Raw genomic sequence first — 115,343 nt, forward strand, 5'->3', positions numbered from 1 at the left:
AGCCTGTTATACAAATATACAGCTTCATTAATATCCATAAGGGGGATTACACATGAAGGGCAAAACACCAAAAACATTCGCAATGCTTCTGTTAGCCAGTGCTCTTGCAATTACAGCAGGATGCAGCGGCAGTGGAGGAGGAACTAACGCTTCAGAGAAACCGGTTGAATCCGGAGATACAACTAGTCCAGTGACCTTTACATTCTTTGGTGCAGACGCGAGTCCGAACTGGAATAACATGAAGGATGCTGTCGGTCAAGAGATTACTAAGGCAACGGGAGTTACAATTGAAGCTGAGTATGATGTGAATAATGGTGGTGACCAAAAGATTCCTTTGATGGCTGCCAGTGGTGATTACCCTGATATTATCTATCCTAAAGGCAACTTGTCTAAGCTTGTGGATGCAGGCGCGATGCTGGACCTGACCGATCTAATTGAGGAGCATGCTCCCAACTTGAAAAAAATCTATGGTGATCAGATGAACCGTCTGAAATACAGTTTGGAAGATCAAGCTATTTACACGATCCCGACGAATATGGGTGTAGATAACGTTTCATTTGACGCTACGGGCGGATTCGAAATTCAACAAAGAGTATTGAAAGAGCTCGGCTACCCTGAAGTAAAAACGCTTGAGGACTACGAGAACGTACTGAGAACGTATTATGAAAAACATCCAACGATTGATGGTCAACCGACTATTCCGTTAACATTAAATGCAGATGACTGGAAAATTATGATTACGGTAACGAACCCTGCATTCCAAGCTACAGGTGGACCGGATGACGGTGAGTATTATATCAATCCTGAGACCTATGAAGCCGTTCTACACTACAAACGTCCTGAAGAAAAGGAATATTTCCGTTGGTTGAACAAAATGTACAATGAGGGTCTGCTTGACAAAGATACATTTGTTCAAAAGGATGACCAATACAAATCCAAAATTGCCAGTGGCCGTGTACTTGGTTTAATCGACCAGGAGTGGAACTATGGTGAGGCGGAGAATGCTTTGAAATCATCTAACGGTGGCGATAAAACATATGCCCACTTCTCCGTATCCCTGAACAAGGATATTGTGGATCATACGTTCCAACCGACAGGATTTGACGGTTATGGTATCGGAATCACAACTTCGGCCAAAGATCCGGTACGTATCATCAAATTCATGGATTGGCTTGCTTCCGAGGAAGGTCAGGTCCTAAGAAACTGGGGTGTTGAAGGCCAACATTACCAAGTAGAGAATGGTAAACGCATCATTCCGGATGACGTACAAGATCGCAAAACCAATGATAACTCTGCTTTTACCAAAGAATCAGGCATAGGTATGTATAACGTATTTAGCGCCAGATACGGTGATGGTGTGAAAGATGCCACAGATAACTATTACACAACGAATTTCCCTGAACAGATCCAAGCTGGTTACACTGCAGCTGAGAAGGAAACGTTGAAAGCCTACGGTATTACAACATGGAAAGATTTCTATCCTTCTGAAGATGATCTGAAGCTGAAAGATTGGGGCGCAGCATACAACATGCCTGTACCATCTGACACGGATTACAACGTAACGTTCCAGAAAACACAGGATATCGTACGTAAACGTATTCCAGAGGCGATCCTTGCCAAATCTGAGAACTTCGACAGCGTATATGATAGTCTTCTGGCTGAACTCGATAAAGCGGGTGCAGTGGAGATGGAGAAACAATACACGGTTTGGATCAAAGAACGTGTAGCTCTCTGGACTGGAAAAGATGTGAAATAAGCTTGAAAACCAAGCATTAAAGTTAAGGATTTTCATAGCGAAAAAAGCCCTTGAGAAAGGGCTTTTTTTATTGTTGACGTGAGGAGATGGATAGCCTATAATCTATCATGTAAGCACTTTCAGTAAGCGGTTTATTCTATTTCCGAAAACGTTTTACGTCTGTTAGAAGAAGAATCTTTCTTTTTGCAGAATCGAAACGTCAGCTTCAGTAAATACGTCGGGATGAACGATACCGAAAGCGCATTCAAAAAAAAGTGGTATCCTCAGGCATAAAGCCTGTTATACAGATAAAACCTTCATAAATAATAGGGGGAACTAGACAATGAGAGGCAAAATGAAAGGCAATACACCCAAGACGTTTGCAATGTTGATGCTCGCAAGTGCAATGTTGGTTACAGCTGGTTGTGGGAATTCGGGAACCAAAGAGACTTCGGAGTCCAGCGGAACCGAACCGATCACAGTTACATTCTTCGGGGCGGATGCTAGTCCAACCTGGAACAAGATGCAAGATGCTGTTGGTAAAAAGATTACGGAGCAAACAGGCGTTACCATTGAAGCAGAGTATGATGTAAACGATGGTGGTAACCAGAAGATTGCACTGATGGCTGCCAGTGGTGACTTTCCTGATATGATCTACCCTAAAGGTAACTTATCTAAGCTTGTGGATGCAGGCGCGATGCTGGATCTCACGGATCTGATTGAGGAGCATGCTCCCAATTTGAAAAAAATCTATGGGGAACAGATGAACCGTTTGAAATACAGTCTGGAAGATCAAGCGATCTATACCATTCCAACCAATATGGGCGTTGATAATGTTACGTTTGACGCTACAGGTGGATTTGAAATTCAGCAAAGAGTATTGAAAGAGCTCGGATACCCTGAAGTGAAGACACTTGAGGATTACGAGAATGTACTCAGAGCTTATTATGAAAAACATCCAACCATTGATGGTCAACCAACCATACCATTAACATTGAATGCAGATGACTGGAAGATCATGATCACGGTAACGAATCCAGCTTTCCAGGCAACAGGTGCACCGGATGATGGTGAATATTACATTGATCCTGAAACGTATGAAGCAAAATTGCACTACAAACGTCCAGAGGAAAGAGAATATTTCCGCTGGTTGAATAAAATGTACAATGAAGGCCTACTGGACAAAGATGCCTTTGTTCAAAAGGATGACCAATACAAGTCCAAAATTGCCAGTGGCCGTGTCCTCGGTCTGATTGACCAAGAGTGGAATTATCAAGAAGCGGAGAACGCGCTCAAATCATCGGGCAAGGATGATGCCACATACGCTCACTTCTCTGTATCACTTAACGATGAAATTGTGGATCACACGTTCCAACCAGCCGGATTTGACGGTTATGGCATCGGGATTACAACTTCGGCCAAAGATCCAGTACGTATCATCAAATTCATGGATTGGCTTGCTTCCGATGAAGGACAAGTGCTGAGAAACTGGGGTATCGAAGGTGAACATTACAACGTAGAAGATGGTAAACGCGTGATTCCAGATGACGTTCAGGACCGCAAAACGAATGACAACTCCAATTTCAGCAAGGAAACAGGAATTGGGATGTACAACGTATTTAGTGCAAGATACGGTGATGGTGTAAAAGATTCTACGGATAACTACTACACAACAAACTTCCCTGAGCAGATTGTAGCTGGTTACACGGCTGCAGAGAAAGAAACGCTGAAAGCTTACGGTATCACGACATGGAAAGAGTTCTATCCAGCTGAAGAAGATCTGCCAGTTAAGGATTGGGGCGCAGCGTATAACATGTCCGTACCTTCCGGTACAGACTATGAGGTAACTTTCCAGAAAACGCAGGATATCATCCGTAAACGGATTCCGGAAGCTGTTCTGACTACACCAGCCAACTTTGATGCAACCTATGATGCTTTACTGGCTGATTTGGACAAAGCGGGTGCAGTTGAAATGGAGAAACAATTTACGGTTTGGGTTAAGGAACGTGTCTCTCTGTGGACAGGAAAAGACGTAAAATAATATGGATTGTCTGTGATCCATGGTTACACAAGGAAAGGGCCCTATATGGGGCCTTTTTTTTGTGAAATGATGTGATGATTTGCATTGACGCAAATTTTGAAATCACATATAATTTTATTATTGTAAGCACTTACCGAAAACGTTTTATGTTATAAGAAATATACAGCTGATTTAGGAACAGGAGCTAATCATGTCCCAACACAATAACCAAACTAAAATCAATCGTCTATGGTATCAACAACCGGCAAAACGCTGGGAAGAAGCATTACCCATCGGAAATGGCCGTCTTGGAGGCATGGTGTACGGTGGCACAGCAGATGAACGAATTCAGCTCAATGAAGATACATTATGGTCAGGGTTTCCACGGGATACGATTCAATACAGCAGTCAGCGGCATTTGAAACAGACGCGCGAGTTGATCATGTCTGGGCAGTATGGTGCAGCTGAGGATTTGTTGAACCGTGAAATGCTTGGTCGTGATGTAGAGGCCTACCAGCCGATGGGTCATTTTCTATTGCACCATGAGGGTCTGGAAGATCTTTCATATGATGCATTTGGACGGGAGCTTGATCTGGAATCGGGTATTGCAACCACAACCTACTTATTGGAAGGAGCTCAATACTTACGTGAAGTGTATTCCAGTGCTTTGGATGATCTGATGGTCTGCACATTAACTGCTGATCAGAAGGGCGCTGTGAGTGTAAGTGTTACGCTAGACAGTCCCCATCCTTATCGCGTTGAGACTTCGGGAGATGCTCTAACCATGTTCAGTCGGTGCCCAAGTCATGTGGAGTCCAATTACTTCAGAGATCACCCGGAATCCGTCCTCTATGAAGAGGATCGGGGGACGGCTTATGCTGTCCGGGTAGCGTTTACGGCATCTGGTGATCAGGTGAAGGTCTCCAATCTGGAAGGCAAGTTACATATTCAGGGTGCTGATCAGGTTGTGTTTTATCTGGCAGCGGCTACCTCCTTTGAGAGTTACGATGTGTTACCTGTGAAGGATCATCTTGTATTGGAAGAGGAATGCAAGGAGATGATCTCCAAAGCGACCACACATGGCGCGGAAGCGCTTCGTGACCGACATATTCAGGATTATAGCGCGTTGTTTAACAGAGTCTCTATTGATTTAGGGGTATCGGCTAACGCCGAATTACCTACAGATGAGCGGCTGCAGGCTTATCAGACAGGGCAACAAGACCCTGGACTGGAGGCACTTTATTTTCAATATGGAAGATATCTGTTAATGGCTAGTTCGCGTCCGGGCAGCCAGCCTGCCAATCTGCAGGGAATCTGGAATCATCAGGTAGAGCCGCCATGGCACAGTGACTACACGATCAACATCAACACGGAGATGAATTACTGGCCAGCGGAAGTCTGCAATCTCAGTGAATGTCATGAGCCGCTGTTTGATATGCTGACCGATCTCAGTAATACAGGACGAAGAACGGCGCGGATTCTGTATGGAGCCCGCGGATGGACTGCTCATCATAACGTGGATATCTGGAGAACTACCACACCTACAGGTGGAGACGCGAGCTGGGCATTTTGGCCGATGGGCGGTGTGTGGCTGACCTCGCATCTATGGGAACATTACCAGTTTACCGGAGATCAGCGTTTTCTTGAGGAACGTGCGTATCCCATCATGAAAGAGGCGGCGCTGTTCTGTCTCGATTGGCTGGTGGAAGGACCCGATGGTTATCTGGTTACGATTCCGTCCACTTCACCAGAGAACAAGTTTCTCACAGATGCTGGGGAGGCACGCAGTATATCCATGGCTTCAACGATGGATATGACGTTAATTCGTGAACTGTTCAGCCGCTGTATTGAGGCCGCGAAGCAACTAAATATAGATGAATCGTTGGCAAGCGAGTGGAGTGAGGCTCTGGAGAAACTCTATCCATTCCAAATTGGAAGCGAAGGACAATTGCTGGAGTGGTTTAAGGATTTTGCCGAATCCGAGCCAGGGCATCGTCATGTCTCCCATCTGTATGGGCTGTATCCGGGAGAGCAGATCAATCGAGTACACACACCGGAATTGCTAGAAGCATCGAGGGTATCGCTTGAACGTCGTATCTCACAAGGTGGCGGGCATACAGGATGGAGCTGTGCATGGTTGATCAATCTGTATGCACGACTGCTGGATGGCAGCCAGGCACATCAGTTTGTGCGCACGTTGCTGGCCCGGTCCACACATCCGAATCTGTTTGATGACCATCCACCATTCCAGATCGATGGTAATTTTGGAGGCACGGCTGGAATCGCGGAGATGTTATTGCAGAGCCACTTGAACGAGTTACATTTACTGCCTGCACTGCCTGAACTCTGGACTCAAGGTCGTGTTGAAGGGCTTCGTGCAAGAGGTGGTTATACAGTGGGCATAACATGGGCGGACAACAAGCTTGTGTCAGCGGTCATCAAAGCAGACCGAAGTGACTCGCTGACCATTCGCAGTGCTTATCCGCTGTGTGTAGAAGGAAATGAACAAGCCAAGGCAGAGCTTACGCCTCAGGGCGATTATGTAATTATTTTAACCATGACCGCAGGACAGACGATCCGCGTGTTATTATGAGACGGAGGAGCCAACCATGACCATTTTTAAATTTCCGCAAGATTTTCGCTGGGGAACAGCAACAGCTTCCTATCAAATAGAAGGAGCTGCACAGGAAGGTGGACGCGGGGTATCCATCTGGGATACGTTTGCGCGCACCCCTGGCAAAGTATATAACGGAGACAATGGGGATGTCGCATGTGACAGTTACCACCGTTACGAGGAAGACATCGAACTGATGAAGAAACTCGGGATTAATACATACCGTTTCTCCATTGCGTGGCCGCGCATTATTCCTGACGGAGATGGGGAGATCAATCGGGAAGGTCTGGACTTCTACCACCGCTTCGTGGATGCATTGATCGAGGCTGGAATTGAACCGTTCCTCACTCTGTATCATTGGGATCTTCCGCAAACGCTGGAGGATGACGGGGGCTGGGGCAACCGCAGAACTGTAGACGCTTTTGTGAAATATGCGGAAGTGATTTTCAAAGAATTCTCGGGCAAGATCAATTTTTGGCTGACATTCAATGAGCCATGGTGTATCGCGTTCCTGTCAAACCTTCTCGGGATTCATGCGCCAGGAAACAAAGACCTGCAAACGTCTATTAATGTGGCACATGGATTGCTGGTTGCTCATGGTAAAGCTGTTCAATCCTTCCGTCGTTTGGGTACAACCGGACAGATCGGTATTGCTCCGAACGTATGCTGGGCTGAGCCGTACAGCAAATCTCCCGAGGACCAAGCTGCGTGTGACCGATCGATTGCGCTTAATACCGATTGGTTCCTTGATCCAATCTACAAAGGTTCATATCCGCAGTTTATGGTGGATTGGTTTGCAGAAGCGGGGGCTACCGTACCAATTCAGGAAGGAGATATGGAGATTATCTCGCAACCAATCGATCTGCTCGGCATTAACTATTACACGATGGGGATCAATCGCTTCAATCCGGAGGCAGGTGCTCTGCAATCGGAAGAAGTTGATATGGGCCTCACCAAAACCGATATTGGCTGGCCTGTGGAATCACGTGGTTTGTATGAATTTATGCATTACTTGCAAAAGTACGGCAATGTGGATGTATATATCACAGAGAATGGTGCCTGCATCAATGATGACCTGGAGAACGGAAAAATTAACGATGATCGCCGGATTTCATATTATGAGCAGCATTTGGCTCAAATTCACCGCATCATTAATGACGGCATTAACCTGAAAGGGTACATGGCATGGTCACTGATGGATAATTTCGAGTGGGCAGAGGGCTACCGCATGCGTTTTGGTCTTGTTCATGTGGACTATCGTTCACTCGTGAGAACACCGAAGGAGAGTTATTACTGGTATCAGAACGTCATTAAGAATAATTGGTTGGAGACACGGAACGAACATAATCCCCAATAGTTTGGGTGGCAGGTTTTAAGGGTAAAGCAGGTCCTCATTATATATGGTTCCCTTATTAAAGCTGAGAACGACGGTAACATTGGAGTATTCCAATGTGCCGTCTTTTTTTGTGTTTTTACCGTTGGAAATGAGTAGTTCATAAAGGTTTCATAAGGTCAAGTGCAGTTCCTGTTATGAAGAGACGTTTTTTGGGTTATAAGAAGTAAGAATGAATTTAATAATGTTTTGTCAATGGTCGAAATGAAAATAAAGTGTCCAAATTGCGAATAAAATTTGAACATTTGTTGACTAAAAAACATACTGATGTGGTATATTGGTATAAGGAAAGCACTTACAAAAAGGGAAAAGGAAGTGTTTACTATGGCATCGAAGACAGCAATGGTCAGCCAATTGGAGCGCAAAGACAAAAATATGCGGCGCGCCGTCTTGACGATGACAGTTCTGGCATGGGTCGCACTCATTACGGGAGTGGTCATGTGTCTGATCAATCTGAACGAATTTAATGATCGTAATCTTGGCTTGATGGTTGGTATTGGATTCCTTGTAGGTAGTGTGTTTATTTACGTTATTGCCAAAGCGATTGGCCTTGTTCATACACGCCGGGAAGACGAAGGCGCCGATTGATTATAATCCTGCGTTAATTCGTTCATAATAAGACTGGATGAGTTCCCGGAATCCAGTCAATAAAGCCCTTTGCGGATTCGTTGACACTGTTCAACGGGACTGCAAAGGGTTTTATTTTGTGACTTGAAGTGTAAAGATTACGAAGTACAAATATCAAGCATGCAAGCGATTTGTGAGAAAAAATTCACACATTTAAGGTGTAAAATCGACAAATTTGTTAACAAGAACAAAAAAGTTGTTCATTTCTGATATCTTTAGTAGGAAGAGAGTAGTATACTGATTTTTCAGTATGAGCGAATTTAAGGAGAGGGGATCAAAATGAACAAGAAACCTAGGTCGCTAATCCGGATTATCATTCCGGTTGTCCTGACGTTGGTTACAATTGCATTGATTGTCTGGCCAATGCTGGCAGGCGGACAGTACGTTGTTCTGGATCCGAAGGGGCCAATTGGCGCTTCGCAGAGAGATTTGATTGTCATCTCGACAATTTTGTGTGCTGTCATTATTGTGCCAGTACTCATTTTGTCTGCCGTAATCGTATGGCGTTACCGCGACAAGCCGGATAACAAAGCTGCTTATGAACCTAACTGGTCTCATAGTACGAAGGCGGAGGCAATCTGGTGGACGGTTCCAATCATTATTATTGGACTGCTTGCCATTGTTACTGTTCGTTACACGTATGATCTGGAGCCTTCGAAGCCGTTGGCTCACGAAAAAGCACCAATTACCATCCAAGTGTCTTCACTGGACTGGAAATGGTTGTTTATGTATCCTGAGCAAGGGATTGCAACGGTCAACACGCTGAATATTCCGGCAGATCGGCCCGTGAAATTTGAACTCACTGCGGATTCACCGATGAACTCATTCTGGATTCCGCAACTTGGAGGACAGATTTATACGATGTCGGGTATGGCAATGACCTTGTATCTGCAGGCAGATCATGAAGGCAAGTACTGGGGTTCAGGCGCTAACTTCACAGGTGAGCATTTTGGAGAAATGCGTTTTGATGTGAATGCTACATCGGACGAAGATTTTGACAATTGGGTAGCTGAAGTGAAACAGAGTTCTCAGGCGTTGACTACAGAAGGTTACGCTGCACTGGCTGAACCAGGAACAAGCAATGTTGCTTATTATTCTGCCTTCCCAGAAGGATTGTTCCAAAATATTGTTACCAAGTATGTGATTGACGGTAATGGCGCTCACAGTAAGCACGGAAGTTCAAACGAAGCTTCTGGAGCCATTCAAAATTCAACTGATAAGTCCAATCAAGACGAGGACAAGAGTGCTAACTAAAGATTCGAAAGGAGGCCCCCAATGTTAGAGGGACTTAAAGAGTTTGCATCGGAGTTTTTCGTAACCGGCGATCCGCTCATTTATGGTGCGATGGTTTCCATCGGGATTACAATGATTGCGATCGTAGCGGTGCTAACTTATTTCAAAAAATGGGGCTGGCTCTGGCGTAACTGGTTAACGACTGTCGATCACAAGAAGATCGGTATCATGTATATCATCGCTTCCATTATCATGTTGTTCCGTGGTGGTGTGGATGCGCTGATGATGCGCCTTCAGCTTGCTATGCCTAACAATGAATTTCTAAATCCTGAACATTATAATCAGGTCTTTACAACTCACGGCACGATCATGATTTTGTTCATGGCGATGCCATTTATGTTTGGTCTATTTAACGTTATCGTGCCACTACAGATTGGAGCAAGAGACGTTGCGTTCCCGTTCCTGAATTCACTGAGTTTCTGGTTGTTCTTCTTGGGCGCAATGCTGTTCAACCTGTCCTTCGTTATCGGTGGTTCACCGGATGCGGGATGGCTGAGTTATCCGCCTCTATCGGAGCTGTCACACAGTCCGGGGGTAGGACAGAACTTCTATATATGGGGTATACAGATATCGGGTATCGGTTCCCTGGCTACCGGTATCAACTTCCTGGTTACCATCATTAAAATGCGTGCGCCAGGCATGAGATGGATGAAAATGCCGATGTTTACATGGTCGGTATTCTCCACTTGTATCATCATCTTGTTTGCATTCCCAATCTTGACCGTGACACTTGCATTACTATTCCTCGACAGGTTTGCCGGGGCGCATTTCTTCACACTTGATCTGGGCGGTAACCCAATGATGTATATCAACTTGATCTGGATGTGGGGTCACCCTGAGGTATACATTGTCGTCTTACCAGCATTCGGTGTGTTCTCCGAGATTGTAAGTACCTTCTCTCGGAAAAAACTGTTTGGTTACAAGTCGATGGTATTTGCAATGTTAATCATCAGCTTCCTGTCCTTCTTCACATGGGCGCATCACTTCTTCACGATGGGTTCCGGAGCGGACGTGAATGCATTCTTCGCCGTTACCACGATGTTGATTGCTATTCCAACAGGGGTTAAGATATTTAACTGGCTGTTTACCATGTATCGAGGAAGGATACGCATGGCGACTCCGATGATGTGGACACTTGCCTTTATCCCGTGCTTTATTGTCGGGGGTATGACAGGCGTTCTGTTATCCGTTGCTCCTGCTGACTTCCAGTTCCATAACAGTTACTTCCTGATTGCCCACTTCCACCAAGTATTGATCGGTGGTGTAGTATTCGGCTACTTCGCAGGTCTGTACTACTGGTGGCCTAAAATGTTCGGTTTCCAACTTCCAGAGAAACTGGGCAAATGGGCATTCTGGACTTGGAATATTGGTTTCTATGTCTGCTTCATGCCGCAGTACGCTGTCGGTCTGATGGGTATGACACGTCGTCTGAGCACATACGGCTGGGATACTGGCTGGTGGGAACTGAACTTCGTATCCACAATCGGGGCATTCCTGATGGGTGTCGGGTTCCTGTTCCAAGTTGCACAAATCGCAGACGGTATTCGCAAATACAAAACACTTAAAGCTTCCGCCGATCCATGGGATGGTCGTACGCTCGAGTGGTCGATTCCTTCACCAGCTCCTGAATATAACTTCGCTATTACACCGCGCGGAGATGATATTGATGAGTGGTGGGAAGAGAAAGAACGTCGTGCCAAAGGCATCTATCCGCCTGAGCAACCGCTTGAGCCGATTCATATGCCGAAGAACTCTGCAATTCCGTTCATCATGTCTTCCTTCTGGTTCGTTGCCGGCTTCGGCTTCGTATTCGGTTGGCTGTGGATGGCGATTCTCGGACTTGCTGGCGTAGGCATTTGCATGATCGCCCGTTCATTCTCATACGATACGGATTATTACATTCCGGTCGACGAAATTAAGCGTACCGAAGCGTCGTTAAGGGGGTCGGTATAGATGGCTCAAGCAGCCGCTAAGCACGGTGAGAATCATGCACATGGTCATGACCATGGACATCATGATCCACAGGAAATGAAAATTCTCGGATTCTGGTTCTTCCTGATTTCCGACGTAATCCTGTTCTCCGTATTGTTCGCAACCTTTATTGTGTTGCGTGACAATACGGCGGGCGGACCGATTTTGTCTGAACTGATCAAAATGCCTGGCGTTATCGCCGAGACGTTTATCTTGCTCACAAGTTCATTTACGAGCGGCCTTGCCGTTCTGGCAATGAACCAGGGTAAAGTGAAACAATTGATTAACTGGCTGATTGTTACAGCTGTTCTGGGTGCAAGCTTTATCGCCCTGGAGGTTTATGAGTTTATTGAGTTGATTCACGAAGGGTTTAGCTTTACAACGAGTGCTGCTTCTGGCGCATTCTTCACCCTTGTGGGTACTCACGGACTTCACGTATCGCTTGGTCTGATCTGGATGATTGGACTCATGTTCCAACTGAAAAAACGTGGAATTACTGATGTTACTCGCGGTAAAATCAACGTTATCAGTTTGTACTGGCACTTCTTGGACGTCGTATGGATTTTCCTCCTGTCGATCGTCTATCTCATGGGGGTGATGTAGATGGCAGAGCACAACTCACATGATTCCCACAGCCATGAACAACATGGCTCACTGAAGTCTTATGTCATCGGCTTCATTCTGTCCGTCGTACTGACAATCATTCCACTTGTGGTGGTTTTGAACGACATGATGGGCAAAACAGGAACACTCATTGTGATTCTTGGTACAGCAGCACTTCAGTTTGTGGTTCAACTCTTCTTCTTCATGCATATCCGTGAAACAGAGAAACCACGCTGGAATGTGATGGCCCTTATTTTCGGATTACTGATTATGATGACCATCGTAATTGGTTCAATCTGGATCATGCTTAACAATGCTGTTGCACATTAATTCATATGATGAAAGAGCTTCACGACCTTGGAATTCAAGGTTGTGGGGCTCTTTTTTTTCTAAGCAGAAGTTATTACATATTTTAATGAAAAAAAAGTTGGATTATATCATAATAAGTCGTTGATGAAATAATTTACCAGTGATACTATTGTTATACACTCTGGCAATATATTCATTATTTTAGCTAGAGCTATTTTTAGCAAAATTTTTTTAGGAGATGCATCAATGAAAGCAAGGGTAATCCGTTATTATCGTTTTGGCGAACCAAGTGAAGTGTTATGTATGGAAGAAAAAGATGTGATACCTCCTGGGCCCGGTGAATTATCAGTGAGGATGTATGCTCGGCCTATTAATCCCTCCGATATCATTCCTGTTCGAGGAGCTTACCCGCATCGTACCCGATTACCAGCTGTTCCCGGTTTTGAGGGTGTAGGGGTGGTAGAAGCAGTAGGACCGGGAGTATCCAATCAAATGTTGGGGCGCCGTGTCTTGCCGCTAAAAGGTGAGAATACTTGGCAGGACGTCGTGAAGACCTTGGATCGTCATACAATCATCGTGCCGAATGATATCGATGATCACTCAGCCAGTCAGCTCTATATTAATCCGGTTACGGCTTGGTTGATCTGTACAGAGGTGCTTAAGCTTACGTATGGCGATACCCTGATTGTGAATGCAGGGGGATCTGCAATCGGGCGAATCTTTGCACAGATCTCAAAAATCTATGGATTTAAATTGATTGCGCTTACGAGAGATGATCGTCATACTGCTGAATTGTATCGTCTTGGAGCAGTTTCTGTCATCAATACAACGAAAGAGTTGCTCCAGGCTAGAATCACGGAATTAACAGAGGGATACGGTACTGATGCAGCCGTGGATTGTATTGGAGGGACAGATGGGGAACAGTTGGTGAATTGCCTTAAGCCAAATGGGACGGTCATCAGTGTAGGACTGCTTTCGGGGATCACACCGTTATGGCATGAAGTAACCCGGGGAACACAAGTTCATGTGAAACTTTTCTGGTTAAAGCATTGGGTGGAACGCTGTTCGCAAGAACGCTGGGAACAGGTATTTCATGAGGTGATGGAGCTGGTCAGAGCAGGGAGGCTTGTCATGACAAACATTGGGACGACGTATGAACTAACGAATGTACAACAGGCTATTGAAGCGGCTGAATCGGGTATCGGGGGGAAGGTTCTCTTATTACAGTAGTACATAAAACTTGGAAAAAACTCAACATAAAGAATGCGTAATTAATAACTAATTCATATTGGGGGCCTTGTTGTGAAGATTAAAGATATGATGTTTACTGCGATTATGGCAGCCGTTATTGCAGTACTTGGACTGTTACCGCCGATTCCACTACCATTTATACCTGTGCCAATTACAGTCCAAACGCTGGGCGTGATGCTGGCAGGCAGTATCCTTGGTGCTCGATTGGGAGGGGTAAGTCTCTTGCTCTTTGTTGTTCTGATCGGTTTAGGAGCTCCATTGTTGTCCGGTGGCAGAGGGGGCTTGGGTGTTCTGGTTGGACCTACAGGCGGGTATGTTCTAAGTTATCCGATTGCTGCTTTTGTGATTGGGTTGCTAGTTCAACGTACATCCGTTGCAGGCATTAAATTTTGGAACTTTCTACTGAGCAACATTGTGGGTGGAATCTTTGTTGTGTATGCAGTGGGTATTCCATTCCTGTCCTTTATAACGGATGTACCAATTACACAGGCTATCATAGGCAACCTTGTTTTCATTCCAGGTGACCTGCTGAAAGCAGTGCTTGCTTCACTTATTGCTGTCAGAATTCTCAAGGTAAGTCCTACAATGATCCAGGATACGAAAAGGCAGACTCCGGGGGTCTAACATTATGATATTCAGAGACTGCACATTCTTAAACACTTCTGTACAAGTAAATCGCGCCCAAGTGATGGAGGTACTACAGTGATTCATTTTTCCAATGTAACGTTTGGTTATGCAAACCGAGCAACAATGTTAAACGATATTAACCTTCATATTCGTTCTGGTGAATATGTGGCGTTTGCTGGAAGGAATGGAGCAGGGAAATCCACCATAGCTAGGTTAATGAACGGGTTACTCCTTCCAACCACAGGCCAAGTAACTTTTAATGATTATGTGACATCCAATGAAGATGATTTAAGTATCATTCGTCAGAGAATTGGAATGATCTTTCAAAATCCAGAGAATCAAATTGTGGCATCTACAGTGTTTGAAGATATTGCCTTCGGCCTGCAAAACGTTTGTGTCCCTACTGAAGATATCGAGCATCATGTAACAGAGGCATTGAGGCAAGTGGGGATGCTGGATTATTATAATTCTGATGTATATTCGTTATCAGGAGGGCAAAAACAGCGTATTGCTATTGCGGGAGTTCTCGCTATGGGACCAGAAGTTATTGTTTTTGATGAATCTACCTCAATGCTTGACCCGGAAGGCAAAGATCAGATTGCATTGCTGATGGGAGAGTTGTATAAACAAGGAATTACGATTGTAACAATTACGCATGACTTAGAGGAGATTGCAGCATCTTCGAGGGTTATTGTACTTGATCAGGGTGACATTTGTTATGATGGATCGCCCGAGGCCTTGTTTCAGGGCGAATACTGGCGTTTTCCCGGGATAACAGCTCCTTTTATTGTCGAGGCAAGAGAGGCACTGAACCGGAAGGGGCTACACTCTTCTTCGGCACTCACTCTGGAAGATTTGGTGGATGATTTATGCAAATTACACTAAAAGAAGTGGACTTCTCGTATCATGTTGGAACACCACTGGAGAACAACGTATTGAGCAACATTACACTCACCATGGGCGATAATCGCATTTTTGCTGTTGTGGGAAAAACGGGATCAGGCAAGTCAACTTTTGTACAGCTGCTCAATGGGCTTCTGCAACCTACAAATGGAACAGTTGATATAGGGGATTTTCGAATGACAACCGATCGAAAGAAAACGCACGTTCTCTACGATAAAGTAGGTATTGTATTCCAATTTCCGGAGCATCAATTATTCGAGGATACGGTAATAAAAGACATTTCCTTTGGTCCCAAGAACTTGGGCTGGTCAGCTGAAAAAGTTCGTAGTACATGCTTGGATGCATTACACATGGTAGGTCTGGACGAATCTTTCTGCAATAGATCACCGTTTGAATTAAGTGGCGGAGAGAAGCGGAGAGTGGCAATTGCAAGTGTGTTAGCGATGAACCCGGAGGTGCTTATTCTCGACGAGCCAACCGTAGGGTTGGATTCGGAAGGGAAAGAGCAGCTGATGGAACTCTTTTGTTCCTGGCAGAAGGAACAGGGGAGTACGATCATTATGGTGACGCACGATATGGAGACTGTTGCCGAGTACGCCGAAGAAGTGATTATATTTGAACGTGGTCAAGTGCAAAGACATACGACTCCGCTCCAATTGTTCACTGAATATCAAGTTGAGTTGAAAGATATGGGATTAAAACTGCCTAAAGCGCTCCAGCTCGTGGAAGCCATAAATGTAAAATTGAACGTTGAATTGCAGCTGGAGTCGGTAAAGAAAGAATGGATTTTGTCATATATTGCTGATTTTTTTCAGAGGAAGGAATTGTAGTTATGTCCTTATCTCAATCCTTTATCATTGGTCAGTATGTCCACAGAAACTCCATCATTCACCGGCTTGATCCAAGAGCTAAACTCGTCATCGCGTTCCTGTTCATGTTGTCTGTCATGCTGTTGAACTCATGGCTTTCATACGTATTGTCTGCGGTGTTTGTGGTGTGTGTAGTCACTATATCGCAAATACCACCCTCCTATATTGTTAGAGGATTGAAACCTGTTTGGCTAATAGTCATTGTCACATCTGTGTTTCACATTTTTCTGACACAAGGGGGGCAGTTATGGCTTGAAGCGGGAGTGTTTTCGATCTACGAGGAGGGTGTCATTAAAGCAGGTAATATAGCCATTCGCATCATTCTTCTTCTCGTCATCGCTTCATTGTTGACACTTACGACAAAGCTGGGTGATCTCGCACAGGCTATTGAAGATCTCTTGAAGCCTGCCAAGCGGTTGGGTGTTCCTACACAGGAATTTGCGTTGATGATCTCGTGGACGATCCGCTTTATTCCAATCCTGTTGAATGAAACCGACAACGTGATGAAGGCACAGCGGGCAAGAGGTGTTCGTTTTAATTCCGGTAATATCGTTCGTCGTCTGCAAAGTTTTATCCCAATTGTAGTCCCTATCCTTCTGTTAGCATTCCAGAAAGCCGAAAGCGCTTCACTGGCCGTTGAGGCACGCGGATATAGCCCTGGCATGAATCGAACGCAACTGAGAACGTTATCTTTCAAAAAGCTCGACTATCAAGTGCTGATCATATCCATTTTTTGTTTCGCACTTTTGTTGGCATTACGAAAGTGAGGTAAGCTATGAGGATTTACCCGACAAATCTACATGAATATCACAGACTCATTTCAGTATCTAAAGGTGATCAGCCTGCGACAATGTGGTTTAGACAGGCATCTTACTTGAACGTATACACAGGGGAAGTTGAACAAGCGAATATCTATCTGTCCGGAAGTCGTATTGCCTACGTTGGAGCCAAGGAACTACCCACTTCAGACCAGACCCAGGTCGTTGAATTGGAGAAAGGTCATGTTGTTGTTCCAGGATATATTGAACCTCATGCACACCCATGCCAAATGTACAATCCTTATACATGGGGAGAAGCTCTGTTACAGAAGGGTACGGTCTTGTCCATTAATGATAATTTGTCTTTGTTAACGTTTCTAGGAACTGAAGCTTTGTCTTTCATTGAGAAGCTGGAGGAGACAAGTCACCATATGTTCCTATGGTGGTGTAACATTGACCGTCCTGATCGAGCTGATCCAATGACTATGGACAAGTGGCTACAACATAACCTTGTGATACAGAGCGGGGAACTGACCGAATGGCCCAAACTGCTGGCGAACGACGAAGTATTGGTAGAGCAACTTTATCTTACGAAGGCTCATCATGGGATGAGGGCGGAAGGACATTTGCCTGGCGTATCTTATGAAAAAATAAGTACCATGGCTGCAGCGGGCATCACAGCTGACCACGAAGCTCTCCATGCCGAAGATGTACTTAGACGATTAAAAGCGGGGCTATACGCCTCTCTTCGATACTCATCTATTCGTCCTGATTTGCCACACCTCCTTAAAGGGATGAAAGGTGATTCCCGGTTCAATATGAACCGAATGATGCTTACCAGCGATGGCCCGTCACCAAACTATGTGGAGAGGACGAGCTGTGCCAGCATGATCAAGATCTGTATGGAGAAGGGAATATCTGTAGCGGATGCCTATCGTCTTGCTACCTTAAATCCGGCAGTATATTACGGTCTGGATGAAGACTTAGGCGGGATTGCACCAGGCAGGCTGGCTTGTTTGAACGTCTTGACCTCCATAAATGAACCTGATCCACTGCATGTCCTGCAACGAGGTGAGTGGGTGGTCCAAAATCAAAGGCGAGTAGTAGAGCCAGATGAAGCAGAGATACGCACTTGGTTGCGCTCCACTTTTCCGTCTCGTCGAACGATCGTTAACCTGAGGCTGGACCAGATGGAAACTCGAACCGACATCGGTATTGAACTGGTGAACGATGTCATCACCCAATCGTACCATTTTGATCCCCGAGCGGGATTGGAAACGGATGAGAACTGGATGACATTGATGGATGTTAACGGAAGTTGGATGATCAACACCCGAATCAAAGGTTTAGCGTGTGGGATCAAGGCATTAGCAAGTACGTACAACGCTTCGAACGATACACTTTTGCTCGGGCGATCTCTGTCTGCCATGCGCGAAGCATCTCAGGAGTTGGAACTTCGCGGGGAAGGAATATTAGTATATTTCGTGGATGGGGAGCAACTGTACATTCCTCTTCCTCTCAGTGGAGCTATGGGCTTGGAGAGCGTGGCATCAATCGGCGCTAGTGTGGATCAGTTCAATGAGAAAATGCGTATCCACGGTTACCGATTTGGTGATCCTCTGTATTCTCTTTTATTTCTGACAGCTTCACATTTGCCGCATATTCGTGTATCGGACAAAGGGTTGTATCTGGTTAAAACAGGTGAGATAGTGCTCCAGGCTACCCCTTTAGTTAATACAGTAAGGAAGGTGAAATGATGTTACTGGCTGATGCGATACGCATACATGCTTCCCAGAATCCAGAGAAAACGGCCATCTTTGATGATGCCCGGCAGATTTCGTACGCCGAGCTATACCATGGAATAAAGCTGGCAGCAAATACAATTCTGGCTACTGAGGAAGATTTCGAAGCCGATGAACTTCCTCTTGTCGGCCTGCTGATGAACAATAGTGCCATGATGATCGAATATTTTCTTGCAGCCACCAAAATTGGAATGTGTGCTGCTGTATTTGATCCCAAGTGGAGCGATGCAAATCTGACGGAGGTTATTAATGAATGTGAACCCCGTGTGCTTGTCATAGATGTGGAGTTCAAAGCCAGAATACCTCATATTCCATCGTCAACAAGGGTGATTACTGTGGATACAGGTGAACCTCGTTCTCTCAGAAGGGAAGAAGCCGAACCACAGCGATCCTCAACTGAAGATAGCCTGTTCTACATGGGATATACCTCCGGGACGACCGGACGACCGAAAGGCTATCTCCGTTCTCAGCGTTCATGGATCGAGAGCTTTGCATATGCGCGTGAAACATTCGTGCATGATGCAGGAGACCATGTATTGGCGCCGGGTTCTTTGGTCTATTCACTTACGTTATATGCGTGCATTCAAACTTTGTATATTGGCGGGACATTCCATCTAACAAGCAAATTCCGAGCGGAATACGTATTGGAGACGTTAGCAACACATGCGGTTACACATCTTTATCTTGTACCTACGATGTTTGAAGCACTCTACAAAGCGTTCATGGCTTCTGATTCAGTTACTGCGCTGTCATCCGTCAGATCTCTCATTTCGTCAGGTGATAAATGGTCGCCAGAATCAAAACGGAAGGTGAAAGAGGTATTTGAGAATGCAGGCTTGTATGAATTTTATGGTGCCTCCGAGCTAAGCTTTGTCACAGTACTTGATCCGGAAGGAAATCGGTATAAACCTGATTCAATCGGTAAACCGTTTGCCGGTGTGCAGGTATCCATTCGTGAAGCGGTTAGTACGGAAGCAACCGAAGGTACAGTAGGACAATTGTTTGTGAAGAGCCCGATGATCTTTGCCGGATATTATGGTTCCGAGGAAGAAACCAGCCAAGTTGTACATGGTGAATGGGCAACTGTGGGAGACCTTGCAACACGAGATTCCGAAGGCTATTTATATCTGGTTGGTCGGAAGAAAAACATGATAATTAGCGGAGGGCTTAATATATATCCGGAGGAAATCGAGAAGCTGTTGTTAACATTGGAAGGCATCGAGGAGGTCATCGTTGTAGGTGTACCCGATGTATACTGGGGGCAAAAGGTGACCGCACTTATCAAGCTCAGAATGGGTAGCAAGGTTAGTGATGATGGAATTGTATCATTGTGCCGTCGTGAGCTTGCTACCTACAAGTGTCCAAAGGAAATTATACGGGTGGATGCCTTCCCCTATACAACGAGTGGAAAAATTTCGCGAACAAAACTGAACGAGTTACTGAAAATAAAGATATGAACAATATGTTGATTCCTGTTATTCTCTCCGCGAAGCGAACTGCAATCGGTAAATACGGGGGGATGTTTAAGGAGATACCGCCGGAGATACTGGCTGCAGAAGTCATTCAGGCCATTTTAAGCGAAATTCCCATCCCTCCCGGTGACATTGATGATGTTCTATTGGGGAATGCAGTAGGCGGGGGAGGCAATATCGCCAGGTTATCCGCGTTACAAGCCAAACTCCCAGTAGAGGTCCCTGGCGTGACGATTGATCGTCAATGCGGATCTGGTCTTGAAGCCATTCATTTAGCAGCGAGGCTGATTCAATCAGGTGCCGGGGAAGTGTATCTGGCTGGTGGTGTCGAAAGCACAAGTCGTGCACCCTGGAGATTGGAGAAACCCTTGTCTCTGTACGGGAGTGTAGTACCTCAAGTAATCACTCGCACAAGATTCTCTCCGGAATGGATCGGAGATCCGGATATGGGGAAGGCCGCTAACAACGTTGCTAAGAAGTACGGTGTGACTCGAATGGACCAGGACGAATATGCGCTTTCCAGTCATAGGAAAGCGATTTCTTCAATACAAAGCGGACGTTTCGACAACGAAATCGTTCCATTGTCTATCCCGGAGGGTAACCAACTTAGAATCATTCATACAGACGAATGTCCTCGGGCGAATACAACACTGGCGAAGCTTGCAGCATTGCCACCTGTTTTCGAACCGGATGGTACAGTGACGGCTGGTAATGCATGCCCATTGAATGATGGTGCCGCTATCGTTTTAATCATGTCAATGGGGAAAGCATTATCGTTAGGACTTACACCCCTCATGAAATTCATTGACAGTATGGCAGTGGGGGTTGACCCGAACTACTTGGGCATCGGTCCGGTTCCCGCTGTTACCAAGTTGCTCAGCCGAAATCGCTTCGCAATGGAAGACATTGATCTTGTGGAATTTAATGAAGCGTTCGCTTCACAAGTTCTGGCCTCTTTAAGAGAACTACATATTCCAACTCACATTGTCAATGTGGGAGGCGGGGCACTGGCGCTTGGACATCCGTTCGGTGCATCGGGAGCTATCCTGGTTACACGCCTATTCAACGAGATGAGGCATATAAAGGGGGCTCGGGGAATCACAACACTAGGTATTGGTGGCGGGATCGGGCTTGCATCATTGTGGGAGAAGTGTGAATAGGAGGAAACAGCCTTTGTTATTAGAGGGACAGGTAGCAGTCATTACGGGTTCCAGCCGTGGAATTGGGCGTGCAACCGCAATACGTATGGCACAAGAAGGAGCCAAGGTAGTTATCAACGGTGTACAAGAAGGTGGGGTATGGGACGTTGTTCAGATGATTCGGGATCAGGGTGGGACCGCTATTGGGGTCGTTGAATCCGTTGCAAGCATGGCCGGTGGAGAACGCATCATATCGGAGGCTCTTCGCGAATTTGGCAAGATTGATATCCTGGTGAACAACGCCGGAGTTGTTCACGATAAGATGGCCCATAAAATGAGTGAAACCGAGTGGGATCTTGTATTGAATTCGCATCTTAAGGGGGCTTTTGCTTGCATCCGGTCCGCTCTGCCGGGCATGAGGGAACGAAGGGAAGGCAGCATTATTAATATGATCTCCGTGGCGGGTTTGACCGGAATGATCGGGCAATTAAATTACAGTGCTGCCAAGGCCGGATTGATAGGCATGACGTGGACACTTTCGCTGGAACTTGAATCTTATGGCATTAATGTGAATGCCGTTGCTCCCGCAGCGCGTACTGACATGACAATGCCCTATATCGAACGGGCGAAGCAGACCGCCGAAACGCAAGGTGAGTCGTTTCCCGAGTACTGGAAAGTAGGTTCACCGGAAGATGTGGCCGAATTGATGCTTTCCTTATGTCTGCCGCGTTGCCGTAGGGTTACCGGTCAGATCTTCTCTGTTAATGGTGGAAAGATCGGTGTGTGGTCCCCTCCAGAGCATCGTATAGTTGCCACCCAATCCAGTAGGGAGAACGGTTGGGAAGCAGGCGAACTTTTTGAGCAGTTGTTGTCAACCTACGTGAAAGTGTAGAACTATTTCCGAAATATACGAATTGATGGAGGAAATTTTGTTGAAGAAAAAACGCATTTTTATTGGGATGATGGCCGGGATGGGGAGAGTGAATCGTTGTCTTCCCATAGCACTAAAGTTACGAGAGATGGGACATGAGGTGGCGTTCACAATCTGGGGGAATGCCGGGGTCGCGATGGAACAGATGGGTTTTACCTATATTCCGATTCCAGTTATTCCTGCTCCCAAGGGACAGGTTTTCCACCCAAACTTCAAGGATATGAATCACTTTTTGTCCATGATGGGGTACTCGGACCCTGTTTACATGCGAGATGAGCTTGAAGCTCGTCTGCGGGTAACCATCGGTTTTAAACCGGACCTTGTTATTTCCGATTCGAGTGTCCCTGCAGCGTTCATTGCCTGTAAGCTGGACATTCCTCTCGTTTCTATGAATCAGTCCAGCACACTTCCAGGTGGTCTTCCTTTTACAACGAATTATGGATTATATGGAGACATACCAGATGTCACGAATGTGTTGAACGGAGCGTTGGTTGAGTATGGTCTGCCTGAAACGGACAACATTCTCACATTTCTGGCGGGTAATCTTGCCCTTCTTCCGAGCATACCAGATTTTGATCCGGTACAGTTCGGGAAGCTGCCCGTTCCAATTGAATATATCGGTCCCGTGGTATGGAGAGATACAAATGAGACAGGAATGCCTGCGAACTGGTTGATGAAATCAGACAACGACAGGAGGCCACGTGTATTTGTGTACACAAGTCGTCTCGTGGAATGGGGTGTGGAGAGTGGTGGTCATATTTTCAGGGAAGCCGTTAGAGCACTCGGTAACACTTCGACGGAGCTTTTGATTGCTACTGGTTTTAATCCATTGGAAGGGGACAGCGTGGAAGTTCCCCCTAATGTACACTTCACCTCATATGTATCGGGAGTTATGGCAGCCGAGCATAGCGATGTCATGATTCACCATGGCGGACATGGAAGTTGCATGACAACGATCTTAACAGGCACGCCGTCGTTGGTCATTCCGACCTGGGCAGAACGTGAGTTTAACGCCAAGCAGTTACAGGACGTTGGCGGTGGCAGAGTAATGTCCCCAGATGAGGTTACGGGATCCGCTCTAGCTGAGACCGTTAACGCTATGATGACTAATGGAGACATGGATAAGGCTGTGGCGCTGAAGGAAAACGTCTGTACTTCGCAGTACGGAGGAGCCGAGCGTGCAGCTGAACTCATTCGTCGGTTGTTGTAAAGAGGGGGCAAGGTTCTATTGAAAAGCCTTTTGGTTGTCCTGAGAAGCCCGGCCTTACTTTTGTTATCCGTGTGCATTTTTTTTATTGGTTTGGGATACGGATTAACGCTACCATTCATGCCATTATTCGGAGTAGAACGGGCAGGAATGAACCCCTTATCATTAGGGATCTTTATGGCGTGTGGATCGTTAAGCGGCATTATCATTAGTACGCTGTTTAGTCGATTGTCCGATAAAAGGCCTGTGCGCAAGTGGATCATTGTTGGATCATGTGTATCTGCTTCTGTAGGCTATGTATTCTATGCCAATACGGACAGTTACATTGTGTTAATGCTGGTTTCCTGTACGTTCATGGCCATGTCATTCTCGGCCTTTCCGCAATTATTTGCTCTTGCGAGAGAAGTGGTCGAGAGGGAGGCGAGTGAAGACGTCACCGTTGTTATGGCTGTATTGCGTGCTCTGGTGTCTCTGGCCTGGATTCTTGGTCCTGTAATGGCGTCTTTTATAATCTACCAGTTCTCGTACACAGGCCTGTTTCTGGTTGTTTCGTTGATGTACATGCTCGTTGCCATATTTGTACTGATGATTCGAGCACAAGAGAGTCGGGAACCGGGGGGCGGAACGGAATTATCATCTGACTCAGTACGCAGTTTCAAGCGCCTGCTGATGGCGCCGCAGATTGTATTTTCATTACTTGCTTTTATGGCATTTGAGTTGGCTAATACGATGGGGGGTATTGTAACTCCCTTATATGTTACGCAAGAGTTGCAAGGCGGGAAGTTGGACGTTGGCATGATCTCGGGTGTTAACGCAGCCTTGCAGGTCCCCACCATGATCATTTTGGGAATACTGGCCAAAAGGTTTGGCAGTATCACAGTTATGAAATGCGCGGGATTGTTTGGAGTCGTCTATTTTTCACTATTTTGGTTTACCCAATCGGGATGGCAGATCATTGCTATCCAGATATTCAGTGCCATTTTTATCGCGATTGTACTTGGAGTTGGAATGACTTTTTTTCAGGATTTGGTTCCTAAAATGACAGGCACGGCCACAACGTTGTACAACAATGCAAACATCATTGGTTCCATGGGTGGTGGATTACTAGCCGGAGCAGTCGGAAATTATTTTGGTTTTAAAATAGTGATTGCCTGTTCGGCAGCACTTGCCTTCCTGGGATTTGTATTATTATTGGTGCCAAACGCAAATAAAGAGGTAGTCCGGCATGTGGGAGGAGATACGTATGAAAGCTAGTGTAATTATTCTATCGCATAATCAGAAAGAAGTGATTCAGGCCTGTTTGTCTTCCTTATCGCGACAGCGTTTGTGTGAAGGCGACCAATACGAAGTTGTGGTTATCGATAATGGGTCTATAGACGGCACGGGCGAGATGATCGGCAGGCTTACGTATGATTTTCCTATACGATATAATTACATTCCTTCTACGGAGCAATCAAGTCGGGCAGCGGCACGAAACAAGGGGATTACTATCGCAAATGGAGATGTGATCGTGTTCCTTGACGGAGATCAACTCGCCGGACCGGACTTTATCTATGAGCATTTGAGAGTGCACAAGCTAGCGGAGGGGAAACTTGTCATAGGGTTTCGAAGATATTTGGGTGAAGAGAGCATCGATATAACGTCGTTAAATCCGGGATGGGTGCATGCTGCTATTACATCATCAGAAGCAGATGAACGATTTCAGCTCATGGAACGTTTTTCGGAAAATGGAAGCGCATTCCGCACAGCGTGGCATCTGTCTTTCAGCTGCAATTTCTCGGTAAATAGAGAAGTACTGATCCGATCGGGTATGTTTGACGAAGGGTTCAAGGGATGGGGGTTGGAAGACAGTGAGCTTGGCTATCGTCTGCAACAGGCTGGAGGAACGTTCGTATTGAACAAAAAAGCGTTAACCTTCCATATCTTTCACCCTTCCGAGTTTGATGAGAATCGTTATGATGGTTGGAAAACGAATCTGGATTATTTCCTTGAATGTCATCCGATGTTTGAAGTACAGGCGCAAAACATCTTAAAGGAATTTTTTGACCCAGAGATTAGAAAATCATGGTGGGATTGTTATATTCGCTTTGAGAAGGTTGTAAGAGCACATCAGGGTTACGAGGGGGATCGATTACCTGTCAGCATCATTGTTGTCTATGCCGAGGGCCCAGAACTGATCCAGACCATTTCGGCAGAAGCTGCCCATAGAGAAGTGTTGGTTATAGATAAGACACCATCATCGGACCTGGATATCTTGTGCCAATGTATTAACGAGAAATTTGATGTTTTGTATTACAAGTATCCTTCGGAAGATCAGTTAATCGACTTGTATCATCAGTATGCAGTCAGGGGAATTGTGAAACATGAAATTTTCAAGTGATCATGGATCAGCTGTTGTGGCCGCAAATGATAACTTTTTATACGGGAGGTTGACATGAATTTTGAATTGACAGAGCAACAGAAGCAGATTCAATCCGCCGCACGCCATTTTGTGGACGAGCTACTGATTCCGTTGGAACCTGAATTATTGCGTAACGAGCGTGAGGGAAGACCCGGGATCGAACTTAGACAGATTAGAGATCTTCAACAAAAGGCGAAAACACAGGGCCTATGGGGTATTGAGACACCAGAAGAGTATGGGGGAGCAAATCTTGGAACGGTCACTAGTGCACTCCTGAAAATGGAGCTAGGACGCACGTGTATCCCGTTTGTCTTCGGGGGGGAAGCAGACAATATCCTGTACCTTTGCAACGAGACACAGCAGAACAAGTATTTGCTTCCTGTTATTGCGGGCGAGAGGCAGTCCTGTTTTGCAATAACGGAGCGTTCGGCAGGTTCCGATGCAAGTCGAATTCAGATGAGGGCTGAGCGTGTGGCAGATGGTTGGGTACTCAATGGGGAGAAAGTATTTATCACAAACGGAAACGAGGCAGATTTTGCGATTGTTTTTGCAGTGACTGATGTCCAGGCAGAGCCGGGGAAAGGGATCACTTGCTTTCTGGTGGACCGGGACATGGGATGGACGTCAGAGCCGATTCCTACGATGGGTGGGGATAAAAGTCCTTCTGTACTTACGTTTAACCAAGTGTTCGTGCCAAACGGAAATGTGCTCGGTGAAGAAGGGCAGGGGTTAACAACAGCAATGCAGTGGATCAGTCGAGGGCGTTGGGTGATTCCGGCTATTGCTGTGGGTGCGTCTGGCAGGCTGATCCATATGGCTATTGACTATGTTAAAGAACGATCGACATTTGGAGAGCAGTTGGCAAGTCGGCAGAGCATCCAATGGATGATTGCCGACTCTGCGGTTGAGCTGGAGGCTCTGAAATGGCTGGTATTATATACCGCTTGGAGGGTGGAGCAGGGGCTGGATGCAAGACATCATGCGACGATGTCCAAGTTGTACGGTGCAGGTAGAGCAAACGATATTGTGGATCGGGTCCTTCAGATTTTTGGCGGAATCGGATATTCGAAGGACTTGCCGATTGAGCGCTGGTATCGGGAAATGCGAGTATGGAGAATCTTCGAGGGAACAGACGAGATTCAACGCATGATTATTTCCCGCAATCTGCTTAAGGGTCATGTCCGAATTGGAGAGTGGGATTAACGGGCCGTGTAACGAGCGGATCCTTCATAGGCTAGCAAGTCAGAAGGAACACCCGCTCGATGTTCAATATAGACTGTGATACTGCATGCCAGATGGGAGAGGTTATCCGTGTTGATGACACTCACGAGGACACGGACGACGTCCCCTTCCATCACGGGTGAGCGAAATCGGTATTTTATATCGCATAGAATCCAGTTATCCAACCCCAGCATTTTTAGTCGGTTTCCAATCATGCCACCGATAAGCATACCTTGTGCAATTCGGCGAGGTGCACCTGCTTCATGTGCTTTGAGAACATCCAGATGAATTGGATTGTTATCGCTCGATGCGGCTGCATAGGCGATGAGCATAGAACTGGTTATGGTTCCAAGACAAGCGTCGAACAGGAGTTCACCAGATGAGAGACGGTGTTTCCCATCCCATTGATAATAAATCTCCGAGGGATATTGCGGATACACAGGCTCGAGTTCGGAGTACGAAGGCTGTAACGCTGGAGAGTCTAGAAGTATTAATGTGGTGTTAGTAACGAGTACGGGTTGTTTCATGACGTCCGTAACCTTCATTGTACAATCAAGGAGCTGGATCTTCCCCAAAGATCCAGTTGTTTCGCGTACGTTTGCAAGTTCAATCCGGTAAAATAAAGCTGCATCATACTTCAATTTACGTTCGTATGTAAACGATTGTTGGCCATGGATCATAATTTTCCCAGGAAGCTCCATCCAGGGTAAGTGTGTCTGTTGCCACCATATCATCGGAAAGGTGAGAGGAATGGATCTTGCGTCGGGACGGAATTCTTCTGGAAAGCCTTGTGTGAACTGGACAATCTGATCTGTGGTAATAACCATTTTCTTGGTAGGAGTAGGTACTCCGATCCACGATTGGTAATCCATAGCTGCATCTCTCCTTTGACTGACGATGTCTTGTATTATATCGAAGACAGTTAGAATCATAAATGTTTTATCACATAAATTACTTTTTCGAAAATAAAGGTACACAAAAGATACATAATGAACTAAAATGAACTTATATGAACATTATCAAACAGTCCCAACTAATTTAAATGATGAAAGGAATGGATTAATAATGGAAAATCGTTATGCTGCACATCCCAATGAAGTGAAAACGTATGATACATCTCGCCTGCGTGAGGAATTTTTGATGGAGCAACTGTTTGCTACCGATGAATTGGTAACGGTGTATTCTCATGTGGATCGTTATATTGTGGGAACGGCTGTACCTGAGAGCAAGGACATTACCCTTGAAGTGAACCTGAAAGATATCGGAACGAACTTTTTCCTGGAGCGTCGTGAGATCGGTATCATTAATGTCGGTGGTCACGGAACAGTGACAGCGGACGGACAAGGCTATGAGATTGGAGCGAAGGAATGTCTCTACATCGGTAGAGGTGTGAAGGAAGTTGTGTTCACAAGCAGTGACAAGGCTCAACCTGCCCAATTCTATTTTGTATCCACACCGGCTCATCACACCTATCCAACAGTAAAAGCAACGCAAGAACAAGCTCAGCCAAATCATCTGGGCAGCATCGAAACTTCCAATGAGCGTACGATCTATCGTTACATTCACCAAGGAGAAGGTGGAATTCAGAGTTGTCAGTTGGTGATGGGTATTACCGAACTCGACAAGGGTAACATGTGGAACACGATGCCTGCACATACCCATAACCGCCGTTCCGAAGTATACTTGTACTGGAACTTGCCTGAAGACGGTGTTGTATTCCATATGATGGGTGAGCCTAACGAAACACGCCATCTGGTTGTACGTGATCGCCAGGCGATCATTTCCCCAAGCTGGTCCATTCACAGTGGTGTGGGTACAAGCAATTACACCTTCTGTTGGGCGATGGCTGGTGAGAACCAGACGTTCGAAGATATGGACGGCGTAGCGATGAAAGACCTGAAATAATAAATTACAGATGTCTGAGTTAAATGGACAGGGTAGACACTAGAACACTCATTCATTTGACTCAGGTAGTATAGGAAGTTGATTATGATGAATCCATTGAAAAGACATGAAAAAATTATGGAGGCTCTGCTGGAGCGCCAGGAAGTAACCGTCAGTGATCTGAGTGAACTGTTGCAGGTGACTGGGAAGACTGTGCGAGAGGATCTCGACAAGTTGGAGAGTATGGGGTTGCTCGTACGTGTCCATGGTGGTGCTATGCTGGCTCAGAATGACCAGTATGGCATCTTGAATAGCCGCGGAGTTACCGAGAAGCATCATCCGGAGAAGACGGAGATTGCTGAACGTGCCCTTGCTTACATTCGACCTGGTGATATCGTTGCTCTCGATGGTGGCAGCACCACGCTGGAGATGGCCAAACGTCTCGATAATCAACCGCTGACGGTGGTGACTAATGACCTGTTCATTATTGCGGAGTTGACCAAAAAGGAGCAAGTACGACTGGTTGTGCCTGGCGGGGCTCGTGTACGGAATATGTTGGTTGGGGATGATACGGCTGCATTTATATCCAGTCTTAACATTCATAAAGCCTTTATATCCACGACAGCCCTTCATCCGGAATTTGGATTATCCATATACACGGGAGATCTGGTTCCTTTGAAAAAAGCAATGATATCTGCCTCGCAGCAAGTATACGGCGTTGTGGATCATTATAAATTCGGACAATTTGCACTGCGAACTTTCGCCCAGTGTTCGGAACTGGACTACATTATCAGCGATAGTCGTTTGGATGAAGAGACGGCTGCCTTATACGAGCAGAGCGGTGTCACAGTGGATTATCAAAGTTAACCTCATTCATTATTCATGGGATTAAAGAACGGACGGATCTAAGGATTGCATATCAAAACCATGCGGAGGAATCATTCATGAACCCATTTGATTTAAGCGGACAAGTTGCACTGGTGACAGGTACCTCGGGAGGACTTGGACAAGGGATGGCCATTGGTTTGGCAGAAGCAGGTGCTGATGTGGTGCTGGTCTCTTATTCCAAACCTGCGGCAACGGCAAGTGCCATTGAAGCACTCGGACGCAAAGCTTATATGATTGAAGCGGATTTAAGTCGTGAAGATGAGTTGTCTGCTGTGTTCGAACAGGCGCTTGCGTTCCAGGGCAGAATTGACATTCTCGTCAATAATGCCGGAATCATTCGTCGCACACCTGCGGCTGATCATGCAGTGCAGGACTGGCATGATGTAATTGGTCTGAACCTGAACACTGTATTTTTCCTAAGCCAATTGGCAGGCAGACATATGATTGAACGCGGAAGTGGCAAAATCATTAATATTGCATCCATGTTGTCCTATCAAGGTGGGATCAACGTGCCAGGGTATACAGCCAGTAAACATGGCGTTGCCGGTTTAACCAAAGCACTCGCCAATGAATGGGCAGGTAAAGGAATCCAGATTAACGGTATCGCACCTGGTTATATGGAAACCGATAATACTACCCAGATCCGTGCGGACGAGAATCGTTACCGGGATATTACAGCCCGTATTCCTGCGGGGCGCTGGGGAACACCTGAAGATCTGAAAGGCCCGGTTGTCTTTCTGGCATCTGCCGCTTCGGATTATCTGAATGGTCATGTGCTGAATGTCGATGGCGGCTGGATGGCACGTTAATCACTTGATAATCGGATTAGCATAAGGAGGCAGTGAGATGAAACTTGGTATTCTGGCGCATACATTTGGCAAACAGCCTACAGCACAGCTTGCGCAGACGATTGCGGATAACGGATTTAATTCCGTACAGCTGGCGCTGGCCAAAGCATTATCAGATGTGGACTCATCGAATGGCAAGCTGAGCCCAGGGCTAGCGAATGAGATTGGAGATCAATTTGCACAGCGCGGGGTGAAGATTGCGGTACTGGGCTGTTATATTAATCCGATTGACCCTGATCCGGTAACAAGGCGTGCGGACATTGATCGATTCAAGGAGCATCTGCGTTATGCCCGGGATTTTGGTTGCAGCATGGTAGCAACGGAGACCGGGGGCTTGGACACCTATCAGGATACACATCCGGATGGATATGAAGAGAAGGCGTGGAGTGTGCTGAAAGAAACGGTTGAGGAGTTGGCTGAGGAAGCGGAGAAATGGGGCGTGCATGCGGCGATTGAGCCTGTGTCCACCCACACCCTTCATACCCATGAACATATGACACGTTTGTTTGAAGAGATTCCTTCATCGAATCTGGGAATGTTGTTCGATCCGTGTAATCTTATCAAACAACCACATGCAGCAGATCAAGGGGCTTTCTTGCGCGAGGTGATGGAATCGCTGTATCAGCGCATGATTGTGATCCATGCCAAAGATGTAGCCTTTGATGCACAGGGAGAGAAGTACAATCCGGTACCTGGGGCAGGGATACTGGATTACCCGTTATTTTTTGAATTGCTAAAAACGTATAAGCCACATATCGATATTTCACTTGAAGGCGTAACTGCGGAGGAAGCTGTACCTGCGGCCAAACATTTGCGTGAAGTATGGAGTGCAGTTCGGGTCTAACCAAACCCAGGATGAGGTATTGCATACCGAAGCCAAAGTAGCTGAAAAACCTTTGCGAGTGCAAAGGTTTTTTTGGTACAGAAATCGATAATGTACATATTTAATTTTTCTTATCGGAACAATCGGAAATAAGTCTTTTCAAATGCGACATCTTGTGAGAGAATATGGAAAACATACGCCACCATGCGAAGACATCAGGAACTTAAAGAACGTATATATCGAGGGAGGATTCAGATTTATGTCAAACGAACGTGAGCTTTCATTTGAAACATTGGCAATTCATGCAGGCCAGGAGATTGATCCAACCACCAACGCACGAGCTGTGCCCTTGTATCAGACAACATCCTATGGATTCAAGGACACCGAGCATGCAGCTAATTTGTTTGGTTTGAAAGAGTTTGGCAACATCTATACCCGTCTGATGAATCCAACAACCGACGTGTTTGAGCAACGGATTGCAGCGTTGGAAGGCGGAGCTGGAGCGCTGGCTACAGCTTCTGGTCAGGCAGCCATTACGTTTTCACTTCTGAATATTGCTGGTGCAGGCGATGAGATCGTATCTTCGGCGAGTTTGTATGGAGGTACATACAATCTGTTCTCGACGACTTTGCCGAAACTGGGTCTGGACGTAAAATTTGTGGATTCCAGTGATCCTGAGAATTTCCGGGCTGCGATTACGGAGAAAACGAAAGCATTGTATGCCGAAACGATCGGTAATCCAAAGGGGAATGTACTGGATATTGAAGCGGTGGCAGCTATCGCTCATGAACATGGGATTCCTTTGATCGTGGATAATACATTCCCAAGTCCGTACCTGCTTCGTCCAATCGAACATGGCGCAGATATTGTCGTGCACTCTGCAACGAAATTTATTGGGGGGCATGGTACATCCATTGGTGGCGTTATCGTGGATAGCGGAAAATTTGACTGGAAAGCAAGTGGCAAGTTCCCTGGATTGACGGAGCCGGACTCCAGTTATAACGGTGTGGTATATACGGAAGCGGTTGGACCGATTGCTTATATTATCAAAGCTCGTGTACAACTTCTGCGTGACTTGGGTGCAACGATCTCTCCATTCAACTCATGGTTGCTGCTGCAAGGACTGGAGACATTACATCTTCGCGTAGAGCGTCATAGTAGCAATGCCCTTGCGGTTGCGGAATTCCTTGAGAAACATGAGGATGTGTCTTGGGTAAGTTATGCAGGTCTGCCGAGCCATGGTTCTTATGAGCTTGCACAGAAATATCTTCCAAGAGGGCAGGGTGCGATTCTAACCTTCGGAATCAAAGGTGGTGCGGACGCGGGTCGCAAGTTGATTGAGAGTGTCAAACTGTTCTCTCACCTTGCAAACGTGGGCGATTCCAAGTCACTGATTATTCATCCGGCAAGTACAACTCACGCGCAGTTGACCGAAGATGAACAAACTGCAGCAGGGGTTAATCCGGAGTTGATTCGTCTGTCTGTGGGTACGGAGAACATTCAAGACATTATCTATGATCTGGAGCAAGCCATCAAAGCAAGTCAGGGAGCAAGTGTAGGCGCGTAAATGGCATTGAGTGGATGTGTAAACAATCACTTAAGTGGTATGCCATAAACAGGCCATATTGAATATAATTTGATGGTTAAAGCCGTTGTCCTCCGGGACAGCGGCTTTTTGTCTTTTGAACACGCATTTATGACTATCCATCGAAAAAAGGCCATTTACAAATGAGGATCACAGGCATATACTGATTAAAAGTTGTATTGAGTAAACACAATTGCACAAGCGCAAAAATGATTATCATTCTCATTCGAGATTATTTAAAATCATTCACAAAACCATGCTGCTGCGGGATTCCCGCAGCAGCATGTGTCATTTTTAGGGCATTAACAATGGCTCTCATTCTCAATACAACTTCATTTTTGGGAGCGGAACTTAGCAGACTCGTCATCCCCAAACCTACCATTCGAAAGGAACGTGATTCATATGCATGCGATACATCAACCACTACACAGACAGAAACAAGCGGAACAGCGCTTATCCCAAACACCAGGCCCAAACCGGGGACGTAAGCCTGATTTTCGAGCCATGTTGCAGAATAAAGAGATGCAATCTGCATTGGGCAGCGGGCTGTTAATGCTGATTGCCTGGGGAACTGCACCGTATTTTGGTACCTTATCCATCATGCTCTACATTGTGGCGTATGCCGTTGGCGGTTGGACCAAAGCGAAGGAAGGTATTGAGACACTGGTGAAGGACCGTGATCTGGATGTAAACCTTCTGATGATTGCCGCATCCCTTGGGGCAGCAGCCATCGGTTACTGGAATGAAGGCGCGATGCTAATCTTTATTTTTGCACTCAGTGGTGCGTTGGAAAGTTATGCGACAGAGCGCAGTCATAAGGATATCTCATCGTTGCTCGCGCTGAAGCCGGAGACTGCACTTCGTATTGAGGATGGACAGATGAACCTCGTGGCTATTGATGATCTGCAACCTGGTGATCTCCTGTTGGTCAAACCGGGAGAACTGATTCCTGCGGATGGCGTGGTGTACCGGGGGAGTTCTTTTATCAATCAGTCATCCATCACCGGAGAATCCCTGCCTGTGGACAAAGTTGCGGGGGATGAAGTCTATGCAGGTACGGTAAACGGGGAGGGTGCTTTATACGTAGAGGTCACAAAATCGGCTGAAGGGTCACTGTTTGGCAAAATCATTAAAATGGTGGAGGAAGCGCAGGCGGAAGTGCCGGATTCCCAGCGTTTTATGGAGCGGTTTGAAGGAATTTACGCACACATTGTTGTAGGGGTGACCTTACTTGTGATCGCAGGAACTCCACTGCTGCTTGCCTGGACATGGAATGAGGCATTTTACAAAGCGATGGTATTTCTGGTGGTTGCTTCGCCTTGTGCATTGGTGTCTTCCATCATGCCTGTTATACTGTCCGCGATGTCCAGCAGTGCGCGCCGTGGCATTCTCTTCAAGGGTGGTGCCCATATGGAGAATATGGCTCGCACGCGGGTCGTGGCTTTTGACAAAACAGGTACATTGACCATGGGCACCCCGCAAGTCACCGATATTATTACGGCTGAACATGTAGATCGAGTCAAGTTGTTAGGTGCGGTAGCGGCCATTGAGAACCTCTCGATGCATCCTTTGGCTCGTGCCATCGTAGATCAGGCGAACAAAGAGAATATTACACTTCAGGAAGCGGAGCACGTACAGGCTCTAACAGGCTGGGGCATCGAAGGAACGGTAAACGATGTGGTCTGGAGTATTGGCAAAACAAATGTAATGGAATCGTTACAGTCAGAGAAGATAAAGGACGCTAACGTTGATGATTCAGATGAACATGGTGCTAACCATGTGAAGATATCTTCTGAGTGGGGCGATGTATGCTCCCGTCTTGAGGGGGAGGGAAAAACCGTATCCGCTGTTATGGCTGATGGTGAATTAGTCGGGCTGATCGCGATGCGGGACACGGTACGGCCACAGGCAGCAGCTGCAGTGAAAAAGCTTGAAGCGATGGGTGTTAAAGTTGCGATGTTAACAGGCGATCGGGCCAGATCAGCTTCTGTAATTGCCCGTGAAACTGGAGTAAGCATGGTCTATGCAGATTTGCTGCCTGAAGATAAAGTGAAGCAGGTCCAAGCGCTCCGCAAACAGTATGGTCCTGTGTTAATGGTAGGGGATGGCGTCAATGATGCACCGGCACTTGCAGCAGCTACTGTGGGTATGGGGATGGGATTGTCCGGCAGCGGAACTGCACTGGAGGTCGCTGATGCGGTACTCATGAACGATAACATTGAAGAGATCGCTTGGGTGATTGGGCAGGCCCGGCGAGCTCAGCGTACGGTGAAACAGAATATGTGTTTTGCCATCACCGTTATTCTGGCCTTAATTGCGGGTAACTTCCTCCAAGACGTCGCATTGCCTCTGGGTGTGGTAGGTCATGAAGGAAGTACAATTCTGGTTATACTGAATGGGCTTAGACTGCTACGGTAATCAGATTAGAAGAGGAAAATGGCTAATTGGTTTCGCTGGTAATATGCAGCTGGTTGAACGGCTTACGTTTGAACCTTGGGTCAGCGGGTAATGATTCGAAGAGACGATTCGATAATAAGGGAGCTGTGAATTATGGGACGTTATGTACAAGTGGAACCAAATGTAAAAGTATATGTTGAAGATATTGGCGAAGGAACCCCGGTTGTCTTTTTGCACGGCTGGCCTGTTAATTATAAAATGTTTGAATACCAATTGAACGTACTGCCGAACCATGGCATTCGTGCCATCGCGATAGATTTTAGAGGATATGGGTTATCGGATAAGCCTTCCACAGGATATGATTATGATCGCATGGCAGACGATGTTCGTGCCGTTATTGATGATTTGGAGCTGAAAGACGCGGTACTCGCAGGATTCTCTATGGGTGGAGCGATCGCAGTACATTACATGTCTCGCCATAAGGGACATGGTGTCTCCAAGCTGGCCTTGTTATCTGCGGCAGCACCTGTGTTCACACAGCGTGAAGGTTATCCGTATGGATTGACTCCAGAGCAGCTGAACGAGCAGATCATTGAGCCAATCTTTGCAGATCGTCCGAAGTTACTGGAGACATTTGGTGGCATGTTCTTCGCGAAGAAACACAGCCAGCCATTCATGGATTGGTTCCACGCCCTCGGCATGGAAGCTTCATCTTATGGTACCATTCGCAGTGCAATTGCGTTGCGGGATGAGGACTTGCGAGGTGACCTGAGTTCGATTCAGGTGCCAACAGCCATTTTGCACGGGAAAAAAGATGAGATCTGTCCGTTTGAGTTCGCCGAGCAGATGCACCAAGGCATCGCTTCGTCTCAACTGATTGCTTTTGAAGAGAGCGGTCATGGTGCATTCTATGATGAATTGGAAAAATTCAATTCGGAACTGATTCGTTTCATCCAATCCTGATCAGGAGAGGGCATAATACCTCTGACAGACGATCCTAGTAATTTCATGGAATCTTCATTTGTGGCTAAACAAAGAACCCGGTCGACAGTCTTGGACTGTTCGCTCGGGTTCTTTAGTCTTCAATTAAAACAGTTCGGTCAGACCAATCATCGTGATGAGCCCGAGTAAAAAGGACATCGTCGCCACACGTGCATTGCCATCGCCGTGACTCTCGGGAATAAGTTCCTTATAAACAATGAACATCATCGCACCGGCTGCAAAGGCCAGACCATAAGGCACAAGACCAGCTACGAGACTGCTCAAGGTGTAACCAATCATAGCTGTAATAATCTCTACCGCTCCGGTCAGGGTGGCAATACCCAGCGCTTTGAAGCGGCCAATGTTCTGGTTTACTAGGAAAAGGGCCACCAGAAATCCTTCCGGCGCATTCTGCAATCCAATGGAAAAGGCAATGAGATTGCCCAGGTTCTCATCCGAGCTTGCATAGCTAACGCCAACGGATAACCCTTCTGGCAGGTTATGCATGGTGATGGCTGCAATAATCATGAAGGCTTTGGTTTCAATTTTAAAAGGCATTTTCTCGGGATTCTCCAGATCGACGTGTGGAATCTTCATCTCTAGCACCAGTAGAACCAGGCTACCAAGCATAATACCAAATGCGAGTACAAAGAGATTCGATTGGCCAAGCGCTTCCGGAATGAGATTATACACCGAGGCCGAGGTCATAATACCTGCGGCGTATGCCAGCAAGATATCACGCAGACGGTGCGATATTTTGCGCATAAATAGAATCGGTACGGCCCCTAGGCCGGTAGACATGGCTGATATAAAACTGCCAATGAGTGCATCGTTCATGCTTCCATTTTCCCTCCTGATGAAGACTTCTTCATAATCGCTGCCGAGCATTGACACCGTACATAAAAGAGATCATAATGAACAACAGATTAGAATGATTATAAATTAGAATTCCGTTTCTGCATAGGGCCATTGTCATATCACAGGCAGGTCTTGTGGACATGATGTAGGCTTTTCGTTCTAGTGTATGCAAAAGCCTAAGCTTTTGATGCCGGAGGGTCTAACCTTTTTGCAGAACCCGGGGGAGGAACTATACATGTATAAATCAATTATTATTGGAACAGGCCCTGCAGGGCTAACAGCAGCAATCTATTTGGCACGTGCCAACTTGAACCCACTCGTTATTGAAGGACCACAACCTGGTGGCCAACTGACAACAACGACTGAAGTGGAGAACTTCCCAGGTTTCCCTGATGGTATTATGGGTCCTGAACTGATGGATAACATGCGTAAACAAGCGGAGCGTTTCGGTGCCGAATTCCGCACAGGCTGGGTGAACAACATCGACATGAGCGAGCGTCCATTCAAGATTCAAGTTGAAGGTATGGGTGAACTCGTATCGGAAACATTGATCCTGTCCACAGGCGCAACTGCTAAATACCTGGGTATCCCTGGCGAAGAAACAAATGTAGGCCGCGGTGTCAGCACATGTGCAACATGTGATGGATTCTTCTTCCGTAACAAAGAAATCATTGTCATCGGCGGTGGCGACTCTGCTCTTGAGGAAGCAAGCTTCCTGTCCCGTTTCGGTTCCAAAGTAACGTTGGTACACCGTCGTGAAGAACTGCGTGGCTCCAAAATCATGCAGGATCGTGCACGTAGCAATGAAAAAGTAGAAATGGCTTTGAACCGTACACCACTCGAAGTACTTGCTGGCGACAACGGCGTAACCGGACTGAAAGTGTTAAACAACGAAACAGGTGAGGAAGAAGTGATTCCGGCAAGTGGCGTATTCGTAGCTATCGGTCACACACCAAACACTGGTTTCCTTGGCGGACAGATCACTACGGACGAACATGGATATATCCTGACTACACCAGGTACATCCGAGACAAACATCCCAGGTGTATTCGCATGTGGTGACGTTCAAGATACACGTTACAAACAAGCGATTACAGCTGCAGGTAGCGGATGTATGGCTGCCATGGACACAGAGAAGTACATTGAGAGCTTGGAGCACAGCGCAGTTGTTCTGTAATAGAATGAGCTGATTCCAACCAAACTATAGATAATATAAAACCATATGAGGTGAATTAAACATGGAAAACGTAATTGTATATACATCAACGAACTGCCCGAACTGCAAATCCGTAAAAACGTTCCTGGCTGACAAAGGTATTTCATATGAAGAGCGCAACATCGAAACTAGCGATGAATTTGCACAACAAGTATGGGACATGGGTGTACGTGCCGTGCCATTGACTGTCATTGGTGAACACCGCATTCTGGGTATGAACAAAACTCAATTTGCCAAAGCATTGGACGCTTAAATCAGGCTGATTATCTGAATCATCATGTGTTGAAAGAAATTTTCGATTCATATGCAATTCCGGTTTTCGCGAGCCGTTAGGATATAGAAAGAACCGTACCCGGAAGGGTACGGTTTTTTGTGCAAACGCAGAATGTTATCTAGAAAAAAATACTCATGAAAGTCTGAAATACAACATACACCAGCAATCCTGACAGCATGTACATGAAACCAGCCTTCTTTTTGCTCTGGAACAATCGGAGTATGCCAAGGCTGAACAGGGGCGCAAGCACAATCAGGAACAGGAGTACGGTGACAAACATTTGCGCCGAGATATCTGAAGTATCCACGTAGGTCACGCTTTTTTTCACTCCGTTTCGTTATCGGAATTAACACAGCTTTATTCACACAGCCATGACAAAAATCACATAACCCCATTATACATCTGGATTTCTTTAACAAAAAGGGAGGAAATGGGGCGAAATGATGTCAATTTTCATCTGTTATTAGACAGACACCCTAATTTTACCTAAAAACTGGGATATCGCAGAGTAAGCGGCACCAACGCGGGTGGAACGGCTGCCCAGAGCTGCCCATTCAATCTGCAAACTGCGGCGGTGATAAGGTAATGTACGTTCCTCGACAACTTGTTTTAACGCTGTTTCAATCCAGGGACCTGCTTCAGAGAGCGGACCGCCAATGATAATACGTTCCGGGTTGAAACTGTTAACGATATTGGTAATACCAATCCCCAGTTTGCGTCCAATCGTGTTGTATAATTCCTGAACAGCCTCGTGGCCTTGCTCCGCATAATGAATCAGCTCACGTGTGATATGAGCAGGTAATTTTAGCTGATGATCTGGGTGCTCGTAGGCTTTTTCCGATGCATATAACTCCCAGCAACCACGATTTCCGCAGGAACAGGGAAGACCTTCCGCTTCAATGGACATATGGCCTGTTTCCCCTGCGTATCCCCATGCGCCTTTGTATAATTCACCATCTACCATGATGCCTGAACCAATCCCCATGCCTGCACTGATGTAGATCATGTGACGGACACCGATACCTGCCCCAAAATTCAGCTCACCATGAGCACCAGCGTTGGCTTCATTATCAATCGTTACAGGCAGTTCAAATTCTTCTTCAAGCATGGAGCGCAGAGCTACCTTCTCCCACCCCAAGTTGGGGGCAAACAGGACGGTTCCTGCCTCATCCACCATGCCGGGCACGCCGATGCCAATACCAATGACACCGTGAGGGGAAGGAGGAGCTGCTTCAATGAGCTTCTTTGCTGCCAATTTCAATTGCTCCAGTACAGAGGACACGTCATGATGTTTCAAGGTCACTGCGTACTCTGTAATGATGTGTCCTTCCAGATCTGTAAGCAGGCCTTTCAAGTGGGTCACACTGAGTTCCAAACCGACTGCATAGCCTGATGTCCCTCGAAACAGCAGCATGAGTGGTTTACGTCCGCCGCTGGATTCCCCAGGGCCAATCTCCTGCACCAAGTCATCACTGATCAGATCAGCAACCAGGTTGGATACCGTTGCTTTGTTCAGCCCCGTAACCTCGGACACTCGTGCGCGAGAAAGAGGGGCATGGCGCCGGATCGTATCGAGAACGATCGACTTGTTTATTTTTTTGACCAGCATCTGGTCTCCGGTAATTTTCATATGGTTAAGGCACTCCTATTCTTCTGATAAAAGGGTTCTGACCCACATCCGAAACAAGTTATTCGACTATTATAGCGTAAACAAACATGTAAAAAACAATTTTATTTTACTTTGTTTAACCAATAGACAAAGTATATTCGATGTGATAGGATAACGGTGTAAACGATTTCTTAAAACTATTGAGGAGGCATTTTACACATGGCCTATTTTGAATCCGTTAATAAAATTGCATTCGAAGGTAAAGATTCCAAGAATCCTTTTGCTTTTAAACATTATAATCCGGAAGAAGTGGTAGCCGGCAAATCGATGGAAGAACATTTCCGTTTTGGCATGGCTTACTGGCATACATTAACTGCAGGCGGCAGTGACCCGTTCGGTGCGGAGACAGCTGTTCGTTCGTGGGATAAATACTCGGGTCTGGACCTCGCGAAAGTACGCGTGGAAGCGGCATTTGAATTTTTAGAAAAAATGAATCTCCCGTTCTTCTGTTTCCACGATGTGGATATCGCACCAGAAGGCAACAACCTGCGTGAGTTCTACAGCAACATCGATACCATCGTTGACCTGATTGAAGACCACATGAAATCCAGCGGCAAAAAACTGCTCTGGAACACAGCGAACATGTTCTCGAACCCACGCTTCATGTTTGGTGCAGCTTCCACTTGCAACGCAGACGTGTATGCTCACGCAGCAGCACAGATCAAGAAAGGTCTGGAAGTCGGTAAACGCCTGGGCGCTGAAAACTATGTATTCTGGGGCGGTCGTGAAGGTTACGACACATTGCTGAACACAGACATGCAACTGGAGCAAGACAACATTGCTCGCATGTTCCACATGGCTGTAGACTACGCGAAGGAAATTGGCTTTGATGCACAATTCCTGATCGAGCCTAAACCAAAAGAGCCAACGAAACACCAATATGATTATGATGCAGCAACTTCGATTGCTTTCTTGCAAAAATACGGTTTGGACAAACACTTCAAACTCAACCTGGAAGCAAACCATGCTACACTGGCTGGTCATACATTCGATCACGAAATCCGCGTTGCTCGTACAAACGGTATGCTCGGTTCCCTCGATGCGAACCAAGGCGATATGTTGATCGGTTGGGATACGGACGAGTTCCCGGTTGATATGTACGATGCTACATTGACAATGTATGAAGTATTGAAAAACGGCGGTATCGGCCGTGGTGGTGTGAACTTTGACGCGAAAGTACGTCGTGGTTCCTTCGAAGCTGACGATCTGTTCCTGGCACACATCGCAGGAATGGACACGTATGCAAAAGGTCTGAAAGTAGCAGCGAAGTTGATTGAAGATCGCGTGTTCGATGACTTCATCGAAAAACGTTACAGCAGCTTCAGCGAAGGTATTGGTGCAGATGTGGTTGCAGGTAAAGCAACATTGGCTTCCCTTGCTGAGTATGCACTCAACAACGAAAGCCCACGCAAGAACCAATCCGGACGTCAGGAATTGCTGAGAGCACAACTTAACCAGTACATTCTGGCTGACTAATAGCGGATTAGGCAGGGTTGGTGTACGTCGACCACCGATGGTTACTCAACTCATATGTGTTGGACATTAGTATCCAAGCTTGCCTATGCACAAGATTAGCTTGTACCATGGAACGCCTGAACAAGCATGACATTCGGACCGTCCCCGACTTTCCCTTGGGAAGACGGGGGCGGTTTTTTGGTTAAACAAATAACATGGTTTTTAAGATTTTTGATATAAATGTTTCTTTAAGATGGTGCATGCAAAACGGCGATCCGAGGGTTTTCTGATCACGGAGTGACCACATGAGCATCAAGGTTTCATTTATAACCAATGACGAATCAAGGTCATTGGATCAATCTTTCTGTTATGAGAACGAGTACGTTTTACTCGTTTCATATCCATGTGTGTCCAGGATCATGCATGCAAAACGGAGTGAGCAGAAAGGACCCGAGGAAGCAAAGCGGTCGCATTTATCCCCGGATTTCACCCTTGCTAAAGGGTATAAAGGAAATCCGGGGGTAATGGCGATCCGAGGGTTTTCTGATCACGAAGTGACCACATGAGCATCAAGGTTTCATTTATACAATCCTGTTACAAACGAGAGGAGTTAACCTATGAGTTACGTAATTGGTGTCGATCTTGGAACCAGTGCGGTTAAAACCGTGTTGGTCAATCGTGAAGGAAAAGTGGCATTTGAAGCATCCGAGGCATACCCGTTGTACCAGCCCAAGGCTGGATACAGCGAACAAAATCCCGAAGATTGGGTAGAGCAGACCATTGTTTCCTTGCGTAAATTGCTTGAAGTGTCTGGCGTGCAGCCTTCGGAAATCGAGGGATTGAGCTTCTCCGGTCAGATGCACGGACTGGTCTTGGTAGATGCTGAAGGCAAACCGCTGCGAAATGCAATCCTGTGGAACGATACACGTACTACGGCTCAGTGCCGTCGCATCGAAAAAGTGCTGGATGGCAAGCTGTTAAGTATTGCCCGGAACCGTGCACTGGAAGGCTTTACCTTGCCAAAAATTCTGTGGGTTCAGGAGAACGAGCCTGAATTGTTACAGCAAGCATCCTTGTTCCTGTTGCCAAAAGACTATGTGCGTTATCGCCTGACGGGGGATTACGCTATGGATTATTCCGATGCAGCGGGTACCTTGCTGCTGGACGTTGCAGGCAAGCAGTGGAGCAACGAGATTGCAGAAGCTTTCGAGCTGCCGATCTCCCTTTGTCCACGTCTTGTGGAATCGTTTGAGGAAGTGGGCACGTTGCTGCCTGAGATTGCGGATCAAACGGGTCTAGCGGCTGCAACAAAAGTATACGCAGGTGGTGCGGATAATGCGTGTGGTGCCATTGGCGCAGGCATTCTGAGTGAAGGACAGACGATGTGCAGCATCGGAACGTCCGGGGTTGTGCTTTCCTACGAAGAGCGTAAAGATCTCGACTTCGAAGGCAAAGTACACTTTTTTAACCACGGAGAGAAAGATGCCTTCTATATTATGGGTGTAACGCTTGCCGCAGGATATAGCCTGTCCTGGTTCAAGGATACGTTTGCAGCGGACAAATCGTTTGATGTGCTCTTGCAGGGCATCGATCAGATTCCGGCGGGCAGCAACGGATTGTTGTTCACACCATATATCGTTGGGGAGCGTACACCTCATCCGGATGCGAATATCCGTGGCAGCTTCATTGGTATGGATGCAGGACACAAGCTGGAGCACTTTGGACGTGCGGTGATGGAGGGCATTACCTTCTCGCTACGCGAGTCCATTGATATTCTGCGTGGCGCAGGCAAAACCGTCAATGAAGTTATCTCCATTGGTGGCGGTGCCAAGAATGAAGCCTGGTTGCAAATGCAGGCGGATGTCTTTAACGCTACGATTGTGAAGCTGGAGAGTGAACAGGGTCCTGCGATGGGTGCAGCAATGCTGGCTGCCTATGGCTGTGGCTGGTTCCCGTCCTTGCAGGAGTGTGCAACAGCGTTTATTCGTCCAGCGAAATCCTATGAGCCGAACCCGGAAACGGTTGCCGTCTATGATCGACTGTTTGCACTGTACCAGGAAGTCTATGGACAGACACGTAGTCTCAATGATCGTTTGGCTGAATACCGTTAATTCATTTATTTCACTACATTAATCTTGTGATTACATTTAAAAGCATCCGCGAAGGCGGGTGCTTTTTTTGTCGTTCATCGAGATTAACCCCATGAAAGGTTTCTTTGGCCTGCATATCCGCATTCCAGCTCTGCATAGATTGGAAATAGAGGATTGTGATTCGTCCAGGCATCGTGTGTCGGACATTTTAATAGGCAGAAGCTTGAGCATGGGGGTGAAGCTTTGGATGGACATGAGGAACATGAAAGACCACATATTACCTTATCGATGATCGTTCGTAATGAAGAGAATCGCTATCTCAGGCAGGCACTGGAGAGACATCGTCCCTGGATTGATCGCGCAGTAATCATTGATGACGGAAGCACGGATGGAACAGTCGCGCTGTGCAGGGAACTTTTGGACGGTATTCCACTCGTATTAGTGGAGAACGCTGCTTCACGTTTTGCAGACGAGGTAAGCCTTAGAAAACAACAATGGGAAGAGACGGTGGCGACCAATCCGGAGTGGATTTTGAATCTGGATGCGGATGAGATTCTAACCCGTGACTTTGGGGTGGTACGGGATCTGCTGCTCAGTGGCAATGAAGATGCGATCTATTTCAGATTGTTTGATATGTGGAGTGAGACGCATTACCGGGAAGATGAGTTCTGGCAGGCGCATGCCTATTATCGGCCATTTCTGATTCGTTATCACCCGGGGATGAACTATGAATGGAAGGAGACACCCCAGCATTGTGGTCGTTTTCCGTTAACGATCCAGCATTGGTCCTATGGATGTCATGCTCCCCGGGTGAAGCACTATGGTTGGGCGCGGGAAGAAGACCGTATCCGCAAATATGAACGCTATCAAGCACTGGACCCTGAAGCAAGATACGGTTGGAAGGAACAGTACGAATCGATATTGGATCAAGAGCCACGACTGTTGGCATGGTTCGAATAAGGAGAGGGGGAGTGAGCACGTTGAAGAAAGACCCGTTACGCAAATCGCAAGAAGAATCCCAACCTCAAATAGAGCCGAATTCCCAAGAGAAAGAGGATCAGAATGAGAAGCAACATGAGAGCGCAAATGAGAATCAGAAAGAGAGCCAGATTAATCATCGACCGTCCAGACGTTCTGATAATTCGCTGGAAACCCGCCAATCGGAAGAGCATGAAGCGTTTGAGCAAGAAAGAATACTGATCGCCAGCCCGATTCGCCAGACAACTCCGGTTCTCCGTGAATTTCTGGATTCTCTGCATGCACTGGAACGAACAACAGTAAAGACGGATTATCTGTTTGTTGACGATAACGTGGAAGAAGCCGCATCGAATATATTGCATGAATTTGTGCTTCAGCATGAAGGGACGGTTATTCAAGCAGATGAACATGGTAGCGGTAGTCCTGACAACAAAGGGGTGTACAGCAAGGATGAGGGAGGACACTATTGGCAGGATGAGCAGATTTGGCGTGTAGCCGGTTTGAAAAATCGCATATTGCAATATGCACGCCACAATCACTACGATGCGGTGTTCCTGATTGATTCTGACTTGGTGCTGCATCCGCGGACGCTGGAGCAACTTGTATCGAGTGGCAAAGACATTGTATCCAATATTTTTTGGACCCGCTGGCAGCCGGATGCCAGGGAAATGCCGCAGGTATGGCTGCAAGATGAGTATGCTTTGTTTCGCCGCGGTGGCAAAACAGTAGACGGAACCGAGACGGAGGACGAGGGCACGCAAACGACTGCTTTTCTAAATCAGCTACGGATCCCGGGTTGTTATGAAGTTGGAGGGCTAGGGGCATGTACTCTTATTCGCAAAAATGTTCTGGCAGCAGGAGTCTCATATGACCAGATTCCCAATGTATCCTTCTGGGGCGAAGATCGTCATTTCTGCATCCGTGCTCAGGCACTGGGTTTTCGTTTGTTCGTTGATACTCATCTCCCCGCGTACCACATCTATCGATTGTCCGAACTGCCGGGGGTTTCCGCCTTTAATCGCAGAGCGAGAAGAGGTGAGGAGACGATCAGTATTACCCTGTGTATGATTGTGAAAAATGAAGAAGCTTCCCTCGCCAGATGTCTGGACTCGGTCAACGGTATTGCCGATGAGATTGTAATCGTGGATACCGGATCAACGGATCGTACCCGTCAGATTGCTTCCAGATATACGGATCGTATCGTTGACTTTGAATGGGTGGATGACTTTGCAGCAGCACGCAACTATGCCTTCGATCAGGCAAAGAGTGAATATATTCTGTGGCTGGATGCAGACGATGTGTTCGAACCGGAAGATCGGGCGAAACTGATCGCCTTGAAACGTTCGCTGGACCCGGATGTTGATAGTGTGACGATGGATTACAATCTGTCATTCACAGCAGATGGCAAGGTAGCCTACAGCCTGCGCCGGAATCGTCTGGTGCGTCGGGATCGGCAATTTCGCTGGATTGGCGCGGTGCATGAATATCTGGCTGTAGCGGGCAATCTGTTGCATAGTGATATAGCGGTTACCCACAAGAAAGATAAGGAGTATACCGATCGGAATCTGCGGATCTATCGCAAAAAGGAACAGGCCGGAGAGGAATTTGGGCCGCGTGACTTGTACTATTTCGGTAATGAACTGAAGGACCATGGACAGCATGAGGATGCGGTGAAGTACTATGAGAAGTTTCTGGATACAGGGCTAGGCTGGGTGGAAGATCAGATCGCTGCTTGCCAGAAAATTGCGGATTGTGAAGCTGCACTTGAACGTCCGGAACAGGAAGTCACGGCGTTGTTCCGATCATTTGCCTATGATTTGCCAAGAGCCGAGATATGCTGTCGATTGGGTGGTTATTTTGCCGACCGTGAAGATTATCGCAAGGCCCTGTTCTGGTACGAACAGGCGACTCGTGCTGTACGTCCTGATGATCCTATGGTAGTGCTGAATGAAGCAGCCTGGACCTGGATGCCGCATCTGCAACTATGTGTGTGTTATGACCGGATGGGTAACCGTGCCAAGGCCCGAGAACATAATGATATCGCACTCGCCTATCATCCAACACATCCGAGCATGTTATATAACGATCGATACTTTAAAGATTTGGAGAAGGATAACGTGTTGGAAAACGCTTAGTATTTTCAGTGGAAATGCGGCCTCTTTCGTGGAATTGAATGGGTTAATCAGCCCATGCTCCATGGAGAGGTTTTTTGCATTGTGATAAAAGTACATCATAGAGTTGGTGACAGACGCATTCACATTGAAATGGATTAATGTATTTCATCCAGGGGAGGATATGCTTTACAATAATGAATAACGGAAAAGCGGTGACCATGATTACCTGTCTTCGGCTGCCGAATTGATGAAGCAAGGGGAACTGGATATGAATCTGACGGAAGTTCTATTGGAGTCGAGGCTGGTCGCGATTGTGCGCGGTATAAGCCGCGAAGCGGCAGTAACAGCTGGACAAGGTATGACAAGTGGCGGTATCCGACTGATGGAAGTCACACTGAACACACCTGGAGCACATGATATTATTGCAGACTGGCGTGAGCGGCATGAAGGAAAGGCTTATGTTGGAGCGGGTACGGTACTGAATGTGCAGATGGCAAAGGAAGCAGTTGCTGCAGGCGCACAATTTCTGGTGTCTCCCAATGTCGATCTGTCTGTCATTGAATATGCTGTAGAACATGGTGTCGAGATCTGGCCTGGAGCCATGACACCTACGGAGATTGTCGCTGCCCATGAAGCGGGAGCACGAGTTGTGAAGCTGTTTCCGATGGCGAGTCTGGGCATACCGTATCTGCGGGAGATCAAAGCTCCACTGAATCATATTCCACTGCTGGCAACAGGTGGTGCCACACTGGAGAATATTGCTGACTACTATGCAGCAGGTGCTGCTGCAGTGGGTCTGGGAAGTGCACTTTTACCACGAGAAGCTCTTCTAGCAGGAGATCATGAGCAGATTGCAGCATGTGCACGGAGATTTGTGGAAGCAGCTGGAGCCTAGGATTCCAGCATCAGATGAGGAATATGTATATTTGGGTATATATATGATGGTTCCTTTAAATTAGTTGTTGGATTAATCTTTATCATAAAAACCCATGTCGCTTAACGTGCCGTTCATTCTATTGTTTTATGATGGATGTATGCCAGAATTCGGAGAGGAGAGATGCCCTGTGAAAGCTAAAACAATGATAGGCGGCATGCTCGCCGTGGCCGCAGTAACGGCAGGTGGTTTATGGAAGGCAGCGGTAAAGAGCCAGACACCCAAAAAGATTCCAATCACACTGACACCCCCAATGCCATTTGAGGATGTGACCTTTGACAGTGGGGGAGGTCGGGTACATGGCTGGTTCATCCCGGCCAGAGCCGACATTCCGAAACCATGGCCGCTCGTTATTATTGCACATGGCTGGGGCTCCAATCGCTCCCGTGTTCTTCGTTACGCACGTCCGATCTGGGAAGTAGGATATGCCTTATTTATGTATGATGTGCGTAGTCATGGGGCCAGTGATCCGGTTCGTGCTGCATCTGCCTACCTGTTCCGGGATGATCTGCTCGCGGCGTTGCGGTATACGACTGCACGACCAGAGATTGATGCAGATGCCATCGGAGTGCTTGGTCATTCTTTGGGTGGACTGGGTACGATTCTTGCAGTGACGGAGGGAATTCCTGTATCAGCAGTGATTACGGACTCGATGCCATCGCAATTTGAGGTAATCGTCAGTTCAGAGCTGAGACGCCGGCGTCTGCCCTTGTTTCCACTGGCCCAGTTAATCCCGAGAATCTGGTTCTGGCGACTGGGTGAATCTCTGAAATCTTATCGTCAACGTGATCCGGTGATCATGCTGAATGAACGGCGCAGGGGGATGCAACTGCCGATGCTTATGGTGCACTCCAAGGGAGATAATTTCATTCCCCCGAGTGAGCTTGAATATTTTATGTCCAAGGCCGATCCGCCTGTTGAACATCTATGGGTCAACAGCGGAGGACACAGTTGTTCCGAGGAAGATCCCGCCTTCTGGGATACCGTTATTCCCTTTTTGAAAACCCATGTTCAAGGTCAGAAGAAGTCGAACGATTCGTCTATAGCGAGTAGTTAAAAAGATAGAATCAGCCTACATAAGAGTGCAGGCTAACAGATAAAACGCCAACGTGGTTGGCGTTTTTTTGCTGTTATTAGCAATATGCAGAAATTCACATTTGTAAAATTGCCCCGAAAACGACGATTAAAAAGGAAGCTTATGGTATCATAGAATAGACTGGCAATATTCATGCGAGGTTATTTGTTATGCTTCTTTGTATGAAATTGAAGGGAGAGGTCGAGATTTGAGTTTGAATTGGAAGTTTAATTTACGTTTGAAAATGTTCGCAACCAAAGCAACAACCGCAGCGATGGCAACACTGCTGCTTGCTTCGCAAACACCAGGTTTTGCAGGCAGTGCATCAGCCGCGCAAGCAGAGCAGTTGACCGAAGCGACAACGGGGGAAAATGAACAACTAGACGCAACGAGCAATGACGTGCCTGAGGGAGCAAAAATCTCATCCAGGCAAGCCAGTGAAAATATACTGAAATTATTTCCATTGTTAAAAAAAGCAACGATCTCATCTGCACGATTCGATTCACCTAATTCCTATCCACCGCCAGAATACAAGGCGTGGGAGATCGGGTTCCAGATTACACAAGGCAATCATACGTCGGGATTCAGTGGAACTGTACATGCAGGCACAGGGGAAGTGTTAAGTGTACATTTGCCGTCGGATATCCTGGATAAACATGTCTCGGAATCGGATGTGAAGCTAACCAAAGCTGAAGCTGAAGAAAAGGCCGTGGCACTGTTGTACCAAGCGATTCCGGGTCTTAAGGACAATGAATATGCTCCGCTTGGAGATCTGTATTCTTCCATTGAACAAGAGTCATTGTTTGGCAGAACAGAGTATCGATACGGGTACCAGTTAAAACATGATGGATTGTTATCTGACGCAGAGACAGTCTACATTAATGTGGATGAAAGTGGTTTGGTGACAGGTTACTCACGAGGTACTATTGAAGCCAAGTATCCCTCATCGAAACCGGCAGCTTCAGAAGAGAAGGCCAGACAGCAGTTTGAAGAACAGTTCGATGTGGAACTGGCTTATATCGCCAAAGATCGTCTGTCTTCCAAACAGGGTCAGCAGTATTACCTTGCATATACACCAAAAAATATCAGTATCGTTCCAATTGAAGCCAATACGTTGGAACGGATTAATACATTAACAGGTAAAGCTGTAGATGAAGATTCTTTGCAGCAGGATACGAAGTTGAAAGGTGATGTAACGCCTTTTGTCCCGGCCAATGGTACGAGGTTAAATGTACAGCAGGCCGCCAATCGGGTCGCAACAAACTTTGATATTCCCAAGGGTTATAAGCTGGAGCATAGCCAGTTGGGCAAGGGATATTACTCAAGTCCGAACAATCAGGTATGGAGTCTGAGCTGGAGCGATCGAAGTGCCAATATGTCCTATATGTTCATGCGGGATATCTCAGCACAGGTAGATGCAGTTACCGGGCAGATCTATAGTTATACGATGATGCAACGAATCGGACCAGAGATGGAACAGGAGAAGCCGGCTGAGGAGAAGGCAGGCAAATTGGTAACCCGGAAGCAGGCTGAGAAACTGGCGATGGACACAGTGATTGCGCTAGTTCCAGACGCAACGGAGCAGTTCCGACTGGCTAACGTGATTGAGGTGGATGATGCTCGCACATTTTTGTTCCAGCGTTATCTGAACGGAATTCCGGTTAAGGAAGATACGGCACAAGTACAGGTGTTAAACAACGGGACGATTAACGAGTTCTATACACGTATTGCGGCAACGCCTGAACAACTGCCAGCAGATGTTAAGCCAGCCATCAGTTATGAAGAGGCCAAGGCACTCTATCTGGAGGAGTTCAAGCTGATCCTCGCATATTCCCGTTATGGCGGATATGGTATGAACGGTGGTCAAGTCATCCCAGCGGGGGTGAACCTTGCTTATATGCCTACACGTGATGAGAATTCGATCTATGGCAACTATGAAGCACTGGATGCGAACACAGGGGAGTGGAAGCTTTTATACGGGGACACCAGCTCCGCAACAAAGGCTGAGCCTACGGATATATTGGGTCATGTGGCCGAAGCGGCTCTACGCAATATGACACAGCACGGCGTATTGCTTGCTGATGAGCAGGGACGCGTATTCCCGGATCGTGTGATCACCCGAGGAGATTGGTTTAACTATCTGGCAAGAGCGATTAATCCAAATATGGATCTGTACTACAGTGGGGACGGAGATGACAAGTTATACGCTGATGTGACGCCTGACAGCCCGTATTATAAGGCAGTTCGGGCATTAATCGATCAGCGCTGGCTTGCCGGAGCGGACCCTGAACAGAATTTGAATCCGCAGGAAGAGATGACACGTGAAGAATTGGCAGTGCTGCTTGTACGTATTTTACGCTACGAGAAGCTGGCCGGATTCTATACGTTGCCATCGGATCTTCCCAACATTGCGGATGCCAGTGCCATTATGAGTAAGGGAGCGGTTTCCCTGAGTCTGAAGCTGGGATTGCTTCCTTCGATTGAAGGACGATTCATGCCTGCACGTAAAGTTACGGTAGCTGAAGCGTCACAGGTATTGGAACGGCTGGCGAAGCTTCAAGGTAAAACAGATACGTTTATGAGTGGTAATCGCCTGTATTAGACGAGGAATCACTCATATCATGCCCAAGCTAATCATAGGATGAAGATAACGGGTAATCGTGATTCATTGAACTAAAGATCAAAGGGACCTTCCATAGAAGGTCTCTTTTGATTTGCTTTGACAAAACTAGAAGAATGACGACAGAGCCTTTTGTGATACAATAGGGCGTGAGAACTTTGCAAAGAAGGGTGGGTTCCTTTCATGGGTAAGAACGGGAAACGAATTATCACCATACTGCTGGCAGGCTGTCTGATTGCTGTAGCATTACCACGTACGGTTGATCTGGATCAACTGTATGCTGCATCAGGGACATCAGATATATCCACGGCAACAGATTTGCGCCAGACCTTGCTTACGGCAATGTCACAGCGAACGGAGGAACTTGTTTTTACATACAAAGGCAATGTGAAGGGCCTCAAAAAACAATTACAAACCTCCATCGATGAGGCAATGAAGAGTGACCCCTATATCCAATATACCGTTAAAAGTTATGCATTTAATTATAAAGGCTCCAATGTGTCCGCCGAGGTCCATGTGACACTCTCCTACCGGGAGACCAAGGAGCAGACCGATTATGTGAATCGTAAAGTCACAAACGTGTTGAAAGAAATCATCAAACCAGGCATGACGGATCATGAGAAGGTCAAGGTCATCCATGACTGGATTGTGCTTAACCTTTCCTACGATACTTCGCTCAAGAAATATACGGCCTACGACGGGCTTGTTACAGGCAGTACCGTATGTCAGGGATACTCACTGTTGGCATATCGGATGCTGGAGCGAGTAGGTATCGATAACCGGATTGTGGAAGGTACAGCAGGCGGGCAGCTTCATGCCTGGAATATCGTGAACCTGGACGGCAAGTGGTATCACATGGACACCACCTGGGATGATCCTACCCCTGATCGCAAAGGTAAGGTGAGCCACAGCTACTATTTGCTGAGTGATGATGAGATGGCACGTGACCATATCTGGACAGGCAAAAGCAAGTACCCCGCTGCGCCAGCCCCATATCGAGAAGCTTTATTAAAGCTGGTGAAGGCCGGAGATAGCAAAAAAGCCGCTTATCAGAAGCTGTACCACGCTCTGGACTATTCCCTGTATGATGAACAGGATGCTGTTAAAGGCCATGCTGCGCTGAAGACCAAAGTTCAGAGTAAGCTGAAGGAAGGCGGAACCTCGCTGACATTCAGGTACAAGGGTACGGAGGCTGGGCTGATAGAAGATTTGCAGGATTTGTACCAGCTTGGCATGAAATCGATATCTTATTATGTATCCAAAATGGAAGGTACTACGGATCTGCGCGTCAAAATTAACTGGACACTATAACAACTGTTTGAACAGGATGCTCCGCTTGAGGAGTATCCTTTTTTGTGTTCAATTTTGTGTTCAAAAGCGAGGATTTTAGTGTTGTCTATTTTTTGTATATGTCGCTTTGCTATTCTAATCTTCGGCGTATGCCAACACTACGTACGAGGAGGATATGCAAACAATGAGGAAAAAAGTGAGCATAGTGATCATTGCTCTGTTACTGGTCACGCAAATGATGCAGGGTTGGATATTTACACCAACAATGCATGCTCAGGATGAATTAACTAATTTGCCAGCCAGTGCAATCAGCGATACAGCGTCAGAAGAAGGTTTGGCAGATTCGGAAGAGGTGAACACCGTTGACGTTGCTGCCAGTCCGGAAGAAGAGGGGGAGGGAAACCTCAACCAGAGCAGTTTAGCAATCGCAGCTGCAGGTCCGGTAATTACAGATCAATTGATTACCAGTGTGCAGATGTACAATCAGGCACCAGAAGACAACGGGAATGGCACAATTGAAGTCAAAGGAGATAAAATCGAGGATATTCGACCACGCATTCAGGATGAGGTGGCTGTAGTCTTTACATGGGGACTTGCAGATGACAACCACAACTACAGCGATGGCTCTACGTTCACCTTTAACTTGCCCGATAAATTCATCATCGGATCGCAGCTTAAGGGTAATCTGGATGGCGCTGTTGGGGAGTATGTGGTGAATCCAGATGGCACAATCATCTTTACCTTTAATGAACTGATCGAGCATGCGAAGCTGGAAGGTAACTTCTACGTGTGGATCAAGTTCGATGAGAGCAAGATGGAAGATGGCTTGAAACAACAGATAGACTTTAGTTCCGTAGGGCAGGGCATCATTGATGTACATTTTGCCAACACAGCCGTAGATAAGTTGAAGAAATCGGGAAGCGCAAACAAAGACAACTTCAACTCGGATGAAATTAAATGGACCGTAGATTTTAACCAAGGCGAGAAGGCTATGAAAAATGCTGTTCTTGTAGACACGTTCCCAGCAGAGCTGGAGCTCAAGGGCAATATCGAAATTCGCGAATTGGAAGTGCAATTGAATGGATCTGTAAAAGAAGGTCCAGTAATTCAAACGGAACCACAGTTTCCAATTCAATTGGGAGATACAGATAAGGCCTATCGTGTAACCTATACGACAAGTGTTAAAGCACCAACCACTGCTCCGTTCACCAACGTGGAGTATCAAAACCAGGTTGCGCTTACAACAGATCAGAGCGAGCACAACGAAACAGATATTGGCCGAGTTCGTGTGAGTTTTAATGAGCCCTTGAACAAATCAGGGCAAGATAGTGCGTATGATCCGGTGACACAGACGGTCACATGGAAAGTGCAATATAACTATAATCAGCAAGAAATCTTGCAAACGAATGCATGGATTGAAGACCGCTTTGATACGGCAAAACAGCAACTGATCAACAATTCCGTCAAAGTGTATCAAGTGGACATTAATGCAAGTGGAGCGGCTTCCAACAGAACACTGATCAATCCGAATGAATACACACTCGAAGCGATGGGTACAGGGTTCGATAATGGCTTCAGATTACATTTTAAGAACGATATTACAAAGGCCTATGAGATCGAATATGATACACAATCCATTCATCGTGTTTATACAAACGACACCATTACGAACACAGTGAATATGTATGATGGTACTTCCAAAACAGGCCGAAGAGACATTCAGGAAGTCATTTTTGCAAAGAGTGTAAAAAGTGAAAACTTCAACACAAAAGAAATCGAATGGCAGATTGTTTTGAACCGTGATTTGCAGGACATGACGGATATCGTCATCACCGACAATTACGAAGGCAGACATATGAAACTGATTCCGGGTAGTCTTCAAGTGAACGGTGTTAACAAAGACGACTTTGAACTGACTCCAGACCCGGCTGATCCAACGTATGAAAAAGGATTCTCATTTCGCTTGAAGGACGGCGTAACGCTTAGTACGGAGCATGTTATTACTTATAAGACAAGCTTTGATCCCACAGCGGGTATGCCAACGAATGATGAATATCGCAACTCGGCCAAGATCGATTGGGAAGAGTCTGATGTAAAACAGACTGCGATTACCAAATCTGCCGCGGTCAAACCGCAAGACTACACGATTCAAAATGGTAACAAAAAGGGTGAATATAGCGCCAAAGATAAAAAGATCACCTGGACAATCGATGTAAACTACAATTTGTTTGATATTCAGGATGCAATCCTTAAGGATGCTTACACTGGAGACCAATCTTTCGTAGACGGCTCATTGAAAGTTCATGAGTTAGAGTTGCAGGGAGCCAATAATGTTACTGCTGTAGGTAGCGAGGTTCTGCTCACACCTGGTCAATTCCAGTTGAACCCGGACGGTAAAGGTTTTGCGTTGGATCTGGGTAACATGGGCAAAATGGCTTATCGCATTCAGTACCAAACAAGTCTGGATGGACCATATTCTGTCGCAGGCGCTTATGCCAATCAGGCTGTTCTGACGGATGGTGAGGGTGGTGCAATACGATTTAATAGATCAGCCAGTGTTACACCTGCCAATGGTGGTGTATACGTGCGCAAAACAGGGAAGCAAGAGGGTACAACGGATAAAGCATCATGGACGGTAAATATCAATCCAAGTCAATCTTTCATTCCTGCGGGTAATCAATTGACAGATACCTTGTCAGAGAACCAGATTTTATTGGCTGATTCATTGAAATTATATGCAACCAATTTACCTGCCAACAATTCAGGCAATGTATCCACCAAAGCTGGACTTGTTGATCCGGCTGATTATGAATTGAATGTAGAGGGCAATACATTTACCTTTACCTTCAAGAAAGATATCCATACCGCATTCATTTTGGAATATCAGTCTTATATTAATGCCGATCATGGCGCCCGAATTGAGAATAAGGTTGAATTTGCAGGCCAATCTTCCTCGGTAATCGGGGAAGGTAATCAGTCGGGAATCAAAGTTTCCTTGGCTGGAGCAGGTGGAGGAGCCTCCACAGGTTTAGGCAAAATCAGAATTTACAAAGTCAGTGATGCAGGAGTTCTGCTGGAGGGTGCAATATTTGCAATCTATAATGCGTCTGGAACTACGCTTCTGGAAACATTGAAACCAACGGACGAGAATGGTGTGGTTGAAAGCTCCAGAAACTATCGATTAAACAATCTAACCAACGGTGTACCTTATAAGTTAAAAGAATTATCTGCCCCGGCAGGATACTTGGTTGATCCTGAATATGGCTCTGCCTCAGGTAAAACGATTGAATTTAAGGATACGGATATCGCTTTTGAAATTAAAAATAAAAAGATTCGTCAAGGGTTTGAATTAAGCAAGGTAGATGCGGTGGACTCCTCCAAGACACTTAAGGGTGCAACTTTCGAATTGTACTCCAAGGACGGCGCAACGCGAGAGAAAATCGATGAGTTAACGACAGGGGAAGATGGGAAGATCGCCAAAGGTGGACTGTCGCCAGGGGATTATGAGCTGGTAGAAGTCGTGGCACCTGAGTTTTATCAATTGGATGCTACACCAATTCCGTTCACGATTGTAGAGAATCAGACGGAGAGTATTACATTAACGAAGTCTAATGCAATGGGTGCAGGTGGTAAACTTGTCGTTACGAAAGTAAATGCCAAGGATAAGTCCGTATTAAGCGGAATTGAATTCGAATTGCGTGATCGTTCCAACATTGTCATCGATACAAAAGTAACCGACCTAAATGGGGTCATTGAATTCGATGGTTTGGACTATGGTTCATATACATTGGTAGAGACCAAGGCAGAAGGCTTTGTTATTGAACAGCCGGAGACCCTTGTATCTATTATCAAACCGGAAACTCAAATAACCATTGAAAATAAAAAAAATGATCGTTCTGTGAAATTGATTAAAACCAATGCGGGTCGAACTCAGCACCTTCAAGGAGCTGTATTTGAATTACGAGCTCAAACTGCATTGATGGATGCAAATGGGAATTGGGAATTCCACAAGGTAACAGGTCTAGATGAAGCTTCACTGACAACCAATCAACAAGGTGAAATTGTACTTAAAGACCTAGATATCAATAAATATCAGTTGGTTGAAATAAAAGCACCTAACGGATACATGTTGGAAACAACACCCGTACCATTTGAAATTACGAACATACAAACCGAAGCCGTAGTTGTGGAAAAAACAAATCAGGCTATCCCGGTTTCGGGTGGTGGGACTAGTGGACCTTATAATCCGGGAACACCTACTACAGGTGTAACACCAGATCCGGAGAAACCAGTAACCCCAGAACCAGGAACGCCAAATCCGTCGGTTCCAGGCACGGTTGTAACTGAACCTACAGAGTCTGGGGGAGGAACCGAAAGTCCGACAGATGAAGAATCCGGGGTAGTGCCACCGACACCAGGCGATTCCAACGGTGACGGCACTGCACCTCCAGTTGGGGATACAGATGCAACGGATGGGGATGGTGCACTTGCACCTGCTGCTGGAACGGATACAGATGGATCACAGGGCAATGGAAATTCTGCATCACAGCCAAACGGAAATTCGGGAACTCAGGGAATGCTGCCACAAACAGGTGAAGAGAGCACAATGGCTTACACTGCTGTGGGCATGATGCTGATGGCGTTAGGTAGCGCGGGATTCATGTACTTCCGCCGCAGACAACAGCTTCAACGCTAGATCGAAACACGCAGTATTTAAGATTCATCGTGTGTAGATAGAAATACCCTCTAGCAATCACTACGAAGACTTAGCGTCGACGTGTGAATATGCTAGAGGGTATTTTTTGGTGATATTTAGGAAGGATCAGGTCCCCGTAACATTCGGTTTCACTGCAATAGCTCTTACAATTAGGCGATGTGTTGGATTGACGAGTGGATCACAGGTAATCAAGGTAAGGACCTGTCCAAGCCCGGGATCCTCCAGCACAGATAAGTCAGTTGGCTCCACAACAGATATCTGATCTACCTTGTATTGGATAATCGTTCGATCTGCCAGGGTGACTTCCATTGAATCACCAATCTGGAGTTCTACCAGACGATTGAACAGCCGTCCTTTTTTGTGGGCGCGATGAGCGGCTATGGCAGCATTACCTTTGTTCCCGATACTGGTGGTTTCGACAAGATGGGTTGCAGCTACCTTCATGTTGCTCTCCGTTGCACCCTCCAGAATCGGTAAGCGGACATTAATCTTGTCAATCGATAACACCCCCAACGTATCCGATGAGACCTCTTGCACTGTACCTGTATTGTCAGTAGTCGGCTCGGCAGAAGCTGCATCCTGTATGCCTTGTTCGAAGGAGTGATTAAGCTTAGACAAGCCGTTTTGCAATTGCTCCAGATCGTTCATGACACGGGTTTGTTGCCAGTCATAATACGTTTCCCGCAGGAAAGGAAAGCTGATGATCAGGATGCCCAGTAGAACGAGCAGAATAGAGAATTTTTTCATTATATATCAACTCCCGTTGTCCAAGAAAAATAGTATACCTTTCTCTATTCTACTTACGGATCTATACAAAATATGGACAGGGACGAAAGGACGTACAGAAATGTTCGAAAGGGGGTAGCCGACCCAAAACAAAACCTCCCCGTTTCGCTACAGTAGGAAAACTGCAACGCCACGGGGAGGTTTTTTTATATAGAGTCGGATTGAATCAGTTAATGGTGGTATACGTTGGAGCTACTATTTGTCACTTGGTGACTCGGTAGGTGTGAAGTCACATTCCTGTAGCGGCACCACTTTGGTCTTTTTGATCCATTTGTAACCGAGCCACAATACCAAGAACAGGGGTACGCTCAAGTAGGCAACGATGGCTCCACTCCAGTCGATCTGATCACCCGTGAAGGCCTGGTAGTTCTGTCCGATGATCACGATGATACACAGGACAAAGGCAAAGATTGGCCCAAACGGGAACCAACGTGCACGGTAAGGCAGATCGCTCAGATCCCTGCCTTGTGCAACGTATGCACGACGGAAGCGATAATGACTGATAGCGATACCCAGCCAAGTGATAAAACCACACATACCGGATGCATTCAACAACCAGGTGTACACAATCCCATCACCGAACAGCGAGGCAAGGAATGCCAACATACCAACGGCTGTTGTAAGCAAAAGTGCATTCATTGGAATACCCTTTTTGTTCAACTTGCCCAAGAAACGAGGGGCTTTACCATCACGGGCAAGGGCATAGAGAACCCGGCTTGAAGCATACATGCCTGAGTTACCGGCAGAGAGTACAGAAGTCAGAATAACGGCATTCATGACGGAAGCCGCAATGGCGAGGCCAGCTTTCTCAAACACCAGTGTGAACGGGCTGACACCGATATTCTCCAGGTCACCTTTGAGCAGATTCGGATGCGTATACGGGATGATCAGACTGATTACGGTAATCGCCAAAATGTAAAAAATCAGAATGCGCCAAAATACCTGACGAATTGCACGAGGTACATTTTCGCGCGGGTTTTCACTTTCACCGGCGGCTACCCCGATAAGCTCGGTACCTTGGAATGAGAATCCAGCAGCCATGAACACACCAAGCACGGCGAAGAATCCGCCATGGAAGGGCGCATCACCGATGGTGAAGTTGCTGAAACCAACGGCTTCTCCGCCCATAATACCAAAGATCATGAGCACACCAACGGCCAGGAAGATGATCACGGTAGCGACTTTGATAATGGCGAACCAGTACTCGGACTCTCCGTAGCCTTTGACCGATAGTACGTTCAAGGCAAAGATCAGCACGAGAAACAATAAGCTCCATAACATGGACGAACTGTCGGGGAACCAGTATTTAATGAGCACTGTAGCGGCAGCAAGCTCTGCTGCAATGGTTACCGCCCAGTTGTACCAGAAGTTCCAGCCCATGGCGAACCCGAGAGCAGGATCGACAAAACGTGCGGCATACGTATTAAATGAACCGGAGTCTGGCATAAAGGTAGCAAGCTCACCAAGGCTGGTCATTAGGAAATAAACCATGATGCCAACGGCCACATAGGCAATTAATGCTCCACCAGGGCCTGCGGTTGAGATGGCGGTACCACTTGCGAGAAACAGCCCGGTACCAATCGAGCCACCGAGGGCGATCATCGTCATATGGCGTGCGCGTAATCCTTTTTTCAGGGAAGGTCCAGTTGTTGTTGTTGGGTTACTGCGGTCTTGCATGGAAACACTCCTTCATTCGATATACTGATGTTTGCGATACTTGAATTCATAAAAACAAAAAGACCACAGGCATCAGCCTGCGGTCTTTAATATTTCAATGTCCGCACCATGTCCCAGATGATTAAGATAGCTCAACACAGAAGAATTCATACCTTTATATAAAGGAAATGTACTTCCGTGACAGTTCTGCGCCTTTCGACAGCAGCCCCAGCTCACCGGACCGTGTAAGGAACGTCCAGCGAGCTTCGGCGGGTACACCTTTCGGCTGATCTCATAAGCGGCTCCTTAGCGCCTCCATCAGCGTACTGATCGCACCCGCGACCTCTACCTCACCATCAATGGATGAGGTGTATCTATTGTCTATGAAATTATGAACAACACAACTTAACACCGTGTGTCCTGTTTAGTAAACAGACAATCAGTATAACGCGCATGGTTTTCCAGTGCAATAACAATTGTTGGATGTGAGGTCTGAAAGACGACTATTCCTCTTTTTTGTTACGACCAGCCATCTGCTGCCATACCGTTCCAGCAGCTTGTTCGCCGGACTCGATTCGCTCCAGAGCCATCTTCGCCTGCAGGCTGACTTCAAATTCAGGATCATCGGCTGCAACTCGCAACGCTTGCTCTGCTTCTTCGGTTCCGACCTCATAGAGAAAACGTGCTGCACGCCAGCGGACAAGTTTACTTTTATCGGATAACGTTGCTGTCATGGCTGGAGTGGCGGCAGGATCACCGATATCAGACAAGGTATCCCCGGCAGTCCGGCGTACCGCAGGAGAACTGTCCTGAAGCGCTTCATACAGCAATTCCATCGCTTCCGGTGTACGAATGTCACCCAGGTATACGACAGCCAAGCGACGGATCTGCATTTTGTTGTCATGCAGGGCATGGGCTACGAGAGGCAGTCTTTCTGCCGTAGGCTCCATGCCGTCAAATGCCGCATAGCGAACATTCCAGTCCTCGTTTCGCAGAGCCTCTTCAAGTTCGGCTCCATCCAATTCACGGCGGCGCTCGACGAACTCTTCGGATTTGGTACCATGTTCAATGGCCTGTTTGATAACCTGCTCCAATCGTTCCGGCGGGTAAGCGGCTTCCAATTCCTGCTCGACTTCACGTGCAATATCAGGCAATTCACCATATCGAACACCGTAATCACTCAGTTTACGTTCTTTGATCATTGTTGCACTGGCGACTTCCGTCACGGCTTTGACAAAACGATCTGACAGAGAGATTCGTTCTTCCTTGACCCCGGCCTTGACCCTAATTTGCATCGGTACGCCACGGAAGAATTGTACAAATACCTGTGCTTCTCCGAAGTGCTCGCCTGAACCATCTTCAGATTCTATCCAGTCCAGATCGATGCCTTGCTGTCCAAGGCGATTTTGGACTTCACCCAAGATAACGGACCAGTCGGCATTCCCTTTACGATCAAGTGCCACAAAGTCTGTCGTGTGGAACACACTCTTTACACCGGGAATATGAAGCATCTGGCGAATGAACGCCGGAGCAGATCGTTCGTTGTCCAGTGTATATGTTTTGCGAATTCCGTCCTCCAGACGTTCATCGAGATGTAGCATCATCGTATTTGGACTCGGTGTTGGTTCAATGGAAACAATATTCATCAATGTAACCTCCTATAGTACCAGATTCATCTTTAACTTCCCGTAAATTAAATCACACGGGTATTTCTCTATTTTACATCAATGTGTGGAATCTGCGAAATCATCTAGAAGTGAAGTGGACGTTTCTAACACTTAATGTGAAGAAGTACGAAATTTGTTAACACTTCTTTCATGTTCACGCACAAACATTTTTAAACGAAAATTGGCACAATAAAGATAAGAATCAACTGGAGGTTATACCTATGGAACCCATTACCGTGCTCTCGGATGGAAAACGTCATATTGCATATGAGAATATTATTCAATTGTTCAGGAACTGGATTGAGGACTCAACATCTGGTTCTGCGATAGAAACACATCGGGGAAGTTGGGAAAATGCCCGTTATTGTATTGTTGATTATCAGGTTGCCGAAGAAGCGGTGTCAGCAGCAAATGCCATTCGGGCTTTTATGCCACAACTTCCGTTACTGGTCATTACGGATTTCCAAGCCCTTATTCGGAAGCGTCACCTGCAACAGATTACAGGTACGGGTGAGATGAAGATGATTCTTTGGAACGAGCAAGACCCGAATCAACTCATCAAGGATATTGAAAATTGGTTTCATTCTTCGTCTATCCATAAATCAGAAATAGCCATACCGCCCATCTTATCCATGAGATAAAAGAGGGATATGGCCAAAGGTGTTTAACTTTCAATTGTTACGAACGTATTAGATCACATATTTATAGCCTGTTCCCCAAACCGTTTTAATATAACGTGGGTTCTTGGGGTCAGGCTCAATTTTTTTACGCAGACTTGAGATATGAACATCAATAGTACGATCCAGATAGGCGCGTTCGGAGCCTTTGATCCGATCCATCAGTTCATTGCGGGTGAACACTTTACCCGGATTTCGGTACAATTCCTTCATAATCTCAAACTCAATATGAGTGACCTCGATTTCAACGCCATCCACAAACAGGGTTCTTCTGTACTCATTCACATTCACATGTCCAGTAACCTCTGTCTGCTTGTCTTCTTTTACGGGTTTATCCTGGTAGGAAATGATTGATCTTCGCAGCAGTGCTTTAATCCGGGCATCCAACTCTTTCAAGCTAAATGGTTTGCACAGGAAGTCATCCGCACCATTATGCAATGCGCGAAGTCGATCATTCAGCATGGTGCTTGCCGAGATCATCAGAATGGGCACAGTGGAGTGCTGGCGAAAGGCTTCTACGAGATCATTTCCATCCATTTCAGGAAGCATGAGATCCGTTACAACAATATCTGGCTGGAATTGTGGAAACAGTAGAAGTGCCTCGCGGGCATGATGAACCCGTTCAGTGATGTATCCTTCCTCCTCAAGAAAGAAAGCAATCATGTCGGCCAGATTTTTCTCATCTTCTATAAGAAGTACTTTGATAGTCATAGGGTCACACTCCTGGTGAAAAATATGTTAAGAAAATGCTAAAAAAACAAGGTGAATTGCGAATAAATGCCGCAAATTTTTTAATGTTTCTATCCCAAAATATAGAATGTATATGTAGAGAAAAAATAAGCTTTTTGAATGAACTTTAATATTCTAGCATGAATGCAGTTTGGTTGCCGATCAATCAGAATTTCCCAAATCTACACCAAGTATTAATTACAGTATAATGGATCAGAACGAGTTAAGGGGAAAAAAGTAATATTGTATCCGCTTAAGTTTATAGGGGGAACCAACGTTGTTGTTGAAAACAGAAGAAAAAATGATCCATGAGGGCAATTGCTTATGGATCGTATAAAGGCAAGACAAATGCTGGATTGGCTCGTGTTGAAGCTGAGAATACCCTGGATTGGGACCAGCATTCTGATCATTCTGGGCTCATTAAGCACTATTTTCCCGTTTACTTTATTCTATGGTGTACAGTTTATGATTGGTAGCGCGGCAGCACTCGTTGCTCTACGTTTGCATGGGGCCATCTATGGATTTGTCACCCTTACAGTTATCCATCTGCTGAATACCGTCTTTGTCGGCTTTGTACCGCACAATTTAGCTGTAATGCTTGCCCACTTCTTGGAATTAATCTGGATGCTCGTTTGGCAGATCCGTTGGAAGAATGGCAGCCTAATCAAGGCTAATGCTGTCTTTTGGGTAGTGATGTTACTTCCTGTTATCTATGCCGGGCATTTTATGTTGGGTTTAAATATAGACGATTTGAAGTATGAGTATATGTATATTGCTGTAATTGGTATGGTGAATGCATTGATCGCGGGAATTGTAGTTGATTTTTGGATCACCACGGGTGAACACAAATCAAAACGCACGGGAACCATTCCACTAACAAGAATTGCGTTTAAATACGTAGTCGCCTTTGTGGTATTTGTTTCTCTTGTACTGTTATCCGCAGATAGCCGCAGACAATTGGGTCAAATGAATGATGCCATATTACGTGATATGAAATATGCAGCGACTGCGGTTGTTCAGGATATTGATGAAGAGTATGTTACCTCCGAGAATATGGATCAGAATATGGCGCGTTATCATCATCTACTGGGTGTGAATGTGATTCTGCTGGATCGGAATGATACAGTCGTTGCTTCTGGATTGAATACACTTCAGGCAGGCGATTACCTGGACATGGACAGATTCCGTCTTCTGAAATCAAGGGATAACCTCTTTCTGTTAAGTTCGGCAAATATCCATTACAGCGATGTATTGAATCACTGGAAACAAGCCTCTTTTATCTATGAAGCAGAAATGACAAGGTTAACACCTTATCGGGTATTCATTGTGACCGACTCGTCTAAGTATTACCCCCGAATCGAATCCATTTATCTGACCACGCTGCAATCCCTGTTCATCATCATCGTGGCTTCCATGATCGTAGCGGCTCCTCTCAGCAGTAAGGTTGTTAGTCCACTGTTAAGACTGACCCGAATGACAGGCTCTCTTCCGAGACTGCTGTTTCGAAATGGGAAGATGGAGTGGCCAACCAGCCATGTAACCGAAGTACAGATCCTGATTGGTAATTTGCGCAAAATGGCCGATGTGCTGCTGGAACAATTCGAACAGATTCGTCACGACAAGTTAACGCTTGAGGACAGGGTTATTGAGCGTACCAAGGAACTCAAGAATAGTGAAGAGGTCAAACGTGCCATTATAGAATCCTCTATTGATGCAATTATCGCTGTGGACTCCAGTGGGCTGATCGTAGAGTTTAATCCGGAGGCTGAAAGAATGTTTGGATTGCGTCGGGAAGAAGTGATCCTGCACAAGGATGCACCATCTCTTTTTCAAGGGGCCAGCTGCAAGGAGATCAAGAATCTGCTGGAGCGATTTGAATATGTTGAAGGTAAAAGATACACCATCGTTGAAGAAATTTCAGGTATCCGACGGGATGGTTCCGTATTTCCGATAGAGTACAAAATTGTTGAGATCCAGTTGGGCAAAAATGAGACATTATATAACCTGTTTATTAAGGATATTACGGAGCGGACCAGAGCAGAAGAAGATCGTGTACGTCATGCCCTTGCGCTGGAGAAGCTGAACTCGGAGTTGTTCAATGAGAAGATTGCCATTCAGGAACAGCGAGATATCAGTGAGCAATTTATTGAATCCGTACGAGAAGGGCTCGTGATGTCTGATCGATCAGGGACCATAACCATCGTCAACCGAAGGATAGAAGAGATGTTTGGTTTGGGTGATTTTATGGGTAGATCCATTGAAGATTTGGCGCAGGCGATTGATACGATGGTATTAACGGACAACTTCAATCTGATGGAACAGACTAGAGCATTCCTGAATGGAGAAACGGCTTTTATCGAGACCGAATTTATATTCAATAATGTGGATAAAAGTGTATTTTCCTTGTACATGAAGCAGATGGATGTCCCGGGTAAAAACCATGGGTTTCTGCTGGTGTTCCGTGACCGGACAGGAGAAGAACGGCTGGATCGGATGAAAAATGAGCTGATCAGTGTGGTATCTCATGAGCTTCGAACGCCTGTAGCCACCATTATGGGATATGTGGAATTAATGATGATGTATGACCTTCCGGCAAATCAGCAGCGGGAATTCATGCAGACCATCTCTTCGGAGGGCAAGCGGCTGAGCAGTTTGCTCGATGATGTACTCGATATTCAGCGCCTCGACAACGAAGGTATGACTTACCACATGACGTATGTACCGCTGGTTGAGTTGGTAGAAGGGGTTGCCGAACAGTGGAATATGAAGTCTGCCCAACGTATCTACGTCCATACGTTTAATGGAGACTTCTTTGCTTATGCTGACCAGAACAGGATGGTTCAGGTTCTGCATAATCTGGTGGGCAATGCAGTCAAGTATTCTCCGGGAGCCGATCGTATTGATATTACGTTATGGGAAGAAGAGGAATGGTTATGTCTTGATGTGCGTGATTACGGAATAGGTATTGCGGAGCAAGAGAAGGACATGCTGTTTAATAAATTCTATCGGGTCGATAATTCGGATCATCGGCAGATTGGTGGAACAGGAATTGGCTTGTACATTTCCCGTAAAATTGTAGAGGATCACAAGGGTACGCTGACTTTTATATCTGCACCGGACAAAGGAAGTACGTTCAAGGTCCGACTGCCCAAGCAGGACGTATTGGTGTGAATTTAAGATTGGATGAAGAAATGTATTTCACTTTTTTTATGAACCATGTTTATGTACGAGACCTACGGATAGAGCCTTTGCCCTTCAGCGCGTGAGCGTGATAAGGGGAAAGGCTTTTTTTGTTTTTCAATTTCCCCGGATAAAAAAACAACTTCTTTTGCAAACTGTCTATAGAGCCATAATTTGCATCCCATGCAAAAGGAGGACGGCAGGTATATGTTCCGTAAACAAGAGAAAACACTCATTATCGTCTGTCTGGTTGCAGCTGTGGTTGTGCTGTATGCCGTTGTGAAGAGCATCATCCGAATTATGAGTTATTGAGATACATGTTCAAGCAGAGTAACTGCTGTCGTACATAACGATTATGTGAAAGAGGAGTGTAACCATGTCATCCCTGGACCCTGTTTTGCTCAGCCGGATACTAACCGGCCTTACCCTGTTTGTACACATTATTTTTGCCTCTATTGGTGTAGGTGTTCCACTTATGATTGCCTTGGCCGAGTGGCGAGGACTCCGAACCAATGATATGCATTACACCTTGCTGGCACGCCGGTGGGCGCGAGGTTTTGTCATCACCGTTGCTGTTGGCGTCGTTACAGGCACCTCGATCGGATTACAGCTCAGTCTGCTGTGGCCGATGTTTATGCGGGTAGCGGGGCAGGCAATCGCCCTGCCGCTGTTCATGGAGACGTTTGCCTTTTTTATAGAGGCGATCTTTCTTGGAATTTACCTCTATACGTGGGATCGTTTCAAAAAGAAATATACGCATATGCTGCTGTTGATTCCGGTAGCTCTCGGCTCATCTGCATCTGCGATTTTTATTACAACGGTGAACTCCTTCATGAACCAGCCTCAGGGATTCACCCTGATTAATGGGATCATGAAGGACATTCATCCGATTGCTGCGATGTTGAATCCGGCAACGCCAACCAAAGTGTCCCATGTGCTCGCCTCATCCTACACCTTGAGTGCAGGTATTCTGGCGGGGATAGCCGCCTTCAGTTTGCTTCGGGGACGGGATCATGTGTATTACAAAAAAGCACTGAAACTCACGACAGTATCTGCGCTCGTATTTGCCATCAGTACCGTCATGATCGGCGATTCCTCCGGTAAATTCCTGGCGAAATATCAGCCGGAGAAGCTGGCTGCCGCAGAATGGCATTTCAAGACGATGAAAGAGGCACCGCTCGTCTATGGCGGTATTCTGGATGAGAATAATGAAGTGAAATACGCGATTGAGATCCCTTATGCGCTTAGCATTTTGGCGGGTAATCGTCCAGATACGGAAGTGAAGGGTCTAGAAGAATTTCCGGCGGATCTGAGACCACCACTATCCATACACTATATGTTCGACCTGAAGGTCACCACCGGAGTGATTATCCTGATGATTCCTGTGTTATATGTACTGCGGCGCTGGTTACCAGGGCGCAAGCCATACCCCAAATGGCTGCTACTCGGCATTGTTTTGCTGGGGCCACTGGCCATGATTGCAATCGAGTTGGGGTGGATGTTCGCTGAAGTTGGCAGGCAGCCTTGGATCTTACGCGGATATATGAAGGTGGCGGAAGCAGCCACGACGTCAACTTCGGTAGGATGGATGTTAGTGTTGTTCATCTTGCTGTATCTGATCCTGTGTTTCTCGTGCATTCGGGTACTCAGCAAGCTGTTCCGCAACAAGGAAGCAGAGAAGGAACTGGAGTCTCTGGGGCTTGAAGGAGGGATCGTGCATTGAGCTTCGAAATTGCAGGCATCGCGATATTGTGGACGTTTTTGTTCGGTTACCTGATCGTTGCTTCGATTGATTTTGGCGCCGGGTTCTTCAGCTTTTACAGCATTTTGACCGGGCATGAGAACAAAATTCATAACATCATTCAGCGCTACTTGTCTCCCGTGTGGGAAGTGACGAATGTGTTTTTGATCTTTTTTGTGGTTGGACTGGTCGGGTTTTATCCGGACAGCGCCTTTTATTACGGGACGGCTTTGCTGGTTCCAGGTTCCTTGGCCATTGTGCTGCTTGCCATCCGGGGCGTGTATTACGCCTACAATACCTATGGCAACCATGGGCAGAATAGCCGGATCTACATGGCATTGTATGGAGCGACGGGATTGCTGATTCCAGCCGTGTTCTCCACCATTTTGGCAATATCCGAAGGCGGGATCATTGAAGAGGTGGGCGATCAGGTGTTTTTTCGCTGGCGTGAATTTTTGACGAATCCCTATACATGGTCGGTTGTTTTGCTTGCACTGGTTAGTGTGCTGTACATCTCGGCGATGTTTCTATCTTATTATGCAAAACGGGCGGGGGATGAGCCGGCATATGAGGTGCTTCGAGAGTACGCGCTGCTCTGGAGTTTGCCTACCATTTTTGCAAGCTTTCTGGCTTTTCTGCAGATTAACAAACAGAATCCCGCACACTTTGAGCAGATGGTAAATATTTCATGGATGTTCATCGCTTCGTTTATTTGTTTTGTCATTGCCGTGTCGCTGGTGTGGAAAAGTAAATATCTAGGTTGGTGTTTTGTTGCTGTCATGCTTCAGTTTGCCTTTGCCTGGTATGGTTACGGGCGATCTCACCTTCCGTACATTTTGTATCCTTACATCAATATTTACGACGGCTTTACGAATCGCACGATGGGGATTGCGCTCATTACAGCGTTTAGTCTGGGGTTACTCGTGCTCATTCCTTCGCTTGTGCTGATTATGAAGCTGTTCCTGTTTGATGCCAATTATGTGCGCGGTAATTCTGGTAAAAAGAAAGGATGAGTCTGTTCATGCACCCAAACATGTTCTTACTCATGACTCCCTTGCTTGATCCACTATCTACTGAGGGAGTCACGGGGATACCCGGTATAACCGGATTGAGCTTTTTTGAGACATTCACCATTATGTACGCCCCTCCACTGATCATTGCGGCTGCTATTGTTTTTCTGTTTATATATCTGGCCGTATATAAGAACCCAAAGGATTGATTGGTTGGTACGTCCATTCCCGTTTGGGGTAATCTGTTGTTAAGAAATGAGGAAGGGAGGAGGGCCCTTTCATGCCGAAAATCCGTTATAACAATATCGATAATGTAAGTACGGACAAAACGCTGAAGGAATTCAAACAATGGAGGGAGCAACGGCGGAGCAAAGTGAAGGACTACTCCTACACCGTGCCCAAACACCCGCCTGAACTGGATTATCTGCATGCCAACCGGGATGACACAAGTATTACCTGGATTGGACACTCCACGTTTTTCATTCAATATTATGGATTGAACATCGTGACTGACCCGGTTTGGGCCGAAAAAATGGGATTTCAACGCAGGCTCGGTGCCCCCGGCATTCCGATTCAGGATATTCCACCGTTGGATGTGATTCTGATATCCCATTCCCACTATGATCATCTGCATCTGGCTTCCTTGCGTAAGCTGATTACAGCCAAGACGTTGCTGATCGTACCCGATGGTCTGAAACGCAAGATGATTCGCAAAGGATTCCATCGATGCCAGGAGATGAAATGGTGGGATCATATGACACTTGGCGGAGTCAAAATAACTTTTGTTCCTGCACAGCACTGGACGCGCCGAACGTTGTTTGACACCAATACGTCCCATTGGGGCGGTTATGTATTGGAATCGAATCATTCGGCAACGACTTCAGCAGCGGAAAGTGTTGCAACAACGAGCAATCAGGATGAGTCATCCACGGAATCAGGGAAGAACGATACATCCGGCGGCCCGCCTGTGTTGTATTTTGTGGGTGATACAGGTTACTTCCAGGGTTTCAAAACGATTGGAGAACGCTTTGACATTGGTGTTACCCTGATGCCCATCGGTGCCTACGATCCGGAATGGTTCATGACTTCTCAGCATGTGACACCCGAAGAAGCGCTGCAGGGGTTCGTTGAATCCGGCTCACAGCTCATGGTGCCAATGCATTACGGCACATTCAAGCTGGCGGATGATACGCCCAAGGAAGCGCTGGATCGGCTGGAAGTTGAACGTGAACGTTTAGGCATTGGTAAAGAGCGGATTCGGGTGCTTGGTCATGGCGAAACACTCCGCATTCACCACGAGGAAGGTAAACAGGGCTAACAAAAGTGAGCCAAATATGTTAATGTAGGGGTATGCCTGCATGAACAGTACATTTACCAAATCTTTAATAAGTAAAAAGCGGCCAATTTTCGAATTTGCCGCTTTTTTGTGTTATAATATGGTGCCAGAATAGGCATCGGGATATTGAATCCATGATTTACGCAACTTGCTATTCATGCAGTATGCAGATTAACCAATAAAGGATGGTATGCTTAATGATCAGTACAAGCGGCATCACGCTCCGCTACGGAAAACGTGCACTTTTTGAAGATGTAAATATCAAATTCACGCCAGGGAACTGTTACGGCCTGATCGGCGCCAACGGAGCCGGCAAATCAACATTCTTGAAAATTTTGTCTGGTGAGATTGAAGCCAACTCGGGAGAGGTGCACATCACCCCGGGCGAACGTATGGCCGTTTTGAAGCAAAACCACTTTGAATATGATGAGTATCCGGTTCTCGAAACGGTAATTATGGGTCATAGTCGTCTGTATTCCATCATGAAAGAGAAGGATGCTTTGTATGCGAAGGCAGACTTCACAGAAGAAGACGGTTTGCGTGCAGGTGAGCTTGAAGGGGAATTCGCTGAGCAAAACGGCTGGGATGCTGAACCAGATGCAGCGGCGCTCCTGATCGGTCTTGGCATTGTTCGTGACATGCATGACAAAAAAATGATAGAGCTGAGCGGAAACGAAAAAGTCCGTGTATTGCTGGCACAAGCGTTGTTTGGCCGTCCAAACAACCTGTTGCTCGATGAGCCTACCAACCACTTGGATCTCGAATCCATTCAATGGCTGGAGAACTTCCTGATGGATTATGAAGGTACCGTTATTGTGGTATCCCATGACCGTCACTTCCTGAACAAGGTATGTACGCATATCGCAGATATTGACTTCGGTAAAATCCAGATGTACGTAGGTAACTATGACTTCTGGTATGAGTCCAGCCAATTGGCACTTGCTCTGCAGCGGGATGCCAACAAGAAAAAAGAAGAGAAGATTAAAGAGCTGCAAGCCTTTATTCAACGTTTCTCTGCGAACGCTTCGAAGTCCAAACAGGCGACTTCCCGGAAGAAAACACTCGACAAAATCACATTGGATGACCTTCGTCCATCCAACCGTAAATACCCGTTTATCAACTTCAAGCCTGAACGTGAAGCAGGTAAACAATTGCTGACGGTAGATCGTATTGACAAATCCATCGATGGTGTGAAAATGTTGAATGATGTGAGCTTTGTGGTGAACAAAGGTGACAAAATTGCATTTGTTGGCCCGAACGGAAATGCCAAATCACTGTTATTTGATATTCTCATGGGTGAAACCGAAGCAGATAGCGGCGAATATACTTGGGGTATAACGACGACTCAGGCTTATTTCCCGAAAGACAACTCTCAGTATTTTGACGGTGTAGACATGACTCTCGTGGATTGGCTCCGTCAGTATTCGAAAGATCAGGATGAAACGTATCTGCGTGGATTCTTGGGCCGTATGCTGTTCTCCGGTGAGGAGTCCCAGAAGAAGGCTAGCGTACTCTCCGGGGGGGAGAAGGTTCGTTGTATGCTGGCAAAAATGATGCAGACAGGTGCAAACGCACTGATTCTGGATGAGCCAACGAACCACTTGGATCTTGAATCCATCACAGCACTGAATAACGGTATGATTGACTTTGACGGCACAATGCTGTTTACATCCCATGACCATCAGTTCATCCAAACGATTGCTAACCGGATTATCGAAATTACGCCAACAGGCATCATCGATCGCCAAATGAGCTATGACGAATATCTGGAAAGTGATGAAATCAAAGAACTGCGCAATAAAATGTATCCGGTAGAAGCTTAATCTAAGCATCATCTGCGGCACATGATTATAGGAACACCAAAGAACCGCAAGCCTCTGTGAAGAGGGCTTGCGGTTCTTTTTGTAATTCAATGGTTTCTCGGCGGCTTTAAGACCTAAGATCCACCAGTACGGCGACGTTGGTTGTTAGGCTTTTTGTTGTTTTGACTCTTCATCGCTTTAGGTCCGCCTTCAAAGTAGGCGCTGGATTGGTTACCAGAATTTGCTTGTTCTTTCTTTTGCGCCAGCTTTTGGCGTATAGCATCCTGCAAACTGACCTTTTTCGGTTCGTTATTTTCGCTCATCGTTATTTCCCTCCCGGTCTTACAGTGAGCCGTCCAGATTGGACGGGATGTACCTATTTTATACGTTTTATAAAAGCCCCACAAGGGCAACCTGATAAAATGCTCAAAACCTTTGGTTTTACTTGGGTCAACATTCTTTCTTACGACCTACAGCAATGCAGCCTGGCAACACTGTTTCTGTAGACCCACACGCTCCGCATTTGGTAACATGGAAAAACCGTAATACGAAACGTTAAAGGGGTGTCGCCCGGTTTGAACGCTTATGAAGAAATTCGAAAAGGGGAGCGAGGGGCTTGGGTTAGTATCGTAGCCTATCTCGTCTTGTCCGCTTTTAAGCTGATCTGTGGATATTTATTTGCTTCCAGCGCCTTGCTGGCCGATGGTTTTAATAACCTTACAGATATTGTGGCATCCATTGCTGTACTGATTGGGCTTCGGATCTCCCAGAAACCACCTGATTCGGATCATGCCTATGGTCATTTCAGAGCGGAGACGGTTGCTGCCTTGGTGGCTTCATTTATTATGGCTATGGTTGGGCTGCAAGTATTGGTTGAAGCCGTTCGCTCCTGGTATGAAGGAGCCTTTGTTGCTCCAAATCTGTGGGCGGCAGCGGTGGCTGTAGTCTGTGCAGTGGTGATGTTAGGTGTATATCGTTACAATAACCGTCTGGCTAAACAAATTAATAGTCAGGCTCTGATGGCTGCGGCGAAAGATAATCGTTCGGATGCCTGGGTCAGCATCGGCGCTGCAGTTGGAATTATAGGTGCGCAGTTTGGACTTCCATGGCTGGATAAAGTAGCTGCCATTGCTGTAGGTCTGTTGATTTGCAAAACGGCTTGGGAGATTTTTCGGGATTCTACACATCGTCTTACGGATGGATTTGACCAGAAGGAACTGACGGATCTCAGATCCTCCGTAGCACGCGTTCCCGGTGTTGAGATGATCAAGGACGTGAAGGCACGTGTGCACGGCAGTCATGTACTTGTGGATGTAGTCATTGAAGTGGACGGAGGCCTAAGCTTGATTGAAGGCCATCAGATCTGTGACCGTGTTGAAGAGCGGTTGAAGCGATCGCATAACATCATGCATGTACATGTACATGTGGAACCGAAGACAGAAGAAGTCACAAGGAACCCTTGAACAGGGAGTGAACATCTTGGAAAATCAAAAGAGGACAGCCGCGATTGTGCGTGCTGTCCTCTTTACTTATCATTAGAACGATTATACGATGTTACTGAATGGCAACGTGGATCCACGCTTTGCCTTTCCAAGTGTACACTTGTACCCACTCGCCGCCATCGAATCCATCAACCACTTCACCTGTTGTATCGATGACTTGGGAGCCTAACGCACCGATTGGTTTACCGTTAGGTGCATCATAGAACCAAGTGCGCTCTAGAAGGTTCAGCAACATTGTTGGTGCCAGTACTTCATCACCTGGTTTTACGAGTGGCTCTTCAAACATTTTGTCATCTGTAGTTGTAGCTGGCGTTTCAGTTGTAGTTGAAGTACCTTCTGCACCTGTAGTGTCTGTTGTTGTACCTGTTACAGTCTCAGCAGTACCTTCTACTGTTTCTACAGCAGGTTTGTTCACTTCTACAGCAGGTTTGTTCACTTCAACAGCTGGAGTTGTTGTTGTCGTTGGCGTTGTTGTAACCTCAGTTCCTGTTTCCGGAGTTACTGTTCCAGTAACCGCTTCCTCAGCACCTGCAGCGGCAGCCATCGAACCCATCAACGTTAAAGCAGCAGCAAAACTTACGATTTTTTTCATTTTCTTTTCCTCCTCGGTTTGTTATGTAATTTGTTGTCCTGTGTTAAAAATAACCAAGCAAGCTACCTTATGAATCACAAATTATAACAATATTTTCTTGCATTCTCCAGTGTCAACTGGATCATATGTGGGTATATAGCAAGCCTGTAAATATCATACTTCGGTGGGATAAAACCGGGTTGGCTATCTCAAAAAGGTCCTGTTTTTGTGGGATTCATACGAGAGCGGATTGGAATAAAGCAGAAGGGAGTGCCATACATAGTATAGAAAAGTTGACCTATGCCTGAACGCACAAAAGCCAATCGGCTTGGTAGCACGATCGGCTTTTGTATGTATTCGTTAGTAAACAATCAGTCAGTTCAGAGCCTGAGGTTATCGCATTCGGCTGCGTCCCGTAATCAGGGAGATTACGAACAGTACAACAAAGATGAAGAAGAGTACTTTCGCGATTGAAGCAGCTGCTTCAACAATACCGAAGAATCCAAAAATACCTGCTACAAGTGCAATAATTAGAAATAATACAGACCATTTCAACATAAGTATTCATCCTTTCGTATACTTGATTGTGGAGTGAGTTGTGTTCACCTCACCGCCTTGTGTAGTCTAACTTTAACCGAGTGCTAACCGCTTGAAACATTGGTTTTTTTTCCAAGCGAAGGCATATATGAAGGGATATATAAAATTGTTTCGTCCGGGAAATCGCCGGGTAACTATAGCAATAACAAACTGATGCACATATGGAAAGAGAGGTTCTTCTATGATCTATCAAATTAGCGTGGCCCTGATTGCAGTGGCATTTGCAGTACTGGTATTCTTTTTAATTCGTACCTTGAAATCCGCTCAGGGTTCTTTGGACAATGTTTCACAGACATTGCAAGAGGTACAGAAAACCATTGATGAACTTAGTTATGAAGTGAAGCAGACGGTAAGACATGCCAATGATATTACGGTGGATGTACAACACAAAATGAAAAAAATTGATCCTGTTATGGAATCTGTTGAGAATCTGGGTGAAGTGTTGAATGAAGTGACGGCAGCAGCCAAACAAGTCTCCACAACCCTAATGGCGAAATTTCAGACCAAACGTAACAACGCTGAACAGACCAAGCATGCTGAAGCGGTTCATGTAACTGCACCGCCTGCTACATCAACGGATCGTACCCTGCAATCCTATGAAGCTACATATAATGGTGAAGCTAAGGGCGGGAAAAACTGGATGAAGTATATTGATGTTGCAGCGAATGTATGGCAACGGATGCGCAAGTAACATGACCGCTTTGTGACCCATGAAGAAGCCTTCAGAGCGGTGATGAACCTGATGAAAGGGTGAGAATCATGATGAAACTACTGCTTGTGATGTTTAGCGTAATTTCTCCCTTTTCCGTTCAACCGGCAGCGGTACCCGCTGCTCACGATATGCAATGGACGGCAATGGAAGAGAAGGCGTCAGAGGTAACTCTGGCTGTTGATCGATCCGAGACTTTCCAGCATTTTCGGACTCTGAATGGCATTTCTCTGGATGACACCATGGATGATTTGTTGGCCAAGAAGGGCCAGCCGGGGCATAAGCAGGAAGATCCTTATCTGGGATGTCCTGAATATCACTTTCATGATGTAAAGGTTGGCTTGTGTGAAGATACGGATGTCATTCAATATGTGCATATCGATGCATCTGAGAATCACATCATGTTAAACGGAAAGAGAATTGAGATGAATATTGAAGCGATCCATCATGCTCTCGGGAAACCTTATTATGTGGCAGAGGACGGAGAAGTGTTTCTCCGTGGAGACCAAGCTCTGAAGGTATATATGAAGTCAGGCTCTCAGGAGATTGAAGGCATTGATCTTTTTGATGACACAGTTTCCTAGGATTGGTTATTACCAAATCGTTTCAAACCCATATAGTATGGTTATATATTAAGTAGCTCGATACAGAAGATTAAATCAGAGGAGAGTGGAAACGATGAATTCAACCAATGAGCAAGCTTATGCAAAAGTGGTAGAAAACGGAGTCCAAGCGGTAGAAGCGGTGAAAGAATTGCAGATTACCGGATACCTTGCTGATCAGATCTTTGTTCTCGCCCATGAGAAGGATCGTACAGATCGAATTGCCGATACAGCAGATGCCAAAGAAATTGGCATAAAGGAAGAAGGCGTATTTGATTCCTTGGCGAATCTGTTCCGCTCACGTGGTGATGAACTCCGGGCCAAAATTGTTTCGATGGGCTTTACCGAAGCCGAAGCGGACTTCTACGAGAGTGAACTCGACAAAGGTAAAGTACTCGTTATTGCTAAAAAGAAAGATTAACCCAATATACTTGCAAGTTGAAGTTTGCTGAACATGGACAAGCTTCTGAATCATTTATGTAAAATGCTTAATCAAAAACATAGATAAGGAATGGGGCTTTCCCCATTCCTTATCTATGTTTTTGCAAGTTTGGAGGCGGGATCAGGACGCTGCAAAAACAGGGTAGGTCGCGGAGAGAATCTCCAGCGATGGTGCCATTTCCTGATAGAGGTTGTTCAAAAGGTTCGCTTTTGATTACGAAAGATGCCTATTGGCATCATCAGCATCGAATATGGAATTCAGCCGAAATGTCCGTTGCTCACGTAGTTTTCCCTACGCTCCGCTACTCCATTTCTAGCGTTATCCCATCTTCTCGGTACTGAAAACCGCCCTTTTTGAACACGTATTAATAGAGTTTTTTTGTTTTTACGATTATAGTTATACTAGGAATTATTATGTCTACTGCCGTTTTGTATGCAAAATTTGTATAATCAACGTTTGTTTAACCTAATAAGAATCGACAAACCCGGACGCCACAGATAAGGAGATATCAATGAGAATACTTATTGTTGACGACAATCCGACGAATGTCATTATCATTCGAGAAATTCTGAAAAAAGAAAACTATCGTGACATTGTAACGGCGAGTTCCGCCATGGAAATGTTTGAAGTGTTGGGAATTGGGGAGGAAAGCAACGAACTTCGTCCAAGACCGTCGGATATTGACCTGATTTTGCTAGATATGATGATGCCCGAGATGGACGGCATCGAAGCCTGCAGTATTGTGCAGAAATTTGAGAATCTGAAGGATATACCGATTATTATGGTGACTGCCATCGGAGATTCCAAGAAACTTGCCGAAGCATTGGATGCTGGTGCATCTGACTATGTGACCAAACCGATTAATAAAGTCGAACTGATGGCCAGAATTCGACTTGCGCTTCGTTTGAAACAGGAGAAGGATTGGCACAAAGAGCGTGATCAACGTATTCAGGATGAGCTCAAGTTGGCAGCAATGGTCCAAAATGCTGTTTTAAGTCCGGCAATTAGGGACCCGCTGTTCCAAGTGCATGCCATCTATAAACCATCCTTTGAGCTTGCGGGTGATCTGTATTCTTGGTACCCCCTTGGGGAAGGCCGTTACGGAGTACTGCTGCTCGACATGATGGGACACGGGATATCTTCATCCCTGTTTACCATGTTTATCGCTTCTGTGTTGAAAGATACGGTTACCACTTATGTGGATCCAGAGAAGGTCATTCAAGAGTTGAACCGTCGTTTTAACCAGCTCCATCTGGAAAAACAATTGGTGCAGTATTATTTCACGGCAATTTATCTGGTCGTTGATACACGGATGAAGCGCATTGATTATGTTAATGCAGGGCATCCACCTGCTTTATTTTTCCGAAACGACGGCAGTGTCACCACATTTGACAGCGTCTGCTGTCCTGTTGGTTTATTTGACAAGATGGATATTGAACCGCAAACGATCCATTATGAGGGTGACGGGCATATTGCACTCTATACGGATGGATTATTGGAAGCTGTTCAGGGCGGGCAGGAAGAACAACATGAATTCCTGATCGAAAAACTGACTGGCTCACATCAGTGGAATGAAGCTGCCATGCAGGCCATGTTTTTTGACGACGAAATTCCCCAGGAGCGGGATGATGATAAATGTCTGGTCTGGATTACTTTGGATAAAGGGGCGGGGGATGAATGAAGATCAGGAATAAACTGCTGATTGGTTTTACCGCTCTGATGGCGATTCTGATCGTGCTCACGTTTGTGAGTTATGAACGGCTAAACAGCAGTAATCAACAGATTGATCAGATGTATCAGGAACGTTATCTCAAAGTAAGGTTCACTTCTGCTGCACGTGGAGAGGTCAATGATATTGCCAAAGTGCTGGCTAACTTGTTATTAAATCCAAACAACTCGACTGGAGCAGCAGACGCTGACCTGAAGGAGATGAAGGATCGAGGTGATCGCAACCTCGTAGAAGTGAGAAACCGTGCAAACAGTGCGCCTGAACATCAGCTGGTGGATCGTGTAAATACTGCATGGAATGCTTATACAGCCTACGCTACGAGACAGATTAGCCTGATGTCACAGAATCGGGTAGAAGATGCGAATAACTACCGCAATTCAACAGGACTCGCAGTGCAAAAAGAGGCCGTAGATAGTTTGAATGCTCTTTCCCGTTACCAGGACCAAGAGATTGATACGGAGATTAAGGACGCTAATGCAGCGTATACGAGAGCCGTACAGATCACGATAAGTATCATGATTGCCGGGTTGTTGCTTGCATTGGGTGTCATTCTGTGGGTGCTGCCGAGTATTACACGGGGTCTGAACACTGTATCTATGATGATTAACAGTTTTGGTAAAGGGCGTTACCGAACCATTCGGCGCATACAGGTCAAATCAACCGATGAGATTGGTCAGATTGCCAGTGTGTTCAAAGATGTATCCAGTGATCTGGAAGAAAAACTGGAAATCGAGAGGGCTTATGTACAGGCTCAGCAGGATCAAAACTGGATGAGTTCGAACATCGCAAGAGTCCCGGAACTGCTTCGAGGGATTGGCTCCATTCGCCAAATTTCACAGATGTTTATCAGTGAGTTCACACCTGTGCTTGGCGCTCAGTTGGGTGTCGTCTATCTGATCGATGAGGAGAAACATCCCGACGAACTGAGACGCTACGGTGCATATGCATTTGAAGAGAACGAAGATGTTGGTAAAGAAATGTATCGCATCGGTGAAGGCCTGATTGGTCAAGCCGCGCTGGATATGACACCGATTATTCTGGAAAATACGCCTGAAGATTACGTGCATATTGGTTCAGCATCAGGCTCAACACGTGCTGCCGGTATCATGATCTATCCTGTTGTGTTTGAAGATGAACTGATTGGTGTAGTTGAAGTGGCTTCCTTTGAAGGTTTCAATGAACTTCACAAGCAGTTGTTCACACAACTGATTATGAACCTGGGCGTGATTTTGAACAACGTTCGACGTCGTTTGCGTGTGGAGGAGTTGCTGCGTGAATCCCAGGCACTGACTGAGGAACTGCAGGTTCAATCGGAAGAATTGCAGACACAGCAAGAAGAACTTCGTCGTTCCAATGAGAATCTGGAGGAGCAGACAGAAGCGCTTAAACGTTCCGAGGAATTGCTGCAGCGTCAGCAGGAAGAACTGGAGCATTTCAATACGGAGCTCATTGCCAAGACGCGGGCACTTGAAGAGCAGGTGCGTGAAGTCGAAGAGAAGAATGACGAAATTGAGAAAACGAAGACACAGTTGGAACAGCAAGCTACACAGCTGTCGATGACAAGTAAGTACAAGTCCGAATTTTTAGCGAATATGTCACATGAACTCCGTACACCATTGAACAGTCTGCTCATTTTGTCCCAGTTATTGTCGGAGAACAAAGGTGGAAATCTGACTGACAAACAGCAGGAATATGCGCAAACCATCTACATGTCGGGCGCGGATCTGCTGAAGATGATTGATGAGATTCTGGATCTGTCCAAGGTGGACGCAGGTAAGATGGATATCAATTATGAGACAGTTCGAATGGAAGAGCTGACCAGCTTTGTTCAGCAGAACTTTGGACCGATGGCGAATAAAAAGGAACTGAACTTGAATATCGATTTCGACAGCGATCTACCGGAATGGGTATACACCGACAGTCATCGCGTCAAACAGATTTTACGGAATTTGTTGTCGAACGCATTTAAGTTCACCAATCGAGGTTCGGTTAGTCTGATTGGACGACGGATGAAACCGGAAGAGCTGCCGGGTTATATGAACACCAATCAGGAATATCTCGGATTCAGTGTAAAAGACACCGGCATTGGTATTCCATCGGATAAGACGGATCTGATCTTTGAAGCGTTCCAGCAAGTAGACGGGACCACAAGTCGGAAATACGGTGGAACTGGTCTGGGATTGTCCATTAGCAGGGAACTGGCACGTTTGCTTGGTGGTGCAATACAGGTGGAATCATCCGAGGGAGAAGGTAGCTGCTTTACCTTATACCTGCCGGATAATCATGAAGAGGAAGCCTTGGGGGAAGAAGGTGCTTCAAGAGAAGCAGCTGTTTCCTTAGAGGATCTTTATGAAAAGTCCATCGAAGCACGGACCATGCTTTCAAGTCATCAGTCCATTCTCTCTCCTGATCCGGAGCGTAGCGTGGGTACAGATCTGTCTCCTACCCATACTCCAGATGTCACGCAGATCGAAGATGATCGGGAGAATCTTATGGAAGGTGACAAAATCCTGCTCATCATTGAGGATGACGTGAACTTTGCACATATTTTGATGGATATGGCCAGAGGAAGAGGATTCAAAGCACTTGTTGCCCTGCAAGGGGATAAAGGACTTGAAATGGCACGTCAATATCTGCCGGATGCCATTATCCTGGATATTCAATTGCCGGTGATGGATGGTTGGACCATTCTGGGCGAGCTGAAGAGCAGTTCGGCAACACGTCACATTCCGGTACATGTGATTTCAGTCATTGATGATATGAAGCAAGGTCTGATGATGGGCGCCATTGCGTATCTGAAAAAACCTTCGAGCAAGGATTCACTGGATAAAGCATTCTCGCATATCAAATCATATACCGAGAATCAATTGAAACGACTGTTGATCGTCGAAGATGATGAAATTCAGCGTAAAGCTATTATTGAATTGATTGGTCATGATGATGTTGCAATCACCGCTGTATCGACAGGCAGTGAGGCATTGAATGAATTACACAGCCAGCGTTATGACTGCATGGTGCTGGATCTGATGTTAACGGATATGACTGGGTTTGAGTTGCTCGACCAGATTCGTGATGATGAATATCTGAACGATCTGCCGATTATAATTTATACAGGCAAAGAACTGGATTCCAAGGAAGAAATGAAGCTGCGCAAATATGCTGAATCCATCATAATCAAGGATGTGAAGTCACCGGAACGTCTGCTGGATGAGACCACTTTGTTCCTGCATCGTGTAGAAGCCAATTTGCCGGAAGACAAGCGTCGAATCTTACAGAAACTACACAACAAAGAAACGTTGTTTGAAGGCAAGAAAATATTGCTTGTAGATGACGATATTCGTAACGTATTTGCCCTTTCAAGTGTCCTTGAAGGCTATCGGATGGATGTGACGTTTGCTGAGAACGGCCGAGAGGCTTTGGAGATTTTAGACAAAAATCCGGAGTTTGATCTGGTACTGATGGATATGATGATGCCAGAGATGGACGGTTATGAAGCGATGACACGAATCAGACAGATCCCGCAGTTTGAAAAGTTGCCGATTATTGCGCTCACGGCCAAAGCGATGAAAGAGGATCGCGGTAAATGTATTGAGGCCGGAGCATCTGATTATGTGAAAAAACCGATCCAGACCGATCAATTGTTATCCTTAATGCGCGTATGGCTGTATTCGTAAGTTCATTATTCGTATGTTCATTGTTTGGGTAATGAAAGACAATACGACGAATACGCAAGTAACAAATGAAGAAGTGGAGAGAACTTATGACACCGTGGGAACCTACCGAGACAGGGGCAGATTTGGTCCGTATGCCGCAAGATGAAGAACGCGAGCTGATCGAGATTGAGTTACTGTTGGAAGGCATGCACCGTTTATATGGATATGATTTTAGAAACTATGCACTGCCATCCCTGAAACGAAGAATCTGGCATCATGCACATGCTGAAGGTGTTAAGAGCATATCCGGCTTGCAGGAGCGTGTTCTTCATGACCGTTCCGCGTTTGACCGTTTTGTACAGAACTTATCCATCCCTGTAACGGAAATGTTTCGAGATCCTTCGCTTTTCCGAATGTTTCGGGAACAGATTATTCCTATCCTGAGAACATACCCGTATATCCGAATATGGCATGCGGGATGCTCTACGGGAGAGGAAGTTTATTCCATGGCAATCATGTTGCATGAGGAAGGGCTGTATGACAAGGCAAGAATCTACGCAACGGATATGAATGATCGCTCTTTGCAACAGGCCAAAGAAGGCGTATATGGTATTGAGAAAATGAAACTATTTACTACAAATTATTTGGAGGCAGGGGGTACCAGAGCCTTCTCCGAGTACTATACAGCGAAATACAATTCGGTGATATTTCATCCTTTTCTAAGGAAGAACATCATTTTCGCCGAGCACAACCTGGCAACAGACCGGTCATTTAACGAGTTTAATGTTATCTTTTGCCGTAATGTCATGATTTATTTTAATGATGAACTGCGGAACCATGTGCATGGGCTGTTTCATGAGAGCTTGAGCCACTTTGGTATTCTGGTTCTGGGGTCGAAAGAATCGATACATTTTACAGAGTTCAGTGATACCTATGAGCCGTTAGACCGGATCGAAAAAATATACCGGAAGATCAAATAGGGGGTTAGGGTTAGCCATGGGGCTCAATGAACCAATTCACATATTATTGGTAGATGACCGCCCTGAGAACTTGCTTGCTCTTGAAGCAGTTCTGGAATCGGAACAATATAAACTCGTTAAGGCAACTTCCGGAGAAGAGGCACTCCGCTGTCTGCTAAAAGACGAATTTGCGGTTATCGTTCTCGATGTGCAGATGCCTGGAATGGACGGAATTGAGACAGCAAAGTTAATTAAGGCACGGGACAAGTCCAAGGATGTGCCGATTATATTCATCTCTGCCAATAGCAGAGAAGCGGAACACTTGTTTGCCGGGTATTCAGCCGGGGCCATTGATTACATGGTTAAGCCATTTATTCCTCAGATTTTGAAATCCAAAATCGAGGGCTTTGTAGAGATGTTTATCACCAATAAACGTTTGAAGACACAGACCATGCTTCTTCACCAGAAGACACAGGAACTCGAGAAAATGAACCAACAACTCATTCAGGCCAAGGAAGAAGCAGAAATTGCAGCCAATGCAAAGACCGAGTTCCTGGCAATGATGAGTCATGAGATTCGTACACCGATGAACGGAGTTATCGGCATGGTTGATCTGCTGATGGAGACGGAATTGAGGGAAGATCAGAAGGAATATGCAGACATCGTTCGTCGCAGTGCAGATGCACTCGTTACGGTCATCAATGACATTCTTGATTTTACCAAGATGGAATCCGGCAAAATGGAACTTGAAGAGCATCCTTTTGAACTTGTCTCCTGTATTCGGGAAGTGTTGGGATTGTTTGCTGCAGAAGCAGGCAAAAAGAATCTGGAACTGGATTATTTCCTGGAAGATTCTGTCCCTGAATTAATCTATGGAGATATGGCAAGGTTACGTCAGGTTCTCTTGAATCTTATTGCCAATGCGATCAAATTTACCGACCAGGGTGGCGTATATCTGATCGTATCAGTGAATGGAGAAAAAGACGGACAAATGGCATTGGAGTTTGCTGTTAAAGACACCGGGATAGGTATCGCTTCAGACAAAGTTGATCGCCTGTTCCAGCCGTTCTCCCAGCTGGATACATCCATGACACGTAAATACGGTGGAACTGGCTTAGGACTGGCAATATGCAAGACTCTGGTTGAAATGATGGGTGGACAGATCTACCTGGATACAACAGAGCAACGGGGAGCGACATTTGTATTTACAATTCAGGCGAAACGTTATGTAGAAACTGAACTGGTCCAAAGGAATGGGGAAGAGAAACCAACGGATGTGAAAAATGAGAATAAATATCCTACGGTATTAATTGTGGATGATCACCCTATTAACCAGAAGTTGATGGCGATTATGCTTGGTAAGCTTGGGTTGCTCTCAGACATTGCTGAAGATGGACAGAGCGCACTCGATATGGTAAACGGCAGCCGTTATCCCTATGACTATGTGTTTATGGATCTGCAGATGCCTGTGATGGACGGTTTGGAATGTACACGACGGATTCGAGAGAGTCTGTCCCAGTCTAATCAGCCAATCATTATAGCCATGACTGCTAACGTGATGGAAGGTATTCAGCAGCGCTGTATTGCTGCCGGCATGGATGATTACATTAGTAAACCGGTGAAAATGGGCAATGTAAAACAGAAAATAGCCCAATTTCAGAAACAACGACAAATGTTAGACCCAGGCCCTTCAGCCATGAATCAGGCCAATTGAAACATTTTCCAAAGTTCTTTCTGATTCACTCGTGCTGAAGTTGGGTTATTAGTAAGGAAACCATTGATCAGGAGAGAGATGTCTAATGAATACAAATAAAAATGAAAAATTCAATGCAAGAACTGAAACTCAGGACGGCGTGTGCACGGTGTATCTGACTGGCGAACTGGATTTGTCGGTTGCTCCTGACTTCCGCTTGGTGATGGAGCCGCTCGTGGATAACAAGGAACAGGATCTTGTGATCAACATGAAAGAATTGAAGTATATCGATAGTACAGGGATTGGTATCCTGTTATCTGTTCTGAAGGCCAGACATGGAATGGAAGCTCGCTTTGAAGTACAGGAAGTTCCTGCGCAGATTCAGAAACTTTTTGATATGACGGGCATCGCCAAATTCTTTGTCACACAGAAGAATTCCCAATAGGAAAGGATCGAAAAAGGAATGAATGCAGAAGTTCAAAGAGTCACCCTTAATTTACCTGCGACAGCTGATTTCGTTGATATTGTAAGACTCAATCTCTATGGAGTAGCATCCAAAATGGGATTTTCTTATGAAGACATTGAGGATATGAAAGTTGCTGTATCCGAGGCTTGTAACAACTCTGTATTGTATGCCTACTCACACGAAGGCGGCATGGTTGAAGTTGTATTCGAAGTGGATGGCGAAACTTTGTCCATTATTGTCAAGGACGAAGGTGCCAGCTTCGAGAACACGAACCCTGCTGTGTCACGTGCCGGTCTACACGACAAAGAACTGACGGAAGCACAGATTGGCGGACTTGGGTTCTACCTGATGCAAGCCTTGATGGACGATGTCAGTGTGGAAAGTGAGACGGGCAAAGGTACGAAAGTAGTACTCGTAAAACGTCTTGCAAGAAGTGAGGAGAAAGTATGAATGAAAAAGTGACTCCCCCAGAGTCCATGTCTGAAGCTATAGGTTTGATCTGGGAATACCAGCAGACCCAAGATAATGAAATTGCAACAGTTCTCATCCGTAAATATGAACCAATGGTCAAGATGGCAGCAGGTAAAATCGCTCGGAATCGCCCCGATCTATACGAAGACTTGTATCAGACCGGGCAGATGGCTTTGATTCGTTTGCTTAAGCAATACGATATCAACCTAGGTATTCCGTTTGAACCTTATGCCATGAAGAGCATGATCGGTCATATGAAGAACTACTTGCGTGACAAATCCTGGTATATTCAGGTGCCCCGGAGGATTAAGGAAAAGGGAGCGCTTGTGCAACATGCCATTGATGAGTTAACCGTCAAGTTGGAGCGCTCACCCGGTGTGAACGAAATTGCTGAATACCTTGATTTGACTGCAGAAGAGACGATTGAAGTTCTGGCTGGTCGGGAATGTTACCATTATGTATCACTGGATTCTCCTTTATCTCAGGATGACAGTGCAGCAACATTGGGAGAACTGATCAGTGCAGATGTTAATGACTATGATTCGGTCGAAAAACGGATGGACTTGCAACAGGCATTGGGACAATTGAAGGAACAAGAGCAGCAGGTACTTATTCTAGCATTCCAAGATGGCCAATCTCAGCGGGCAATTGCCCAGAAGCTTGGTGTTTCACAGATGAGTGTATCTCGGATTCAGAAGCGAGCTACAGAGAAATTGAAACAGATCATGTCTAATGCTTCAATGTTATGAAAAATGGAACCCTAATGTTGTTGAGTACGGCCTAAAGAAGGACACGTCATTGCGCTGAAATGCATACGTGTCCTTTTTGGGATCAAAAAGATGGGTATGCAATGAAGAACATGAATACAGGAGTGGATAGAGTGATTGTGAACCAAATCAAGTTGGAAGCTCGCCGTGACAAGTTATCTTGCTCGGACGATTGGCAATGGTGGGATTGGGTTGCACCTGACACCGATAGCATGAAAAATGCTTTGGAGGAGCTGACAGAGGTATTTCCGGATATGCGGTATTGGCTTTATAAGATTCCGGAAGTCGAATCGAATTATTTGTCCGTCCGTTTTGTGAATGGTAAAGAACCAGTGATATTTGGTTCATTGTTGTATGCTGTCAAGAATGAGAGAGATGACAAACGTCAAGATAATCAGATGTTTTTTTATGTCGATCGCAATAACCTGGTTACCTTGAATATGGATGACAATACACGAGGTATTATGAAGACGGATGAACGTGCCCATATGTTACAGCAATGTAGTGAGGCCAGGGACGGGATGTTTGTACTTTTTCGAGCTATACTGCATTACTACCATGTGGGGATGGATCATTTTGAGATGAACCTACGTGATCTGGAACGGAAGATGGAATCCCGCAATGCCCGCACCTTAATGGACCAGATTTTGGCAGCAAGATTTGAACTGTTATACTGGAGCAATCTGTTTATCCCCTACTCGGAACTGATGGCTGCTGCCCATGAGGCTTATCTCGATGAAATAAACGAAAATCGATATTTCCAGCAGCTCCAACATCGAGTAGAGCGAATGGAACGTTTGTTTAGTCACTACGAGAAAGAGATCGATACGTTAATCTCCATTGATAATGCGATTTCCGGTGTACGTGGCAATGAGATCATGAAGACGCTGACCATTGTTACCGCTGTGTTCATACCTGCCACGGCAGCTGGCGCGATATGGGGAATGAACTTTGAGAACCTGCCTTTTATCGACAAATCATGGGGAGTTGTACTGGTACTTGTCGTCATTATCTTAAGCATGATCAGCATGTATGTATGGCTGATGATGAAAGGCTGGACAGGAGATCTGCTCAAAGTGAAATCCTCACAGCCTTCAGCTGAAGAGACAGAGAAAAAAGGAGCAACGGAAAAACGTAAGGGATAGCCTACGGTTGGTTAGTCCTCTTAGTTTTTGTAATCTTCAATATAACCAAGCAAGTCAGCGATATATTGGCCCACAATCGGCATATTCACGAATTGGCTGAGAATGAATGCCAGTAAACCGAGAACAACAAAGGTACCCACCGTCAGACCGAGACCTCGTGCCATGCCCGCTGTGAAATTGGTAATAATCCGCTTTTTGGGACTGCTGTAATTCTCAATAATATCCTTGATCTGTGCTCTTTCCAGACTGTCCGCAATCTGGTCCAGACGGGTGTTCAATCGCTTTACCTCATGACGCAATTCAAAAGGATGCTCACTTGTATCATACTGCTGTGCCGGTGTTCCTCCCGTAATTGGAGTATTACCGTTGATTGTAACTTTACTCATATTATTTGTCCTCCTCAACTCTCATTGGATAAAAAATAGCCAGCTGGAGTGCAGCTGGCTATTAGTCACTCGATCTGTATCGCCTTACAGGCTAGTCGAGTTAAGTTCTTTACGTGCATCTTCCTTCGCTTCAACGGAAGCGGCAGCCACTTCATCAGATGCACGGGATGCTTCGTTAGCCACATCTGCGGACGCTTTTCTCACAGAGTCCATTACATCATTGCGGCCTTGATTTACCGTTTTTGCAATGTCGGAAGTTTTGGAAGAGACCGTTTTAGCCAGTTCAGAGGCTTTGTCACCTACAACAGTTGCCACTTCTTTGGTGCGGTCAGTAACGATGCCCACTTTCTCGGAAAGGTCACCACGCAATTCACGTCCCGGTTTAGGCGCAAAGAGTAGTGCTGCAGCAGCTCCCAGCAAACCCCCGATGAATATACCTTTTGCGAAAGTTGAACCCGTCTGTACAGGATATTGCTCTTCTGCTTTATTCATGTCTAATCACTCCTTCTTCAATTTAAGAAACAAATACGAAACAACGAACACCTTGTTGCCCGAATCAGGCAGCCTGTCTTAGCAGTCTGGACACAAGCCCCAGCAAGAAAACAAAGAGCGCTGTACCAATGATGGCAGGGATGATGGCAAAGTTACCGATAACTGGTCCCCAGTTACCAAGCAAAAGTGCTCCCAACCAGGCTCCGGCAAATCCGGCAATCATTGCACCGATTATGCCTCCAGGCATGTTGTGACCGGCAAGTGCATCTCCGATCAAACCGATGATGACAGCCATCATAATGCTGATAATGATGCCCCACATAACAACCGCCTCCTTTAAACTTGATGTAGGATGTTGTCTGTTCGCGTTTGCTTACTTCGTATATAAACCCCGTGCAACCCTGTGAAACAATAAAGATGAGGATGAATGAACTGGAAATCAGAGGAATTCATTCTTTAGCGGCTTTGTTTAATGCCCTTAACCATGCAGAAGATCCATGCCAATCCAGCAGTAAATCCAGTAAATACATCCGTAGGATAATGAACGCCCAACATGATCCGGCTGAGGCCAATCAAGAAAATAAAACTGATACCACATAGAACAGGAAGCCACACACCGGAAGAGTTATGTCGCTGTCGTTCAATGGCCCAGATTACAAAGAGCATGCCGTAGAAGCCCATGGAGATCATGGCATGTCCGCTGGGAAAGCTGTACCCGTGAACTACCAGCAGATGATCCAGTTCAGGTCTGCTTCGTCTGAAAAATTCCTTCAATAAGGTGTTCAGAATCCACATCATGGCAAAACTTCCCGTGAGCGCATATCCATATACAACAAACCTTGGACTGCGTTGAATGAAGAAAAGAAGAGCAAAACCTCCCGCAGCCACTGCAGAGATTTTGAATGAGCCCAGTGCGGTTATGAATGCAGTGTAAGGGAATAGATGAAGACGTGAATCCGAATTGAGATAAAATAATTGCTGAATTTGATCATCCAGACGAATAATAACATCAGCACCCAACCAGGCACCCAGACCTGCCAGGATAAATACGACCGAAGCGCTGAGGGCCAGACCAGCCAAACCCCAGTTGAGGAGTGGACGTAACAACGTGCCAGGAGTTGAACTGAATGAGGCTGATGAATACGTTTTGCGCGGCATAGTGAGTTTCTCCTTCAGTAGTTGTAGTAGATGAACATAGATTGATAAAGCTATACCCGAAATACCTGTCGAAAAAACTGTAAAAACGTCGCTTTTGTACTATACTATTTAAGATATCCCATGCGGCGTCGTGACGCAAAGCAGAGATGAATTCGGGAGCACAAAGGAGAGAACTCGCATGGAGAGTGCCTTGTTAATTAAAGAATACCGTGCAGGCGTTATGGAATGCGCCCACTACGGACACATAAGTATTACGGATGAGTATGGCCGAATCGTATACTCGGCTGGTGACCCTTATTTTAGAGCGTTCACTCGCTCATCTGCCAAACCTTTTCAAGCCATTCCAGGTATTCGGGCAGGAATTGCCAGTCACTATGGTCTATCAGCACAGGAGATTGCCATTATGTCCTCTTCGCATCGTTCGGAACCGGAACACATTCGGGTGCTGGAGCAGTTATCCGGTAAGATCGGATTGGGAGAAGAATGCCTGATCTGTGCACCAAGTTATCCGCTTAATGAAGAAAGCCGTAATCAATGGTTACGTGGACAAGGAGAGAAACGGCGCATCTTGCACAACTGCTCCGGAAAACATCTGGGAATTCTGGGGTACAGTCAGATGAAGCAGGTTGATCTGGGCAGTTACGCTGAACCGGATCATCCGGTACAACGAGAAATTCTTGAAACCTTTGCCGACCTGGCAGGTATTGAAGAAAAAGAGATTGAGCTTGGGACGGATGGCTGCGGCTTTCCGGTATTTTCTTTGCCGTTGTCGGCATTGTCGAACGCTTATCTGAAGCTCGCTTGTCCGGATCTTATCGCTGATTCTTCCACAAGAACAGCTGTAGAGACCATAACATCAGCTATGAATGAATATCCGTTGATGGTTGGTGGCACGGAGCGTGTAGATTCAGTGCTGCTGGAAGACAATAACATTGTGGCGAAGGGTGGATTCAAGGGGGTATTCGGTTTTGGCCTGAAAAAAGAAAGACTGGGAATCACCTTCAAGGTGCTTGATGGTTCCGAGGAAGAGTGGGCTTTCATTACCCAATCCATCCTGAGACAGATTGGTTATTCCAATGAGAGAACCATTGCACGATTGGCTGAAGTGTTCCCTTCGGACATCCGAAATGATGCGGGTACCCTTGTAGGTCATGCAGATAGTGAGTTCATTCTTCACTCACTTGAAGATAGCGTATAACCTTAAGAAGGAGCGTGATTAGAGTTGCCGGACCCCGGGTAAAGATGACATACCAACTGGTATTCATCTATACAATTCATATACACGCATGGACTGCCCGGTAATGTGGCAGCTCTAAACCCTTGGAGGTGGATGAACATGATTAAAGTGGTGACATCGGAAGAAAGGCACACGTCGGATCGAGGTTGGATACACAGTGAATTCAGCTTTTCCTTTGCGGATTATGATGATCCAAGCAACGCCCATTTTGGCTGTCTGTTGGCTCATAATGAAAACACGCTGATGCCGCAAGAAGGCTTTAAGAAACATCCACATCATGATCTTGAACTTGTCAGTTATGTCATATCAGGTACACTCAAACATACGGATAGTATGGGAACAGAACAATTGCTTGAACCGGGTACGGTCCAGGTGATGAGTGCGGGTACGGGAGTGGAACACTCCGAGACCAATCCGTCAGCGGATGAACCGGTACGTTTCCTCCAGATGTGGTTTTTGCCATCGGAGCGTATGCTGAAACCTTCCTATACGAATCGGAGAATAGAGCCGCAGGAGCATTTGAATCGTCTATGTCCGATTGTATCCGGGCAAGGGGGAGAGGGAAGCGAAGGCGCATTGCCTATTTCCCAGGATGTAACCTGTTACCTGTCCCATTTGGAGTCCGGGAAGAAGTTAATGTACCCGCAACACGAAGATCGACGGACACATCTTTTCCTGATCAGTGGACATGTAGAGATTCATTGTTCGGATGGTAACTTCAACCTCAAGCCGGGGGATGCCGCACGAATTCGCAAAAGCTGTGATCTGCAAATCACGAGCACAGACAGTGAACCTGCCGAATTTGTTTTGGTTGACCTGCCTTAAGGATATAAACATGCGAAAAAGGACCTGTTCCCACGGTGATGTGGAAAACAGGTCCTTTTTTTACTAAGATTTACGAAGATTACCCAGTTCCGAAGCGACAGCTTCCACTTCAGAGATACTGAGATGTTCCTTGCTCAAAATCATTTCATACAGGTCAAACAGATCTTCATATTTCTCAAGTGGGAATGAAGAAGCTTGCATGGCGGCACCGCTTGCCATACGAAGTTTGGTTTTGATCGCTTCAATCATATATTCCATATTGGCTGCTGTTGCTTGTGTTAAATCCATCGTTAAGTTCATCCCTTCCGTATCGGAAACTCTTGTTATTGTATCATGATTAGAAGCGCTCAGGCTAATGCTTTTGCGGGGAAACCAAGCATCGGTTACAATGATGGATACAACAACAGGATTTAATGGAAACCTGAGTGTACTGGAGGGAATACAGCTTGGCAGCGTATAAGCGAGAAATGGTTCGCCATCAAGGAAGGGAAGTCCGCAAAGGCGTGCCTGCAGAGAATCTGGTCTTATTTTTCAAAAACATCGTTCAACTTCATTCTCCAGCTGAAATCACGTTTGTCTGCATCGGTACTGATCGTTCCACCGGGGATGCTCTGGGTCCACTGACAGGAAGTTTACTGCAAGAGAGCGAAATGGAGAACGTGATTGGCACGCTGTCTTCCCCATGTGATGCAGATACGCTTGAAAAGAAATTGGCACTTATTCCTGCACACCATGCCATCATAGCGATTGATGCATGTCTGGGTCCAAAGCAGGCGGTAGGTACATACTATCTCTCGAATAACCCACTCATTCCGGCCCAATCGGTCGGAGGCAAGCTACCCCCTGTTGGACAATACAGTGTAGCAGCTGTGGTTAATGCGAATGGACCAAGGCCCTATTCCATTTTGCAGATGACCTCGCTTCACTTCGTCATGGGGATGTCCCGAACGATTGCAGACGCCGCAATTGAAGCATGGAAATGGAGACAAACGTTTCATTCATGATATGTAGGCTTAATAATATACAACCTGAATTATTTAATTCGCGCAGAGAGAGGGATTCATATGGAAAAAGTGATGTGTGATGGAACGACGATTTGTTATGCCGAACAAGGTAAGGGAGAAGCACTCATTTTGCTCCACGGATACTGTGGCAGTTCATCGTATTGGGATGAGGTCGTACCTGAACTGGCACGCAGCTATCGCTGTATCGTACCTGATCTGCGTGGACACGGAAAAACAGATGCACCTGTAGGAAGTTATACCATCGAACAGATGGGCAACGATGTATTACAGTTGATGGATGAGTTGAATGTGGAAAAAGCAGTCCTTCTGGGACACTCGATGGGGGGATATATTGCGCTCTCGATTGCACAACGTCACCCGGAGCGTTTGAATGCATTTGGTCTGATCCATTCGACAGCCTATCCGGACAGTGAAGAAGCCAAGGAGAAACGCCTTCGTGCTGTATCCACCATTCAGACCGAAGGTATCGTGAATTTTGTAGATGGACTGGTTCCCGGACTGTTTGCACCGGAACATGTGGAATCGCTATCTAAGCATGTAACACGTGTGAAGGAAATTGGTTACCAGACTGCTCCTCAAGGTGCTGTTGGTGCTGCACTTGCTATGCGAGAACGCCCGGATCGCCGCGATGTGTTATCGGCTACACCTTTACCTGTATTGCTGGTAGCGGGAGAGAAGGATGCTGTTATCCCGCCAGAACGTACATTTACAAGTGACAAGCCGCATATCGTGCAAGCCGTGATTGCGGGTGCGGGTCATATGAGCATGTATGAAGCTCCTGAAGAATTAATTCAGGTCATTAAACAATTTATGGATGGATTATCGAAGTAATTGATGAAGTGATTTTTGTTGATATCATTAAAATATAGTTTGGTTTCTGGATGATTCAACCTCTTGTGGAGGAGGAGTACCCAGTTCCATTTCAACCGAGCCCCTGCCACGTCCCTTTGGGATAGGCGGGGGCTTGGTGTGTTCATGGCCAGAGCAAAGACACGTGTGTCTTGTTTTTGGCTTTTTGTGATGGCATGAATTAAAATGAATATAAAGGAACGATATTAGGGCGATTGAATGTATAGGGTCGAATGATGAGGGGGCATACAGCATGTTCAGAAAAGATTATCTGCTCCGCATGATGGAGGAAATGACTGAAGCAATAGGCAAAGTGTTCACGCTCAAACAGCAACGTAAGCACACCGAGGCATTGTCTGAACTGGATGAGTTGATGCGCAGGCAGTTTGGGATGAACTTATCTCTACTGAACTCATTGCCAGCAGAGGATGTTATTGAAATGTTCCGTTTTCGCGGAATGATTGAGGTAGATAATCTGCAGCAAGCCGCGAGGCTGATTGAAGAAGAGGCTTACATCTATCAAGAGAAGGCCAAAGTGGAAGGCATAGATGATCAGGAGAGAATGGACGCAGAGGATGACGCCCTCATTCGATTGATGAGATCACTTCACTTTTACCTGTATGCATTGAATCATGGCGCTAATCCCAAGTTGTTGGACGCACCGGAACGGGTGGAGGGTGTGTTGGGGCTTACGAAAGAATATGAACTCCCTGCTCGAACCGAAAGACAGCTTGCCCTTTATCGTGAACAACAAGGGCGTTATGACCAGGCAGAGAACAGTTGGTACAGGCTGCTACAGCTTGGTGCTGAATTCCCGGTGAGCTACCGAGATGATGTACAGGCGTTCTATGAAAGGTTGAGCCCACTCACGGATGAACAACTGGAGCAGGGCGGTCTGCCACGGAACGAAGTTGAAGAGGGACTAGCTGAACTAAGTCGTCAAGAGATGAACTCATAAAATATGGATTGGATAAAGGCCTGTTACATGCCTTTACTTGGAGAGGGAACGGAATTGTGGTATGGTAACGGTTGACCAAACCAAACCGAAAGTGAGATGTACCCCGTGGATTCATTGCGAAAGCTTATACAAGACATCTTTGAACAGAATTCGCTGATTACAGCGACCTGGAGCCAGCTGCGCAGACGGGACAATGTCTCGTATACCAAAGTGCAAGTCAAGCCGGTGACACTGAAGAATCAGCTGCATTATCAATTTGCATTTCATTATAACAACAAAGTGCTGCACGAGAATTTGACTCCGGCTGAAGCGGCTGAGCGCATGACTTTGTTATGCGAAGAGACGTTTCGTCAAGGGCTGCTCTGTACGACCGAGGCAGACTATCAAATTTTGATCAGCAAAAAATATAAAGTATCCATTCTGACCAAATCTGCTTCCAAAACTGCGGTGGATCTGTCGCATAATCGCAAAAAGCAATATGTATTGGAAGAAGGCGTACCTGTATCGTTCCTCGTTGAACTTGGTATTATGAACGAAGAAGGTCGTGTGCTGGCTCGTAAGTATGACAAGTTCAGACAGATTAACCGTTTCCTCGAAATGGTGCAGGATGTTATTCCGCATCTGCCTGAGGGACGTCCACTGACCATCGTTGATTTTGGTTGCGGCAAGTCTTATCTGACATTTGCGTTATATCATTATCTGTCTGTACAACAACGTCGTTCACTCAAGATTATTGGGTTGGACTTAAAGGCAGATGTAATTGAACACTGTAATGATCTGGCTAATCGATTGCATTATGGCGATCTGAAGTTTCTGGTTGGAGACATCGCGGACTACGATGAATTAAATGAAGTGGATATGGTTGTCACGCTGCATGCCTGTGATACAGCTACCGATGCTGCTTTGGAGAAGGCAGTTCGTTGGGGGGCTTCTGTTATTCTGTCTGTTCCTTGCTGTCAGCATGAACTGTTTGACCAAGTAGAGGCTTCCGTGATGAATCCGTTGTTGTCCCATGGTATTCTCAAGGAACGTTTTTCCGCACTGGCTACGGATGGGATTCGTGCCAAGTTGCTTGATCTAATGGGATACAAAACACAATTGCTTGAATTCATCGATATGGAGAATACGCCTAAAAACATATTGATTCGTGCTGTTCGTGGTCAGGCCGGCGAAGTGACGGAGATGTGGAATGAATATACGGCTTTCCGTGATTTCATTCATGCCGATCCATATTTGGAGCGGGCTTGTGCCGATTTGCTTCCTGGCGATGGCAAGCAGGCCAACGGGAAATCAAATTCGAGCAAAGAAAACGTTCAAGATTCCGCAAATTGCGACCTTTGCTGAGTGTGCCAATGCCAATTCAGGGGCATACTGCAACTAGGGTACCTGAATGTAAAATGATATTCAATGCACATACTTCGTAGCAAGCAACACCATAACTGTCAGATGTATATCAGGCAGAAGGACCCATTATCGGGATCTTCTGTCTTTTTGTTATGCATATGTAGCGGTGGAAGGAAGGAGGGTGGATAAGGATGAAGAATAGGACAATGCATAAGGGAGTTGTAAGGTATAAACGAGGGTATACGGCGAATGAGGAAATGATGGAACAGGTGTCTGACGGGTCTCACCATGTAAATGGTACAGAATATGTAGATAACAGGGACTTATGTAATGGGGACAGTAAGGGCAGTAGAGACAGTACATATAATAGGGAAGATACATACAACAAAGATGATACGTATAAAAAAGATGATACGTATAAAAAAGATGATAAAAATAATCCAAATGGAGCTATTCAGACCGATGCGTCAGGGAGTTTTTCTCAAATTTTGAGGTGTAAACGTTATTCAGGATCTGGGTGGACTGTTGGGTTGGGCATACTCTCCATTGTCTTGCTGCTTGCAGGATGTCTGAGTCGGGGACTGTACTATTCGGCTGATCTGTATCCGGTCATTCTGATCGCAGCAGGAAGTACTTTGATCATGATTGTGCTATTTCTTGTCGGTATTCGTCTAGAGAAAGAGCAAGAGCAGGAGCAAGGAAGAAAACAAGTACCTCTGTCACCGGTACATTGGCTAGGGAACAATGAACGAATGGTTTGGCGAATGATTCGAATCCAGGGAATATTGCGGGTGTTGTGGCCGCTGGGGATGATGACATGTTTTGGGGTACATGCGTGGGCAGGCTCGGTGAGTAAACAGGGCAGCATGGATGAGTTGCTGCGGTGGAGCCTGCTTGGGATGTTTACTCTGCTCACTGCAATACTGGCTACGCGCACGGATGGTGCGCGTTGGTTAACCTGCGGTTGGCAGATGGCAGGCGGCTTGCTTGTGCTAAGCGGCATCCTTGCCGTGTGCGGGATATTGCCGCTGCCTTACGGGGTGATGCGGACTGCTGACCCCGAGATCAGTTCCGCCGGAGCAAGGCTCGGCGGATTATTGCAGTACCCTAATGCGTACGGTGCCATTGTTGGCATGTACGCATTGGAGCGGCTGACAGCCGCCGCGCGAGTCATAGCCCGGCCTGTGCCGGCCGGGCGACTCATCGCGGCAGTGCTGCCGCTCATGCCCGCGCAAGCCGCGCTCCTGCTGAGCGAGTCGCGCGGCGCTTGGCTGGCGACCGGCTGCGCCGCGGTCGCCGCCTTTGCTTTGCAGCGGCGCGGTGCCCGCCTGCCGCTGCTGCTGGCCATGGCCGCGCCACTGGCGTGCGCGGCCTGGCTGTACCGCCAGCTGGCTGCTGCCCAGCTGGCGCCTGCACCCGTGCCCGGCCTGCTGGCACTGGCCGGGGCATGGGCAGCTGCGCTGCTCGGCACGCTGCTGCTGTGCCGTCTATGGCACAGCGGCGCCGCCAAGGCTCCGCGCGCCGCTGCCCTGACGGCCATCGTGCTGGCGGGAGCCGCCGCCGCACTGATGGCCGTGGCCTCCACCGCCGATCGCCTCGCGGCGGGTGTCGGCACTGGGGTGTCCCGCCTACAGATGTGGCGGGACGCCCACCAGCTGTGGACCGAGGCCGCATGGCTCGGCCACGGGGGAGACACATGGCGCAACATGTTCCGCGCCATTCAATCCTCGCCTTATGTTGGAGGCGAGGTCCACAACGGCCTGCTCGATCTCGCCCTGGACACGGGCATGATCGGCATCGTGCTTGTCGCAGGGTGGTTTCTCCTCACCCTGCGAAGCATCTTTCATTTTGCACGGCAGCTCATGCCATCCGTGCTTGTTTTTGTCCTGCATGGGGCGATGGACTTTGACTGGAGCTTCACATTATTTTGGATGCTCTTCATCTGGCTCGGTGCTTGGGCAACTGCATTGAAGACGGAAACAGAGGGGGTCCAGCGATCCGGCGGAACTGTGGAATATACTCCCATCAGATCCGAATTGGGATCTAAATTGAGATCTAAATCCAGATCTCTTTTCTTGCGATATTTACCAACCCAATCCCACCCATCAGCTGTCCCGATGCGTTCCTTCTTTCATATTTTTCAGCGAGTAACTGCTCGGCTAATAAGGGTATCCACAGTGATGATCATCCTTTTCTGGATTGGTGGAACAGTGTGGCTGACCTCCCGATACACTGTAGCAGAAGTGCAGTACCGTCAGGCGATGTCTGAACCGGATGGCACTCCAGCACAGAAGGTGCATCTTATGGCTGCCCTTCAGTATAACCCGAATCGATCGGATATCGTGATATCCCTTGCACGATCTCTTCCGGGACGAGAAGTAGAATCACTCCTTTTAAACAGCTTGTCCCATTTCCGGATGCACCCTCAGATTTACATTGAACTGGGACGATTGGCAGCACAATTCGGCGAAGGACAGCAGGCTGGAGAATATTTTGAACAAGCGATTGCATTGAATCGGTATGATGGCATTGGCCAATCCGTGGCTTTGTATTGGATGGAGCAGGCAGCGCGGCGGGAATGGAAGGCAGGATTCACGGATCGAGCCCGACAGACTGCCGCCGCTGGTGTCCAGATGTATGAACGGTATCAACTGCTGGCTGAGGAAGTGGAAGCAGGAAACGTTCGCAATGATCGTCGTTTTGTATTGGAGGAACATGCTCCAGGCTATGGAGAGAACCTGCGCAGGATTGCTTCGGCTTCTTTTCCTTCGTTTACTCCAGAATTGACCAAGCGGAGTCCTTGAATCACTGCTGGATCTTGATGCTTACCCAAGCGATATAATAAGGGATGTCAACGTCTAAAAAGTCTGGGAGTCCAAGCTGGCTGCTCCTGGTTGATAGGTATGCGATTTTCTAAGGAATACAGGATGTCTTATTTGACCTTTAGCTTCTCCTTTTAAATTGTAAGGAACATCAGACACGTTATTTCCGGAAATTCCCTAACAAAAACCCTATAAAAGTCCAAAAATTCCGATATAACGTGTCTCAGATTCCTTAGATTTCTAAGAGTGCTTCAAATCCTTGAATAAGACACCTCAGATTCGTTACCGCTCATGGGCTTGAGCTTGAGCTTGAGTATGAGCATGAGCATGAAAATATACTCTCCGCTTATGTTCATGCTCCCCGTCGTGGTCGACTCCATGCTCTGCTTCGATCCGCAAGCCAGAGCACGACCGAATTCCGCCTGGAGCGGAGCTTTACATCGGAAGGGAGAAATTCGCATTTATGATTGTCTCTATCGCTTGCTCGTACGTGAAAGACGCATTAATATCACACGTTAAGGACACAGTGCCCTTGCCTGTTTCTAACATGTTCAGATTCCCTTCAGATTCGCTTCAACTTTGCTGCCTCTTTCAGTAGGTTTGAAGACTCAGCTACCTGCCACATTCCTCCATATCTACAGACGATAACCGCCAAATGCGTGCTGAAACGCCTCTTTTAATGGTTCAACATCTACTTCCCACATCGCGGCGATCTCTGCACTGACATCTGCGTTCCACCATTCACATAATTTCTTGCGGTTGTCGCGATTCTCCCCAATCCAGAGCAGATTTGTGATCACCTTACCGTAATAATAATCTTCCGCCTGTTTCATCCGTTCGGGAGAGACATATACTTTTAGCCTTTTGGCTGTCCGGTATAATTCCTTGCTGCATGCCCGGCGAATTCCTCTGGCGGAAGGAAGGTTTTGACCAGATTGCTTATGTTTGACCGGCGGAGAACCGGGTATTGACTTGTATGACATCTTCTCACGCTCCTCTCCCCATACCATATGCGGACTGCTGCGAACGGGACACTATCACAACCTCGTGAAGTAGCAACGTCCACAGCCCTGTGATAAAATAGGGACGAACATCCATGGTGCGGAGGGGCACCGCCAATCAGGATGGAGAAAGAGGGTTGAGATGGACTTTATTCATAACCTTGTCAGCCAATTGTTCGATTGGATTCAAAGTCTTGGATACTTTGGAATCATGCTTGGATTAATGATGGAAATCATCCCGAGCGAAATTGTGTTGGCGTATGGAGGTTTTCTCGTATCACAAGGAAATATCAACTTCTTCGGTGCTATGATTTTTGGTACGGTGGGCGGTGTGATTGCCCAGTTATTTATTTACTGGATTGGCCGTTATGGCGGCAGACCTATACTTGAACGCTACGGTAAATACATACTCATCCAGAAAAAACACATCGACCATTCCGAAGAGTGGTTCCGTAAGTATGGTACAGGTGTCATTTTCACGGCGCGTTTTGTTCCGGTGGTAAGACATGCAATCTCCATCCCGGCTGGCATCACGAAAATGCACGCAGGAAAATTCATCTTGCTTACTACACTCGCTGTTATACCTTGGACTGCATTGTTTATATATTTAGGGATGATTCTTGGAGATCAATGGAAGCACATTGATGAGAAAGCGGCACCATATGTTATGCCTATTTTGCTTGTCGCTCTCGCCCTTATGATCGTTTATGTACTTATTAAATGGATGAATGCTCGCAAAAAGAAAGGAAGTGTCTAGTCATGGGTAAACCCAACTTGTCTCACAAATTCGGTAAAGGTCTGCCACCGAAGGATTTTATCGAGAGTATGACCAAGAACCAAAGTGAATTCCAAGCCAACTACGATAGCTTTACTTGGTCGAATGAAGAGGATCGTGAGTTCTTTGAGAGTCTGAACCATCGCGATGATCTGCGTGTGTTAATTCTGGCTGCGGACTGGTGCGGTGATGTTGTCCGTAATATTCCGGTTGTGTTCCAGGCGCTTGAAATCTCAGGAATCCCAACAGAAGTTCTGATTATGGAGAACCATCCGGAAGTGATGGATGAATTCCTGACGATGGGTGGCCGCTCCGTGCCAGTCGTTATTTTTGCAGATACAGGTGGCCATGTGTTGGGTCAGTGGGGACCTCGTCCGCAGCATGTACAGGAAGTTATGATTGAATTCAAACGCCTTAATCCGGATCGTGAAGCAGCAGATTACCAAGAAAATTTGGCTGTAGCGCGTCAAGAGATAGGTAAACGTTATGGGGAAGGAACGGAGTCACATGCGGCCATTATCCGTGAGCTGCGTGAACTGATTTCGGGTTACTAAGCCGATATGCTTAACATTCGCACGTTTTCACTAGGCCCGCTTCAGACCAATGCGTATCTCTTACAAGGAGATGATTCGGGTAAAGCCGTCATTATAGACCCGGGCATGAATCCAGGGCCGCTGCTCAAGGCGATCCAAGACCTGGAGATTGAAGCCATTCTTCTCACTCATGCTCACTTTGATCATATGGGTGGGGTCGATGAGATCCGTAAATTGAAGGGATGTCCCGTTTATCTTCATGATTTGGAGAGTGACTGGCTCACAACCCCGAAATTAAATGGATCTTTGAATTGGCAGGCGACACCACCACTTTCGACAGATCCTGCTGAATATGCCATGGACGAAGGGCAGAAGCTGAGTCTGATTGGACATACGTTTAAAGTGTTCCATACACCTGGACATTCACCAGGCAGTGTAAGTTTGCTTTGTGATAACGACCTGTTTGCCGGTGATGTGCTGTTCCGCATGGGCGTGGGCAGAACGGACCTGACAGGAGGGCGTGAACGGGATCTGATTGATTCAATCCAGAACAAGCTTTACACCTTTGCTGATGAAGTGAAAGTATATCCAGGTCATGGTCCCAAAACGACCATTGGTTATGAGAAACAGAACAATCCTTACGTGTCCGCAAGATAATCCGACAGGATATGTGAAGAAAGTCTGGACAAGTGACAACTTTTTCATTAGAATAGCAATTAGTTGTTACAAGCGTTAAGGCATCATCTAACTGAAGCGTTACCAAGAAACACCCAACCTCGCGAAGCACGCAGACTGTGGTCTATACCCGGTTTGCGTTCTTTTTTTGTTTTCAGCCCTTTTTATCACAGAATTAGCCTTTTTTACGCTACATAGAGATGCAAGATGTGCCCCATCACAAGCCAGTTTGAGACCAATACCAAGTTAGCAGCAAGTACAGATTGTTTTAGAAAAAAAGAATTTAAGAAAATATTATATAAGTTGAACTAATCATCTACACAAAAACGGAGAGGACAGAAAAAAACTGAAAAAGCGAAGCTACAAGCTTTCTGCAAGAAAAGCTACTTCGAAAGCATACACTTCGCCTAAAAGCTTTCTGAAAGAAAGCTGCATCGGAAGCATATGCTATCCCCGGATTTTCCCTTTAAGAAAAGGGAATCAAAAAATCTGGGGATAACAGCGATTGGAAGGTTGTTCTGTCATCGTAGTGTCAGTGTAAATAATCTTTAGTTCAAATTATATAGATCATGAGAGCGGGGAATATCAAAGTGGAGAAAACAAGAGTTATTCCGTTGAATCAGCGTGTCGAGTATCCGATCATTGAAGAAAACCGTCGCATATTGGAAAGTGGGAAAAGAGAAACAGGTACTGAGCGAGCTTTAATACATAACCCTAGCGTGACCAATGAAGTGGTGAAGTCTCAGCAGAATATATGGGCAAGCCGTGTTTTAAGAAACGGAGCCCGCAACCAACCGTGGTTCGACAAGCTGCAAGATTACCGGAATCAAGTCTGATTGCCCGGGAAATTGTCGGGTTTAATTTTTTTTTGATTTCATTGAACGTTTTTGTGGAGCCTGTCGTATTAACTCCAGATTGAACGGAAAGCAGGTGATTTCATGATAAAGGCAGCTGAGCTGGAAGAGGTACGCAGAGCAGTATCGGGAGACGATAGCGCACTCGCAGCGTTGTTGCAACGTTACTACACGTTTGTGTATAAGTATCTTGTCAAAGTTACGATGGACGCTAACCTCGCAGAAGAGACGGTGCAGGATACGATGATTCGTTGCATGGAAAATATCCATCGATATGACGGCACGTCTGCCTTTTCATCATGGATGATCACCATTGCGACCCGCATCTATATCGATAAGACAAGACGTAAGAAGAGAGAACAGAACTGGCTTGCTCTCATCCGGGATCAGGCTGTACGTCGATTCCGCTGGCAGCTTGAGACTCGGAATGAAGAATGGACAGATGTCATGGATGCGATGACAAGACTGACACCCGAACATCGTGTTGCAGTGCTACTGAAGCATTATTATGGATACGGGTATGACGAGATCGGGGAAATGCTGGGTATTCCTGCCGGAACGGTGAAGTCACGCACAGCTTATGGTCTCCGTCAGTTAAGAAAGGAGCTGGAATAAGGATGAGCAGATCAGATGATGCACAAGAACAAGAAGTTGTAGAACGATTGCAGCAACACATGAAAGTGCTGGATGATGCTTTTGAGCCGACAAGTATTCCTTCCTTGGGTTCACTTGAAGCTCAAGTCAGGGAACGTAAACAGATTAGACGTCGAGCCAATTGGATCGAGATGATATGTTTCTGGTTGGTTGGATTGTTTGCCATTACCTTTGGGGCATTATTTTTCGTATCTGCTCCAGCTCTATATCTGGGAATCCAGGCTCTTGGTACAGCTGTTGCGGTGATTTTGGCTGTGATCTGGGCCGGACGACGCCGGAAGGAGGTTCATCATGAATAAAATGCATTATTCATTGGATGAGATTTCTCCACTGTGGCTTACATTGCTTGGCATTTTTCTTCTGGTTCAGGGCACATGGATCTTTCAGGACGCACGCAGACGGGGACGTTTCCCTTGGTTATGGGGATTATGGGGAATCACAGGATTTCCCACGCCGCTCATTATATACTGGTTTGTCGCGATTCGATCACAGCGCAAGCCAGGTGCACGGAATCCGAAATAACATCATTTTAAAAATGGAAAAAAAGATTTTGCACAAATATGTTGTTTAATTCTAGTATTCCTAGACATCGTTATTCTTTTCTAGTAGACTATACAAATAAATATTAATGATAGACTACCAGGAGGTTAGACGATGCTGCGATTAGGAGAGAAGGTTGTCATCGTCGCGGATGCGTTTGAGCAGAATCTTCCTGTGGGGGAATATGGTTTCATCATCGCTTATGACCGGAATCCGGACAATGCGTTCGATTACGTGCTTCGAGTGCCGCAGGTAAACCGGAACTTTTTTGTTCCATCCGGCGACGTCGATCTGGAAGAGGTTCTGCTGAAGCAGGAAGCTGAGCGGGTCGAGCGAGAAGCGTTGATAGATTACGCCCTTGCGACACACAATGAGAAGCTGTTTCATCATCTGATGAACGGAGATTTTCAAGCTGTGGAAGAGGAAGAGGAAACCGCGAACGATGTTATGTCACAGGCGGATTTTATAAAGCAGGTTAATCTGCGTGCATGGATTTAGAATTTTAAGAGTCGGCTGATGCCGGCTCTTTTTTGTTTTATAAGTTTGATTTTAGCTTCCCGGAAGCCTGTCAGGTCATTTGCATTGAATTGTCGAACTATCTCACCTATAATGAAAAAAGTTATCTTGAGACTTTAGCCCGTTAAACGAGCGATTCGTTTCAGGTCGTTTCGGGAATCAGAACGAATGAAGGAGGCATCCGCTAATGAGTATTTCGAATAATGACGTTCAGCATGTGGCCAAGCTGGCCCGGCTCAACTTGACTGCTGAAGAAGAACAGACCCTGACAGGTCAGCTGAACGCGATTTTAAAATATGCAGAAAAGCTGAATGAGCTGGATACAGAAGACATTGAGCCCACCACTCACGTTCTGCACGTAAGCAATGTTATGCGTGAAGATGAGACCAAAGAAAGCCTGACTATTGAACAGGTGATGCGCAATGCACCGGAAGAAGAAGACGGGCAGTTTAAAGTGCCTGCTGTAATGGAATAACGGATAACCGGAAGGAGGACAAAAACTGTGAGTTTATTTGAACAATCGTTGCCTGAGTTACATAACAAGCTGCATGCCAAAGAGCTGTCGGTCAGCGATTTGGTGGATCAGGCGTATCAGAACATTGGCGCGCATGATGATAAAGTTAAGGCATATTTGGCACTGGATGAAGAACAAGCACGCGCTCGTGCACGTCAACTGGATGACCGTCTGGTTAGCGGCGAGGAGAAAGGTTTGCTTTTTGGTCTGCCTGTAGGTATTAAGGATAACATCGTTACGAACGGACTACGCACGACGTGTGGTAGCCAATTCCTTCGTAATTTCGACCCGGTATATGACGCGACAGTTGTCGAGAAATTGAAAGCTGCGGACACCGTAACTATTGGTAAACTTAACATGGACGAATTCGCCATGGGCGGCTCCAATGAGAATTCAAGTTTCTCCCCTGTACGTAATCCATGGGCACTGGATCGTGTTCCAGGAGGTTCCAGCGGTGGTTCTGCAGCAGCTGTGGCTGCGGGAGAAGCGTACTTCACGCTTGGATCAGATACAGGTGGCTCCATCAGACAGCCTGCTTCGTATTGCGGTGTTGTTGGATTGAAGCCAACGTACGGACTTGTTTCCCGCTTTGGTCTGGTTGCATTTGCTTCATCCCTGGATCAGATCGGACCTTTGACGAAAAATGTTGAAGATTCTGCTTATGTATTGCAAGCTATTGCTGGTTATGACGCCAAAGATTCGACATCTGCAAAAGTAGAGATTCCGGATTATTTGAGCGGACTGACAGGTGATGTTAAAGGGCTTCGCATTGCTGTTCCGAAGGAATACATCGGTGAAGGCGTAGATCCACAAGTGAAAGAGACAGTACTGTCTGCATTGAAAGTTCTCGAAGGGCTCGGTGCGACATGGGAAGAAGTATCCCTTCCGCATACCGAATATGCGGTGGCTACGTATTACCTGCTGGCATCTTCAGAGGCTTCTTCCAACTTGGCTCGATTTGATGGCGTGCGTTATGGCGTACGTGCTGACAATCCGGATAACTTGCTGGATCTGTATCATCAGTCCCGCAGTCAAGGCTTTGGTCCCGAAGTGAAACGTCGTATCATGCTTGGAACGTATGCGCTCAGCTCGGGTTACTATGATGCCTATTATCTGAAAGCACAGAAGGTACGTACATTGATCAAACAGGATTTCGACAATGTATTTGCCAAATATGATGTGATTATTGGACCAACTGCGCCAACTACGGCGTTCAAACTGGGTTCACAGGTGGATGATCCACTTACAATGTATCTAAACGATATTTTGACGATTCCTGTCAATCTGGCTGGTGTACCTGCCGTTAGTATTCCATGTGGATTCTCGGATGGATTGCCTGTCGGCCTGCAGATTATCGGTAAAGCCTTTGATGAAACAACCGTATTGCGTGTAGCGCATGCGTTTGAACAAAATACAGAATTCCACAAGCAGCGTCCGCAGCTGTAGACTGCCCGGAACGGAGGAATATAGAAATGTCCGCATCTAAATATGAAACGGTCGTTGGACTTGAAGTCCACGTGGAGTTGCATACCAACTCCAAAATTTTCTGCGGCTGCTCCACAGCTTTTGGAGCTCCGCCGAACACGCATACCTGCCCGGTCTGTCTCGGACATCCGGGCGTACTGCCAGTACTGAATCGTCAGGCGGTAGACTACGCGATGAAGGCAGCGATGGCCCTGAATTGTACGATTGCTGATGTCAGCAAGTTTGACCGTAAAAACTACTTTTACCCCGATTCACCAAAAGCTTATCAGATCTCGCAATTCGATCAACCAATCGGTGAGAACGGCTGGATTGATATCGAAGTGAATGGTGAAACGAAACGAATCGGCATTACACGTCTTCACTTGGAAGAAGATGCAGGGAAGCTTACCCATATCGATGGCGGATACGCGTCTTTGGTGGACTTTAACCGTGTTGGTACTCCACTTGTGGAGATTGTATCCGAACCTGAGATTTCTTCTCCGGAAGAGGCACGTGCGTATCTTGAAAAAATGCGTGCAATCATGCAGTACTGTGATGTGTCGGACGTGAAGATGGAAGAAGGATCACTGCGTTGTGACGCCAACATCAGTTTGCGTCCACATGGACAGGAGAAGCTGGGAACAAGAGCCGAGCTGAAGAACATGAACTCCTTCCGTGGTGTTCAGCGTGGTCTGGAATATGAACAATACCGTCAGGCTGAGATCCTGGATGATGGCGGTGAAGTGGTTCAGGAGACGCGTCGCTGGGACGAAGCTCAAGGGAAAACACTGTCGATGCGTGGTAAGGAACAGGCGCATGACTATCGTTATTTCCCGGACCCGGATCTGGTGAATTTGCATATTGACGAAGCCTGGAAAGAGCGGATCAGAGCTACCATACCGGAGCTTCCAGACGAGCGCAAGGCGCGTTACACGGCTGATTACGGATTGCCTAGTTATGATGCAGAGGTTATCACCTCCTCCAAAGCTGTGGCAGATCTTTTTGAAGATAGTCTGAAATACACTCAGGATGCGAAGTCCGTATCCAACTGGATCATGGGCGACTTGCTGGGTTACCTGAATACGAGCAACCTTGAAGTGACTCAAGTTCCACTGACAGGTCAAGGCTTGGGTGAGATGATTGGCCTGCTTGAGAAGGGCACAATCAACAGCAAAATCGCCAAAACGGTATTCAAGGAAATGCTGGAGAGCGGCAAGCTTCCACAGCAGATCGTTGAAGAGAAGGGTCTTGTGCAGATTAGTGATGAAGGCGCCATTCTTGCCATCGTTGAGCAGGTTGTAGCGAATAATCCTCAATCCGTGGAAGACTATAAAGCTGGTAAACAAAAAGCCATTGGCTTCCTTGTTGGTCAGGTTATGAAAGAAAGTAAAGGCAAGGCGAATCCCGCTCTAGCCAACCAACTGCTTGCAGATGTACTGAACCGCTAATCCTTCCGGTGAGGCCGGACAGAAAGAGGCTCGTCCCTGTGACAGCCTCTTTTTGGTATTGATAGATACAAATGTATTTCGGACGGGGGAACGGATATGAACATTCAACCATTGTCACTGAGTGATCTGGAGACGTTGGGACAGTTATGGAGACTACAACATGTGGCCTATCGATTGGAAGCCGAAATCATCGGATTTCAGGAGATCCCTCCTTTGATGGATACGATGGAGACACTTCGGGATTGTGGAGAGAGTTTTTATGGTTGTATCCATGATGACGGAGAGCTTATCGGGGCTGTCGCTGTAGCGGAGGAAGAGGAGAATACACTGACCATTACACGAATGATGGTGCACCCGGATCACTTTCGCAAGGGAATTGCGGCATCTTTGATGACGTATGTGTTGGAACAGCATGCGGATCTTCCGCGTTATATCGTCTCCACAGGAACGTTGAATCAACCCGCAGTGAATCTGTACACCAAATTTGGTTTTAATCCCGTGGAGGTCACACAGATTGCACCTGGAGTGGAATTAACGACTTTTCACAAGAATAAACTTTAATAATATTAACAACTTGAGGAGGAATACCGACTTTGGGCGATCCCTGGTTCATTGATGAGTGGCACATTTTATTACGATTATTGCTGGCTATGCTGCTTGGAGGGCTCGTAGGCCTGGAGCGGGAACGGTCCAATCATGCTGCCGGTTTGCGTACCCATATCCTGGTATGTCTTGGCTCTGCACTGATTATGATGTTGTCTGTTTATGGCTTTAAAGATTTTGCTAATGAATTAAATGTAAGGATTGATCCAGCCCGTCTGGCTACTGCTGTAATTACTGGTGTCGGATTCCTGGGAGCAGGGACAATTCTCTTCACGGGAAAATCCATTACCGGACTGACTACAGCTGCCTCAATCTGGGTTGTTGCAGCCATTGGGCTCGCAGCAGGTGCGGGATTCTTTTTTGCCTCTATCGTATCCACCGTTCTGGTATTGCTTAATCTCTGGGTATTTAACAAATTAGAGCTAAGGTATCTACGAGGGAACAAACTACATGTTGTTACACTTCATACCTTGTCAGAACCCGGTTTTCTCGAACAACTGTCTTCATGTATGGAGCAGGAGAAGATCAAAATTCGTAAAATTACCGTGAATGAACAAGACTTGGCTTATGCAGAGATGGTGTCGGTTGAACGTAAAATTGAGATTGTGTTACATGTTCAGGTACCGCATGATTTCCAAACGGTAGGCTTGGTATCCAAGTTAAGACAATGGGAACACGTTACCAAGGTGTCGATCGAATAATGAATTACAACCCTCCCCAGGCCAGTAGTGCCGGAGGGTTTTTGGTCATATCCATATTTCTTCCAGTTACTCTCCTTGCTCTTTAGGGTACTATCTAACCAAATGCATGAAGAGCGGAAGGTCAGATCAGAAGAGAGGAGTATGTTATGAAACGGAGACGTCAATTGAACCAAAAGACTCGTACAGTTCAGACCAAACCGGTCAGAAATCGGACTCACAAGTTTATTGCGGGATTACTGAGTGCCATTATTCCTGGTCTGGGTCATATTTATCTGAGATTGTACATGAGGGGTTTGACCTTTATGCTGCTTGTTTTGCTTGATCTGTCAGCAGTGTTGTACTTCTCATCTATTGGTATACAGTTCAATGTGCCATTGCTCATCTTGCTGGCTTTGTGTATTCCGGTTATTTACTTTTACAATGTATATGATGTGTTGCAATCTGCAGATTGGGTCATGATGCGCAGACGTAGAGCCGTAACCCAGGCAACTTCGGACAAGCCGATATCCAATGAACGTTCTACACGAGATGCAATGATGGTCTGGGAGAGAGGCATATCGTTTGGATTACTTCTGATTGTGGGAGGGTCTTTGATGGTGCTGTTTTTCCGCAAACCACGTTGGTTTCAAGAGCTTCTCGCCATGTACGGCGGATATTCATTTGCGGTTCTCATGATCGTAGGCGGTTTGCTTCTGTTTGGTCGTGAGTTCTGGGTGATGTTGAACAAGAAAAAAATGTAGTGGAAACGATACAAGGAGGGAACGTGATGAACCGTAAAGTCCGGGTTGGCCGCTATACGGCTGCCGCCTTAATCATAGCGGTCGGTGTGCTGTTGATTTTGGATAAACGGTGGGGAACTGACTATGTGTATGAGATGGTGGATTGGTGGCCATTTTTGCTCGTTGTTTTAGGTGTTGAATATATTGTGCTGTTCCTGTGGACACGCAGAAGAAACAAGGTGCAATCGGATAACCCTAGCAATCCTGATGAGCAAATCAAAGTACGTTTCAGACCCGATGCCAAAGGCATTCTAACCTCATTGATTTTGGCAGCTTCCGTATTTATCGTCACCGAGCAGGATCACTACATGCACTTGTGGAATAGAGTGAGTCTAAATCTCGGAGCGGCATCCATGGACTACAGTCAAGCGGCAGGATACATGGAGGATAAGGGCACGATTCGTGTACCTGTTCGCATGGATACGTCAGATCTTGTGGTCGAAGGTGTTAACGGAGATATCTCGGTACAACGCGGAGATACGGATGAGATTGAAGTACGAACGGTGATCTGGGTAGATCAGACGACGGAAGTACAGGCAAAGGCCGTTGCAGCAGCCTCTTTTGTAGAGGCCGATGGTACAAAAGTAATTTATATCAAAGCTACAGGCAAGACGTATGGAGACAATGAAAAAACGCAGCCACGTATGAATCTTACCATTACGATCCCGGATGATCGTCGTTTTAATCTGGATATTCGAACTTCCAATGGAGCCATATTATTAAACCGTCCGGAAGCCATTAGTACCATACTGGCCGAAACGGGTAACGGACGTATCCGGATTACCAATGCTGTTGGAGATATCTCCGGGAAAACGTTGAACGGGGATGTCATTGTAGCCAACGCCATTGGTAATGTCGATCTGGACAGTAACCGTGGAGACATGAAGGCTCGCGGTATTTCCGGCGATGTAGATCTTGCTACACAAGTGGGAAGTATCAGTATTGCGGACTCCGTTGGTGAATTCATCGCAGAGACACGCAACGGTAATATTACGCTGGATGGAGCCAATCTGGGAATCAAAGCCCAATCGCTTAATGGCAGTATTAACATTGTATCTACCAAAGTCGGAGGGGACTGGGATGTGTACAGTGCGGTGGGAGCCATTAACGTATTACTTCCTGATCGTGGAGACTACAGTCTTGCGGGTTCCAGCAGTTATGGAGATCTAAGTACGGATCTGCCTTTCAAAGTAAAGAATAAAACCATAGAAGGCCAGCTCGGTGAGGGCGAGTACAGGGTGAAAATTGAAGGCAACAGTGATCTCACCATTCAGAGCAACCCGGCTGTATCTACGCCTGAAACAGTTACACCTGATTCTGAAGATACGGCTGAGAATCTGGAACAGACTACCGAGGACGGACCAAATTCCCAGCAGGATTCTACAGAGGTTCCTTGACTGCCGCGTTGACAATAAACTTGTAATCGCCGTACAATAAATGTACACTGGCAAGATTACACGGCATGAAAGATGGATTGTCGTTCTTAATGGCCGGGAATCAACTCTGAGCGAGGAGACAGTATTTTACTCTTCACCAGAGAATGAAAGGTAAGGCGGTGGGTTTTATGGCAACACGTGTCCAACATGCGTTGGAGCATCTGAAAACGACCGGTGTCCGTATTACACCCCAGCGTCATGCCATATTGAACTATCTGATGGAATCCATGGGGCATCCGACAGCCGATGAAATTTACCGAGCCCTTGAACCCCAATTTCCCAGTATGAGCGTGGCAACGGTATATAATAATTTGAAGATGTTTCTGGAAGCTGGCATGGTCCGGGAATTGACATACGGAGATAATTCAAGTCGCTTCGATGCCAATGTGACGGATCATTATCATGTTATCTGTGATCAATGCGGCAAGATTGAAGACTTCAGCTATCCTTCACTCAAAAGTGTTGAGCTTCAGGCGGAGTCTAGTACAGGATTCGAAGTACACGGTCACCGATTGGAAGTATATGGCGTTTGCAAAAGTTGCAGGGATTAAGAGAGTTGAATTACAATATTAACGTGCAGAATTCAGTATGGATTCTTCACGTTTTTTTTTTAGCATTTATGCAAAATGCTCATCTTTATAACAACTTATGCGCACATCCTTATGATCAGCATAATTAACGGAGGTAGACGTTTGGGTAGAAAAAGCAGATATACACGTCAGAAGCGACGTTCATTTTGGCCCGGTTTTCTCGGGGCTTGTCTGATCGCCGGGGGGGCTTACTGGCTTATAACGAATGTATGGTTGAACCAGACCCATGAAGACCCCGACTGGGTAGGAAGAAGCCAGCCTATTTTTGTAGATGGGCAACTGATGGATGGAGACGCTCTGGGTACAGGAGATCAACTCAAGTTGCCTGTAGATGTGCTGCAAGAAGCAATTGATGCAGGCATACGTTATGAATCAGAATCGGGAGATATCATTATTGCCTCTCCTCAGCGAGTCCTTCATATGAAAGATGGAAGCACACAAGCAGAACTTAATCACAAAGATTATCCCATGACAGTTAAGCCTGAGGTTAAGGACGGAGAAGCCTATATTCCGCTCAAACCTTTGAAAGAAGTATATGGCATAACCGTACAGGAAGATTCAGTAACAGGTGCTGTGCTGCTGATGCGTGGAGGGGACATGATACAGTATGCAGAGATTGATACGTTATCATCCAAAGCGGACAAGACTGTGCCGTTATATAAACGTGGGGGAGAATCCTCACCAATCATTGCCGATATGGAAAAGGATGCAAGGGTACGTGTATGGCAGACGGGGGATGAACAGAGTTTTGTTCAGCTCGATAATGGATATGCGGGATATGTAGATAATGATTATATTATCCTCACCGAGAAAAAGAAGGTGGACTTGCCCAAGTATACGCTGACTGCAGCAGAGAAGAAATGGCAGAATAAACCAGTAAATCTGGTTTGGGAAGCCGTGTACAATCGTCAGCCTGATGTGGGCTCTATCGGTAAAATGCCAGGTGTGAATGTGGTCAGCCCTACATGGTTTCATATTACGGATGGACAGGGCACTGTGAAAAGCAAGGGAAACCAAGCTTATGTGAACTGGGCTCACCGTTCGGGTATGGAAGTATGGGGACTCATGGATAACAGCTTTGATCCGGACGTTACAAAAGAAGCTGTAGCTTCTTACGAGACACGCACTCATATTATTGAGCAGATGTTAGAGTATGCACAGACGTATCAACTGGATGGTATCAACATCGACTTTGAGAACGTGTATACAGATGACGGGCCGAATATTACGCAGTTTGTGCGCGAGATCAAGGCGATGGCTCGTATACATGGATTGATGTTATCAATCGATGTAACACCAAAATCGAACAGTGAGATGTGGTCTGCCTTTCTGGATCGCCGTGCATTAGGTTCTTTTGCAGACTATGTTATTGTGATGGCTTATGATGAACATTGGGCGGCCAGTCCCAAGGCAGGTTCGGTAGCATCTCTGCCTTGGACCGAGGCTTCCATGAGACGCATACTTGAGGAGGATGAAGTCCCTTCTAACAAGTTGATCATGGCGGTTCCGCTCTATACCCGGATATGGACGGAAGAGACGAATGATCAGGGTGAGGTTAAAGTGTCTTCCAAAGCGGTGGGCATGAATGCCATTGTGGAGCTGATCCAAGAGAAGAAACTCAAACCTGAACTGGATCAGGCAAGTGGACAGAACTATGTGGAATATAAGGAAGACGGAGCTACCAAGAAAATATGGATCGAAGATGCCGTGTCCCTTCAGGCGCGGGTGGATTTGATTGCTTCGTTGAAGCTGGGCGGAGTAGCAGCATGGAATCGGAGTTTTGCTAATGCCTCTGCATGGGAGGTATTAAAGCAGGCTGGTTACCAGAAATAATTTACTCGAACTCAGAGTGTCTGATTGCTTTAATTTATTTTCGCTAAGCTCAAAGTTTCCCCTTGGGTACCATCATACGTGCAGTCTACCGTTTTATTGGTCGTAGAACTTATAACTTAACTTCATATTTTAGCTATTGATAACAGCAAAAAGGGCTCACTTATAAGCCAAGTCCAAAAAGGTCCGGTAAACATACCGGGCCTTTTTTGTTCTTCAATGAAATTAAGGTAAAAGACATTTAGCGGTTGGAGACCATTTTGTGCTAACCATCGGTGGGAGGAGCTTGTGTAGAAGGCGCTTTCAGTTGTTGACTGGTCATGTTGGCCTTATTAGGGTCCAGGGTGAGGATGGTATGACAGAACATACAACGATCCGTTTTGCCAAGCATTTTGGTTAACTTCCCGCATTCCGGACAGTCGACTTGTACTGCACTGGTGGAGAGCATACCCGCCCAGAAATAAATGGCTAGACTGGCCATCATGGCAATCAGGCCGATGACGAGTCCTACAGCTGCGAATACCTTGCCTGCATGTCCCCAGAAAACAATCCCGGCTGTTCCCAGTATCATTAGGCCCATACCTAGCATGGTCAGTAGTAATCCCCAAGTGCGAAAAGCATTAATTTTTGCTGATTTAAAAATCATGAAAAATGCTCCTATCGTATGAGTAGTATTGGACCTGGAAAAGAAGGAAACTTCAGTCTGGATGTAGAATTACATTATAACTGACTTGGCGCTTATCTGCCATGAAATGTATGGAGGGAATCGTGGAATTAAAGAACCTTGCTTTTTTGTCCGAACAGTCGGAAAAGACAGGGGCAGTTGGGGCTATCGCTTATTCCCACCCGGGAGAGCGATTCCACGGCTCCCTAATTCAAGATTTCGAATTATTAGTACTTGTTGTTCATAATGATGATCAATTGAAGTCGGCAGTGGGACATTACAGATATGGTGATCTTCGTTATCAGATGATCTATGCGAGCCGTCATGAATTAAAGAGTAGTGTAGTAACCGGGAATCATAATAATCTCACCCAGTGTCTGATTGAAGGTGAGATTATCTGGGAAGCGGACAGCACCTTAAGTGATTTGCGAGAAGAACTGTCTACCTTTGGGGCAGAATTGCGTGAGCAGAAGCTGCTTCATGAATTCACCAGTTTCTTGAGAATGTATGTGGAGGCCAAACGTCATATTCAGGAAGGTCATGTTGTAGACGCCTACTACAATGTATTAGAGGCTCTGGGGAACTGGGCAAGAATTGTATTGATTGAACAGGGGATATACCCGGATCATGCCGTCTGGACACATGTGCAGAATCTGGATCGCGCTTTATGGAAACTATATCAAGAGCTTACCGTAAGCTCGGAGACGCTGGAGCAGCGAGTAGAGCTTGTCCTGCTTGCCTGTGAGTTTTCCGTAATGTCCAAGATGAGTGAATGCTCAGAACTGCTGCTGCGTGTGTTAAGAAGTCGCAAGGAGCCGTGGAGCATGAATGAACTTGTTCATCATCCGCAGTTAAGATTTGTTCGAGAAGATCTGCCTTTGGTAATACGTAAGCTGGTCTTTCGTTCTATTGTAAAAGAATCGGCAGGATGGCCATCA

At 46.3% G+C, this 115,343-nt stretch carries 104 protein-coding genes, 1 pseudogene and 1 riboswitch (1 of these 106 running past the window's edge); of the genes and pseudogenes, 86 read left to right on the forward strand and 19 right to left on the reverse strand.

What is annotated here, in order from left to right:
• Positions 1-52 precede the first annotated feature (52 nt).
• The 22 genes from ACDJ59_RS30255 (at position 53) to ACDJ59_RS30360 (ending at position 27,128) form a co-directional block, all read left to right on the forward strand.
• A complete protein-coding gene (locus ACDJ59_RS30255) occupies positions 53-1,756 on the forward strand; it encodes an ABC transporter substrate-binding protein (RefSeq protein WP_413407163.1) in 1,704 nt (567 codons plus the stop codon).
• A 322-nt stretch (positions 1,757-2,078) separates the two neighbouring features.
• Positions 2,079-3,776 carry an ABC transporter substrate-binding protein gene (locus tag ACDJ59_RS30260; RefSeq protein WP_017692217.1) on the forward strand — a complete coding sequence of 566 codons (1,698 nt, stop codon included), beginning with the start codon at positions 2,079-2,081 and terminating at the stop codon, positions 3,774-3,776.
• Positions 3,777-3,966: 190 nt separating this feature from the next.
• Positions 3,967-6,348: a glycosyl hydrolase family 95 catalytic domain-containing protein gene (locus ACDJ59_RS30265; protein WP_413407164.1), complete on the forward strand. Its 2,382-nt coding sequence runs from the start codon at positions 3,967-3,969 to the stop codon at positions 6,346-6,348.
• Between the two features lie 16 nt (positions 6,349-6,364).
• Complete coding sequence (locus ACDJ59_RS30270; RefSeq protein ID WP_091019252.1) at positions 6,365-7,726, forward strand: GH1 family beta-glucosidase; 1,362 nt, start codon at positions 6,365-6,367, stop codon at positions 7,724-7,726.
• Positions 7,727-8,086: 360 nt separating this feature from the next.
• A complete protein-coding gene (locus tag ACDJ59_RS30275) occupies positions 8,087-8,350 on the forward strand; it encodes a hypothetical protein (RefSeq protein ID WP_341008927.1) in 264 nt (87 codons plus the stop codon).
• A 318-nt stretch (positions 8,351-8,668) separates the two neighbouring features.
• Complete coding sequence (cyoA, locus tag ACDJ59_RS30280; protein ID WP_413407165.1) at positions 8,669-9,643, forward strand: ubiquinol oxidase subunit II; 975 nt, start codon at positions 8,669-8,671, stop codon at positions 9,641-9,643.
• 21 nt (positions 9,644-9,664) lie between these two features.
• The gene (locus ACDJ59_RS30285) at positions 9,665-11,635 is read left to right on the forward strand and encodes a cbb3-type cytochrome c oxidase subunit I (protein WP_413407166.1); all 1,971 of its coding nucleotides are present in this window, start codon (positions 9,665-9,667) and stop codon (positions 11,633-11,635) included.
• On the forward strand, positions 11,636-12,256 hold the full coding sequence (gene cyoC / locus ACDJ59_RS30290; protein WP_091019254.1) for a cytochrome o ubiquinol oxidase subunit III: 621 nt from the start codon (positions 11,636-11,638) through the stop codon (positions 12,254-12,256). It begins immediately after the preceding gene.
• Complete coding sequence (cyoD, locus tag ACDJ59_RS30295) at positions 12,257-12,586, forward strand: cytochrome o ubiquinol oxidase subunit IV (protein WP_413407167.1); 330 nt, start codon at positions 12,257-12,259, stop codon at positions 12,584-12,586. It begins immediately after the preceding gene.
• Positions 12,587-12,811: 225 nt separating this feature from the next.
• Positions 12,812-13,795 carry a zinc-dependent alcohol dehydrogenase family protein gene (locus ACDJ59_RS30300; RefSeq protein ID WP_413407168.1) on the forward strand — a complete coding sequence of 328 codons (984 nt, stop codon included), beginning with the start codon at positions 12,812-12,814 and terminating at the stop codon, positions 13,793-13,795.
• 72 nt (positions 13,796-13,867) lie between these two features.
• Positions 13,868-14,440 carry a biotin transporter BioY gene (locus ACDJ59_RS30305; protein ID WP_413407169.1) on the forward strand — a complete coding sequence of 191 codons (573 nt, stop codon included), beginning with the start codon at positions 13,868-13,870 and terminating at the stop codon, positions 14,438-14,440.
• Positions 14,441-14,518: 78 nt separating this feature from the next.
• Complete coding sequence (locus tag ACDJ59_RS30310; protein ID WP_413407170.1) at positions 14,519-15,328, forward strand: ATP-binding cassette domain-containing protein; 810 nt, start codon at positions 14,519-14,521, stop codon at positions 15,326-15,328.
• The gene (locus ACDJ59_RS30315) at positions 15,313-16,176 is read left to right on the forward strand and encodes an energy-coupling factor transporter ATPase (RefSeq protein WP_413407171.1); all 864 of its coding nucleotides are present in this window, start codon (positions 15,313-15,315) and stop codon (positions 16,174-16,176) included. Before ACDJ59_RS30310 ends, ACDJ59_RS30315 begins: the two co-directional genes overlap by 16 nt.
• A gap of 2 nt (positions 16,177-16,178) precedes the next feature.
• The gene (locus ACDJ59_RS30320; protein ID WP_413407172.1) at positions 16,179-16,982 is read left to right on the forward strand and encodes an energy-coupling factor transporter transmembrane component T family protein; all 804 of its coding nucleotides are present in this window, start codon (positions 16,179-16,181) and stop codon (positions 16,980-16,982) included.
• Positions 16,983-17,065: 83 nt separating this feature from the next.
• Complete coding sequence (locus ACDJ59_RS30325; RefSeq protein ID WP_413407173.1) at positions 17,066-18,730, forward strand: adenine deaminase C-terminal domain-containing protein; 1,665 nt, start codon at positions 17,066-17,068, stop codon at positions 18,728-18,730.
• Positions 18,727-20,232, forward strand: a complete 1,506-nt coding sequence (locus tag ACDJ59_RS30330; RefSeq protein WP_413407174.1) for an AMP-binding protein — start codon at positions 18,727-18,729, stop codon at positions 20,230-20,232. The genes ACDJ59_RS30325 and ACDJ59_RS30330 overlap by 4 nt, the downstream gene beginning before the upstream one ends.
• Positions 20,233-20,237: 5 nt before the next feature.
• Positions 20,238-21,407 carry a thiolase family protein gene (locus ACDJ59_RS30335; protein WP_413407175.1) on the forward strand — a complete coding sequence of 390 codons (1,170 nt, stop codon included), beginning with the start codon at positions 20,238-20,240 and terminating at the stop codon, positions 21,405-21,407.
• A gap of 13 nt (positions 21,408-21,420) precedes the next feature.
• Positions 21,421-22,278, forward strand: a complete 858-nt coding sequence (locus tag ACDJ59_RS30340) for an SDR family NAD(P)-dependent oxidoreductase (protein ID WP_413407176.1) — start codon at positions 21,421-21,423, stop codon at positions 22,276-22,278.
• 40 nt (positions 22,279-22,318) lie between these two features.
• Complete coding sequence (locus tag ACDJ59_RS30345; protein ID WP_413407177.1) at positions 22,319-23,527, forward strand: glycosyltransferase; 1,209 nt, start codon at positions 22,319-22,321, stop codon at positions 23,525-23,527.
• Positions 23,528-23,557: 30 nt separating this feature from the next.
• Entirely contained in the window at positions 23,558-24,778 is a 1,221-nt protein-coding gene (locus tag ACDJ59_RS30350; protein ID WP_413409948.1) for a sugar efflux transporter, read from the forward strand.
• The gene (locus ACDJ59_RS30355) at positions 24,768-25,904 is read left to right on the forward strand and encodes a glycosyltransferase family 2 protein (protein WP_413407178.1); all 1,137 of its coding nucleotides are present in this window, start codon (positions 24,768-24,770) and stop codon (positions 25,902-25,904) included. Before ACDJ59_RS30350 ends, ACDJ59_RS30355 begins: the two co-directional genes overlap by 11 nt.
• A 54-nt stretch (positions 25,905-25,958) precedes the next feature.
• The gene (locus ACDJ59_RS30360) at positions 25,959-27,128 is read left to right on the forward strand and encodes an acyl-CoA dehydrogenase family protein (RefSeq protein WP_413407180.1); all 1,170 of its coding nucleotides are present in this window, start codon (positions 25,959-25,961) and stop codon (positions 27,126-27,128) included.
• Here the strand turns inward: ACDJ59_RS30360 and ACDJ59_RS30365 are convergent.
• A complete protein-coding gene (locus ACDJ59_RS30365) occupies positions 27,125-28,018 on the reverse strand; it encodes a MaoC/PaaZ C-terminal domain-containing protein (RefSeq protein WP_413407181.1) in 894 nt (297 codons plus the stop codon). The genes ACDJ59_RS30360 and ACDJ59_RS30365 overlap by 4 nt on opposite strands.
• Positions 28,019-28,211: 193 nt before the next feature.
• Here ACDJ59_RS30365 and kduI point away from each other — a divergent pair, with 193 nt between their 5' ends.
• The 5 genes from kduI to ACDJ59_RS30390 all read left to right on the forward strand — a co-directional run bounded on the left by kduI (position 28,212) and on the right by ACDJ59_RS30390 (position 33,156).
• Positions 28,212-29,051 carry a 5-dehydro-4-deoxy-D-glucuronate isomerase gene (gene kduI, locus ACDJ59_RS30370; protein WP_036606918.1) on the forward strand — a complete coding sequence of 280 codons (840 nt, stop codon included), beginning with the start codon at positions 28,212-28,214 and terminating at the stop codon, positions 29,049-29,051.
• An 87-nt stretch (positions 29,052-29,138) separates the two neighbouring features.
• Positions 29,139-29,897 carry a DeoR/GlpR family DNA-binding transcription regulator gene (locus ACDJ59_RS30375; RefSeq protein WP_181155596.1) on the forward strand — a complete coding sequence of 253 codons (759 nt, stop codon included), beginning with the start codon at positions 29,139-29,141 and terminating at the stop codon, positions 29,895-29,897.
• A gap of 77 nt (positions 29,898-29,974) precedes the next feature.
• Positions 29,975-30,727, forward strand: a complete 753-nt coding sequence (kduD, locus tag ACDJ59_RS30380) for a 2-dehydro-3-deoxy-D-gluconate 5-dehydrogenase KduD (RefSeq protein ID WP_413407182.1) — start codon at positions 29,975-29,977, stop codon at positions 30,725-30,727.
• 37 nt (positions 30,728-30,764) lie between these two features.
• Positions 30,765-31,610, forward strand: coding sequence for a sugar phosphate isomerase/epimerase family protein (locus ACDJ59_RS30385; protein WP_221820764.1), 846 nt, complete (start codon positions 30,765-30,767; stop codon positions 31,608-31,610).
• A 238-nt stretch (positions 31,611-31,848) separates the two neighbouring features.
• Entirely contained in the window at positions 31,849-33,156 is a 1,308-nt protein-coding gene (locus tag ACDJ59_RS30390; RefSeq protein WP_036606925.1) for a homocysteine synthase, read from the forward strand.
• Positions 33,157-33,406: 250 nt separating this feature from the next.
• Here ACDJ59_RS30390 and ACDJ59_RS30395 read toward each other — a convergent pair whose 3' ends face one another.
• The gene (locus ACDJ59_RS30395) at positions 33,407-33,556 is read right to left on the reverse strand and encodes a hypothetical protein (RefSeq protein WP_413407183.1); all 150 of its coding nucleotides are present in this window, start codon (positions 33,554-33,556) and stop codon (positions 33,407-33,409) included.
• A gap of 20 nt (positions 33,557-33,576) precedes the next feature.
• Between ACDJ59_RS30395 and ACDJ59_RS30400 the strand changes: the two genes are divergently transcribed.
• Entirely contained in the window at positions 33,577-35,592 is a 2,016-nt protein-coding gene (locus tag ACDJ59_RS30400; RefSeq protein ID WP_413407184.1) for a heavy metal translocating P-type ATPase, read from the forward strand.
• A 132-nt stretch (positions 35,593-35,724) separates the two neighbouring features.
• The gene (locus ACDJ59_RS30405) at positions 35,725-36,534 is read left to right on the forward strand and encodes an alpha/beta fold hydrolase (protein WP_413407185.1); all 810 of its coding nucleotides are present in this window, start codon (positions 35,725-35,727) and stop codon (positions 36,532-36,534) included.
• Between the two features lie 123 nt (positions 36,535-36,657).
• Here ACDJ59_RS30405 and ACDJ59_RS30410 read toward each other — a convergent pair whose 3' ends face one another.
• The gene (locus tag ACDJ59_RS30410; protein WP_036606933.1) at positions 36,658-37,389 is read right to left on the reverse strand and encodes a ZIP family metal transporter; all 732 of its coding nucleotides are present in this window, start codon (positions 37,387-37,389) and stop codon (positions 36,658-36,660) included.
• 256 nt (positions 37,390-37,645) lie between these two features.
• Here ACDJ59_RS30410 and trxB point away from each other — a divergent pair, with 256 nt between their 5' ends.
• Entirely contained in the window at positions 37,646-38,587 is a 942-nt protein-coding gene (trxB, locus tag ACDJ59_RS30415) for a thioredoxin-disulfide reductase (protein ID WP_047841589.1), read from the forward strand.
• 61 nt (positions 38,588-38,648) lie between these two features.
• Entirely contained in the window at positions 38,649-38,879 is a 231-nt protein-coding gene (locus ACDJ59_RS30420; protein ID WP_036668031.1) for a glutaredoxin family protein, read from the forward strand.
• Positions 38,880-39,018: 139 nt separating this feature from the next.
• Here the strand turns inward: ACDJ59_RS30420 and ACDJ59_RS30425 are convergent, their stop codons facing one another.
• Positions 39,019-39,216: a hypothetical protein gene (locus tag ACDJ59_RS30425; protein ID WP_017692236.1), complete on the reverse strand. Its 198-nt coding sequence runs from the start codon at positions 39,214-39,216 to the stop codon at positions 39,019-39,021.
• A 147-nt stretch (positions 39,217-39,363) separates the two neighbouring features.
• Positions 39,364-40,530 carry an ROK family protein gene (locus ACDJ59_RS30430; RefSeq protein ID WP_413407186.1) on the reverse strand — a complete coding sequence of 389 codons (1,167 nt, stop codon included), beginning with the start codon at positions 40,528-40,530 and terminating at the stop codon, positions 39,364-39,366.
• A 198-nt stretch (positions 40,531-40,728) separates the two neighbouring features.
• Between ACDJ59_RS30430 and xylA the strand changes: the two genes are divergently transcribed.
• The 10 genes and pseudogenes from xylA (at position 40,729) to ACDJ59_RS30480 (ending at position 57,821) form a co-directional block, all read left to right on the forward strand.
• The gene (xylA, locus tag ACDJ59_RS30435) at positions 40,729-42,045 is read left to right on the forward strand and encodes a xylose isomerase (RefSeq protein ID WP_036606941.1); all 1,317 of its coding nucleotides are present in this window, start codon (positions 40,729-40,731) and stop codon (positions 42,043-42,045) included.
• Positions 42,046-42,641: 596 nt separating this feature from the next.
• Positions 42,642-44,135, forward strand: coding sequence for a xylulokinase (xylB, locus tag ACDJ59_RS30440; RefSeq protein ID WP_413407187.1), 1,494 nt, complete (start codon positions 42,642-42,644; stop codon positions 44,133-44,135).
• A gap of 222 nt (positions 44,136-44,357) precedes the next feature.
• Positions 44,358-45,074, forward strand: coding sequence for a glycosyltransferase family 2 protein (locus ACDJ59_RS30445; protein WP_413407189.1), 717 nt, complete (start codon positions 44,358-44,360; stop codon positions 45,072-45,074).
• Positions 45,062-45,733, forward strand: a pseudogene (locus ACDJ59_RS30450) (glycosyltransferase); the annotation flags it as partial. The gene ACDJ59_RS30445 and the pseudogene ACDJ59_RS30450, both read left to right, overlap by 13 nt.
• 423 nt (positions 45,734-46,156) lie before the next feature.
• Positions 46,157-47,227: a glycosyltransferase gene (locus ACDJ59_RS30455; RefSeq protein WP_413409950.1), complete on the forward strand. Its 1,071-nt coding sequence runs from the start codon at positions 46,157-46,159 to the stop codon at positions 47,225-47,227.
• A gap of 247 nt (positions 47,228-47,474) precedes the next feature.
• Entirely contained in the window at positions 47,475-48,101 is a 627-nt protein-coding gene (locus ACDJ59_RS30460; protein WP_413407190.1) for a bifunctional 4-hydroxy-2-oxoglutarate aldolase/2-dehydro-3-deoxy-phosphogluconate aldolase, read from the forward strand.
• Between the two features lie 169 nt (positions 48,102-48,270).
• Complete coding sequence (locus tag ACDJ59_RS30465) at positions 48,271-49,197, forward strand: alpha/beta hydrolase (protein ID WP_413407191.1); 927 nt, start codon at positions 48,271-48,273, stop codon at positions 49,195-49,197.
• A gap of 226 nt (positions 49,198-49,423) precedes the next feature.
• Positions 49,424-51,817, forward strand: a complete 2,394-nt coding sequence (locus ACDJ59_RS30470) for an S-layer homology domain-containing protein (protein WP_413407192.1) — start codon at positions 49,424-49,426, stop codon at positions 51,815-51,817.
• A gap of 201 nt (positions 51,818-52,018) precedes the next feature.
• Positions 52,019-53,146: a transglutaminase domain-containing protein gene (locus tag ACDJ59_RS30475; protein ID WP_036606951.1), complete on the forward strand. Its 1,128-nt coding sequence runs from the start codon at positions 52,019-52,021 to the stop codon at positions 53,144-53,146.
• A gap of 163 nt (positions 53,147-53,309) precedes the next feature.
• Positions 53,310-57,821: a collagen binding domain-containing protein gene (locus ACDJ59_RS30480; RefSeq protein ID WP_413407193.1), complete on the forward strand. Its 4,512-nt coding sequence runs from the start codon at positions 53,310-53,312 to the stop codon at positions 57,819-57,821.
• A 126-nt stretch (positions 57,822-57,947) separates the two neighbouring features.
• Here ACDJ59_RS30480 and ACDJ59_RS30485 read toward each other — a convergent pair whose 3' ends face one another.
• The 3 genes from ACDJ59_RS30485 to ACDJ59_RS30495 all read right to left on the reverse strand — a co-directional run bounded on the left by ACDJ59_RS30485 (position 57,948) and on the right by ACDJ59_RS30495 (position 61,930).
• Positions 57,948-58,589, reverse strand: a complete 642-nt coding sequence (locus ACDJ59_RS30485) for a class D sortase (protein WP_413407194.1) — start codon at positions 58,587-58,589, stop codon at positions 57,948-57,950.
• A gap of 234 nt (positions 58,590-58,823) precedes the next feature.
• Complete coding sequence (locus ACDJ59_RS30490; RefSeq protein ID WP_413407195.1) at positions 58,824-60,305, reverse strand: amino acid permease; 1,482 nt, start codon at positions 60,303-60,305, stop codon at positions 58,824-58,826.
• 119 nt (positions 60,306-60,424) lie between these two features.
• Positions 60,425-60,640, reverse strand: a riboswitch (Lysine riboswitch).
• 147 nt (positions 60,641-60,787) lie between these two features.
• Entirely contained in the window at positions 60,788-61,930 is a 1,143-nt protein-coding gene (locus tag ACDJ59_RS30495; protein ID WP_047841582.1) for a virulence factor, read from the reverse strand.
• Positions 61,931-62,172: 242 nt separating this feature from the next.
• Here ACDJ59_RS30495 and ACDJ59_RS30500 point away from each other — a divergent pair, with 242 nt between their 5' ends.
• Positions 62,173-62,592 (forward strand): hypothetical protein, encoded by a 420-nt coding sequence (locus ACDJ59_RS30500; RefSeq protein ID WP_413407196.1) that lies wholly within the window; start codon positions 62,173-62,175, stop codon positions 62,590-62,592.
• Between the two features lie 48 nt (positions 62,593-62,640).
• On the opposite strand, the gene ACDJ59_RS30505 is transcribed toward ACDJ59_RS30500, so the two are convergent.
• On the reverse strand, positions 62,641-63,339 hold the full coding sequence (locus tag ACDJ59_RS30505; protein WP_413407197.1) for a response regulator transcription factor: 699 nt from the start codon (positions 63,337-63,339) through the stop codon (positions 62,641-62,643).
• Between the two features lie 342 nt (positions 63,340-63,681).
• Here ACDJ59_RS30505 and ACDJ59_RS30510 point away from each other — a divergent pair, with 342 nt between their 5' ends.
• From ACDJ59_RS30510 to ACDJ59_RS30535, 6 genes are all read left to right on the forward strand, one after another.
• The gene (locus tag ACDJ59_RS30510; RefSeq protein WP_413407198.1) at positions 63,682-66,528 is read left to right on the forward strand and encodes an ATP-binding protein; all 2,847 of its coding nucleotides are present in this window, start codon (positions 63,682-63,684) and stop codon (positions 66,526-66,528) included.
• A gap of 385 nt (positions 66,529-66,913) precedes the next feature.
• Positions 66,914-68,260 (forward strand): cytochrome ubiquinol oxidase subunit I, encoded by a 1,347-nt coding sequence (locus tag ACDJ59_RS30515; protein ID WP_036606964.1) that lies wholly within the window; start codon positions 66,914-66,916, stop codon positions 68,258-68,260.
• The gene (locus ACDJ59_RS30520; protein ID WP_076328904.1) at positions 68,257-69,291 is read left to right on the forward strand and encodes a cytochrome d ubiquinol oxidase subunit II; all 1,035 of its coding nucleotides are present in this window, start codon (positions 68,257-68,259) and stop codon (positions 69,289-69,291) included. The genes ACDJ59_RS30515 and ACDJ59_RS30520 overlap by 4 nt, the downstream gene beginning before the upstream one ends.
• Positions 69,292-69,323: 32 nt before the next feature.
• On the forward strand, positions 69,324-69,497 hold the full coding sequence (gene cydS / locus ACDJ59_RS30525; protein WP_405157948.1) for a cytochrome bd oxidase small subunit CydS: 174 nt from the start codon (positions 69,324-69,326) through the stop codon (positions 69,495-69,497).
• Between the two features lie 71 nt (positions 69,498-69,568).
• Positions 69,569-70,606, forward strand: a complete 1,038-nt coding sequence (locus tag ACDJ59_RS30530) for an MBL fold metallo-hydrolase (RefSeq protein ID WP_100529822.1) — start codon at positions 69,569-69,571, stop codon at positions 70,604-70,606.
• Between the two features lie 215 nt (positions 70,607-70,821).
• Entirely contained in the window at positions 70,822-72,447 is a 1,626-nt protein-coding gene (locus ACDJ59_RS30535) for an ABC-F family ATP-binding cassette domain-containing protein (protein WP_036606972.1), read from the forward strand.
• Between the two features lie 113 nt (positions 72,448-72,560).
• On the opposite strand, the gene ACDJ59_RS30540 is transcribed toward ACDJ59_RS30535, so the two are convergent.
• Positions 72,561-72,749 (reverse strand): hypothetical protein, encoded by a 189-nt coding sequence (locus ACDJ59_RS30540; protein WP_017692261.1) that lies wholly within the window; start codon positions 72,747-72,749, stop codon positions 72,561-72,563.
• Positions 72,750-73,001: 252 nt separating this feature from the next.
• Between ACDJ59_RS30540 and ACDJ59_RS30545 the strand changes: the two genes are divergently transcribed.
• Positions 73,002-73,889, forward strand: coding sequence for a cation diffusion facilitator family transporter (locus tag ACDJ59_RS30545; RefSeq protein ID WP_253503270.1), 888 nt, complete (start codon positions 73,002-73,004; stop codon positions 73,887-73,889).
• A 91-nt stretch (positions 73,890-73,980) separates the two neighbouring features.
• Here ACDJ59_RS30545 and ACDJ59_RS30550 read toward each other — a convergent pair whose 3' ends face one another.
• Positions 73,981-74,520, reverse strand: a complete 540-nt coding sequence (locus ACDJ59_RS30550; protein WP_413407199.1) for a hypothetical protein — start codon at positions 74,518-74,520, stop codon at positions 73,981-73,983.
• Positions 74,521-74,892: 372 nt separating this feature from the next.
• A complete protein-coding gene (locus ACDJ59_RS30555; protein WP_017692264.1) occupies positions 74,893-75,057 on the reverse strand; it encodes a DUF1328 domain-containing protein in 165 nt (54 codons plus the stop codon).
• Positions 75,058-75,277: 220 nt separating this feature from the next.
• On the opposite strand from ACDJ59_RS30555, the gene ACDJ59_RS30560 reads away from it, so the two are divergent.
• From ACDJ59_RS30560 to ACDJ59_RS30610, 11 genes are all read left to right on the forward strand, one after another.
• Positions 75,278-75,787 (forward strand): DUF948 domain-containing protein, encoded by a 510-nt coding sequence (locus ACDJ59_RS30560; RefSeq protein ID WP_036668007.1) that lies wholly within the window; start codon positions 75,278-75,280, stop codon positions 75,785-75,787.
• Between the two features lie 68 nt (positions 75,788-75,855).
• Positions 75,856-76,389, forward strand: coding sequence for a hypothetical protein (locus ACDJ59_RS30565; RefSeq protein WP_413407200.1), 534 nt, complete (start codon positions 75,856-75,858; stop codon positions 76,387-76,389).
• Positions 76,390-76,483: 94 nt separating this feature from the next.
• On the forward strand, positions 76,484-76,828 hold the full coding sequence (locus ACDJ59_RS30570; RefSeq protein WP_017692267.1) for a general stress protein: 345 nt from the start codon (positions 76,484-76,486) through the stop codon (positions 76,826-76,828).
• Positions 76,829-77,360: 532 nt separating this feature from the next.
• Complete coding sequence (locus ACDJ59_RS30575; RefSeq protein WP_047841574.1) at positions 77,361-78,530, forward strand: PP2C family protein-serine/threonine phosphatase; 1,170 nt, start codon at positions 77,361-77,363, stop codon at positions 78,528-78,530.
• Positions 78,527-82,252 carry a response regulator gene (locus tag ACDJ59_RS30580; RefSeq protein WP_413407201.1) on the forward strand — a complete coding sequence of 1,242 codons (3,726 nt, stop codon included), beginning with the start codon at positions 78,527-78,529 and terminating at the stop codon, positions 82,250-82,252. Before ACDJ59_RS30575 ends, ACDJ59_RS30580 begins: the two co-directional genes overlap by 4 nt.
• 86 nt (positions 82,253-82,338) lie before the next feature.
• Positions 82,339-83,211: a CheR family methyltransferase gene (locus ACDJ59_RS30585; RefSeq protein ID WP_413407202.1), complete on the forward strand. Its 873-nt coding sequence runs from the start codon at positions 82,339-82,341 to the stop codon at positions 83,209-83,211.
• A gap of 16 nt (positions 83,212-83,227) precedes the next feature.
• Positions 83,228-84,904, forward strand: a complete 1,677-nt coding sequence (locus ACDJ59_RS30590) for a response regulator (RefSeq protein WP_413407203.1) — start codon at positions 83,228-83,230, stop codon at positions 84,902-84,904.
• 85 nt (positions 84,905-84,989) lie between these two features.
• Positions 84,990-85,328: an STAS domain-containing protein gene (locus ACDJ59_RS30595; RefSeq protein ID WP_036606989.1), complete on the forward strand. Its 339-nt coding sequence runs from the start codon at positions 84,990-84,992 to the stop codon at positions 85,326-85,328.
• A gap of 18 nt (positions 85,329-85,346) precedes the next feature.
• Positions 85,347-85,799, forward strand: a complete 453-nt coding sequence (gene rsbW / locus ACDJ59_RS30600) for an anti-sigma B factor RsbW (RefSeq protein WP_413407204.1) — start codon at positions 85,347-85,349, stop codon at positions 85,797-85,799.
• Positions 85,796-86,569, forward strand: a complete 774-nt coding sequence (locus tag ACDJ59_RS30605) for a sigma-70 family RNA polymerase sigma factor (RefSeq protein ID WP_047841571.1) — start codon at positions 85,796-85,798, stop codon at positions 86,567-86,569. The genes rsbW and ACDJ59_RS30605 overlap by 4 nt, the downstream gene beginning before the upstream one ends.
• A gap of 110 nt (positions 86,570-86,679) precedes the next feature.
• Entirely contained in the window at positions 86,680-87,732 is a 1,053-nt protein-coding gene (locus ACDJ59_RS30610; RefSeq protein ID WP_413409951.1) for a magnesium transporter CorA family protein, read from the forward strand.
• 20 nt (positions 87,733-87,752) lie between these two features.
• On the opposite strand, the gene ACDJ59_RS30615 is transcribed toward ACDJ59_RS30610, so the two are convergent.
• The 4 genes from ACDJ59_RS30615 to ACDJ59_RS30630 all read right to left on the reverse strand — a co-directional run bounded on the left by ACDJ59_RS30615 (position 87,753) and on the right by ACDJ59_RS30630 (position 89,768).
• Positions 87,753-88,118, reverse strand: coding sequence for a DUF5665 domain-containing protein (locus ACDJ59_RS30615; RefSeq protein WP_017692276.1), 366 nt, complete (start codon positions 88,116-88,118; stop codon positions 87,753-87,755).
• Between the two features lie 84 nt (positions 88,119-88,202).
• Positions 88,203-88,610, reverse strand: coding sequence for a YtxH domain-containing protein (locus tag ACDJ59_RS30620; RefSeq protein ID WP_036606997.1), 408 nt, complete (start codon positions 88,608-88,610; stop codon positions 88,203-88,205).
• A 64-nt stretch (positions 88,611-88,674) separates the two neighbouring features.
• Positions 88,675-88,932 carry a GlsB/YeaQ/YmgE family stress response membrane protein gene (locus ACDJ59_RS30625; RefSeq protein WP_413407205.1) on the reverse strand — a complete coding sequence of 86 codons (258 nt, stop codon included), beginning with the start codon at positions 88,930-88,932 and terminating at the stop codon, positions 88,675-88,677.
• A 134-nt stretch (positions 88,933-89,066) separates the two neighbouring features.
• Positions 89,067-89,768: a phosphatase PAP2 family protein gene (locus ACDJ59_RS30630; protein WP_413407206.1), complete on the reverse strand. Its 702-nt coding sequence runs from the start codon at positions 89,766-89,768 to the stop codon at positions 89,067-89,069.
• 178 nt (positions 89,769-89,946) lie between these two features.
• On the opposite strand from ACDJ59_RS30630, the gene ACDJ59_RS30635 reads away from it, so the two are divergent.
• Positions 89,947-90,966, forward strand: coding sequence for an asparaginase (locus ACDJ59_RS30635; RefSeq protein WP_413407207.1), 1,020 nt, complete (start codon positions 89,947-89,949; stop codon positions 90,964-90,966).
• A 138-nt stretch (positions 90,967-91,104) separates the two neighbouring features.
• Complete coding sequence (locus ACDJ59_RS30640; protein ID WP_036607001.1) at positions 91,105-91,830, forward strand: pirin family protein; 726 nt, start codon at positions 91,105-91,107, stop codon at positions 91,828-91,830.
• Positions 91,831-91,893: 63 nt separating this feature from the next.
• On the opposite strand, the gene ACDJ59_RS30645 is transcribed toward ACDJ59_RS30640, so the two are convergent.
• Positions 91,894-92,118 (reverse strand): DUF1128 domain-containing protein, encoded by a 225-nt coding sequence (locus ACDJ59_RS30645; RefSeq protein WP_017692283.1) that lies wholly within the window; start codon positions 92,116-92,118, stop codon positions 91,894-91,896.
• Between the two features lie 158 nt (positions 92,119-92,276).
• Here ACDJ59_RS30645 and yyaC point away from each other — a divergent pair, with 158 nt between their 5' ends.
• The 6 genes from yyaC to ACDJ59_RS30675 all read left to right on the forward strand — a co-directional run bounded on the left by yyaC (position 92,277) and on the right by ACDJ59_RS30675 (position 99,347).
• Complete coding sequence (yyaC, locus tag ACDJ59_RS30650; protein WP_413407208.1) at positions 92,277-92,834, forward strand: spore protease YyaC; 558 nt, start codon at positions 92,277-92,279, stop codon at positions 92,832-92,834.
• Positions 92,835-92,894: 60 nt separating this feature from the next.
• A complete protein-coding gene (locus ACDJ59_RS30655; protein ID WP_413407209.1) occupies positions 92,895-93,686 on the forward strand; it encodes an alpha/beta fold hydrolase in 792 nt (263 codons plus the stop codon).
• A gap of 271 nt (positions 93,687-93,957) precedes the next feature.
• Positions 93,958-94,662 (forward strand): DUF6483 family protein, encoded by a 705-nt coding sequence (locus ACDJ59_RS30660; RefSeq protein WP_413407210.1) that lies wholly within the window; start codon positions 93,958-93,960, stop codon positions 94,660-94,662.
• 96 nt (positions 94,663-94,758) lie between these two features.
• Positions 94,759-96,006, forward strand: coding sequence for a class I SAM-dependent methyltransferase (locus tag ACDJ59_RS30665; RefSeq protein WP_413407211.1), 1,248 nt, complete (start codon positions 94,759-94,761; stop codon positions 96,004-96,006).
• A 191-nt stretch (positions 96,007-96,197) separates the two neighbouring features.
• A complete protein-coding gene (locus tag ACDJ59_RS30670; protein ID WP_413407212.1) occupies positions 96,198-98,810 on the forward strand; it encodes an O-antigen ligase family protein in 2,613 nt (870 codons plus the stop codon).
• A 339-nt stretch (positions 98,811-99,149) separates the two neighbouring features.
• Positions 99,150-99,347, forward strand: coding sequence for a hypothetical protein (locus ACDJ59_RS30675; protein ID WP_413407213.1), 198 nt, complete (start codon positions 99,150-99,152; stop codon positions 99,345-99,347).
• 116 nt (positions 99,348-99,463) lie between these two features.
• On the opposite strand, the gene ACDJ59_RS30680 is transcribed toward ACDJ59_RS30675, so the two are convergent.
• Positions 99,464-99,811, reverse strand: a complete 348-nt coding sequence (locus ACDJ59_RS30680; protein ID WP_413407214.1) for a dehydrogenase — start codon at positions 99,809-99,811, stop codon at positions 99,464-99,466.
• Positions 99,812-99,971: 160 nt separating this feature from the next.
• Here ACDJ59_RS30680 and ACDJ59_RS30685 point away from each other — a divergent pair, with 160 nt between their 5' ends.
• The 17 genes from ACDJ59_RS30685 (at position 99,972) to ACDJ59_RS30765 (ending at position 113,744) form a co-directional block, all read left to right on the forward strand.
• A complete protein-coding gene (locus ACDJ59_RS30685) occupies positions 99,972-100,586 on the forward strand; it encodes a DedA family protein (protein ID WP_413407215.1) in 615 nt (204 codons plus the stop codon).
• Between the two features lie 2 nt (positions 100,587-100,588).
• A complete protein-coding gene (locus ACDJ59_RS30690) occupies positions 100,589-101,158 on the forward strand; it encodes a thioredoxin family protein (protein ID WP_017692292.1) in 570 nt (189 codons plus the stop codon).
• A 6-nt stretch (positions 101,159-101,164) separates the two neighbouring features.
• On the forward strand, positions 101,165-101,794 hold the full coding sequence (locus tag ACDJ59_RS30695; protein WP_413407216.1) for an MBL fold metallo-hydrolase: 630 nt from the start codon (positions 101,165-101,167) through the stop codon (positions 101,792-101,794).
• A gap of 587 nt (positions 101,795-102,381) precedes the next feature.
• Complete coding sequence (locus ACDJ59_RS30700; protein ID WP_413407217.1) at positions 102,382-102,648, forward strand: hypothetical protein; 267 nt, start codon at positions 102,382-102,384, stop codon at positions 102,646-102,648.
• Between the two features lie 102 nt (positions 102,649-102,750).
• A complete protein-coding gene (sigY, locus tag ACDJ59_RS30705; protein WP_413407218.1) occupies positions 102,751-103,281 on the forward strand; it encodes an RNA polymerase sigma factor SigY in 531 nt (176 codons plus the stop codon).
• 2 nt (positions 103,282-103,283) lie between these two features.
• Positions 103,284-103,619, forward strand: a complete 336-nt coding sequence (locus ACDJ59_RS30710) for a YxlC family protein (protein ID WP_413407219.1) — start codon at positions 103,284-103,286, stop codon at positions 103,617-103,619.
• Positions 103,612-103,842 carry a sigmaY antisigma factor component gene (locus tag ACDJ59_RS30715; protein WP_413407220.1) on the forward strand — a complete coding sequence of 77 codons (231 nt, stop codon included), beginning with the start codon at positions 103,612-103,614 and terminating at the stop codon, positions 103,840-103,842. Before ACDJ59_RS30710 ends, ACDJ59_RS30715 begins: the two co-directional genes overlap by 8 nt.
• A 132-nt stretch (positions 103,843-103,974) precedes the next feature.
• A complete protein-coding gene (locus ACDJ59_RS30720) occupies positions 103,975-104,358 on the forward strand; it encodes a hypothetical protein (protein ID WP_024631336.1) in 384 nt (127 codons plus the stop codon).
• Between the two features lie 205 nt (positions 104,359-104,563).
• Positions 104,564-104,851, forward strand: coding sequence for an Asp-tRNA(Asn)/Glu-tRNA(Gln) amidotransferase subunit GatC (gene gatC / locus ACDJ59_RS30725; protein ID WP_413407221.1), 288 nt, complete (start codon positions 104,564-104,566; stop codon positions 104,849-104,851).
• A 27-nt stretch (positions 104,852-104,878) separates the two neighbouring features.
• Positions 104,879-106,336 carry an Asp-tRNA(Asn)/Glu-tRNA(Gln) amidotransferase subunit GatA gene (gene gatA / locus ACDJ59_RS30730; RefSeq protein WP_036667997.1) on the forward strand — a complete coding sequence of 486 codons (1,458 nt, stop codon included), beginning with the start codon at positions 104,879-104,881 and terminating at the stop codon, positions 106,334-106,336.
• A 26-nt stretch (positions 106,337-106,362) separates the two neighbouring features.
• A complete protein-coding gene (gatB, locus tag ACDJ59_RS30735) occupies positions 106,363-107,802 on the forward strand; it encodes an Asp-tRNA(Asn)/Glu-tRNA(Gln) amidotransferase subunit GatB (protein WP_036667996.1) in 1,440 nt (479 codons plus the stop codon).
• Positions 107,803-107,898: 96 nt separating this feature from the next.
• Positions 107,899-108,363: a GNAT family N-acetyltransferase gene (locus ACDJ59_RS30740; RefSeq protein WP_036607041.1), complete on the forward strand. Its 465-nt coding sequence runs from the start codon at positions 107,899-107,901 to the stop codon at positions 108,361-108,363.
• A 32-nt stretch (positions 108,364-108,395) separates the two neighbouring features.
• On the forward strand, positions 108,396-109,106 hold the full coding sequence (locus tag ACDJ59_RS30745; RefSeq protein ID WP_017692302.1) for an MgtC/SapB family protein: 711 nt from the start codon (positions 108,396-108,398) through the stop codon (positions 109,104-109,106).
• Between the two features lie 146 nt (positions 109,107-109,252).
• On the forward strand, positions 109,253-109,846 hold the full coding sequence (locus ACDJ59_RS30750) for a hypothetical protein (protein ID WP_413407222.1): 594 nt from the start codon (positions 109,253-109,255) through the stop codon (positions 109,844-109,846).
• Between the two features lie 26 nt (positions 109,847-109,872).
• Positions 109,873-111,282: a DUF4097 family beta strand repeat-containing protein gene (locus tag ACDJ59_RS30755; protein ID WP_413407223.1), complete on the forward strand. Its 1,410-nt coding sequence runs from the start codon at positions 109,873-109,875 to the stop codon at positions 111,280-111,282.
• A gap of 167 nt (positions 111,283-111,449) precedes the next feature.
• Complete coding sequence (gene perR / locus ACDJ59_RS30760; protein ID WP_026081471.1) at positions 111,450-111,872, forward strand: peroxide-responsive transcriptional repressor PerR; 423 nt, start codon at positions 111,450-111,452, stop codon at positions 111,870-111,872.
• 141 nt (positions 111,873-112,013) lie between these two features.
• Positions 112,014-113,744 (forward strand): glycosyl hydrolase family 18 protein, encoded by a 1,731-nt coding sequence (locus tag ACDJ59_RS30765; protein ID WP_413407224.1) that lies wholly within the window; start codon positions 112,014-112,016, stop codon positions 113,742-113,744.
• A gap of 262 nt (positions 113,745-114,006) precedes the next feature.
• Here ACDJ59_RS30765 and ACDJ59_RS30770 read toward each other — a convergent pair whose 3' ends face one another.
• Complete coding sequence (locus ACDJ59_RS30770; RefSeq protein ID WP_017692307.1) at positions 114,007-114,387, reverse strand: DUF2614 family zinc ribbon-containing protein; 381 nt, start codon at positions 114,385-114,387, stop codon at positions 114,007-114,009.
• Positions 114,388-114,509: 122 nt separating this feature from the next.
• Here ACDJ59_RS30770 and ACDJ59_RS30775 point away from each other — a divergent pair, with 122 nt between their 5' ends.
• On the forward strand, positions 114,510-115,343 hold the 5' portion of the coding sequence (locus ACDJ59_RS30775) for a nucleotidyltransferase-like protein (RefSeq protein WP_342357537.1). It continues 45 nt past the right edge of the window; only the first 834 of its 879 coding nucleotides appear in the window; the start codon lies at positions 114,510-114,512; the stop codon falls past the right edge of the window.

The sequence above is a fragment of the Paenibacillus amylolyticus genome (assembly GCF_047302515.1).
GTDB lineage: Bacteria > Bacillota > Bacilli > Paenibacillales > Paenibacillaceae > Paenibacillus > Paenibacillus amylolyticus_G.

Excerpts from the sequence above, each read along its gene's own strand:
- ACDJ59_RS30255 (WP_413407163.1), top strand. The coding sequence starts at position 53 with ATGAAGGGCAAAACACCAAAAACATTCGCAATGCTTCTGTTAGCCAGT.
- ACDJ59_RS30260 (WP_017692217.1), top strand. The coding sequence starts at position 2,079 with ATGAGAGGCAAAATGAAAGGCAATACACCCAAGACGTTTGCAATGTTG.
- ACDJ59_RS30265 (WP_413407164.1), top strand. The coding sequence starts at position 3,967 with ATGTCCCAACACAATAACCAAACTAAAATCAATCGTCTATGGTATCAA.
- ACDJ59_RS30270 (WP_091019252.1), top strand. The coding sequence starts at position 6,365 with ATGACCATTTTTAAATTTCCGCAAGATTTTCGCTGGGGAACAGCAACA.
- ACDJ59_RS30275 (WP_341008927.1), top strand. The coding sequence starts at position 8,087 with ATGGCATCGAAGACAGCAATGGTCAGCCAATTGGAGCGCAAAGACAAA.
- cyoA (WP_413407165.1), top strand. The coding sequence starts at position 8,669 with ATGAACAAGAAACCTAGGTCGCTAATCCGGATTATCATTCCGGTTGTC.
- ACDJ59_RS30285 (WP_413407166.1), top strand. The coding sequence starts at position 9,665 with ATGTTAGAGGGACTTAAAGAGTTTGCATCGGAGTTTTTCGTAACCGGC.
- cyoC (WP_091019254.1), top strand. The coding sequence starts at position 11,636 with ATGGCTCAAGCAGCCGCTAAGCACGGTGAGAATCATGCACATGGTCAT.
- cyoD (WP_413407167.1), top strand. The coding sequence starts at position 12,257 with ATGGCAGAGCACAACTCACATGATTCCCACAGCCATGAACAACATGGC.
- ACDJ59_RS30300 (WP_413407168.1), top strand. The coding sequence starts at position 12,812 with ATGAAAGCAAGGGTAATCCGTTATTATCGTTTTGGCGAACCAAGTGAA.
- ACDJ59_RS30315 (WP_413407171.1), top strand. The coding sequence starts at position 15,313 with ATGCAAATTACACTAAAAGAAGTGGACTTCTCGTATCATGTTGGAACA.
- ACDJ59_RS30320 (WP_413407172.1), top strand. The coding sequence starts at position 16,179 with ATGTCCTTATCTCAATCCTTTATCATTGGTCAGTATGTCCACAGAAAC.
- ACDJ59_RS30325 (WP_413407173.1), top strand. The coding sequence starts at position 17,066 with ATGTGGTTTAGACAGGCATCTTACTTGAACGTATACACAGGGGAAGTT.
- ACDJ59_RS30330 (WP_413407174.1), top strand. The coding sequence starts at position 18,727 with ATGATGTTACTGGCTGATGCGATACGCATACATGCTTCCCAGAATCCA.
- ACDJ59_RS30335 (WP_413407175.1), top strand. The coding sequence starts at position 20,238 with ATGTTGATTCCTGTTATTCTCTCCGCGAAGCGAACTGCAATCGGTAAA.
- ACDJ59_RS30355 (WP_413407178.1), top strand. The coding sequence starts at position 24,768 with ATGAAAGCTAGTGTAATTATTCTATCGCATAATCAGAAAGAAGTGATT.
- ACDJ59_RS30360 (WP_413407180.1), top strand. The coding sequence starts at position 25,959 with ATGAATTTTGAATTGACAGAGCAACAGAAGCAGATTCAATCCGCCGCA.
- ACDJ59_RS30365 (WP_413407181.1), bottom strand. The coding sequence starts at position 28,018 with ATGGATTACCAATCGTGGATCGGAGTACCTACTCCTACCAAGAAAATG.
- kduI (WP_036606918.1), top strand. The coding sequence starts at position 28,212 with ATGGAAAATCGTTATGCTGCACATCCCAATGAAGTGAAAACGTATGAT.
- ACDJ59_RS30375 (WP_181155596.1), top strand. The coding sequence starts at position 29,139 with ATGAATCCATTGAAAAGACATGAAAAAATTATGGAGGCTCTGCTGGAG.
- kduD (WP_413407182.1), top strand. The coding sequence starts at position 29,975 with ATGAACCCATTTGATTTAAGCGGACAAGTTGCACTGGTGACAGGTACC.
- ACDJ59_RS30385 (WP_221820764.1), top strand. The coding sequence starts at position 30,765 with ATGAAACTTGGTATTCTGGCGCATACATTTGGCAAACAGCCTACAGCA.
- ACDJ59_RS30390 (WP_036606925.1), top strand. The coding sequence starts at position 31,849 with ATGTCAAACGAACGTGAGCTTTCATTTGAAACATTGGCAATTCATGCA.
- ACDJ59_RS30395 (WP_413407183.1), bottom strand. The coding sequence starts at position 33,556 with ATGGTAGGTTTGGGGATGACGAGTCTGCTAAGTTCCGCTCCCAAAAAT.
- ACDJ59_RS30400 (WP_413407184.1), top strand. The coding sequence starts at position 33,577 with ATGCATGCGATACATCAACCACTACACAGACAGAAACAAGCGGAACAG.
- ACDJ59_RS30405 (WP_413407185.1), top strand. The coding sequence starts at position 35,725 with ATGGGACGTTATGTACAAGTGGAACCAAATGTAAAAGTATATGTTGAA.
- ACDJ59_RS30410 (WP_036606933.1), bottom strand. The coding sequence starts at position 37,389 with ATGAACGATGCACTCATTGGCAGTTTTATATCAGCCATGTCTACCGGC.
- trxB (WP_047841589.1), top strand. The coding sequence starts at position 37,646 with ATGTATAAATCAATTATTATTGGAACAGGCCCTGCAGGGCTAACAGCA.
- ACDJ59_RS30420 (WP_036668031.1), top strand. The coding sequence starts at position 38,649 with ATGGAAAACGTAATTGTATATACATCAACGAACTGCCCGAACTGCAAA.
- ACDJ59_RS30430 (WP_413407186.1), bottom strand. The coding sequence starts at position 40,530 with ATGAAAATTACCGGAGACCAGATGCTGGTCAAAAAAATAAACAAGTCG.
- xylA (WP_036606941.1), top strand. The coding sequence starts at position 40,729 with ATGGCCTATTTTGAATCCGTTAATAAAATTGCATTCGAAGGTAAAGAT.
- xylB (WP_413407187.1), top strand. The coding sequence starts at position 42,642 with ATGAGTTACGTAATTGGTGTCGATCTTGGAACCAGTGCGGTTAAAACC.
- ACDJ59_RS30455 (WP_413409950.1), top strand. The coding sequence starts at position 46,157 with ATGATTGTGAAAAATGAAGAAGCTTCCCTCGCCAGATGTCTGGACTCG.
- ACDJ59_RS30460 (WP_413407190.1), top strand. The coding sequence starts at position 47,475 with ATGAATCTGACGGAAGTTCTATTGGAGTCGAGGCTGGTCGCGATTGTG.
- ACDJ59_RS30475 (WP_036606951.1), top strand. The coding sequence starts at position 52,019 with ATGGGTAAGAACGGGAAACGAATTATCACCATACTGCTGGCAGGCTGT.
- ACDJ59_RS30480 (WP_413407193.1), top strand. The coding sequence starts at position 53,310 with ATGAGGAAAAAAGTGAGCATAGTGATCATTGCTCTGTTACTGGTCACG.
- ACDJ59_RS30485 (WP_413407194.1), bottom strand. The coding sequence starts at position 58,589 with ATGAAAAAATTCTCTATTCTGCTCGTTCTACTGGGCATCCTGATCATC.
- ACDJ59_RS30490 (WP_413407195.1), bottom strand. The coding sequence starts at position 60,305 with ATGCAAGACCGCAGTAACCCAACAACAACAACTGGACCTTCCCTGAAA.
- ACDJ59_RS30495 (WP_047841582.1), bottom strand. The coding sequence starts at position 61,930 with ATGAATATTGTTTCCATTGAACCAACACCGAGTCCAAATACGATGATG.
- ACDJ59_RS30500 (WP_413407196.1), top strand. The coding sequence starts at position 62,173 with ATGGAACCCATTACCGTGCTCTCGGATGGAAAACGTCATATTGCATAT.
- ACDJ59_RS30505 (WP_413407197.1), bottom strand. The coding sequence starts at position 63,339 with ATGACTATCAAAGTACTTCTTATAGAAGATGAGAAAAATCTGGCCGAC.
- ACDJ59_RS30510 (WP_413407198.1), top strand. The coding sequence starts at position 63,682 with ATGGATCGTATAAAGGCAAGACAAATGCTGGATTGGCTCGTGTTGAAG.
- ACDJ59_RS30515 (WP_036606964.1), top strand. The coding sequence starts at position 66,914 with ATGTCATCCCTGGACCCTGTTTTGCTCAGCCGGATACTAACCGGCCTT.
- cydS (WP_405157948.1), top strand. The coding sequence starts at position 69,324 with ATGACTCCCTTGCTTGATCCACTATCTACTGAGGGAGTCACGGGGATA.
- ACDJ59_RS30530 (WP_100529822.1), top strand. The coding sequence starts at position 69,569 with ATGCCGAAAATCCGTTATAACAATATCGATAATGTAAGTACGGACAAA.
- ACDJ59_RS30535 (WP_036606972.1), top strand. The coding sequence starts at position 70,822 with ATGATCAGTACAAGCGGCATCACGCTCCGCTACGGAAAACGTGCACTT.
- ACDJ59_RS30540 (WP_017692261.1), bottom strand. The coding sequence starts at position 72,749 with ATGAGCGAAAATAACGAACCGAAAAAGGTCAGTTTGCAGGATGCTATA.
- ACDJ59_RS30550 (WP_413407199.1), bottom strand. The coding sequence starts at position 74,520 with ATGAAAAAAATCGTAAGTTTTGCTGCTGCTTTAACGTTGATGGGTTCG.
- ACDJ59_RS30555 (WP_017692264.1), bottom strand. The coding sequence starts at position 75,057 with ATGTTGAAATGGTCTGTATTATTTCTAATTATTGCACTTGTAGCAGGT.
- ACDJ59_RS30560 (WP_036668007.1), top strand. The coding sequence starts at position 75,278 with ATGATCTATCAAATTAGCGTGGCCCTGATTGCAGTGGCATTTGCAGTA.
- ACDJ59_RS30565 (WP_413407200.1), top strand. The coding sequence starts at position 75,856 with ATGATGAAACTACTGCTTGTGATGTTTAGCGTAATTTCTCCCTTTTCC.
- ACDJ59_RS30570 (WP_017692267.1), top strand. The coding sequence starts at position 76,484 with ATGAATTCAACCAATGAGCAAGCTTATGCAAAAGTGGTAGAAAACGGA.
- ACDJ59_RS30575 (WP_047841574.1), top strand. The coding sequence starts at position 77,361 with ATGAGAATACTTATTGTTGACGACAATCCGACGAATGTCATTATCATT.
- ACDJ59_RS30580 (WP_413407201.1), top strand. The coding sequence starts at position 78,527 with ATGAAGATCAGGAATAAACTGCTGATTGGTTTTACCGCTCTGATGGCG.
- ACDJ59_RS30585 (WP_413407202.1), top strand. The coding sequence starts at position 82,339 with ATGACACCGTGGGAACCTACCGAGACAGGGGCAGATTTGGTCCGTATG.
- ACDJ59_RS30590 (WP_413407203.1), top strand. The coding sequence starts at position 83,228 with ATGGGGCTCAATGAACCAATTCACATATTATTGGTAGATGACCGCCCT.
- ACDJ59_RS30595 (WP_036606989.1), top strand. The coding sequence starts at position 84,990 with ATGAATACAAATAAAAATGAAAAATTCAATGCAAGAACTGAAACTCAG.
- rsbW (WP_413407204.1), top strand. The coding sequence starts at position 85,347 with ATGAATGCAGAAGTTCAAAGAGTCACCCTTAATTTACCTGCGACAGCT.
- ACDJ59_RS30605 (WP_047841571.1), top strand. The coding sequence starts at position 85,796 with ATGAATGAAAAAGTGACTCCCCCAGAGTCCATGTCTGAAGCTATAGGT.
- ACDJ59_RS30610 (WP_413409951.1), top strand. The coding sequence starts at position 86,680 with ATGAATACAGGAGTGGATAGAGTGATTGTGAACCAAATCAAGTTGGAA.
- ACDJ59_RS30615 (WP_017692276.1), bottom strand. The coding sequence starts at position 88,118 with ATGAGTAAAGTTACAATCAACGGTAATACTCCAATTACGGGAGGAACA.
- ACDJ59_RS30620 (WP_036606997.1), bottom strand. The coding sequence starts at position 88,610 with ATGAATAAAGCAGAAGAGCAATATCCTGTACAGACGGGTTCAACTTTC.
- ACDJ59_RS30625 (WP_413407205.1), bottom strand. The coding sequence starts at position 88,932 with ATGTGGGGCATCATTATCAGCATTATGATGGCTGTCATCATCGGTTTG.
- ACDJ59_RS30630 (WP_413407206.1), bottom strand. The coding sequence starts at position 89,768 with ATGCCGCGCAAAACGTATTCATCAGCCTCATTCAGTTCAACTCCTGGC.
- ACDJ59_RS30635 (WP_413407207.1), top strand. The coding sequence starts at position 89,947 with ATGGAGAGTGCCTTGTTAATTAAAGAATACCGTGCAGGCGTTATGGAA.
- ACDJ59_RS30640 (WP_036607001.1), top strand. The coding sequence starts at position 91,105 with ATGATTAAAGTGGTGACATCGGAAGAAAGGCACACGTCGGATCGAGGT.
- ACDJ59_RS30645 (WP_017692283.1), bottom strand. The coding sequence starts at position 92,118 with ATGGATTTAACACAAGCAACAGCAGCCAATATGGAATATATGATTGAA.
- ACDJ59_RS30655 (WP_413407209.1), top strand. The coding sequence starts at position 92,895 with ATGGAAAAAGTGATGTGTGATGGAACGACGATTTGTTATGCCGAACAA.
- ACDJ59_RS30660 (WP_413407210.1), top strand. The coding sequence starts at position 93,958 with ATGTTCAGAAAAGATTATCTGCTCCGCATGATGGAGGAAATGACTGAA.
- ACDJ59_RS30665 (WP_413407211.1), top strand. The coding sequence starts at position 94,759 with ATGTACCCCGTGGATTCATTGCGAAAGCTTATACAAGACATCTTTGAA.
- ACDJ59_RS30670 (WP_413407212.1), top strand. The coding sequence starts at position 96,198 with ATGAAGAATAGGACAATGCATAAGGGAGTTGTAAGGTATAAACGAGGG.
- ACDJ59_RS30675 (WP_413407213.1), top strand. The coding sequence starts at position 99,150 with ATGAGCATGAAAATATACTCTCCGCTTATGTTCATGCTCCCCGTCGTG.
- ACDJ59_RS30680 (WP_413407214.1), bottom strand. The coding sequence starts at position 99,811 with ATGTCATACAAGTCAATACCCGGTTCTCCGCCGGTCAAACATAAGCAA.
- ACDJ59_RS30685 (WP_413407215.1), top strand. The coding sequence starts at position 99,972 with ATGGACTTTATTCATAACCTTGTCAGCCAATTGTTCGATTGGATTCAA.
- ACDJ59_RS30690 (WP_017692292.1), top strand. The coding sequence starts at position 100,589 with ATGGGTAAACCCAACTTGTCTCACAAATTCGGTAAAGGTCTGCCACCG.
- ACDJ59_RS30695 (WP_413407216.1), top strand. The coding sequence starts at position 101,165 with ATGCTTAACATTCGCACGTTTTCACTAGGCCCGCTTCAGACCAATGCG.
- ACDJ59_RS30700 (WP_413407217.1), top strand. The coding sequence starts at position 102,382 with ATGAGAGCGGGGAATATCAAAGTGGAGAAAACAAGAGTTATTCCGTTG.
- sigY (WP_413407218.1), top strand. The coding sequence starts at position 102,751 with ATGATAAAGGCAGCTGAGCTGGAAGAGGTACGCAGAGCAGTATCGGGA.
- ACDJ59_RS30710 (WP_413407219.1), top strand. The coding sequence starts at position 103,284 with ATGAGCAGATCAGATGATGCACAAGAACAAGAAGTTGTAGAACGATTG.
- ACDJ59_RS30715 (WP_413407220.1), top strand. The coding sequence starts at position 103,612 with ATGAATAAAATGCATTATTCATTGGATGAGATTTCTCCACTGTGGCTT.
- ACDJ59_RS30720 (WP_024631336.1), top strand. The coding sequence starts at position 103,975 with ATGCTGCGATTAGGAGAGAAGGTTGTCATCGTCGCGGATGCGTTTGAG.
- gatC (WP_413407221.1), top strand. The coding sequence starts at position 104,564 with ATGAGTATTTCGAATAATGACGTTCAGCATGTGGCCAAGCTGGCCCGG.
- gatB (WP_036667996.1), top strand. The coding sequence starts at position 106,363 with ATGTCCGCATCTAAATATGAAACGGTCGTTGGACTTGAAGTCCACGTG.
- ACDJ59_RS30740 (WP_036607041.1), top strand. The coding sequence starts at position 107,899 with ATGAACATTCAACCATTGTCACTGAGTGATCTGGAGACGTTGGGACAG.
- ACDJ59_RS30750 (WP_413407222.1), top strand. The coding sequence starts at position 109,253 with ATGAAACGGAGACGTCAATTGAACCAAAAGACTCGTACAGTTCAGACC.
- ACDJ59_RS30755 (WP_413407223.1), top strand. The coding sequence starts at position 109,873 with ATGAACCGTAAAGTCCGGGTTGGCCGCTATACGGCTGCCGCCTTAATC.
- perR (WP_026081471.1), top strand. The coding sequence starts at position 111,450 with ATGGCAACACGTGTCCAACATGCGTTGGAGCATCTGAAAACGACCGGT.
- ACDJ59_RS30770 (WP_017692307.1), bottom strand. The coding sequence starts at position 114,387 with ATGATTTTTAAATCAGCAAAAATTAATGCTTTTCGCACTTGGGGATTA.